The following is a 115,343-nucleotide window of genomic DNA, read 5'->3' on the forward strand; positions in this document are numbered from 1 at the left end:
CTGTCCGCCGGGACAGGCTGATCTCACTGCTGCATCCGGAAGCGCCGAAGCGACTGAATCTGGTGATTGCACCCGCAGGTTTTGGGAAAACCACCCTGGCATCGCAATGGTGCTCCCAAACAACCTCGCGAACCGCCTGGTTATCACTGGACGGACATGACAATGAACCACGCCGCTTCTGGGAATATGTGGTCGGAGCATTCGAGCACGCTGGATTGGCCAATCTGGGTACCAGCAGAAAGCTGCTGAGCCAAGAAAGTGGAGACGCATCCACAGGTGCCGTGACTGCATTACTGAATACTCTGGCTGAGGATGACAGCGCATGGGCACTCGTGCTAGACGATTTTCACTTCATCCAAGATCCCGGCATTCTGCGGGAATTCGCCTATTTTATCGATTACCTTCACCCGGGAATCACTGTCACGATTACCTCTCGAACCGAGCCCGCCCTCCCGCTTTCCAGATGGCGTGTCAGACGCTGGGTTCAGGACATAAACCCGGGATCACTGGCCTTCTCCGAGGCCGAATGCCGGCAGTTTTTCAAAGACACCATGGGCGTTGAGCTGTCAGGAAACGATGCGGCAACCATCTACCGAAAGACCGAGGGATGGGTGGCTGCGATGCAGCTTTCAGCCCTGTCGGGACGGACCATTCAGGGACACAGCCAACCATCGCCGGCCGGCTCTCATCTGGAAGTCGATGAACGTCACATCAGTGACTATGTCCTGACCGAGGTTCTGCAAAATCAGCCCGAAGAGGCCGTGCAGTTCCTGCTTGACACGGCATGCTGTCCCCGTTTGTGCGCCTCTCTTTGCAATAGTATCCGCGGCCAAGGTGATAGCCAGGAAAAACTGGAACAGCTGCTGAGCCAGAATCTGTTCCTGATCCCTCTGGATAACCACAATGAATGGTTCCGTTATCACGACTTGTTCCGCGATGCATTGTTATACCGGTTGCACCAGAGCAGCCCGGAACGTGCAAAGGAATTACGGCGTGAAACGGTAAGCTGGTTGCTCGACCATGGGGAGGTTCATGAAGGCATCGCGCAGATTCTTCAGCTGGAAGACTGGCCATGGCTGGCCAGCGTTCTGGCCGAGCACGGCAATAACCTGATCCATGGCGGCTATCACCTGCCGGTATTAGGCTGGATTGATGCGCTTCCGGTTGACCTGTTCCAAGACAGCCCGCAGCTTCAAATGCTCAAAATCTGGGGCCTCTTCTTTGCCAATCGGGTTGACACCCTTGAGCCGCTGCTGACCACTCTGGAAGACCTGCTCGACAAACGGGTCGCAGACTCCCACCCGGATGCAGAGGGCGCACTGGGCCTGCAGAGCGAAATCTCGCTGATTCGCTCCTACCTGGCACGTACCCGCAGTGACGAAAAGAGCGCCAGCGATCTCACCCGCCAGGTGCTCAAGGATATTGACCATACCCAGATTCCTTTAAAATCAGTCACCTACTATGGTGTGGGCCTGGACTATTACGGCCAGGGAAATCTTGGCGATGCCGAAGACGCTCTGCGCTCAGCCGTGCATTATGGCCAGATTGAGCGAAAGCCCAGTACGGTTCTTTCCAGCGGCGGACTGCTTGCCTGGATTCAGTACGATCGAGGGGATATCGACATCGCGCTGGATACGTGTACCGAAGTAAGGCGATGGGTTGACCAACATTACGCCGATCCCACGCAACCGGTACTCATTTCCTGCTGGCAAAACAGCGCCTTGACGGAAATTTTCCGGGAAACCGACCGGCTGGAACAGGCCAGCACCTATCTGGCCCCTCTGCTGGAACATGTGGATGGAGGCACCGAACCCGGACAACACGTGATCATTCAGTATGTCCGCGGCCACCTGGCCTTCAGTGAAGGGCGGCTTAACGAGGCAGTCGAGTTCCTGGAAGATGCGGCCCATACCGGCCGCAAGCGGCGCGACCACATTGTATTTGAGCCCCCGGCAAGCGAGGCACTTCTGGCACGATGCTATCTCGGTCTGGGCCTTGTGGACAAAGCCAGAGACTGCCTTGGCAACCCGGACGCTCTTGACTGGAGCAACCCGCTCAACCGCGAGCAGATGCAAATCAGCATGGCGCGGGTACTCGTTGCTTCAAACAAGCCCGAACCGGCCCAGGAGATGCTAACTAGCCTGATGCGGGCTGCAGAGAAAAACGCCCACATTCGTCACCAGGTTGAGGTACTACTGGTCTATGCTGAGGCCCTGGATCTCCAATCCCGGCAGAACGAAGCCCGTGAGATGCTCGAGCGGGCCTTAGTCAAAGCCTCCAATGCAGGCTTCCTCCGGCTGTTTGTCGAAGAGAGCCGTCGAGTTCGCGAGCTTCTGCTGGAACTCCCTTCTCTAAAATCTCCGGGATCCTGGAATCAGCGGTTGCTGTCGATGCTCGCAGAGCAAGGCGTGGAAGAAAAAGCGCCAGAGAGGACGGAGGTCCCGACCACAAAAACTGCAACAGAACCTAAACCCGCTGAAGTGCCCCTGGTGGAACCCCTGAGCCAACGGGAACTGGAAGTGCTGTCCCTGATCAATGACGGCTACGCTAACAAGGAAATCGCGGCAAAAATGGATGTAGCTCCAGCAACGGTCAAAGCCCACATCCGCAACCTGTACGGCAAGCTGGGGGTAAAACGGCGCACCGAGGCTATGGTGCGCGCTCGCAATCTGGGACTCTTGCACCACTGACAATTGCGACTCGCATCACATTTTGCTCGTATTTAAATTTTCCACTACGCCTTTTGGACGATCCGGTTACGCCCCCTTACGCCCTATTATTAATTCAACGGTGAGGCAAAGCCTTACCCGGAATTCTGGAACTTCAGGCCTTCAGATTCCTTGTTTCCTTTTATTTCGACGCTTGGGTTCTAGCTGGACCCCTTTTGACACGAGCCATCCATTTGGATGGCTCTTTTTTTATGGACGGGAGTCTAGTCAATCACTCGTCGGAAAGGTGGAAGGGCATCGAGCAGCAATTGGCCATACCGACGGGTAATGATCCTCCGATCCAGGATCGTTACCCGGCCCGTATCCTGCTCGGTTCTGAGCAGACGACCAACCGCCTGAACCAGCTTTACCGACGCATCGGGAACCGTGATTTCCATGAACGGATTGCCACCGCGCTGGGTCACCCATTCGGCCAGGCTGGCCTCGATGGGGTCATCGGGTACCGAAAACGGTAGCCGGGTGATCACTACATGGTGAAGGTATTTGCCGGGCAAATCGATGCCTTCGGCGAAGCTGGCAACCCCAAACAATACACTGGGTTTCCCTTCATCCACCCGGGCACAATGTTCCCGCAGAACCTCCCCCTTGGCTTTGTCATCCTGAGTAATGATCAGCCCGGGATATTCAGGATCAAGGGCGTCCCGTACCTGCTGCATTTGCCGACGGGCCGTGAACAGCACCAGGGTCGCCTTTTCGCCAGCCCACAGATCCGGTAATCGTTCGGTTAGCGTGTCAGTGAATTTGTCGTCGGTAGGCATGACCGACATGGCCGGTATCTCCACGGTGGCCATGTCCGCGTATCGGAACGAACTGGGCACGTTCAGAAACCGGCTATGCTCTGGCAAGCCAGCACGTGTTTTCAGTCGATCGAAACGCCCCAGCGCCGTTAAGGTAGCGCTGGTGAGGACCGCGCCGTAAGCCCTGGACCAGAGCCTGGAATACAGAAGGTTATCCGCCAGCACCGGTGAGCTGTACAGCGTTATATCTTCTGCATGCTCCCACCGCTGCTTCACCGCCCATCGTGCCGGCGCGGGGCTCCGGCGCTCGTTCTCTGACTCACCCTTGGCCGGTTCCGGCGACGGGCCCGTTTCCCCTCCATCCTGCTTTGAACCGACGTCCCTCTCACTCCAGGCAACCCAGAGGCGCAGCTGATCTTCAGCGCGGCTGTGGAACGCCCCGATCACCGGGAACCAGGCTTCAGCGGTGTCCCGGTCAATTTCGCTTTCCTTGCGCTCATCGAATGCTCCCTGAAGCTCATCCACGAGCGACCCCAGGTGTCGGCACACGGTGGCCGTCGCTATGCGCGCTTCAGCAGCCAGGTTGGAGAGCACCTCGGGCAGTTCACCGTGGGCATAGCGCCACTGTGCAGGCCGTCGTTCATCGCTGAACTCCCAGGCGGTGTTCTCATCCATCTGCTCATAGACCCGGGCCAGCATCAGATCCAGATCCCGGGATGCGATGCTGATTCGGTCCAGGGTTTTGGTCGCCTGCACGCCAGGAGCGAGGTAAGGCTGCATGGTGGACAGTGCCTGCGACAACTGCTTGAGCCATTGACGAGCACTGTTCAGGCCCACGGAGGCAGCGAAATGGTTCAGTGCCTTATCTGGAAGATGATGGGCCTCGTCAAACACATACAGGGCATTCTCAGGCTCAGGCAGAATGGCACCCCCGCCCAAAGCAAGGTCTGCCAGGACAAGATCGTGATTGGCAACGACAACCTCTGCTTCGTCCAACCCCTTGCGGGCATCGAAAAAGGCACAGCTGTCAAAGTAGCTGCAATGCCGGTTGGTGCACTGGCGATGGTCTGTGGTCACCTGCCGCCAGACATCGTCGGGAATCTGCTCTGGCCAGTGATCCCGGTCACCGTCCCATTCCCGGGAGCCATAACTGGCCAGCATCTGCTCGAAAAAGGCTTTTGAACCGGCTTCGTCGGTCTGCAGATCATCCAGCAAAAACAGTGGCATGGTGTCACTGTCACCATGTCCCTCTTCCTGCAAACGGCTTTCCAGCCGGGACAGGCACAGGTAACGCCCCCGCCCCTTGGCAAGGGTCCAGGAGAACTGGAGGTTCGTGTGCTTTTTCAGGTCAGGAAGATCTTTCAGGACGATCTGGTCCTGAAGCGCCACCGTGGCGGTGGAAATGACCAAGGTCTTGCCAAGCGCCTTGGCAACAGGGATAGCAGCAACAAGATACGCCAGTGTCTTGCCGGTACCGGTACCTGCCTCAACCACACAAACCGAAGGCGGCGACGTGCGCTGCCCATCGTTGTCGGTGATTGCGCCCATATAACGGGCGATCTCGGCAATCATCAGGCGTTGACCGTACCTGGCCCGAATGTCTTTGCCGGAAAGTAAGTCCCTGTATGCCTGCTGTATGTCCTGCTTGATTGCGTCCGTAAGTGCCATTACCGGGGGCTCACCCAGTCACGGACGATGCCAACCCGGAAACGCTGCCCCTGCTTGCTCAGAATAACGCCTTCCTCGGTTATGTCCTCAACCTCTACGCCAGAGAACGTATCGCCTCTGCGCAGGTACTGATTGTTGATCATCACCCGGCTGGCGAAGGGGTCGGAAGAATGGATATGGCTGTTGAAGGTCAAATCGGGAATGCTCCGCTGGAATGATAAGGGCAGTTCGACCAGATGGGGAACGCGCTCAGCTGGACCTCGTTCGTCGACAGGTTCGGCGGACCGTTCTGGCTGGGAAGACGGCGTGATAATAACGGGACGTTCCTGAGGGCCGGGCTTGATAACCTCGGGGTTGGCATCGTCGAACCTGGTTGCCGTTTCTACCGGGTTAACAGTGGCATTGGACTGACTCACGGGGACACTCTCAGGGCGGCCTTCCGGCATGCGCTCAACCGACGTCTTCGAAACCGCTGGGGAGGGCGAATGTGTCTCAGGCTCGCCTTTTTTTGGCACAGTCAATACTGTCTCAGAATCAACAGCAGGCGCTGTGCGTTGCCATAATACACCGGCGACGATCCCGGCATTCACTAGCAAAGCGATGCTTAGCCAGACCACTGGTGAGATGGACTTCTTCTTGGGCTTGTGGATCAACTGAACCTGCTGGCCAAGATCGGGCACTTTACCCTGACGCCGCTCGGTCTCGGATTTTCTGAGAGCATCGAGTATGTACGACATGTGTTACCCCTTTCCGGAACGAGCGCCGGGGACCAGACGTGGCAAGTCCGAATCCAGATCATTATTGATCTGGATGATGGTCATGGCACCTGCAATACCATCGACACTCAGGCCCTTCAGATCCTGATACCAGCGAACCTGCTCTTCGGTACCCAACCGCTTAACACGAGCATTTTCCGTTCTCGACGCCGTGTATTTATCAGCAAGCTCCATCATGCGTGCGCCCAACCAGAGCTGCTCGGCCCTGTTTGCAGTGTCTCCCCGGGCATCCAGAAACGAAGGCCGGCTCCACAGGACCTGGTAGGTACCGAACCAATAGGGCTCAATGCTTGCAAAGGACACCTTCCGCACACCTATCCGGGTGTCCACCTCGGCCACATCGCCCATCAGTGTCCTGAGCACCACGTAGCCTCTCTCTCCGGAATCGCCACGGAGTTCGAGCAACGCCGGCCGGTTCAGAAATTCGAGGCTGCGACGGGTGCCCTGCCGTTCAAGACAGCCAAGGCCTTCGGTCAGGGCAAAGTCACATGGAGCCGGGGACTGGTCTGCCTGATACTCTCTGCCCCAGATTTCAAACAGAGACCGATACCCTTCCGGCAAGGCCAGCGCATCCGAGCCAAACTCGAACAGAGCCCGAGAGGGCTCAGCCACATTTTCTGCAGGCTCAACCGGCTGTGCCGCCGCGCTTTCCTGTACGGGATTATTGTCATCCGGCCGATCAATTTTCCCGGTCGCCAGAAGGTCGCCCGCGATCTCCTGCATGGCTGTGGCATCGGCAATTGGTGACTTCTGGTAAAGCCAGGCCAGACTAATGAAGGCCACCAGTGTAAGAGCTGCCAGTATCAGATATCGGTGTGGGCGGGATAGCCAACCGGGCCGGCCACTCTGTTGCCATCCTTCATGCCCGCGTACTTCTCGGGCGGCCTGTCGAATATGAGAGACCGTAATCTCGTGCTCGCTTTCGGCGTAGGCGCCAAGCAGCGCTCGATCACTGATCAGATTGATCAGACGCGGAATGCCCTCACTTTCCTGATAGAGCCGGCCTATCGCTCTTGGGGAAAACACCTCGCCCCGAACACCGGCAACGCCGAGACGATAACGAAGGTAATTGGGCAATTCGGCCTTTCCGATCGCATCTAGATGGTACCGGGCCGTGACCCGTTGGTTTAATTGCCGCAGTTCGGGCAGTCCAAGAATCTGCTGCAACTCAGGTTGCCCGAGTAACACAATCTGCAGAAGCTTTTTCTCAGCGGTTTCCAGGTTGGTCAGCAAACGCAACTGTTCCAACACATCGGCGGACAGGTTCTGGGCTTCGTCGATCAAAAGAACTTTGTGCCGGCCGGCGGCGTGCGCCTTGAGCAGTTCCCGATTGATCAGGTCAACCATTGTCTTGACGCTGGCATCGGACTGATGAGGAATTTCCATCTCGCTGCAGATTGAGGACAACAGTTCCCGCGCGGACAATCGTGGATTCAGGATCAGCGCAATATCCACATAGTCCGGCGCATTTTCGATAAAGCAGCGGGAAATGGTGGTTTTCCCCGTGCCCACCTCACCGGTGATCACGATAAACCCACCCTGCCCCTTCACCCCGTACATCAGGTGCGCCAGCGCTTCTTTGTGTCGTTCGCTGAGGTACAGGTATCTGGGGTCGGGTGCGATGGAAAACGGTGGTTCCCGAAAACCGAAAAAGTCGTAATACATGGGTATCCAGTATGGTGCTCAGGCGTCGGGAATCGCTGTGGAGCGCGCCCCTTTAACTATCGCCGTATCATACCGTTGGCGCCAAGGGGCTGTCATCTCAGGCGTTCCCGGAATCGTTTTTCCTGACCAGTCGGAGCTCGCCGCTGTGCCCTCTACCCTGTTTAAGACGTGCAACGCATCGCTCCAGGGTCTTGGAAATCCGGGCATGGGAACGAATCATCGAGATTTTTGGCCAAGTCGCCCGCTCTCCTGCCAGAATCATCTGGCGCAGGTATTTGGGGTCCGGATTCGCCAACATCCGACCGTAGTCCCGGAACGAATAGGTGGGCGCAATGGTGACATCGCCCGAATAGCGCTGGGCCATCATCGTGTAAAGCTGCCCGGAAGCCTGACGAAGCAGCTCCGGTCGCACTCGCTTGCGCAAGTAATCGAAAACCCCCTGACCATGAAACTGCACTTCCGACTTCAGCAGGTGGAGCGGAAGCCGGGATAGCGACAGCCTGTCATCGTCAGCCTGATCGCCCAGGAACGGCACCACATGCGGATTCGTCTGGCTGACAATGGTGAAATTCACGTCGTACAGGTGCATGAGCCGTTCAATGGGCAAGTCACTCACCACCGACCCATCCACAAACTTCAGCCTTGGCATATACGGCAGGACGTTTCCGTGTATGTCCTTCTTCATCAGGGTCACTGGCGGGAATACGCCTGGGACCGCCGCACTGGCAAGTGCAGCACTCCATACCATCAGGTAAGGCGAAGTGTATCCGCAAAGCAGCCGCGCTTTTTGATGCGTCTGAATGGGGGAAACGCTGATATTAATGGAACGGCCAGTGCGCTCGTAGGCCTCTTCGAACGTGTATTCACCGATGTTCTCGCGGAGACATCGTTTAAGCTGCTCCTGGTCCATCAGACCATCGCCACGCATGGCGCTGAGCAGTCCGCGCCACTTCCACGCCTTGAGGTTATGGGTTTCGGGAACCAGCATCTCCGGGATTTCGGCGTCGGTATGTACCCCTAGGATACCGGCGATAATGGCCCCAATACTTGAGCCGGCCACCACCTGGGGCAGCAGCCCCTTTTCCCAGAGCGCCTTGATAACGCCAAAGTGAAAAATCCCGAGGGTTGCACCGCCACTCAGCAACAGGGTGGGACGGCCAAAACTTTTGAGGGTCTCCCGGAAGAAGCGCAGCTTTTCCTCAACCGGAAAATCAGGGACGGGATGATCGCAAAGAAAGTCCAGGGCCTCACAGGCCTGGGTAATGTATTCCTCGATGAGGTGCTTGGTGCCCACCCTGGAGCGACGGTACAGCGCCGGATTTCCGAGATTCCCCAGATCGTGGTGCAGGCCTTCTCTGAGCGCTCGTTTGAGCCGGTGAAAATCGTTCTGCTGACGATACTGCTTGAGGTGGCTCAGACGATCGTAGATCAGTTCGTAGTGGTAAAGATCGGAGGAGAAATCTTCCTTCCAGTCGGCATTGCCCTCGAGAATATCGAGCTCCAACGCCGCCGCTTTCCAGACCTCATAGTTCTCGGCTTCGGCCAGCATTTTTCTGTATTTCTTGATCCTTGGATCCCTAAACACCGAAGCCCTCCACTATTGCTCGCCAGATAAATCCGATCAGAAATCCTCAAGCATCAGCTCATCATCGCCACTGGCAAAGGGGTCTTCCACCACCACACCATCATTGATGAGAAACTCCCTGCGCTGAAGGAATGCGTTCCGAACAAAGGTATAGCTGTCGCCGGAAATGAAGCTCTCGGCGGGAATCAGGTCTGCCCGCCGGTCAACCAGCTGAACGCCCCGTGCGTAATAGTTGTAGGGGCTGTCCACGTTATCCCATAGGGATGGCAGCACCAGCAAATCGGCACCGTATCCACCCAGGCGCCGGGGTGTTGACGGCCCCAGCAGAGGAATCACCAGATAAGGCCCGGAGCCAACGCCCCAGTGCCCCAGGGTTTGACCGAAATCCTCAGGCCGCGCTGGCAGATCAAAGACTGTTGCCACGTCAATAAAGCCGGCGAGCCCGAACACTGTGTTGTAGGTAAACCGGCCTGCCGCCACCACGGCGGACTCGCCCTTTAGCTGCAGCAAGCTGTTGACGAAGTTTCGGACCTCATCAAGATTGCCGAAAAAGTTGGTGATACCCCGATCCACGAAATCCGGTGTGATCGTCCGGTAGGTTTGCGCCACGGGTTTGAGGAACCACCGATCGATCGTGTCATTGAACCGATAAACCTTCCGGTTCCAGTTCTCATAAGGGTCATTGGCTTGAAACGCCATGACCTCGCCAGCATCCGTTTCAGGCAGTGGCTGGGAAACCGCCGGGGAGACTGGAAGCATCAGGCACAGGCCTAACGTGACGGACAGCAAACTCCAACGCCGCAGAAAAGCTTTTTTCATTCGTTACTCTGTAGGTTGTTTCATTCAACTCAATTCGTTGAGAATACCGGCGCCCGATTTTGAGAACGTTATTCAGCCAATCCAGAGGAAAGTAATGACAATTCCCGGAAAAAAGGTCGCTACGCTTGAAGTTCCACTCCGGTGGGGAGACATGGACGCATACGGCCACGCCAACAACACCGTCTATTTTCGTTTTTATGAGGAAGCCCGAATTGCCTGGCTCACTTCCTTGCAATTGGGCGGCCCGGAGGAACCCACCGGCCCGGTCATTATAAAGACCAGCGCCACGTTTCTGAAGGAGTTATATCACCCAGCCACCCTGTTGGTAGAAACATACGTAGACAAGGCAGGAAACACCAGCCTCGACACCTATTACCTGCTCAGGGATGCGAACTCGGGCGACGTTTATTCGGAAGGATACGCGAAAATTGTGTGGTTTGACCGGAAAACCCGAACGTCTGCGCCGCTGCCAGACACCCTGAGGGCGCTGGCAGCGAGCTGACGCCGGTATCAGCGGTGACGAACGACCACGCTGCCAATGGAATAGCCTGCGCCAAAGGAACAGATAACGCCAATATCGCCCTGCTCGAAATCCTCCTTGAATTTGTGGAAGGCAATGATCGAACCGGCTGAACTGGTATTGGCGTACTCATCCAGAATAACAGGCGCTTCATCAGCGGCCGCATCACGCCCCAGCACCCGGCGGGCAATCAACTGATTCATGTTCAGGTTTGCCTGGTGCAGCCACATCCGGCGCAAATCATCCGGGCTCAGTGAGAGCGATTCCAGCTGTTTCTGGATAGTCTCAGCCACCAGCGGAGACACTTCCTTGAACACCTTGCGCCCCTGCTGGATGAACAGTTTGTCGGGCTTGCCTATGCCGGATTCGTCGGCGCGGTTCAGGAAGCCGAAGTTATTGCGGATGTTGTTGGAAAACTGGGTTTTCAGGCGGGTGCCAAGAATTTCGAAGCCCTGCCCTTCAGCAACATCTTCCTCCCGCTCCACCAGGATGGCAGTACAGGCGTCACCGAAAATGAAATGGCTGTCTCGGTCGCGGAAGTTCAGATGGCCGGAGCAAATTTCGGGACTCACCACCAGCACGGCACGGGCGGAACCGTTTTCAACGGAATTGACTGCCGCCTGCAAACCAAAGGTTGCGGAACTGCAGGCCACGTTCATGTCGTAGGCAAAGCCATCAATACCGAGCGCCTGCTGCACTTCAATGGCAACAGCCGGATAGGCACGCTGCAGATTCGAACAGGCCACAATGACAGCATCCACATCGCTGGCGGTCTTGCCGGCCTGCTCCATCGCTCCCTTACAGGCCGCAACGGCCATGTCGCACTGTACCGACGGTTCGTCGTTACTTCGCTCCGGAATATAAGGAGCCATCCGATCCGGGTTCAGGATACCCTCCCGATCAACCACATGTCGGCGCTTGATACCGGAGGCCTTTTCAATGAACGACGACGCAGATGGCTGGAGGGGCTCCAGATCGCCCCGGGCGATCTCTTCCGCATGTTCGGAGTTGAACCTTTCAACGTACTGGTTAAATGCCTCAACCAGTTCGTCGTTATCAATCGATGCGGGCGGTGTGTACAGACCGGTTCCGCTAATGACGGCTTTAATCACGCTTACTCCACGTCATGGTCGTTGGAACAGAATTCTTGACTTTCACAGTGGCAGGAATACTAACACACTCTCTGCGCTTTGCCCGGCGCAACACCCCCTCCCTACGCCTAAGGTCGAAGACGCTGTTGGCGGGTCATACGCGGGTTTGCTCCCACTGCTTATCCAGACGTTTGACCGACACCGTCATCTTTGTTCCCAGCTGCTGGGCAAAAAATGACACGCGGAATTCCTCCAGCATCCAGCGGTACAACACCAGTTCCGCATCCCTGACGCCCAGACGCTCCTGCGTCGCCTTTTTGGTGGCATAGCGGGACCAAAGTGGCTCGATGGTGTGCAGAAATTCTCGCTCGCGGCCCATTTCGCGGGGCATTTTGTCCAGTCGAATCAGTGCAGCTTCGAAATAACGTCCATATTCCGCCAGCCACTCCGGCGGTGTTTCGACCAGGAAGCCCGGATACACCAGATGCTGTAACTGGAATTTGAGATCGGCCATGCTGTTGGCCAGGGCGAGATTGATCTTGCCCTTGAGCTGCTTGGCCACCTTCTGGTAGCCGGACAGTGCGCGATGCAAGCTCGCGTCTGCCTTCTCCAGCGCAGGAATAAAATCGCCGCGATGCCGGTTAAACAGCGTCTCGAGCGCATCGGAACTCCGGGGAACGCCCTCGGTGAGAAAATGAGCCATGGCGGTTGCCAGCACAAGATCATCCAGCAGAACCTTCGCCTGACCCACGGGCGCAAACAGGAGCGCTGACTGTTTGAAATGAGGCAACTTGCGGTCAAGGTCGTCGAGGGTCTTGCCAAAACGGTTGATAATCAGGCGAGCCACCGCCTTGCGAGTCGTATCTTCAGCAGTGAGCGGGTCGAGACAGCGAATCTGGCGCACCTTGCCACCGAGATCCTCCAGCCCCGGGTACACCGTCACCTGCATGCCGCCTTTTTCCGTCTGCACCTCTTCAGGGAGCGTTCCGAATTGCCAGTCCTCCGCCTCGGGCGTCGACGGTGTGCCCTTATCCTCACTGGCGGCATCTGCCAATGCCTGCTCCGCCCTGCCCTCCAGCTGATCCTGAATGGCAGAAGGATCACGGCCTTCCGCCAGCACCTTGCCCTTGTCTCCCAGGACCCGCAGTCCCATTCTCAGGTGCCGAGGCAGTTCAGCGTCAGGCCAGACGTCAGAGTCGATCTGCACACCGGTCATTCGGCGCAGTTGGTCGCCCAGCTGAAGCGCCAGTGGTTCGTTACTGGGCTCCATATTGGCCAGCGCCGCATCGACAAAATCCGGAACCGGCACGAAATTTCGACGCAGGGATTTAGGCAATCCCTTAACCAGCGCAATGCATTTTTCCCGCAGCAGTCCCGGAACCAGCCATTCCAACCGACGGGAGGGTATCTGCTTCAACGCCATGAGGGGCACCTGCAGGGTTACACCATCTATTTCGCTGGTGGGCTCGAATTCATAAGAAAGGGGATAACGAACACCTTCCCATTCCAGGTAATCCGGATACAGTTCCGCAGCGCCTGCATCAAGCGGCCTCTGCAAAACGTCGTCCTCGGACAGCTCCAGGCGTTTCAGCTCGTCCGCAGACAGGCCTTTCCACCAGCTTTCGAAGTGACGACCGCTCACAATGTCCGCGGGTAGCCGCTCGTCGTAAAAGGCCACCAGAACTTCGTCGTCCACCAGAAGGTCGCGTCGGCGGGTTTTCTTTTCCAGATTCTCGACGGTATCGAGCATTGCCCTATTACGGGCAATGAAAGGCGCCCTGGACCGGTAATCCCCTTCCACCAGCGCCCGGCGTATAAACAGGTTTCGGCATTCCGCAGGATCCACCTTGCTGTAGGCAATCCGTCGTTTGGGCACTACATCCAGGCCGTACAGCGTGACCTTTTCGTAGCCCATGACCTGGGCACGTTTCTGTTCCCAATGGGGCTCGAAGTAATGATGCTTGACGACATGCCCCGCCAGGGGCTCGATCCACTCCGGCTGTATCGAGGCCACCATGCGGGCGAACACCCGACTGGTTTCAACGATTTCCGCAGCCACGATCCATTTAGGCGAACTCTTGGCAACCTTGGAGCCCGGGAAGATCAGCACCTTCCGGTTACGGGTCGCCAGGTACTCTCTCTTCTCAAATTTCACCGCTACCTGGCCAAGCAGCCCCGCCAGAATAGCCCGGTGAAGCGCGTCATAGCTCGCAGACTTGTCGTTGAACTGGAACTTTTGCTCGCGACATAACAAGGTCAACTGTCGATGGACATCCCGCCATTCCCGCATTCGCATCCAGCTGAGAAAGTGCTTCTGGCACACCTTCTTCATCTGGTTCTGTGAAAGCTCCTGACGCTGCTCCTCGTAGAAATTCCAGATGTTCAGCAAGGTAACGAAATCGGATTCCTTGTCGTTGAACGGCGCATGAGCCTGGTCCGCTGCCTGCTGCTTTTCCTGAGGTCGCTCCCTCGGGTCCTGCACACTCAGCCCGGCAATGATGATCAGGGTCTCCGCCAGACTACCCTGCTCTGCGGCGGTAATCAGCATTCTCGCAAGCCGGGGGTCGAGAGGAAGTCGTGCCATGCTGCGGCCAACCCGGCTCACCCGCCGCTTGTCGTCAACGGCACCCAATTCTTCAAGCAGTTTGTAGCCATCGTTGACCTGACGGCGGTCCGGCGCTTCCAGAAATGGGAACTTTCGGATGTCGCCCAATCCAGACGTCGCCATCTGCAGAATGACCGACGCCAGGTTGGTGCGGAGAATCTCCGGGTCTGTGTACTCAGGTCGGTTGATAAAATCCGTTTCGTCGTACAGCCGGAAGCAGATGCCCGGCGCCACACGCCCACACCGACCCGCGCGCTGGTTGGCGCTGGCCTGGGAGATAGGCTCTACCGGCAGTCTCTGAATCTTCGAACGGACACTGTACCGGCTGATACGAGCCACCCCCGTATCAATGACGTACCGGATTCCCGGCACGGTCAGGGACGTTTCAGCGACGTTGGTCGACAGCACAATTCGTCGTCCGCGGTGGGTTTGGAAAACCCGGTTCTGTTCCTGCGCACTTAACCGGGAATACAACGGAAGGACTTCGGTATGCTTCAGGTCCGCATGCCGAAGCACTTTGCTCAGGTTGCGAATTTCCCGTTCGCCGGGCAGGAACACCAGTACGTCGCCCGGAGGCTGTTTTGCGGATCTCTCGTGATCTTCAATTTCTTCCAGCGCACTGAGCACGCCATCCGTCCATCCCTGATCGCGATCGTCTTCGTCTCCGGTCAATGGTCGGTAACGGACATCCACCGGATAGGTTCGACCACTCACCTCAATGACGGGCGCCTTGTCGAAGAACGCACTGAAACGCTCCACCTCGATGGTAGCGGAGGTGATGATGACCTTCAGATCCGGTCGTTTCGGGAGGAGTTGGCGCAGGTAGCCGAGCAGGAAATCAATATTAAGGCTACGCTCATGAGCTTCGTCGATGATCAGCGTGTCATAGCGATCCAGAAACCGGTCATTTTGCACTTCCGCCAGAAGGATACCGTCGGTCATGACCTTGACCCGTGACTGCTCCGAGGTCACATCGGTAAAACGGACCTGATAACCAATCTGCTGGCCAATTTGTTCTCCGATCTCCTCGGCAATGCGAGTGGCCACACTGCGAGCCGCAATCCGCCTGGGCTGAGTGTGACCGATCAGCCCCCGAATACCCCGCCCACTGTCCAGGCAAATCTTGGGAATCTGCGTGGTTTTGCCGGAGCCGGTTTCCCCGGCAATGATCACGACCTGGTTATGCTCGATGGCGTCGCGGATGTCGGCGACTCGCTCCGACACCGGAAGCCCGTCCGGGTAGCTGACCGGCTTGTGCAACGAACGCCGGTGCTGAACGACCTCCTTGCCACGTTCCAGCCATCGGTTCATCTTTTCCAGATCTTTCTGACCGGGCTTTCCCCTGTGGCGCGCCACGGCACGGACAATACGGGCAGCCTCAAGCTGGTTACATGCTTCCAGCTGTTCGGTGATGTCTTTGGCCCAGGCGTGGCCGTTTATCGGCGATTTATCGGCTTGTTGAGCGTTACGTGTCATCGAAATCCAGCAGTCATCGATTCAGGGTTAGTCGGACAGTCTATCGGCAAACGTGTCTCTTACAAACGCAAAACCCCGCCGAAGCGGGGTGGGAATGCGGCATCCCTGCTTACATGGTGTCAGCAGGGACCGGCCTTCAGGATTTACTTGTTGGCTTCGTCGCGAAGTTCACGACGCAGAATTTTACCAACGTTGGTCTTCGGCAGTTCGTCGCGGAACTCAAAGTGCTTGGGCACCTTGTAAGCGGTCAGGCGCTCACGACAGAACTCGCGCAGTTCGTTCTCAGTGACACTGTCTTCAGCCGGCACCAGGAAGACTTTCACGGCTTCCCCGCTCTTGGCATCGGGAATACCGACGGCAGCACACTCAACCACTTTTGGATGGCTGGTTACCACATCTTCGATTTCGTTGGGGAACACGTTGAAGCCAGACACAATGATCATGTCTTTCTTCCTGTCGACGATACGCAGGTAACCGTCTTCCTGCACGAGCGCTACGTCACCGGTAAGTAGGTAGCCATCCTCGGTGAACGATTTCTGGGTATCTTCCGGACGCTGCCAGTAACCGCGCATGACCTGCGGTCCCTTCACGCAGAGCTCGCCTGGCTCACCGACGGGGGTTTCTTTACCATCTTCGTCAATGGTCTTGATCAGCGTGTTAGGCACAGGCAAGCCAATGGTACCGATCTGCACAGCCCCGTAGGGGTTAAAGGTAACCACCGGCGAGGTTTCGGTCATACCGTAACCTTCGGAAATCTCACAGCCAGTTACCTTCTGCCATGTCTTGGCGGTGTCGCTGGTCAGAGCCATACCGCCTGAAGAGGTAAGCTTAAGCCCACTGAAATCAAGATTGCAGAAATCTTCGTTATTGCACAGGGCAACAAACAAGGTGTTCAACCCCAGAAAACACGTGAACTTGTGATTTTTCAGTTCTTTCACGAAGCCCGGAATATCGCGCGGATTCGGAATCAGCACGTTATGACCACCGGCTTCCAGCATAATGCCGCAGTTCAGCGTGAAGGAGTAAATGTGGTAAAGCGGCAGAGGTGCAATTACCACCTCCTGACCCTCAATCAGGACACCGCCCATCATGGTACGGGTCTGCTGAAGGTTGGCCACGAGGTTCCCGTGGGTGAGCATGGCACCTTTTGCTACACCCGTCGTACCCCCGGTGTACTGCAAGACCGCAATGTCGTCTTTCTTGCATTCAACCGGTGTGAACTTCTCACGAGCACCGGCACTCAGAACCGCCGGCAACTTGTGCGCACCCGGGATGTTGAAAGCCGGAACCATCTTCTTTACGTGCTTGACCACGGCGTTCATCAGCGTCCGCTTGATCGGCGAATGGAGGTCCGCGATCTCGGTCACGATCACATGTTCAATGCCGGTATGCGGAACGACCTTCTCTGCGTTCTCCGCCATGTTTGCCAGCACAACCAGTGCTTTGGCACCGGAATCATTGAACTGGTGTTCCATCTCGCGGGCGGTGTAAAGCGGGTTGGTGTTGACCACAATCAGCCCGGCACGCATTGCACCAAACACAACAACAGGATACTGACACACGTTGGGCATCTGAACGGCAATACGGTCGCCTGGTTTCAGGTCCGTCTTGTTCTGCAGCCACGCCGCGAAATTGCGGCTCTGAGTGTCGAGATCACGGTAGGTGAGAGTTACACCGACAGCACTAAAAGCAGGACGATCCGCGTATTTTTTTACCGCCTGTTCAAACACGTCCACCATGCTGGTGTATTTGTCGAAATCAACGTCGAGGGATACACCAGCCGGGTATTTGTCCTGATAGAACTGCTCAAAATCCATCACCATCTCCTGTTCAGTGTTTTCTAATTGTCAGGCTTTACGAGCTTAATGCTGATTAAAAATCAACCCTACCAAAGTCTCGGTAGTGAAAAGTTGGGGAGAGAATAGCAGTTTTGGTATCGATGAGGTAGTTCTACGGATTCCCCAATAACACCAACCGTGGCGCCTTTTCTTGGCTGAGCATATCACTCTTAACGCGGCCTAATACGCACGCTTCAGGCAGGCAAAAGGTTCGGAAAAATCTCAATAGAACAGAAGTGCACTGCTAATGAACGCCTCTGTGAAAGGGGCGAAATGCAAACATTGGTAAAATGGCGCTGGTAGAGGTGGGGCCGATCAAGACTCAAACACCAGCCTCGATCGGCTAACTTGTGAACGGATCAGCCGGGTACGAAATCCAGCGGGAAGCGCACACGGCGGGTTTCGACGTTCGCCGACCCGAAGTTGAACATGCGGACTCGCATGGCAAGCCTCTGCTCCAACATGGGATTCCCCAACTCAGAGTTAACCACCTGGCAATCCGACACGGACCCATCCGGCTCAATGACCAGTTCCAGAAGAACCGTGCCTTCCAGCATAGGATCCTGACGGTGCTCGCGTCGATAAAGGGCGTACAAGGCGGACTGCTGAGCGTAGAACTTCTGCCGAATGCTGCTCATGGCCCGTTCACCATCTCCGGAAGACGAAGCTGCTTTGACGGGCTGTGGCTTTTGAACCGGGGCACTGGCCACCTGGACCTGCTTGACTTCATGTCCCTCGACGGCAACTTTGGTCTCCGGCATTGCAGAATCTGTCACTCCGCCACTGCCCTGAAGGGCTGTTTTGGAATCGGGCACGGGGTTCGACGCATAAGCACTGCCACTGGTGTTCGCTGTGAGAGTCTGGACGGATTCGTTGTCCGGCTTGCGCAACGATGCCAGTCGATCTTTCATCGCGAGAAGGCCCGACTGCGATGCCTTCTGGCGCGCTTGTTCGAGGGTCTGCTTTGGTGCGGCCTCAGGCTTCGAAACAGGTTCCGGCCTGGGCTCTGGTTTCGCCACCTGCTGAACTGGCTCTGACTTTGGCGGATTCACCTCGGCGGGTTCAGGTTCAGGTTCGGGCTCCGACTCAGGCTTGACCGGCTCAGGAGGCGGCAGGGGCTTGGCCCGCTCCATCAGTCGTGCCAGCCGGGGCGCAACCTTCTCCGCTTCGTTCCGTTCAATTTCCGGCACATCCAGTAACGGAATCATCAGGGCCGGCGGTAAGGTAAGCGCAAACAGAAGCCCTAGGATGAGCCCGAAACGCCGGTTCTCGCCAATGGAAGAACTCCATGGCAGACCACTGCTGCGCACATCCATGTTGCGAGATTCAGCCACTGCGCACCTCCGGCTCGACCGCCAGGCGAACCTGTCGGAACTCTTCATCTACGCACGTTTGCATGATCTTTCTGAGCAGACGGTAGTCGGTATCCTTGCCGGCCATGATCGTAACTTCAAGGCCCTGCTCCGGAATTTCTTGCCATTTTCCCCGACGATAAGCCAGCTCGTCGGAAAGCCCGGAAATATGGGCGTCGGCACCAACAATACTGTCGAGCCGCGCCACTTCCCTACCCTGCACCAGAATGGCACCACCGGTTACCTGCACAGTCAGATTTTCAACCGCCTGTTGATCGACCGTCGACGTTGGCAAAGGCACGTCGGCAGTGTTCTGCATCACCTTGACGTCGGAGGAGTTCACCATCAGGAAGAACACCAGAATGGTAAAGATATCCATCAGGGACACCAGATTCAGCCCGCCTGCCCTGTGCATGCGTCCGTAATGCCGCTGCATACGCTGAGCTCTGCGAGAAGCTTTCATACGCCACCTCCACTCGCGCTGCTGGAGGTCGTAACCAGCTGTCGGTCTTCCTGCGCGTCCATGAGGGCGACATCCGGGAACAGCTCGCCTTCGACAACACTGGCGGCAACGACGGCAGGGTAAGAGCGGACGGTATCCATCGTGCTCACCAGGGTCTGATAATCAATCTCGGGGCCAACCTCAAGAACGATATCAGTCTTGTCCGGTATGCGAGTCTTGATCTGTCGAAGCACAAAGCGCAGTTCGGCGTAATTCTGCTCGCCCGCTTTGGCAGGAAGAACCTTTATCACTCCTCGTTCACTATCCCCAATCTCGATCCCTTCCGGAATAAGCGTCACAACCAGCTTCAACTCCTCCTGTGGTGGCACATCACCACTTTGGGTACCCGGAAAATTGAGCTCGATCATCCGCACCTGACTGAAGACCATACCCAGCAGAAGCACGGGCACCAGCACAATCATCAGATTCAGGAACGCAGTGATATCGAGCTCGGGTGAGCTGGTAATTCGTCGATGTCGGCGTCTCATAACTGCTTACTCTTGCTGCTCACGTCCATGATTAAGTGGATTCCAGATCAGGCAACCACACCCGGCTGTTTCGGATCGGCAATCATGTTGAGCAGCTTTACGCCAGCCATTTCGAAGCTGTCGACAATTTCGTTGGTTTTGGTCTGTAAGACCGCATGGAACATCAGCAATGGAATGGCAGACATCAGACCAAACGCCGTGGTATTCATGGCGACGGAAATACTTTCAGACAGCAGACTCGCTTTCTGCGAGGGATCTGCAGCTGCAACCGCAGTAAAGGCTGCAATCAGACCGATGATGGTTCCCAGCAGGCCAAGCAGTGTTGCAACGTTGGCCAGCGTTGCCAGGTACTGCGTTCGCTTCTCCAGCCGGGGAAGCACCTCCATCAGCCCTTCTTCCATGGCGTATTCCACATCTTCACGCCGGCTATTATTCAGAAGGCGCCCAAGGCCAGCTCCCATGATGGCAGCAATCGCGCTGTCCGAGCTGGAAGCAGCTTTCATGGCCCTGTGGTAATCGCCTTTTTTAAGAAGTGGGAGTATTCCTCGTTCAAAGGCCACCCGGTTGTGGCGGCGCATGGCGCCGAGGTACACAAAACGCTCAACCGTTATCGCAAGTCCAATCACCAGCACCACGCCAATCGGGTACATGAAAGGGCCGCCATCCTGGAAAAACCGAACAATCGTATCCATTTTCTGAACTCTCCGTTATTACTGCTTGCTCACGGCAGATTCCCGTCCGGGAATCAGTGTTAGTGGGTTGAGGGATTCCCGAAAGACACGCTGCCTTTCAAGGACTTCTGCATCGACAGGCTGAGTGAGCGAAGGAGCTCTGCTATTGAGCTCCTGACGCTCGCGCCGGGGTAGTGTTGGCGGCTGCCATGGCAATATGTAGAGTACCCTTGGGTTATCCTCCCCCACGCTGGTTGAGATACCTTTCACGATCAGTCCCAGCTCGGGTGCCTCGGATTCAGAACCCGCCGCGGCCACCACCGACACCGGGCACAATAGAAGTAGCGGGGGTAACAGGGGCAGCGACTTCAATGAATCCAGCACTTTCAGTCTCATGTTTGGCACTTAGTCTAATCTCCGTTCCAGATCCGCAATCCAGCCAGCCACCCGCTGATCGTCCTGACCCGCCAGTTCCCGATAGCGCTGGTAATGGATCAGGGCTTTCTCAAGATCCAAAAGGTAAAGCTCCGCTATCACGCCCAGGTTGTAGTGCAACTCGGCAACATCCGGTGAATACTGAATACCGGTTTCAAGGAGAGTGACCGCTTCCCTGAAGTTCTTGTTTTCCTTTTTGAGCAGGGCAAGATTATTGACCACTGCGGCGTCAGCGGGGTTCAGGCTCACAGCCTTCTGCCAGGCAATTTCCGCAGCCTGTTTACGCCCCTGATCAAAGGCCTGCTTCCCCTCGTTGGCGAACTGCGCGGCCAGTTCCGGCTTCGCTGGTTCCTGGGGTACCTTTACCCCGGGGCCCGCGCACCCGGCCATGAGCGTCAGCAGAACACAGGCCGTTCCAATCCAGAACCACTTGCTGTCAGGCGCCATCATTCACCTCCATTGCCCAGCTCATCCAGCGCACGGTCCGGTCATATCGCCCCGGATTCATCTTTGCCAGTGCATCCAGGCTCCTGCCTATCCACGCGTTGAAACCGATCGACGCGATGCGCTGGTGATTATCTGAATGCAATCGGATCGCTTTTTCCTCGAAGGGATAGGCTTCTTCCTCAAGCAGCATCTGATATTGCATCGCTTCCATTTCGTTCAGATCATCCGGGACCGAAGACGCCATCAGATCCTGTGCCAACCCCCGGTAAAGCTCGGCACGGCGGTACAGGGACTCAGAGCGAACCACCTCATCCCCGAACTTCTCTGCTTCAAGAAAACGTTGGCGCGCGCTTTCGAGCGCAACCTGCTTTCTGTCCAGCGAATCTGCCAAGGGATGCGTGAGTCGGATTCCGGTGAATGTCGCTGCGGCCCTTGCGCCCAGAATAAGGGCGCTGCGCGCCGCCCAGGCCAGCGTCTCCTCGGAGTGCCATTGGCTGTCAAGTTCGCTGGCAACAATCGCCTCCTGCAGCTTCAGCGGATCATCCCCGGACGCTATAAGACGCTGTCGCATGGTTTGCTGCAGAACATGGTGGTCGGCACTTTCTACCACCGGACTTGTTCCCAGGTACCCCGTGTAAATGGTGTTTCTGGACTCGATGGCACCGCCCTCATGGTAAAGCGCCGCTGCCTTGAGCCGTGTCGGCCAGGGATTTGATTCGGACCTGGCAACCAGAAGCAGCTCGTCGGCGGCTTGTGCCGGATCACCGGCCGATACGTGGGCATGGACCAGTTTGTCGCTAATCCCGGCCGTCAGAGAATGATCAGGAAAATCAGCCCGGAACCGGGTAAAGGCATCGATGGCAGCAGCGTACTGATGTGCGATTAACAGAGTATTGGCTGCATCGTAACGCCCCTTGATGGCGATCTCGGAACCCGGAAGTGCCGACTCAATGCGCTCGAAATGATTGACGGCCGCATCCACATTTCCGGCCTCAGCAGCCACTTCACCCTGGCGATAGATAACCGTTGCCAATTGATGTTGGGCAGCTCGCGCATCGGTTGCACCTGCCGGGCTGACCTCGCCACTGCCCAGCTGCTCCAGAACGTTATTCCAGGCTTGCTCTGCCAGCGAAAACTCTTCACGATGTTGCCGGACTTTGGCCACGACCTGCCAGGCTGCGTAACGCTCTGAAGCGTTTGACCCTGGATGCAAAACCGCCTTTTGAGCAGTCTCTATAGCCTTCTCAAGTTCGCCCCTTTCAAACCAGCGGACGGAAAGCTCAGCCAGCAAACCGGCCAGACGGCCATCTCCGGAGAAGTGGACTTCAAAGCGGACGGCTTCGTGAGCAAGATCATCAATGTCAGCTCGGAATCCCGGAGAAGTTCGTTGACCGTCCAGGCCTTCCCGCAGCAGAACAATGGCAGCCCAGCCCGCGTCCGCCGCCTCGGGATAGCCACCGAACGTGTAGGCTGATTCCTGGAAGTCAATCAGCGCTGCACTGTATTGTCCGGACTGGAGTCGGGCATCACCGGCAAGACGAAGAACTTCTCCGGATTCCTCGGTTCTTCCCGCGAGTGCTTCGTAGAAACTTGCTGCGGTGGAAAAGTCTTGCTGGCCGTCTACCCGATTACCTGCGGCCAGGTTCCTGGAACCGGAATGGTAGTGAAAATCCGCCAGTTCGCGACTGAATTGAAGCCAACGCTCCTGTTCCGCCCCGGAGAGCGTTTGGTAAAGGTCCGGCGAAGCAAATTGCGCCACATAATTCGCCTTTGCCGCCCTGACCTTCGCCGGCTTGTCCGCCAGCAGCCAGACATCTGCAACCTGGGCAAGGAAGGCTGGATTGCGCGGATGATTGGGGAAGTAATCAACAAAGGCCTGATTTGCGGCAACACTCTCGGTGTATTGTCCCAGCACTGCGTAGTAATCCGCGAGGCGATCGAACACAACATAGGTCCAGTACCGGTCCTCTGCCCCGTCGAGCCAGGTATAGAGTCGCTCTGCTCCATCGGTTCGCGCGGCCATCATTGCCAGAACTCGCAGCGTATCGTCGATCGTATCGACGCTGGATCTATCGACCGTCAGCAAACTCTCCTGATCCGGCAGAAACCCATCCAAAACCCGAATAAAATTGTCCGCCGCCCGGTTCCAGGCGGAAACGCCCTGTTTGAACTGGCTCCAACCCATCATAAATCGGACTTTCGTGCCCAAAGGGGAATCGCCGGAAACCTGATCAAGTACCGCGCGGTATTCGGCTTCCGCTTCCGGATAGTTGCCACTGGCAAAAGCTGATTCGGCCACGCGGAATCTGGCTTCTGGCGCGAAGGGAGATTTCGGGTAAAGCCCTGCCAACTGCTTGAGCCGCGTGATTGACTCATCGGCCTGCCCAGTTAACGCGTGGGCCTTTGCCATCTGGTAGAGCAGTTCATCGAGACGACCGCTGTAGGAACCACGACCGATGATCGATTCGTAGCTCCCGATCGCTTCCCGATAGATCGCGGTTTCTTCCTCTGGTGTAAACCCGATGTCTTCACCGGATAACGTCTGGATATTGCTCAGGCGATTCAATGCATCGATACGAACCTCCGGCTCGTCCGATGAACGGAACAATTTCTGGTACCGCCTCGCCACCTCTGCCGGAGAAATAGCCGGCATCGGTCGTGATTCAAAGGGAAGAAAAACCGGGCGCATGTCGCCGATGGTTTCTCCCTCGCCGCCCAATTCGACACGGAACGCCTCCTGCGCCCATGACAAAGTCGCTACGCCAAAGGAACACAGCAAAGCTGCTACTAGACGCTTCATGGTTCGCGCCCCTCCATCTTGCTGACGGCAAGATATTCGTAGAGATGCGCAATCTGCTGCTCGGCTTTATCTTGTACAAGAACCATCCTGCGGTCCTGCACCGACACAAACTCGAGCGCCAGCTCATCAAGCTGCCGGTCGGCTTCGCGCCTGAGAACCTGGACCTGCCCGTAGAGACGTTCCGTAGAACTCTTCAACGAGCGGGCTTCGGCCAGCAAGCGCTCAAGTTCCAATGGCTGATTCTGGACAGAACGCCCAAAGGTAGTGAGGTCAGTGGACGTTTCCGCAAGGGTTTCAGCAACGGCGTCGAGTCTGGCCCTCTGGATGGCAGACAATGGCTGCGCCGACAGTGCGGACAGTTCTTTGTGCAGGAATCGCTGGGTGGAAAGCAAACCGCCAACAACATCAGGTTTTTGGCGGGACAATGTCGTCAACTGCGACTTCAAACTGCGGATGAAGACATCAAGGTCCCGCGCTTCCCGCTCAAGCTCACTTCCAACCGCGTCCAGTTCAGCAACCCTTGAAACCGCTTTCTGAGCCTCCGGCTCCTGCAACAGCTCGTGCAGATAGGCAATCCTGGGCTGGGTTTTTATTCGATGGTCTGCCAGGAACCACTCGACGCCAGTATCGCGGGCCTTCGCTAAAAGCGTGTTGTAGGCTCCACCTTCACGAATCTGTTCAGCCAGATTCCGAAGAGTCACGCGTTCGCTTTCAAACGCGGCAGTTGCAGCCAGGTAGGCCTCACCCGATTGTCCGAGATAACCAGAAAGGTCGTACCCCCGCCCCATCCCAATCCACGAATCGGCGACACCCGGATAAGCCAGCGGGTACTTCTTCGCCCTGTGCCAGCTCTGCATTGCCGCCCGGCTGCTGCCTTTTTTGGACAGCGCCAAACCATGAAAATACAGTGCCTGAGCCGTCAAGTTGTTATCGCCGTCAAGGGACACTCCCTCAAGGAAGCTAATCGCCTTGTCGTAGTCGTTGTTCTGAAGCGCCAGATAACCCGCGCGAACGAGCAACCGACCAGTCAACGCCTTGCGACGACTCACTTCTGGGTCCTGCTCCGCCATGGCCAGGGCGACTCTCAACGAAACCAGGGCCCGAACAGCATTGAGATCTTCGCGAGCATAATCGCTGGCAAGGTTCATATAGCCGACAGCGGCCCAGTACCCGGCGGCCAGGCCACCCAACACCTGACCTGCTTTTTCGGAATGACCGTTTGACCGGTGCAGTTCAGCCAGATAAAAGCCGGCCTCCGAACCTGTTTCACGTCCTCCGACTCGTACTGCCAGCTCGAGCCATTTCTGAGCCTCCGGATCCTGGTAGTGCAGCAGGGTTTTCCCCAGAAGGAGCGCTGCATCCGCCCGGTGATAATCGCCGTCAATAACGGCTTTAAGCTCGGAGATCGCATCTTCGGTTCGCCCACTTGCCAGTAGCAACTGGGCCCGAAGGAAGTCTGCCGACGGCCCTTCCAGACGGCTGGCAGAGTTCAGCACAGGCGCAAGTTCATTATTCGCGAGGGCAAAGCGCACCAGACCGTTACGTAACTGCTCCGCTGACATGGGTTCTTTACTGGCACCGGCAAATCCGCTGCCAGTTATCGCAAGCCCGAACGTGACCAGCGCGAGCTTCTTCAAAAACACATCCTTCATGGGCAGTTATTTCCACTCATGAAACACAACACGAGGTTCGAAATCCGGTGCCTGGGCATCCAGACTCATCTGAATCCGGAAGGGGCCGGGACGTTTGGTGAACCGGTAGACGGACTCCCGCCGGACAAAGTGGTCATTCGCGGCCTGAGCGGACACGACGGTTTTCAATTCATGCTCGCCACTGGAGAGGTTACCGGTGAACAGTTGCTGGACGCCGCCGTTATCGAGGGAGCGCAGTTCACGGGCGCTGTATAGGTGCGAGGCTACTGGCTCGCCATCGAGATAGAGCTCAACGGAGTCTAACTCCAGCGTATCCCGGGCCCCGAGTGTCAAAAAGACTGCCAGTCTGGTGTTGGCGGGATGAAGAATACTTTGCTGCAGGGCAAACACATTGGCGCTGTGCTCATGTACCTGGTTCTTGAGCGCCTCTATCCTGGAGTCCAGTTCCGATGCCCGGATGAGAGAGGTCACACACGCTGAAACTGCGAAGAAAAGGACTACTGCGGTTAGCCTGCGGGTTTTGACGGCTTTCCGATCCTTTTGAGCACCGAACATGTCTCTGTCTACCCCCTGCCTTCCTGGTGAAGGTCTTTATTCTTATGTAACTGTTCGAGAGGGAGCGTAACACTTGGTAAACACCAATAACGGTATCCAGATCACCAAATAAGAATCTCCAGACCCAAAAACGGCAGGAAGTGTCGATCAATTTGACAGGTTTTTCGATAAAGAGACGGAACGGTTCGAGGATTGCCGAGATATGGCGCTTACATCTCTGATTATAAATATCTTTTTACCGATGGCCTTGTAATTGCAGGATCAGAAACCGCGGGATTACTTTTTCAGGCAATCCCGTTTGAAATGCCGAGCTTTGCCGATGCCCTCAACCGCATCGGCTTTTTTTATCAGGTCAGGCTGTTTGGACTCTTGAACTAAACCTCCGAGTCTAAAACCAACAAAACGACAGCTAAAGAGCCGACAAACTTTACATGTCTCAAAAACGATCTAATCGATAGAAGACCTTAGCTTTTATAATTCTTCAAAATCTGGTGAGTGGGCCTGATTAATGCCTGTGGATCGGTGTGGCTGTATTCACAAATACACCTAAAGCACAGGACACAACAACAATGAGGGAATTAACGAAAGTATTTGCTGCAATACTGGCATTGCTGTTGGCTAACACTGCCTCAGCTCTTCTTGTTTATGATCAAAATAATCCGTATGTCTTCCTAGAAAGTGGAGAATCCAAAACCATTACTCATGACCTGAGAGACAATGGAGTGCCGGATTCTTTTTTGGTGACATCGGCCAAACTCGTTTTGGGCTTCTCTGACGGATATTGGGAAGCCGACAAAGCGTATGACTTCGCAGATATTTCCGGAGATGGACTCAGCGGCACGTGGGAAGTAGACGGAACACACAAGTTCGGCTTCGATATCCGCTGGCTTGATGTCGGTTCAGATGGGATTGATAGCCTAAACACTTCGGGATTGCTGGCAGTTACTGTGACGGCATTGGCCTACTACGATGGAAAATCGCAGCCGTACAACGACTTCTGGTGGAAAACCTCAAAACTTAAAGCGAATATTGAGCCGATACCTGTACCAGAACCCGCTACTGTAGCGTTACTTGGTCTAGGTATTCTTGGCCTTGGAGTTTCAAGACGCAGAAGCAGAAAAGAAGTGTTCTAAACGCCGAAAGCCCTCCGACCCTTCGGGGGGCTTTTTTTACCATCGAGAAGTCGAAGCCTTGCCTCCACCACTCTATTTACTCAACTGCCTCATTGCCCCTTCCAGGCCATCAATGGTGAGTGGATACATCTGATCATTCACCAACTGACGAGTCATTCCCAGGGATCCTCCAGTTCCCCAGTAACTCTCGGGGAGCGGGTTCAGCCAGACCACCTTCCTGAAATGATCGTGCACTCGCTGGAACCAGGTGGCTCCGGACTCTTCATTCCAGTGTTCGATCGAGCCTCCCGGATGGGATATCTCATAGGGCGCCATGGTGGCGTCCCCCACAAAGATCACCTTATAGTCCGGCGAGTACTTGTGGAGGATATCCCAGGTGCTGGTGGTTTCATTCATCCGGCGAATGTTGTTCGTCCAGACGCTCTCGTAGATAAAGTTATGGAAGTAAAAATACTCCATGTGCTTGAACTCGAGACGGGCAGCGGAAAACAGCTCTTCACAAACCCGGATATGCGGATCCATGGAACCGCCGACATCAAAAAAGATCAGCACTTTCACCGCATTGTGCCGCTCCGGAACCATTTTCAGATCCAGATAACCCGCGTTTCGCGCCGTCGAGCGAATGGTATCGTCCATGTCGAGCTGGTCCGCCGCCCCCTGACGAGCGAACTTTCGCAACCGTCGTAACGCCACCTTGACGTTACGAATGCCCAGCGTCAGGCTGTCATCCAGATCCTTGAACGCGCGCTTTTCCCACACTTTCACGGCCCGGCCGTGACGACCGTTCTTCTGGCCGATGCGGAAGCCCTCGGGGTTATAGCCGTTGGCACCAAACGGAGACGTGCCGCCCGTCCCTATCCACTTGTTACCACCAGCGTGGCGTTCATTTTGCTCTTCCATGCGTTTCTTGAAGGTTTCGATCAGTTCCTCAAGCCCGCCCAGAGAATCAATTTTGGCCTTGTCTTCCTCTGACAGGTGCTTTTCAAACTCTGCCCGCAGCCAATCATCGGGGATCAGCTGCTCCATGAGATCGTCGAGATTTTCGATGCCCTCAAAGTAGGCTTTGAACGCCCGATCGAACTTATCGAAGTGGCGCTCATCCTTGACCAGGCAAAGCCGGGAGAGGTAATAAAACTCCTCCATATCGGCAAACGCCAGTCGATTTCGAAGCGCCTCCAGCAGATCTAGGAATTCGCGCAGACTGGCAGGCACCTTTGCCCGCCGGACCTCGAGAAAAAAATCAATCAACATAACGCAAGACTCTTGCTGAGTATCAGCCGCGGCGACGAGCCATAAATGCCAGTTTCTGCAGCAGGTGTACGTCCTGTTCGTTTTTCACCAAAGCCCCGTAGAGAGGCGGTAGCGCCGTACTTGAGTCCTTTTCCTGCAGCAACTTTGCGGACAACTCGTCGGCCATCAGCAGTTTCAGCCAATCAATGAGTTCGGATGTGGACGGCTTTTTCTTCAGTCCAGGCACCTTCCGAACGTCGAAAAACACTTCCAGAGCATCGCGAACGATTTCCTGCTGCAGCCCCGGGAAATGGACATCGACAATATCCTGCATGGTGTCGTGGTCCGGGAAGCTGATGTAGTGAAAGAAACAGCGACGCAGAAACGCGTCGGGCAGTTCCTTCTCGTTGTTGCTGGTAATCACCACAATCGGACGCTGTCTGGCTTTGACGAACTCCTGGGTTTCGTAAACAAAGAACTCCATCCGATCGAGTTCCAGCAACAGATCGTTAGGGAATTCGATATCGGCCTTATCGATCTCATCGATCAAAAGGACAACTTGCTCATCCGCCTCAAAGGCCTCCCATAGCTTGCCCTTCACGATGTAGTTGCGGATGTCGTTGACTTTTTCGTCACCCAACTGGGAATCCCGCAGCCGTGAAACGGCATCGTATTCGTAAAGCCCCTGCTGCGCCTTGGTTGTGGACTTGATGTGCCAGGGAATCAGCTTCATTCCCAACGCGGCGGCCATTTCCTCCGCCAGCAAGGTTTTCCCGGTTCCAGGCTCGCCCTTGATCAGAAGGGGCCGTTGGAGCGATATGGCTGCGTTCACGGCCATTTGCAGGTCATCGGTGGCAACGTATTTTTCGGTACCGGTAAACTTCATGGGTTACGTTCCTGTCAGTTACTTTTTCTCGGACTCGGTTGATTCGGGATCTGCGTGTTTGCCTGATTGGCATCCAACTCTCGGAAGTCGACAAACTCCATAAAAGTCAGAACCTTACAGGACAAACACCTTTTTCGATTCGCTCAGGATCTGTATCAGTATCTACGAATTCTGCTTGCTAAGGTTCATCCTCGGGTGCAGCGTCTGTTTCGCTGGCGAGACTGACCGTAGCAACCGACAATTAACGGGTGGTCAACCGGTAACGGACGAGATCCAGTATCCAGACCAGTGCCATGATGAGACCGGCAATCGACAGGTTGAACAGAGCCCGCCCTGCTTCGTCACTATTGCCCAGAATCATCTCGTAACCACCGTGCAGCCAGGCGGGAATCCACCAGCCAGCCAGTTCCTTGGATTCAACGGGGGTGAGCAACAGTGCCACCAGAGCGGCCAGCAGTAGCGTCTGCAAACCGTAGAGAGGAAGTATGCGAAACAGTTTTTTCATCATGTAAAAGAAAATGACGAAAGCGACGGCATAAGCCGCCCAAAAAATGCCATAGGCAAGTTGTGCGTCAGTATCGATCATTACAAAACCCAGTGAATTATATGTTCTTCCCAGTCTTCCTCTGGAACCTGGTCGTAGGGTATTACCTTGGAACGAACCGACACGCCCGCCTCGTGAACGGAGTTGGGGTCACCGCTTCTCAGCGGGTGCCAGTCTGCCAGCGGGCGCCCATCAGCCAGGGTCCGGTAGGCACAGGTGTAGGGCAACCAGTGATAATCACCCACGGTTTCCGGTGTTAACACCGTACAACCGGGTTCTTTCTGCAAACGCTGCGAGTATACGGTGCATTGGCACGTCGCTTCATCCATGAACCGGCAAACCAGGTCCGTATGGTAAACATCGCCGGTGTCCTCATCCTCCAGCTTCTGGAGACAGCACTTTCCGCAGCCGTCGCACAGCGACTCCCACTCGGCGGGACTCATCTCGTCGAGACGCTTCCTCTGCCAGAATGGAATCTCCGCAATCATTGCTTGTGGCGCTCCAGTTTCTTCCGGAATTCAACCACGTAGCTATCCTGTTCCTCAGGCATCTGGAGGTAAAACCCCCTGTCTTTAAGCGCTTCCAGCACTTGCTTGCCTGTGGTACGGGCCAGTTTGCGCTCGGGTGTCAGCACCAGATCCATCGAATGAACCGGCTGGCCAAAGATGTCCTTCAAGGCATCCGGCAGCTCTTCCCAGTCCTGCCCGCGTCGGACAAAAAGGAAGGTATCGTCTTTTTTGCTGCTTCGAAAAACAGACACAAACACTTTTTCACTCATGATCTAAGTAGTTCCTCAATCTCTGTCCTGACGGGCTCCAGCACTTTCGACCGCCAGCCCTGGAAAAATGCCTGATCCCTGATGGAACGATCCTGAATTACTTTTTCCAGTCGTTTTCTCGGAGCCAGAAGCTCAATGGGGACGCCCGACACCTCGGCAGATTTCCTGAAACGTTTTTTGATTTCCTTTAATACACCCTGCTCATCCCGGGTCAGGGGCGGTGCGATTCGTTTCAACGTTGATGCGTCACCGGATTCCCGGGCCTGGTTCACCAGCGACACCAAAAGCTCACCGTATTTGCGTACCACCACCGGTGGCAATCCATCGATACCAGACAGCGCCCGAGCTGTGTCCGGCATTCGCTCGGCAATGGCAATTAATATTGGATCGGCCAGCACGCGGTTGCGGGGCCGATCAAGTTTCCGGCACTGCTGTTCCCGCCAGAGAACCAATTCCCTTAGCGCTAATTGTTGCGTGGGTTTCAGAGTCCAGCCCGCACGCAACTTGAGATAATGCTGCTCCGGGTTTTCCTGGCCGCTCTGCTCCTGCGCGAATCGCGCCGATTCCTCGATCATTGCCTGCTCCAGGCCCCGCTCACGCAACCGGGGAATGACCCACCGGTAAAGCGGCTCCAGAAACCGGATATCCTCCACCGCATAGCGCTGCTGGGCCTCTGAGAGAGGACGCTTAAGCCAGTCTGAGCGTGTGGCCGTTTTATCGAGCGTTTCGCCGAATAACTCTTCCACCAGTCTGGCATAGCCCACGGAAAAGCCGGCCCCGGCCAGCGCGGCACCGATCTGAAGGTCAATGACGCCGCGGGGCTCAAGATCCAGCCAGTGGCGAAACAGCTCCAGGTCCTCGCTCATGGCGTAGAGCAGCTTGATCACACCCGGATCACCAAGCACAGACCGGAACCGATCCGACTGCTCGGCGATCCCGGGATCAACGAGGAAAAACTCGCTACCGGCTCCCAGCTGCACAAGACCCGGGATCGGATGGAACGTATTCACCCGCTCGAACTCGGTGTCCAATACCAGAGGGAGGCCGGACACCCGATCGAGCCACTGATTCAGTGCTTCCGGAGTTTCGAGCCAAACAATGGTTTCTGGTGCCGGAGGGACTTCAACGGCCGCAGCGGTAGTTGCCATAAAATTTCCTGGAGGGCTATTCGGAGAGTGGTTTGCGGCCCCGGAAGGCATGGGTCAGCGTGAAGCCATCGACATAACCGAGCTCGCCTCCGACAGGAATACCGTGTGCGAGACGAGTAATCAGAACCTCCCGGCCGTCCAGCCGGTCCGCAATGTAATGGGCCGTGGCTTCGCCTTCAACGGTCGGATTGGTTGCCAGAATCACTTCCGTGATGTCTTCCTGCACGACCCGATCAATCAGGCGCTCCACGCCGATTTCCGCTGGCCCGATTCCGTCGATCGGGGACAAGTGCCCCATCAGTACAAAATACCCACCCCGGTAGTCGCCGGACTGCTCAATAGCCAGCAAATCCGAGGGACTTTCCACCACACAGAGCGTCCCGGTGCGCCGCCCCGGGTTTTCGCAGATGCCACAGGTCTCACTATCCGAAAAATTCTGACAGCTGTCGCATCGGCGGACGCCATCCATTGCCTTACCCAGCGCATCTGCGAGACGGACACCGCCGGACCGTCCACGCTCCAGCAAATGGAAGGCCATGCGCTGAGCCGTTTTCTGACCTACGCCGGGCAGACACCGAAGCGATTCGACGAGTTCATCAACCAACGGGCTGAATGCCATGAAGACTCCTCAAATTTCGTATGAACCTGATCCCGGATCAGAACGGCATCTTGAAACCGGGCGGCATCCCCATCCCGGACATCATGCCTGACATTTTTTCTTTCTGGTTGGCCTCAACGCGACGCACCGCATCGTTAACCGCTGCTGCCAGCAGGTCCTCAAGGATTTCCTTGTCTTCACTGAGCAATGACGAGTCGATGTCAACTTTGCGAACATCATGGCGCCCATTCATGGTGACCTTAACCAGCCCAGCCCCCGCTTCGCCGGTCACTTCCGCCTTGGCGATTTCTTCCTGGGCCTTCTGCATTTCTTCCTGCATTTTCTGGGCTTTTTTCATCAGGTCGCCCATATTATTCATCATCACCTGTCTCCTACTTAATCTGAGTCGGTCGGATAGTGTCTTCGACTACCCGCCCTTCGAATCGTTCAACGATGGCCTGTACCGCCGGATCCTGTCGGATGGCTTGTTCTGCAGCCTGCTGGCGCGCGACCCTCTGTCGCTCCTCAAAGGCTGCCGGCGTGTGGGGACCCGGCTCACCAACCTCTACGCGCAATTCAATGGCGCCACCGAACCGTTTTCTCAAGCCCGCGAGGATCTTTTCCTCATGCCGTTCATTCAGAAGGCGGAAGTGTCCCTCGTCGATGGTCAATACGACTGCCTGACCATCCCAGCTCATTGAACACTGACTGCCCAGGTTTCCGGGCATACCAACGATTGCCAGCGAACGGAAGTCCCGCTCCCAGACAAACTCCCCTTCTGGTTCTGTGGGCAGCTCAACGTCAGTTGCTTCACTGTGAATCTCGGTGGCCTGTTCCGGGACCGGGTTAGCACCCAGCCCGCCACCCGGCTCTACAGACTCGCTTGACAGCTCGCTGGTCGGCTGGCTGGTGGGTTCCTCTCGATGTGGCGTCACATCATCGAACGAATCCACATCCCCGGCCTCCGCATCCGCCTGCGCATCCAGGCTGGCCAGCCAGGCATCATCACCGGTATCCTCAGATGCCATTTGCTCTGCCGGGGGGATGGCTTCTCCAGGCCCAGCAGCGCTGAAATCCGCCGACTCATCGGAAACAGCAGCCTGTTCCGGCCCATCGGCCAAAACCTCTTGCGCAGCCGGCTCACGGTTAGCTGGCTCTTCGGCTACGTCATTCGCTTGTTCACTTGGCGCTGTTGACTGAGGGGCGGTCTCCGCCTCCACCGATGTTTTTTCCAGACTGGTCTCAGCGGGAGCCGATGCCGCAGTACCCGCAGGTTCGGGCTCTTCCTTGGTCTCCGAGCTGGAGGCCGGGGCGGATGAACTCATTTTGGGAGGTTCGCGTCGTTCGGTGCCTGGGCGGAATGCCAGCATCCGCAACAACGTCATTTCAAAGCCCATTCGGGCATCGGGAGTGATCGACAGGTCTTTCCTGCCCGCCAACGCCACCTGATAGAAAAGCTGGGCGTCTTCGGCACTCAGTTTCTTGGCCAGAGCCTGAACCTGCCGGGCGTCGCCAAGTGCATTATCGGCACTACCGGGCACCACCTGTTCCATGGTGACCCGATGGAACAACGACAAGAGGTCGGCCAGAATCACACCGTAGTCCGGAGCAAAATCCGAAATCCGATTGATTTCCGTGAGCAGCCCCGGTCCGTCGCGTTCGACCAGCGTGCTGACCAGGCGCTCGATGTCGCGTTGATCAATGGTTCCCAGCATGTTGCTGACATCACTGGCCGCCAGGTTCTGGTTACCAAAGGCTATGGCCTGGTCGGTGAGGCTCAGTGCATCGCGCATACTGCCATCCGCCGCACGGGCCAGCAGCCAAAGTGCCGGTTCCTCAAACGGAATCTGCTCTTCGGTCAGCACATACTGGAGATGCCCGGCAATGTGCTCTGGCGTCATGCGTTTCAGGTTGAACTGCAGACAGCGGGATAAAATGGTAACCGGGAGCTTCTGGGGATCTGTTGTGGCCAGCAGGAACTTCACGTGTTCAGGTGGCTCCTCCAGCGTCTTCAGGAAAGCGTTGAAAGACTGGTTGGTCAGCATGTGCACCTCGTCAATAAGGTACACCTTATAGCGCCCGCGGGTCGGAGCGTACTGGACGTTGTCCGTCAGTTCCCGCATGTCGTCTACGCCGGTGCGAGATGCCGCATCGATTTCGATCAGATCAACAAACCGACCGTCCTGAATCTCAAGACAGCTGGAACACTCGCCGCAGGGGTTGGCTGTTATACCAGTTTCACAGTTCAGACACCGCGCCAGCAGCCTGCCGATGGTCGTTTTCCCTACACCGCGGGTGCCGGTAAACAGATAGGCATGGTGCAATCTCTGGCTTTCCAATGCGTGAATCAGTGCTTGAAGCACATGTTCTTGGCCCACCATGTCCTGGAAGGTGCGAGGGCGCCATTTTCGGGCAAGTACCTGGTAGCTCATGTTCCGCCAACTGCAGTCAAAAACGGGGCTTTACCATAGCACGGACAGCCTTCGAGAAGAAGCAAGCGCGACGCTGTACCGAGTGTCACGGAAGCACACCAGAACTAACAGACTGAAGCACGCTTAAGCTAGCGGTAAGTTATTGGGAATGAAAGAAACGGGAGGAGATTGGGGGTGCCCCCATCAGCGACACTCCGGCACACAATTCCACCGCTGCGGCTGCTCCCTTCCGGGCCTGACCGGGTTCACGGTTTCATGTTGCGGAGGCACCAATGGGGCCACCATAACGGGCTTGGGGCATGTTCCCCGAAAGCGGCGCGCATATTAGCAAATGGCATCGGCGACTACAACGGCATTTATTAACCCGGCACGAAAAGGGCATCCATTCAGAGCGGCAACGGGACTTCGTCCTGCCGGAACCAGCAGGCAAGACTAAACCGCGTTCGGTTCGCTGGCAGTACCTCGTGGGGAATCTCTTCGCTGAGAAAAACCGCCATACGTCCGGCTTCCGGCAGCACCAGGCCACACATTTCATGGTCGCTGTCGCGATTAAAAATGCGCAGTTCGCCACCATCCTTCGGCTGCCAGTCCTCATTGAGATACAACACCAGACTCACGACACGTGAAGCGCGCCCGCGAAAGCTGTCCAGGTGCTTGCGGTAGAAGTCTCCCGGACGATAGGTCGCGTAATGACACTCAAACCGCTTGAGCCCCAGAAAAAGCCTTTGGTTCAACCCCTCACGGATGCGCTCAAAGTTTTCGAACAAAGCTGCCTGAGGAGACGTAATGCCCTGAAGCCACGCGATCCTGTCCCTCCGGATCGAACGATCCTGTACATGATCCGAGCCCCGGCCTACTCCTGCTTTCTTCATGGCATCCGTACTTTCGAGCAGCATCATTTCGGCCGCGAGCGCCTGAAGTAACCGGGGCCCAAGGAACGAGGACGCATCGAAGGTCATCCAGCCATGCTCACTCAGCCCGTCTGCCAACTGGTTCAGACAAGATTCTCTCGCCTCATCCATCCCCGCAACAAGGTCAGATGCCGAAAGTCCCAAACCCACCGACGAAGCATTCAATGACGATCCGAGGCCAACCGTACGGGCGTCAATTGCCTTCACAACGTCCTCAACCATCTGGCACCCCACAAAAAAATTTTCATATTTTAGGCATAGTTCTCGCGGCAGCGGGAGAATTAATTTACTCTCTTTATACGCATGTACGCTTAACCTCCTGCAAACCGATAAGAACCATGTCTGAGAGCAGTAACCGGCCGCCCCTCTCGCTGTCGCCGGGCCAATGGTCCTTCACGAGATGGAACACAATTGGGCAACTGGAAGCCCTGGAGGTTCACCACCCTCTATTCAGGGCAACACTCTTCCTGCAGGGAGCCCACCTGACTCAGTTCACCCCTCAGGATGATGCGGGCTGGCTCTGGCTGAGCAATACTGCACGCTACGAGCCTGGTCGTGCCATTCGGGGCGGCATTCCAGTTTGCTGGCCCTGGTTTGGAGACCCCAAACGCAATGCACCAGAGGTCCGAAAACGCATCTTGGCCGACAGCGCTCACGGCTTCGCTCGAACCGCGCTCTGGAAGCTCGAAGATGTTCGTGAAAACGCCCATGAGGTAGAGATCAGCCTTTCGCTGGATGCGACGGAAGATTTTGAGCCGTACTGGACGGGTCATGCGGTGGCCCTGATTACCTTCAATTTTTCGGTACGTGGTTGCCAGATCGCGCTGACTACAACCAATCTGGACCTGGAGCCTCTGGCATTCAGCCAGGCCCTGCACAGCTATTTCCCCACCGCCGACATCAACAGAACACGGGTTCTGGGACTGGGCAACAGCAATTACATCGACACGCTTGATCACTGGGAATACCGAAACCAGGAAGGCGCGGTCTATTTCGACGGAGAAACAGATCGCATCTACGAGAGCGGCGAACCACTGACCATCGTGACACCCGGCGGCAGCAGGCGGCTGAGAAGCGTCGGCAGCGATTCCACGGTCGTCTGGAACCCCGGCCCGGAGAAAGCAGCCCGGTTATCGGATTTTTCAAACTCGGCGTGGAAGAATATGCTTTGCATTGAAACCGCCAATGCCGCCGGTGACTACCGGGTACTGAATGAAGGCCAAAGCCACACCGTGGGTGTACTGATCGGCCGCATGTAACGGATTTTGTAGGTAACAGGGAGTCGGCATGGGCCTGACATCGTTGATCAAATCGAAGCTCGTCTCTCCTGCACTGGAGGAGCACGTCAACCGCATCCAAAAACCAATCGGCAGCCTCGGTTACGATCCCTGGGGCTACAATAACGAGGCCATAAAATACGGCTTTGGCCTGCTCAAACCCATTTACGAACGCTATTTCAGGGTGCAGGCCCACGGAGTAGAGCAGATCCCATCGGAAGGACCTGTTCTGATCATTGCCAATCACAGCGGGCAATTACCCATTGATGGTCTTCTGATTGGCTATGCCCTCGCCTCTCGCAAGGAAAATCCTCGCATCCCGCGCGCCATGATCGAACGCTTTTTTCCTACGGTTCCGTGGCTTGGCAATCTTTTGAACGAAGTCGGGGCCGTTCTGGGCGACCCGGTTAACTGCGCGAAAATGCTGGCCAACAACGAAGCCGTGATCGTGTTTCCTGAAGGGATCCGCGGTTCCGGCAAGCTCTACCATGATCGCTACGAGCTGAAGCGATTCGGCAATGGTTTCATGCACCTCGCCATGAAATACAAGGCACCGATTGTACCCGTGGGCGTTGTGGGCTGTGAGGAAACCATTCCCGCCATCGCCAACATCAAGCCCCTGGCCAAGGCCCTTGGCGTTCCCTATGTGCCCGTTGCCCTGCCCATGATTTTGCCCGCCAAGGTGCACCTGAATTTTGGTCCCCCCATGTATTTTGATGACCGGGAGATCCCGGAGGAACAGGTTACTGAGCGGGTTGAAGCGGTGAAAGTAGAGATCAACCGCCTGATCGACAAAGGACTGAGTGAACGGACAAGGCTTTTCTGATGGGAAAACATCGCAGACCCCACATTCTCGTGACTGGCGCCGCAGGCGCACTGGCCCAGCAGGTGATCAGCCGCTTAAAGGAAGACTGCGACCTGGTTGCCATTGATTTCCGCGAACAGGTGTACCTTGGTGATGACATCCCAAGCTACCGCATCGACTTCAACAAGCGCGTTTTCGAAGACCTGTTTCGGCGCTATGAATTCGACGGCGTTATTCACCTCGGACGCATCCAGTCAAGTGAGCTGACCCGGATGCGCCGCTATAACGCAAACGTCCTTGGCACCCAGAAATTGCTGGACCTCAGCCACAAATATGGCGTTCACAGGGTGGTGGTGCTGTCGACATACCACGTGTACGGTGCCGTTGCGTACAACCCTGCCCTGATTGACGAATCAGCCCCCCTGAAAAGCGCGGGCCTGAGTGCAGACCTGATCGACTCGGTAGAACTGGAGAACCTCGCCAACATCTACCTGTGGCGCTATCCGGACCTCAACATCACGATTCTGAGGCCCTGCAACATAGTTGGCCCGGGTGTCCGCAACTCCATCAGCACGCTGCTGGCCGGGCAAAACGCGCCAGTTCTGGCCGGTTTTTCCCCGATGATGCAGTTCATTCACATCGACGACATGGCAGACGCCATCGTAAAAACCTATCAGAAGCCAACCCGAGGGATCTTCAACGTCGCTCCGGAGGATTGGGTCGCGTATCAGCACGCTCTCAAGCTGGCTGGCTGCCGGCGAATACCTATCCCTTCCGTGCCCCCCATTCTTCCGACAGTCATTCTCAGGGTCCTGAAGCTCAGAAGTTTTCCGTCTTATCTGATGGCCTTTTTCAAGTATCCTGTGGTTATCGACGGCAGGGCCTTTGCAAAAGAGTTCAACTTCAAACCGAAGCGACCGCTCAAGGAAATTTTCCGGTTTTACCGGGATAACAAAGAACCCGTATGAGGCTCGCTGCCCGACAGCGCAGTGAGCCCGGCAACGCAGGATGCGATGAATGCTAAGTGATTTTAGCGTGATCAGTTATGCGGCAGCTGCCCTGACCTATGCGTTGTTGATGGGCCTGGTCGCAGTGCGATACCTGCGGCGAGGGGTCGACCGCGCGCTTTTTCTTGCAGCTTCCGTAACCGCTCTCTGGGCCGGCGTACTGGTTTCCCAGAGCCTGTTCAGCGTTCCGGGTTTCTTCTCTCGTTACCTGCTTGAGTTGCTCCGGTATGGCGCATGGATTGGCCTGCTCTTCGCCATGCTCCGCAATGCATCCCGTCATCGCGAGTTAACCGGCCAATTCAAACGGATACTCGGCGTGTCCGCCGCCGTTTTATTGAGTCTGCTGTTGGGGCTGGCAATCTTTGAGTTTGCGTTCAACGAATCCTTGCTCACTGGCAAAGCCCGGGTTCTCGGTCAGATCGCCCTGGCTCTGCTCGGGTTATCGCTGGTGGAACAGATCTGGCGAAATTCACCCGGTTTTGGCCGCTCAAGCATCAAATACCTGTGCATTGGCACCGCAACACTCTTCGCCTTTGATTTCTTCATGTATGCCGACGCCCTGCTATTCGGGCAAGTTGACGAATCCTTTTGGAACGCCAGAGGGTTCGTCAACGCATTGCTGGTACCCCTGTTCGCCATCAATGTGATCAACACCCGAAAGCAGCCCGTCGACTTCCAGCTCTCCCGGTCTGCTGTTTTTCATGGAAGCACCCTCATCTTCGCCGGCACCTATTTGCTCTGTCTGGCGGTTGGCGGCTATTACGTGCGCATTCTTGGGGGCAATGTTGGAGATGCTTTACAGGTCCTGTTTTTTACCGGTGCACTGGTCTTTCTGGCGGTCCTGATTCTCTCAAGACGGATACGCTCAAGGCTCATGGTGGTCATCAGTCGTAACTTCTTTGACTACAAATACGACTATCGGGAGGAGTGGTTAAAGATGACCCGGGAGCTGGCGAACCTGAGCGACGCCCCGCCCTTGCCCGAACGAGTCACACGCATTCTTGCAGGCTTGGTGGAAAGTAACTCTGGCGCTATCTGGCTTAAAAATGACCAGGGCACTTTCGTGCTGAAGACATCAATCAACCAGCCTTCACCCAGGTACACAATGATCGATGCGGATTCGGATCTCGCCCAGTTCTTCAAACGGCGTGAATGGATCATCGATCTCAACGAGTACCGGGCAGATCCGGTCCGTTATGACCTTATTGAAATTCCCGACGCAATCGCCCAGATGGACGATGCGTGGCTGCTCATACCCATGTTTCTGGGCAACGAACTTTACGGAATAACACTGGTAGGAAGATCTTATGCCAAGGTGGAGCTGAACTGGGAAAACTTTGACCTGGTGAAAGTGGTCGCGCGTCAGACGTGTAACCTGCTGGCGCAGGAAGACGCCCAGAACCGATTGTCCCGAGCGATGCAGTTCGAAGCAGTCAGCAAGGCGTCGGCTTTCATGGTTCACGATCTGAAAACGGTCATCGCCCAGCTGTCATTGCTGGTCAAGAACGCGCCGCGACATCGTGATAATCCCGCGTTCATCGACGATATGATCCAAACCACTGATCACGCAGTGAAAAAGATGTCTCGTCTGGTCGATCATATTCGTCGCCCCTCTGAAGATACCAAGGCTGAAACTGAGATCCTCAATCTCACGATCCTCACGAAGGAACTGGTCGAGCACTACGGACACCAGAACCCCGTCCCCCGACTGGAGGGAAGCCAGCCAGACGCCCTCGTCAACGCTAACGAAGAGCAACTTCGGAGCGTGCTGGGACACCTGATCCAAAACGCCAAAGATGCCACGCCGCCCGACGGAGAAGTCACTCTTACCATCAAGATCGCGACCGGGAATGCGGTCCTTTTCATCCAGGACACCGGGTGCGGTATGACTGAACAGTTCATCAACTCTCAGTTATTTAAACCGTTCGACAGCACCAAAGGGCTGACAGGCATGGGGATTGGCGCATTTCAGGCGCGGGAATACATCCAGGGGCTGGGCGGAAGCATTGATGTTACCAGCAAGCCTGGTGTTGGCTCCTGTTTTTCCATCAGGATTCCTCTCGCCGAGGCTCCAGGCCGCGAACCAGCGGAAGGCCCTGACGATAGTTTGCCGACACGACAGGGCGAGCCAAAAGCAAATTGACCGGCTTTTCTGCACAAACGCCGTACAGGAACGTTGCAAAGAGCCATTGTTCGGTCGAGAATCAATCATGATGGCGGTGTTGGAACAGTGAGTTCCAGAAGAAAAGAAAGCAATCAAACAAGGGAATTGTTGCTGTTGTGACTAGACGACTTTTAATCGTAGAGGATGACCCGGGCCTGCAAAGCCAGATGCGGTGGTGTTTCAGTGACGATCTGGAGGTCACCGTAGCCTCAGATCGGGAATCCGCCCTGACCGCTCTGCGCCGCGCCGAGCCGGATGTCGTGACCCTGGATCTCGGGCTCCCACCCGATCCCGGCGGAGCTACAGAAGGCTTCAGCCTTCTGGAAGAAATTCTCCGCCTTTCACCGGGCACCAAAGTTATCGTGGTTACTGGCCGGGAAGACAAGGAAAACGCCGTCAAGGCTATCGGCATGGGCGCCTGTGATTTCTACCAGAAACCACTTGATGCAGACATTCTTTCGTTCGTTGTAAACCGTGCTTTCCGCCTGGCTGAGCTCGAACGAGAAAACGAATATCTGGCGATTCAGCGCAGTGGAACCAACGTAAAAGGCATTGTGGCCGCAAGCCCACAGATGCTCGGGATCTGCAGAACTCTGGAAAAAGTTGCCCCGACGGATGTCACCACCCTGATTACGGGTGAAACCGGCACAGGTAAGGAGCTTCTTGCGCGGGCAATTCATGACCTCAGCCATCGGGCTGACAAGCCTTTCGCGGCCATCAACTGTGCGGCCATTCCCGAAAACCTGCTCGAAAGTGAACTGTTTGGTTTTGAAAAAGGCTCATTTACAGGCGCAACCCACACCAAGAAAGGAAAGATTGAGAGTGCCAATGGCGGCACCCTCTTTCTGGACGAAATTGGTGACATGCCAATGGCGTTGCAGGCAAAGCTTCTGCGCTTCCTTCAGGAGCGAATGGTAGACCGGGTAGGTTCGGTACAACCGATCCCGGTTGATGTCCGGGTCGTCTGTGCGACGCACCGGGATGTGCGGGCACTGATCGAAGCAGGAGATTTTCGTGAAGATCTCTATTACCGTATCAGTGAAATCACCCTCGACGTCCCCCCTGTTCGTGAGCGCGACGGCGATGCACTTGTTATTGCGCAGTCCCTTCTCAAGTCCTTGGGAAAACAGATGGATCGTCCCAACCTCGCATTCTCTGAGGAAGCAGCCAATGCCATTAATGGTTATGGCTGGCCCGGAAATGTCCGTGAAATGATTAACAAGGTGAAACGGGCCACCATCATGGCAGATGGCAAGCGAGTAACGGCCGAAGATCTGGAGTTGGTGAATGGCCAAACCAGTGACCAGATACAGCTAAACCTCAGGCAGGTCCGAGAAACCGCTGAACGCCAAGCCATTGTTCAGGCCTTGCGGGCCTGTAATTTCAATATTGCACAAACCTCGCGATTGCTCGGCGTCACCCGGCCAACACTCTATAACCTGACAGACAAATATCGTATCAACACCTCACCGGAAACCTCGGGCACCTAAAACAGGAAAGCGCTTCCAGGCAACATCAAGGGATCAGGGAAGCAAGCAGGAAGGAATCGCGTTATGAATTGGTTAGCGGCATTACGCTCTGCTCTATGCGCTCTGGCATTAGCTTTCTTATTAACGGGGTGTGGAAGCGACGAAAAGGAAATGAGCCAACAAGAGATCCGGTACTTGAGTCATCTGGATCAGGCTCGTTTTTATCAACGCCAGGGTGAGCTGAAAGCGAGCACCCAGGAAGCCCGAAGCGCCATTGAAATGCAACCGGGGCAAACAGAGCCTTACTTCCTTATTATCGATAATCTGTTAACGGCCGGCGATGCTGTCAGTGCTGAGCGTCAGGTCCAAAAGCTCCTGCAGCGGATTTCCAAGAAAGCCGTCGGGCCAACGGTGAACAATCGGGCGACCCTTATCCTCGCCGAAGCCTACCTGAAGCAGGCGAAATTTAAGGAAGCGCTTGCTGCACTGAAAAGCATCTCCTCCGCTGACCACCCAACCGAACTGAAGGTTGAGCTCCTGCAGGCTGAAGCCCACTTGACCGCTGGAGACCTGGAGACAGCAAAGGAAACCTATCACAAAGCGCTGACAATGGACCCAGGTTCCATCAAGGCCCTTATCGGCCTTTCCAAAGCCGCAATGGCCTCCGGTGACCCCAAAACGGCCCATTCGTTCGTTTCCCACGCCAATGAAATTGACATGGACAATGGCGAACTCTGGCTATGGAAAGCACAACTTGCTCACCTGGATGAACACTGGGAGAGCGCAGAAGAGGCCTATGTTCGCGCCCTGGATGAGATTGGCCAGTACGACATTATGACGGCAAAAAAATACGCCACTATGACAGCGCTGATTCACGTGCTCAGGGCTCAGAGCAAGTTTTCGGAGGCCTACGTTTACGAAGAAATTCTGGCCAAATCCCCACTTGGCCGAGTCAAAAGCAATCTTCTTGCTGCCAGCGAGGCGGTGGAATCGGGCAACCTCACCGAAGCCGAGCGCTACCTTAGCGACATCTTGGCCCAGGCCCCTGATCACCAACAGAGCAATCTGATGCTCGCGCTCATTCGCTTTAAACAAGGTCGCTCACGTGATGCACAGGAATTACTCGCCCCGATTGTTCAGAAAGGCGACTCCCCCCTTGCAAACAAAATGCTCGCGGCCTCATTGCTCCAGATGGGGGACGCCCAAGGTGCGCAGTCGACCCTCGCGCAGATTGACAAAAACGAGTCTGACCCGGAAGTGCTTGCAATGGTAGCCATTGCCGCACTTGAAAGCGGCGACTGGGAAAACGGCGAGCCCCTGATGGAGGATGCGCTGGCACTGAATCCAGACAACCATGACCTGAGACTGAGATACGCCACCTACCTTAGTCAGCGAGGAGATTACGCGAAGGCCCTGTCCCAGGTAAACGTTGCCCGCTCCAGGAGCCCGGACTCCCATGAGACCCGGAACCTTGAAATACAGATTCATCTCAGAGCCGGCGATACCGCATCCGCTGTTTCGACTGCCGATGCGTGGGTAAACGAAGAGCCAAAAAACATGCACGCTTTGTTGGCGCGCGGGAATCTCGCCATTGTTCAAAACCAGCCACACAAGGCAGAAGAATACTTCACCAAAGCCCAGTCACAATCGCCCAAGTCGGTAGGACCCTTAATCGCACTTGGGCGTCTTGCTCTCATGCAAGGGGAACGGGAGGAAGCCAAACGCGAGTTTCAGAAAGCTGTCAAAGTGTCCCCCAACAGTTCTCCGGCGATTCAGGGTCTGATTGCCTCACAGAGCATGAAAGATTCCAAAGTCTTCATGCAATCGATAGTCGCCAAGCACCCCGATGCCCTTGGCCCGAAACTTTTACTGCTCGAAATTGCCCTGCTTGAAGAAGATTCAACCCGCGCTGACGATCTCACGGCCACTCTGCTTGAACGAGAGGACGAGGTGACGCCATCACCCAACGCTCCTCTGGTCGAAGACGTATACAGCAGGGTAATTGCCACACTTTCAGACAATGGACAGCAAGATCAGTCAGATTCATTGCTGCAACGAGCACAGATCCTGTTCCCAGGCAGCGAATCCATTGCGATTCTGGCAGCAAAGGCAGCTTTCACCAGGGATGAAGAGGAAGCGGCAAGAGCCATTCTTCAGAAGGCCCGAGCAGATTACCCAAACTCTGCTGCCCCATTGCTCGCGGAAGCAACATACCTTGAGAAGAAAGCCCACTACCAGCGCGCGGCAGAACTCTATAAGGAAGCTCTAAACCTGCAGTCCAGCGTCGCACTGGTTTCAGGCTATATCCGAAATCTGCAGCTGTCCGGAGACGATGAAGAGGCCCTCTTGTACCTCGAGGAAGAGATTCGCTCCCATCCGTCGAGCAAACAATTGCGCTTGAATCTAGCCTTGCTCCAGCAGTCTGCAGGTGAGGACACCGCCGCTCGAGACAATTACGAACGCTTGCTGGAATCCGAGCCTAACAATACCGTGGTATTGAATAATCTCGCCTGGATCTATCAGAAGCAGGGCGATACACGGGCCCTCGAACTGGCCCGAAGAGCCTATAATCTAAACCCGAAAAGCGGCGCGGTGGCAGATACCTACGGGTGGATTCTTTTGCAAACCGGTAACCACCAAAAGAGTATTTCGATCCTGGAGAAAGCCTATGAACTGGAGCCGGATTCCGAGGACATCGCCAAGCACCTTGCTGAGGCCTACCGAAAAGCGGGCATGACGTCTGCCGCAGAGCGACTGCTGGAAAAACGAGGAGATCGGGGCTGATTCCCATTCAAAACCTATCCGACCACGGTCAAAACTGTCACGATCAGAAAAGTTGGAGTATGGTACAGACAACCATCCCGCTATAACGTTTGACCAAAAGGACGTTATGAGCCGTCTAGAAACGAACATACTCCAATATCTTTGGCTCCTCTCGTTTCCGCTGCTTGCCTTCAGCCTGTGGTCAGAGTGGCAGGAGTTTTTTGCCCTCTGGAAAGAATCCATTGTCTACCATCATGGCTACCTTGTCCTGGCGGGTGCCTGCTTTGTGCTATTCAGCCGCAGAGATCGATTCAGCGCATTGACCATTAGTGGCTCACCACTGGCATTACTCCTTCTTGCGGTCTGTAGTGCAGTACTCTTGTTCTCTCAAGCAGCCGATATCCGCTTTATCCGCCTGATGCTGGTTCCGGTAATGATGGTGCTTTGGGGCTGGTCGATATGGGGTGCCGGATTTCTCCAGATAGCCGGCGGCCCAATTCTATTGCTCATCTTTGGAGTACCTGTTTGGGACGACTTATCGCCGCTCCTGCAGCACATCACCGTCTTCTTCAATGATATTCTCCTGCGCCTATTCAACATTGACGCCATCATCAGAGAATTTTTCATTGAGCTTGACGTAGGCGTTTTCCATGTTGAAAACGGCTGTAGTGGTGTCCGATATTTGATGGTGGCGCTGTTTTTGGCCGCGTTCTACGGTCAGATTTTTTACAGGAAGCTCAGTTCAAAAGTCCTGCTTGTTCTTTTCGCTGGATTGCTTTCCATGCTGTCCAACTGGATTCGGGTATTCGGCATCATCCTGGCCGGCCATTTCACCAACATGGAAACGTCACTGGTTGAGGACCATGAACTCTTTGGCTGGGGTATTTTTATGATCTTCACGCTGATGCCTCTCTTCTTTCTGTCAGGCAGGTTCGAAGCCTTTCCAGCGAGGAACACAGAAGGGACACTACGAAGGCGGCCAGCAACACCGAATAAAAGCATTTCGTCCTGGGGCTGGCCAGCGGTCGCTTCCAGTCTTCTAATCTGGCCTTCGCTATTGCCGATGGTGCTTGAAGCCAAGACCGAACGAATTGCAGAAAGCTGGCAACCCGAGCTTGTCACTCCCTCACCGGGATGGAAAGGTCCAATCCCCCACGTGACAATATGGACACCCAAATACATCGCGCCCGATTTCAATTTGAGTGGGGTCTACGTCTCTGAGGACCTTAAACAAGTCCAACTGCAGATTACTGGCTATAAACGACAGGTTCAGGATAAAGAGCTTATTTTCTTCAAGAATAAGCTCTTCGATCCCGAGGCCTGGATTCTTTTGTCGAGCCAGAAGCGCCCTCTTCCGTCATACAAGGGACTGATACCACCCACCGTCAATGAGACTGTCATTCAAAATAAAGAAGACGCATCAAAGGTGATCGTCTGGTCCTGGTACGAACTCGGAGGCTACCTGACCGACTCCAGGCTCGAAGCCAAAATTGCGGGAGCAATCAAGAAATTATCGGGAGACAATCGCGGCGCGTTATGGGCCCTCGCGGGTCCCTGCGGAACAGAGTCGAAGCTGACTTGTGAGCACCAGCGCGATGTATTTCAGCGCTTCATGCAAAGCTCGCTCCAGTAAGGTCGTAAAATCAACGTCTACGAGCGAGGACACTGGAATTCGTTGATGAGCGCCTGGCGAACTCGTTGGTCCCTCTGACCTTTATTGGACAAGTAGTCCGATACTACCCCATTCTTAATCTGACTCCACGCCTTCCTTTTCGCGTGGACGTCAAACATATCGTTGAGATAAAGGGCTCCCCTTGTCTTCAGGGGAATGGCTTCAATTGACGCACGTTCCAGGTCAGAAATAGCCTGGACCATCATTTGAACCCCCAAGCGCACCACTTTTTCATAAAGGCTATTCGGGTGATCGTCCGCGGAAATTGACGGCCGCCCCTGATAGACCACATCGCCATCGTCAACGCCCGGGGAAACAAAGTGGATGGTCGCCCCGACGCACTCAGGCTCACCGTTGTGGATCGCCCAGTCGGTTGGAAACAGACCGCGATAGAACTGCGAAAGGCCGCCATGGAGATTCAGAACACCGTGTGTGGGAATAGAAAGCAGATCGCTTTTCATGATCGATGCCCCACACACTGCGATAACATCAGGCTGCCTGGCTCGGATCCAGGCGCAGTTTTCAGGGGCATTAATGTCGTTCACGCCACGGGTGTACAGTACTTCAGTGTCCTCGTCAGGGAACAGCTGTTTGCCCTCATCGCCAAATGATAAAGCGAACTCCGGGTTGTTGTATTCCTGGTGCTTTTCAACGAATGTTCTATCCAGGACTTCCGTCACTTTCTTAAAAAACACTGGCGGATTGCCAACATACTTCATGGCTTTTCTTGCCAACGAGGACCGATCCTTTTCCGGGATTTGATTCTCGATCACGACGCCCACCACATTCAACGACTTCATCAGCTGGTTGGCGAAAAATAAATCCGACTTATCCTGACTGACGACGACCACAGTACGCATCGCCCTTCCTCCCTGTTCATCCGTGTTTGCCAGACCCGGTTCCGGTGCTTCGTAATGGCTTGATAAAAGGCTTGAGTTTAGGAATGACGCGATATTCCAGAAAGTGCAGGGCCCGAAGCTTTACGCTGTCACCATACAGTTCGATGGTACAGAGATCCTTGTAGTCGGTAGCCCAATGACTGAGGTACCAGTAATCGTCGGCGCAGGTGTAGTACTGTCGGCAGGTTCCGTCGTCAAAAAGGTGCTTCAGCGCGGTATATTCCAGTACCGAGCCTGGGGAAACTGCCCTGTACTCCTGATCGTAATCAGCCCGAATCGGATAAACGACGCCGTCAAAGGTCAAATGTAACTCGAACGCCACCGGTCGCTCCCTATCACGAGCAATCCATCCGGTAATGCATCCCGATGGCCCTAGCTTCTCGATAAGATTCAACAAAAACTGGCGACTCTTCAGGTTTGATCCCAGATCATTGCCAATGGTCGACTTCCAGCTCCTGGAGGAAATCGTCACGAGTTCGCTAACCAATCTCTGATCCACACGGGTAATCGGCTCAGCGTTCACCGATAACCCCGCGTGATTTTTAAACCGGTTAAGCTTGTGGTTCAAACTCTTCTTCAGCGTTCGGGGCCTTGATCGATAAAAATCATCCCAGGGCTGATCAATACTAACGATGGGTGTTCGTATGCTCGGCTTTTGGCCGACTCTCTCGGAAAATCCGGAGGCGTCCGCCAGCAGGAACGATTTTAGCGCACTGCTCTGGTCAATCTTGAAAAACAATCCCAGTTCCCTGGGAGCCACATGTGACAGTAACCTGAAGGTCACATCTCGATCAGCGGCGGACATATCAGAATCAACAACGATGGCCGAGTAGGGAGAATGACCATTGGCAGCGAGCTTGAGCAGGGTGACGGGAACGCCCCTGTGACGCTGCACGTGGCGCACGAGAGGCGCAATCCCAACGAGCCGGCCTCCTTGATAGGCACACCGGAACTCCATTTCCATGCCTCTGTCCTGCCCAAACGCTTTCCACCAGGACGAAAGCCAGAAGGACATCAGAGGTAAAGGCACGGGATCCAGCCTATTCAAAAATTCATCCCATTCACCGGCCACCCGCGCAAAATCATCGAGCGAGCACACCACTCGTAACGCGATTTCCGGACCAGTCTGGAGAAGGCCCGAAACCAGCGCAACGGATCGGTGGCCGCCAGAGGTTTCAGGGCTGGAAAAACCAACCGGAATGCGTTCTTGCAAGAGATGACTCCTTGCCTAGGCGGCTGATAGCTTGTGCTTGACCTTGCGAAGCGTATCCAGCACATCGATAGCCCGACGCTTGATCCAGAAGTTGAGCAAGGGTTGGTGAAGCCAATGTGTGAGACTGTTCTGCATCCAGAAATAATTCACGGAGACGTTGCGCCCCTCGGCCTGAATGTAGTGCCAGGTGCCGGCCGGAATGAACAACGCCTGTCCTTCCTCAAGCCAGCCGGCCAACCCGCGAGCCTGACCTAGCTTGGGAAAACTCTCCAGATCCGGTGCTGCACAATTCACTTTGCTGTCCACCACACGGTTCTCGCGAATCGCTTTCAGGCTGAACGGGCTGTAGGCATACATGCAGTCACTCTGTTCCGGTGAAAACAAAATGAACCGCTTACGGCCCTCCAGCATCATCAGCAGGCTGTGAGTCTCGTCATAATGCAGAAGCGACGTATTTTTCCCCGGCCCAACGTACAGATTCGATACTCGAAACCCCTCTTCCGGCACAAACGGAGGTAACGAAACATCGATTTCCGGCGGCAGATCATCAGAAACCCCTCTGCCCTTCAGTGGTTCCAGCGCATACCCGTCATGAGTGGTTTCCATCATCTGATCAAAATCATCCATTGGAATACGCTCAAAACCTAGATAGTGAAAAATGCCATCCTCGGACTTTCTCTGGATCCGAATACTTTGTAAATGGTGTTTAAAGTAGTCGTAGTCCCAATCGCGGGTGAAGGGCAATGCTTCCCGTATCCCGTTCAGAAGAACCGGCTTACGCTCCTGGATATAGGGAAGCAAGCCGTCTTCTGATGTTGGGAAAGGTATGGATTCAATGGCTTCTGAGCCTGCGAGGTCGAACAAGTCCATTTTGAGGTCCCTTTTCACCGAACCATTGCAGCATTATTCGGAGTCTTCGCCGACACGAAAAGATGTGACTCCGTTAACAACGCCGATTCCATTAGGGTATAGGCCATGCCCCAAGAAGCCGCAAGGCGCAGCGGTCCCGGCGCCCATACCCAATATAGTTAATTTCTTACTGCACTTTTAAAAACGGGAGGAAAGAGCGTTTAACTAGCTGAACTGAAGCTGGTCAAATTGAGGTTGGGCCCAGGTCAGCCTTCCATCCTTTAAAGCCAAACTGAGAACAACCCTGCCAAAAACCCGAAAACTCCAGTAAGTAAACAGAGGCTGAAACCCCACTTTCTTCAGCGCCGCTTTGGACGCGGTGTTATTGCTGTCCACTGCGACCAGAGCAACGTTGGTCTCTACTCCTTGAGACTGCATCATCGAGCGGAGAAGGGTCTGGAAATAGCCTTTACCCCGATGCTCTTCGGGTGTTGCACAGTCCCAGATGTATAGCGCGTGCTCAGGAACGCGCATATTTAATTCGTGAAGAATGCCAACCTGCGCACCAGGCCCGGCCACCCAGCCGTAAGAGACCGGATTCCCGTCCACAAAAAGCTCGTACAGGAAATTGCCCTGCTGGCTGCGTTTCTCAAACTCCTTGAGAGAAAAAGGCAAGCCCGCCCGGTGGGTCTGTGTCCGGACAAAATGGCACCGGTCGTCCGATCGTGACGAATCCCTTACTACCGGCTGCTGCATCATGATGCCGATCTTGAATTCAACACGCCGGTTAAACCAACGCTTGCCCGTCCCTAGCCAACGCCTTAATGTGCTCAATATCCCTGCGTCCTCTTGGTCCCGTTGCCATAATGAGCAAAGCGCCCAACGAACAGTCCAGTCGCCCCAAAAAAGCGGCAAAACAGATGGCCCAGCAACTGATTCCCTATGATCAGCTATAGCACAGATCACATCGAAAAGCGCCTCAGCGCGTTTGTCGGAGCACCCGTCTTTGTGGCCTCTGGCGCGCTTTGCGGCGATGAAAGTGACTATGAACAAGAGCGAGAGCTCGTTCGAAACGCTGCCCCCAAACGAAGAGCCGAATTTTTCACCGGCAGACGTTTGGCCCGACAAGCCATGATGCGTGCAGAGCTTCCTCCGGCCCCCGTCCTTAGGGGGGCCGTTGGCAATCCGCTCTGGCCCGATGGCATCACTGGCTCAATCTCTCACGGCCAGTTCCATGCTCTGGCTGCCGTTGCCTACTGCCCTCCCCTACGCCAACTGGGCATCGACCTCCTGGAGGACCCCTCCACCGTCACTGACGATCTTACGGCCATCATTCTCGATTCCCATGAATCAGAGCTGTTGCGAGCCATGTATCCAGATCATCCTCCCAGCGCCCTGGCTTTCTCTGTTAAGGAATCCGTCGTCAAGGTGGCGTCGCCCGAACTCGGCTCTTATCTTGAAATGCTCGATATTCGACTGAAGAATCAGGGGGATAGGCTCGTTGCTGAGGTGCCAGGCCTGCCCGCCGCCGTGCCTTGCCTTGTGCTGCCAACCGAACTGGGCCTTCTGACCGCCAGTTTTGCCTGAATAATTGCGGTAAATCAGATTTTCTCACTGAGTAGCTAAACGCCACGCCACATGGTCCGTTACACTTGGTTATGCTAATTTAACATACTGTAACACCCCGGCTATTCTACCCGGGTGAAGCGCGGATTCTCGGTACGGAGTTCAACCGAGTTTGTATCGGTATTCTCTATCTAAGGAAGGCGACGAGATGATTCCAAAGGTGTCTTCCCGCAGCGCGACCAGTTTTCTTGCAAAATTCGAACAAAATGCCGAGGCATTTGCTGGCAACCCTGCACTGTGGTGCCGGGGCAAGTTCATCAGTTACGCAGAACTGTTAGACAATGCGCGGGTTATTCAGGCCCGGATTCAGCGGATGGGCGTTAAGCCGGGATTGCCCATCGCCATCCATGCTCACGACCGCGAATTGGCAATCACGGCCATCATCGCCATTTTGCGCCACGGCAGCCCTTATCTCCCGCTCGACCCGCTCTATCCGGCAGACAGACTGGATTACATGGTCAATCATGCTCAGGTTGCGCTGACCATCTCCGACAATGACGACTTTCGCTCCACCGTTGGCGATCACCTTGATCTAGGCGAACTTTCCTTTTCCGGGTCTTCGGATGTCGACGCGGGCAAGGCCAACATTACTCCGGACTCCAGCGCCTACGTGATCTACACATCCGGGTCTACAGGCACGCCCAAGGGTGTGCTGATGAATCATGGAACACTGGATAATCTGATTGCATGGCAGAATGAGCGATACGAACCAGAGGCCCGTTACCGGACACTGCAGTTTTCCGCATTCAGCTTTGACGTCTCCTTTCAGGAAACCTTTTCCACCCTTGCCATGGGCGGGACCCTCTACCTGATTGAAGACACCACTAAACAGGATTTTCGGCGGCTGCTGGAGTTCATTGATGAACACCGGATCGAGCGGATTTTCCTGCCCTACATCGCGTTGCTGCAACTGGTGATGTGGGCCAACCGGCTGAAACTTTATCCTTCGTCCCTTAAAGAAGTCATCACTGCGGGCGAGCAACTGGTCATCAGCAAAGAACTTCGTACGGCCTTCAGCGGTCTTGAAAACGCCATGCTGTGCAATCAGTACGGGCCCTGCGAAACCCATGTAGTGAGCGAATATCAGCTGCACCAACCGACTGATAACTGGCCGGCGCTACCGCCGATTGGGCTCCCGATCACCTCTGCCGAGTTGCTGGTACTGGATGACCATCAGCAACCAGTAACGCCCGGCGATGTCGGGGAACTCTATATCGCCGGTCCGGTCCTTGCCGACGGCTACATCAACAGTCCTGAACAGACCGCCGAGCGTTTCATTGAGCTTCAGGGACCAGAGCCTAGGCGGGCCTATCGCACCGGGGATCTGGTGAGCGTGAATAGCAACGGAGAATACGCCTATCACGGCAGGATGGACAATCAGGTGAAGATCCGTGGTTATCGAATCGAACTCAGTGAAGTGGAGGTCCGACTACTCGATACAGGCTTGGTTTCCGAAGCCGCGGCCGCCGTTCAGCAAGTCGGTGAGCAAAAGAGACTCATAGCCTTCGTAACCGAAGCAGAGCGCGGTCAGATCAGCGACGACGCTATCCGTAAACAGCTCAAGTCGCATATGCCCGACTACATGGTGCCGTCCCGTTTTATCTGGGTTGACGCTCTGTTAAAGACACCGTCGGGGAAGATTGACCGGAAATCCATGCTGGAGTCGTTGGAACCCACCACTGAGCAGCGAACCGAGACCACAAGCAGCGAAGTCTTATCCGAGCAATTGATGTCCATTATCCGGGACGAATTGAATCACCCTGGCCTGATGAAAGACCAGAACCTTCAGGATCAGGGAATGGACTCCTTGGCCGCAAACCGAATCGCGGCCTCTTTCCTGGAAAAAGCAGGGCTCTCTGTACCGGTCTATTCGCTCTTTCAACACCGTACGGCGGGTCACTTCCTTCGATACGCAACCTCCCGGTACAAAGCTGTTCAATCTGGCGAATCCCAGGCCAACAACGCCCCATCACGGGATGAATCACTCCGGGATGTAGCCATTATTGGCCTTTCGGCTCGTGTTCCCGGAGCCAACTCGATTGAGCAATTCTGGCAGAACCTGCTGGATGGCAAGGAAACTGTCACCTTTTTCGAGCCGGAAAATCCCTCAACCAATCAGGTAAACGCCCGCGGGGTTCTGGATGACCCGCTCGGATTTGACGCCCGTTTTTTTGGCATCACCCCCATCGAGGCCGAGTTCGTAGACCCGCAACAACGGCTGCTGCTTGAGCTTGCCTGGCATGCCCTGGAAAACGCGGGGGTTGACCCGGAAAAGTTCGCCGGCAAGATCGGCGTGTTCTGCGGGGTCGGCAACAACACCTATTACCTCAACAACGTACTCAAAAATCACGAAAAGCTTGAAGATTACGGCCCGCTTCAGGCCATGGTCGCCAACGAAAAGGATTACGCGGCAACCCGCCTTGCCCATAAACTGAACCTGGTTGGCCCCGCATTGAGCATTCATACCGCCTGCTCGACCTCGCTGGTCGCGGTTGCTGAAGCGGTCGAGGCGATCCGTCACGGACGCTGTGATATAGCCATCGCAGGTGGCGCCTCGGTTGCATTCCCGCAACAGCAGCCGCACACCCATGAAGAAGGCAGCATTTATACCCGGGATGGACATACCAGGCCATTCGACGCCAACAGTTCCGGTACCGTGTTCAGCGATGGCGGCGGCATGGTGGTTCTCAAGCGCCTTGATGAAGCCCTGAAGGACCGGGATTACGTCTACGCGGCCATTACCGGTATCGGGGTCAACAACGATGGCGCCGAAAAAGGCAGCTTCTCCGGTCCGAGTGTTGAGGGGCAAAAGTCGGTCATCCTCTCAGCCATCAAAGATGCCCGGCAAACCGTGAGTGAGATTGGCTATGTGGAGGCCCATGGAACCGCCACGCCCATTGGCGATCCCATCGAGGTTACAGCGCTGAGCTCTGCGTTCTCGCAGTTCACACCAGACAGGCAGTTCTGCAAACTGGGTTCGGTCAAAAGCAATTTCGGTCACCTGACAGCGGCGGCGGGTGTTGTCGGCCTCATCAAATCTGCCCTGGCTATTGACCGTGGTGTGATTCCCCCATCGATCAATTTCGAAACCCCCAATCCGGAACTGGCTCTGGAACAAACGCCCTTTGTTGTTGCCGCCACGTCCAGTCCATGGGAAGCCGAAAAGGAGAAGCGAATTGCCGGTGTGAGCTCATTTGGTATTGGCGGAACCAACGCTCACGTTCTGCTCAAAGGCGTCCAAGCCGATGCAACCGACACATTCGGAGCCACACCCAACTGGGTTCCGCTCTGCTTCAGTGCCCATTCTGCCGAGGCGCTCTCGGCTCTGATAAGCTCACACCGGGGCCTGCTGGAAGAATGCAGCAGCGCGGCAGCCCGTGCCGACCTGGTATCCGCCCTCATTCGCTCCCGTCGCGCTTTCCCTTTCCGCGAAACCGTCTTGCAAACGGTTGGTAACGAGGCACTGAACAACGTCTCTGAAAACGCAGCCGACAATGACCCCGCGTTCGGCGAACCCACCATCGTCTTCGCCTTCCCCGGTCAGGGATGCCAGGTAGCCGGTATGGGACGTCGGTTGTATGAGCATGTTCCCGTGTTCAGGGAAGGCATTGATCACTGCGACGACATTCTGAAGCAGGAATACAATGTTGATATCAAGGAATTGCTATTCCATTCCGGTGACCCGCTAAAAGACACCCAGAAGACACAGATTGCACTGTTCTGCGTCGGTTTTGGCCTGGCTAAAGTGCTCAACCGGCTCGGCGTTCAGCCGGCTGCAGGCATCGGGCACAGTATTGGCGAATTGGTTGCGGCAACAGTAGCCGGTGTCTTTGATCTACCTACTGCACTTCGCGTTGTACTGACACGCGGCGAGGTGATGCAGGCTCAGCAGCCCGGTTCGATGATGGCAGTAAGAGCCGATATCGACGAGTTAACGCCCTTATTGCCCGCTGGCGTGGTCATTGCGGCAGAAAACACAGAAGGCAGTGTCACCCTGTCCGGGGAGTCTGAGGCTGTAAAGGCGTTTGGCAAGATTCTTGGCCAGCAAGGCATCAAATTCAGGGAACTCAACACCTCCCATGCCTTCCATTCACCCTCCATGGATGGTGCCAGCAAGGCCTTTGCCGAGCGATTAGAAAACATTGAACTGCATTCCCCTCGCTTCCGGTTCATATCCTGCGTGTCTGGCGACTGGATAACCGATGATCAGGCAACGGACATCCGCTACTGGGCCCGGCAAATCCGCCAGCCGGTTCAGTTCCGGAAAGGCTGCCAGACCCTTGGGGAACTGAATCAACTGGTCGTCCTTGAATGTGGGCCTCAGGGCACCGTGTGTGGCATGGCCATGCAGAACCTGGCTGAAAAATCCGATGTGGTCTTCGTTCCCCTGGTTGCAGAAGCCGGCGATGACGAGAAAGAGCTGGCATCGTTTTCTACAGGCCTCGGAAAGGCATGGTGCGCCGGCGTTGACGTGGATTGGCCTTGCGGTGAATTCCCGCCCAGCCTGCGGTCCAGCCTGCCCCAGTATCCTTTCCAACATAAGACATTTGTGATTGAACCACTGGCAGAAGCCGCTGTGCCGGGGCCCTCAGAGAGTTACTCTCCAACTCAGCCCGACTTTGCTGCTGCGATTCCCGATTCCCCGAGTTTGACTGGACAAAACATGAACGACGCCATCAAGGAACAATTGCGTACCCTGTTTTCCGACATCTCCGGCATTGACCTTAGCCAGGCGGATGGCGAAGCCACATTCTTTGAACTGGGACTGGACTCTCTGCTTCTCACCCAGTCTACCCTGAAACTTAAAAAGAAGTTCAAAGTGAACCTGACGTTCCGCCAACTTCTGAACGATTGCGGCAATCTGGACAAGCTGACGGAGTACCTGATCAAGGAAGGCGTCACGGCGGGAACCCCCCAGGCTACGCCAGCGCCTCAGGCGTCTCGGAGCAGGCAGCAAGGCGGGGCATTGCCCGGGACACCTCCGGGCCAGATACCGCCTGGCATCATGAACACACCGCAGCCCGCCATGGCGCAAGCGCCTTCCGGAGATATCCAGGCGCTACTGCAACAGCAGATGCAGATCATGCAGGGTCAACTGGCTGTGCTGTCTTCTCTGGCGTCACAGGGCCCGCTGCCGGTAACGCCCGCATCATCTGATTCGGGCAAAGTAAGCCAAACCAGATCCTCCCATGAGGGCCTGAAGCCGTTTGGCGCAGGCACCCGTATCAACGTCAAACGCAGTAACGACATGACACCGGTGCAGAAGCAAAACTTCGATCACCTGTCTGAGCGCTACAACCAGCGCTTCGCCAGGTCCAAGCAGTTTGCCCAGGACAACCGCAAACAGCTAGCCGACCCCCGTGTGGTATCCGGTTTTCGGACCGTCATAAAAGAGGTGATATACCCCATCGTCGTTGAGCGCTCTGAGGGCCCCTACCTCTGGGACATCGATGGCGGGAAGCTTATCGACGTAACCTGTGGATTTGGCTCTAATTTCTTTGGAAATTCGGCTGCGTTTATCAAGGAAGCCATCGCACGGCAGCTGGACACCGGCTACGAAATCGGTCCGCAGCACCCGCTGGTTGCGGAGGCCTCAAGGCTTTTCTGCCAGGTTACCGGGAATGAACGGGTCGCATTCTGCAATACCGGCTCCGAGGCGGTGCTTGGTGCTATGAGACTCGCGCGAACCGTAACCGCAAAAGAAAAAGTCGTGCTGTTCGAAAACGACTACCACGGCATCCACGACGACGTCATCGTCACACGGGGAAGCAATGGCTATGCGGTGCCAGCGGCGGCTGGCATTCCGGACTCCGCGGTAGAGAACATGATTGTCCTCGATTATGGCAGCGACGAATCGCTGGACTATATTCGCGAACATGCTGACGAAATTGCCGCTATTCTGGTCGAGCCCGTCCAAAGCCGACACCCCAGCCTCCAGCCCAAAGCCTTCCTCGAAAAAGCACGCACGCTGTGTACCGAGCAGGGCATTGCCCTGATCTTCGACGAGGTGATTACCGGATTCCGTATCCATGCAAGGGGCGCACAAGGCTACTACGGCATCGATGCAGACATTTGCACCTACGGAAAGATCGTTGGCGGTGGTCTGCCTATTGGCGCCATTTCGGGCAAAGCCGGATTCATGGACGCACTGGATGGTGGCCAATGGCAGTTCGGAGACGATTCCTCACCAGAGGTTGGCGTTACCTACTTCGCGGGTACCTTCGTCCGCCATCCCCTTGTTCTCTCGGCGGCAGTGGCCGTATTACGGCGACTGGTTGAGGAGCCCGAACTCCAGTCTATTCTCAATGACCGCGCCGACCGGATGGTGGAGGAAATCAACCAGTACGCCAGGATGATCGGTGCGCCGCTAAAAATCGAAAACTGCGGCTCCATGTGCAAGATCAAGATCCCCCAGGACATTGCCTTTGAAGAGCTGATTTACATCCTGCTTCGTGAAAAAGGAATCCATGTCTGGGACGCCAGACCAATGTTCATCACAACCGCTCATACCGAGGAGGATATTCAGAGCATTATCCAAGCGTTCAAGGACGCGATGGATGACATGATTGCCATGGAATTTTTCCCGGTTACGGAAGATCCGACTAAAGTCAGTAAGACGGAGAGTCAGAAGCCCCCGGTCGAGGGTGCGCGCCTGGGAAGGGATGAAAATGGCAAAGCCGCGTGGTTCGTCCCGTCAAGAACGAACAAGAACCAGTTTGAGAAATGGGCAGGCTAAGCACGTATGAACAGCGCCGTTTTCAAGTACGACAAACACCATGATCCTTTCCAGTTTGGCGAACTCGAGTGCACCGTCGAGAGCACCGAGTCCCAGCGGGAAGTCTGGCTGGCGGCCCAGTTTGGCGAAGACGCCAGTGTTGCATTCAATGAATCCGTGTTTGTCCGACTTCAGGGAACCCTGAATCAGGCAGCCCTCGAAAAAGCCCTGCAAGACCTGTGGTTCAGACATCAGTCGGTACGAGGCTGTTTCAGCAATGATGGCGAGGAAATGGTGGTCTACAAAGACCGCCCTGCGCCCATCAAGGTGTACGATTGTCGCCCACTGAGCGACGAAAACACCACGCTGCAGGTCAGCGACCTTGCGAGTAACGCGGTCACAGCCCCCTTCGATCTGTTCAATGGCCCCCTCGCCCAATTCGATGTCATTCTTTGCAGCGAAACAGACACGCGGGTGTTATTGACCCTGCACCACTCTGTTTGTGATGGATGGTCTCTTTACGTCCTGGCCAGCGAACTCGGCAAGCTGTACTCGGCCCGCTGCACCGGATCTTCAGTCCCGAATTTGGAACCGGCGCCTCTTTTCAGCGACTACGCGGCCTGGGAGCGCAGTCCCGAAACACAGCCCCTGCGCGAACAGAGCATTGCCTACTGGACACAACGGTTTGCACACGGAATTCCCGCTCTGGATCTGCCTTACGACCGGCCCAGGGCCCCCAGCAGAAGTTTCCGTGCTTTTCGGCTGGATAAAGAACTTCCGCTGCCTCTCCTTGGTGAACTGAAAACGCTGGCTGCCAAAAACAGGAGCACCCTCACAACCACGCTCATGGCAGCGTTCGCGGCCTACCTGAATCGAGTTTCAGGCTGCGAAGAGATTGTCCTGGGGATACCGTTTGCCGGACAGATGGCCAAGGAAGAGCATGAGCTGATTGGTCATTGCGTCAACATTATTCCGCTGCACATCAGCGTATCGTCCAGCGATACCTTTGAGTCCCTGCTGCACAAGGCACAGCAAAACATGCTGGAAGCCTTCGAGCACCAGTACCTGACGTATGGCACATTGCTCAAGACACTCGGTGCCACCCGGGATCCATCAAAGCCGCCGCTGGTGTCGGTACTGTTCAACGTCGATCAGTCCAACGAATCCGACTTTGAGTTCGCAGGACTGGATGCGGTGTTTGAATCCAACCCCCGGGTATCCGAAAACTTTGACATCAATTTAAACATCACGCTGTCCGACCGCGATGCGGTCATGGAGTGCACACACAACCTCCACCTTTGGGACACAGAGACCATCGATCGCCGTATGGGTGAGTTTCTGCGCCTTCTCGGCCACGCTGTTTCCGAGCCAGAAGCCACCATAAGGCATCACGACCTGATCAGCGACGCAGACATCGCCCTCTATCAACAGTTATGGGAAGGTGTAAGGCGCCCCTATAGCCTTGGGCAAGCCAGCCTGCATGGTCTTATTGAAGACGCTTCCGACCAGTTCCCGGATCGAACAGCGCTGGTCTTCGAGGGAGAGCAGCTTACCTATCGTGAGCTCGACGAACGGGCTAATCAGCTTGCACATTGGTTGATAGATCGCGGCGTGCGCGCCGAAACCATCGTGCCGGTGCTGATGGAACGGTCCATGGAAATGCTCATCGCGATCAACGGCATTCTGAAGGCAGGCGGTGCCTACCTCCCGCTTGATCCTGATCATCCTCATGATCGGCTCAAATTCATTGTTGATGAGGTTCAGGCAGAGCTGGTTCTGACTCAGTCGGCTCAGGCCGAAAAGGTCCCCCAAGGCATTAAGACTGTTGCACTGGACACGCCACCGGCAAGCCTCGTTGACTGTCCCGTCAGCCGACCCGGAATCGATTACTCTCCCTCTCAGCTCGCGTATGTGATCTACACCTCGGGTTCAACCGGCAACCCCAAAGGCGTCATGCTTGAGCATCGTTCGATCTGCAACCACATGCTGTGGATGCAGGAAGCGCTGCCGTTGAACGAATCCGACGCGGTGATGCTGAAAACGCCGTACACCTTTGATGTTTCCCTTTGCGAGCTGTTTGGCCCCCTCATGTGTGGCAGCAGGCTGATCATTGCCCGGCCCGGCGGACACAAAGACCCCCACTATCTTGCCAGTCTCGTTAATGAAGAAAAGATAACCCACATCCACTTCGTACCCTCCATGGCGTACCTTTTCCTGGACCAGTACGGCCAGGCCCAATGCCCCAGCCTTAGACGTTTTGTCTTGACCGGCGAAGCGGTCAGTACCGAGCTGGAAGCCCGTTTTTCAGAGGCATTCCCAAAGGCAGAGTGCTGGAACCTGTACGGACCAACAGAAGCAGCCGTTCACGCCAGCCTATGGTTGTGCGGTCAGAAGCAATCTACTCACACAGTGCCAATAGGCACGGCCCTGTCCAACACTCGCCTTTACGTCGTGGATGACGATATGCGGCTCCTCGCCCCGGGTCTGGTTGGTGAACTCCTGATTGGGGGCGTGCAAGTCGCAAGGGGCTACGTAAACCGTCCGGAGCTCAACGCCGAGCGGTTTATCCGAGATCCGTTCAGCGATGAGCCATACACAGCCTATCGTACGGGCGATCTGGTAAAAATGCGCACCGATGGCGTCCTTGAATATCTTGGCCGCAACGACTTCCAGATCAAGCTTCGGGGACTGCGGATCGAGCTGGGGGAAATCGAATCCATCGTTCTTACCTATCCGGGCGTCACCCAGTGTGCGGTTTTAGCGCGGGAAGATCGCAAGAACGACCAGCGCCTGGTCGCCTACATCGTATCGAAAGATGAGTTGGCAGATGTCCTGCCACAGCTCAAAGCTCATATGGGCCGGCAGTTACCCGACTATATGATTCCGCAACACTTCGTTCAGCTGCCGACCCTGCCACTTACGTCCAGCGGGAAAGTGGATCGTAAGGCACTTCCCGCGCCCAAAATCGAAGCGCTGAACAGCGATACCTTCGAAGCACCGGAATCGCAACTTGAGGTAGAGCTGAGCAGGATCTGGAACGATATTCTGGGAACGCCGGAAATCAGTGCATCGGCCAACTTCTTTGACCTGGGAGGGCACTCGCTTCTGGGTACTCAGATGCTCGCCAAGGTTAAAAGTCAATTTGGCGTGAGCCTGGGGCTGGGAAGGCTGTTCGAAGCACCGACCATTCGCGAGATGTGTCGCGTCATTGAATCAGAGCGCGTGAACGTCGAGGAAGTACCACCCATCGTCAGGCATACGGAAAACACCCCGGTACCTGCCATCCACCAGCAGCAGGTCTGGTATCTTTACGAAAAAATTGTCCCGGATTCCTATGCCTTCAATCTGCCAGCCGTATTTCGACTGCAGGGGCAGCTGAACACCGAAGCACTGGGGTTGGCGCTGAACAAAATTCTTCAACGCCATGAAATTCTGCGGTCGAATTTCGTAGAACTGGATGGTGAAGTTCACATCGTTGTGGATGAGGACAGGCGGATTGATTTAAAACCACTCCCACTGTCCCACTACAACGCAAGCGACCTGGATTCACTGGAAACGGCATTAAGAACAGAGGTTGCCGAGCCGTTCAACGTCTCTTCCGGCTCCTTGTTCAAGGCATCACTGATCGAAGCAGACTCCCAGGACTACATCCTGTTTTTCCTGATCCATCACCTGGTATTCGATGGCTGGTCTTTTGATTTGCTGCTGAAGGAGCTCTGCACTCTCTACAACGCCTTTGCAAAGGATCAGGCCAATCCCCTGCCCGACTTGCCGCTGCAGTTTAACGACTTTGCACTTTGGCAATCCAACTGGTTGCAAAGTGAACGCCTCGAAGAACACCTCGACTACTGGAAAGAAACGCTCTCCGGAGAGTTGCCCGTACTGAATCTGCCAACCGACTTCGATCGCCCAAGCCAACAGCCCCACCGCTCGGAAGGCATCAAGTTTGATATTGATCAGACCAGTGTGGAAACACTCGAAGCGCTCGCTGCGCGACACCAGACCACGCTGTTCATGGTTGTCATGTCGCTATACGTTCACATGCTGCACCGCTACAGCCGGCAAAACGAAATCATCGTGAATGTGCCGGTATACGGACGACATCTGGATGAGTTCAAGGGTCTTATGGGGCCGATGATCAACGTTCTTGTCTGCCGTTTCAGATTAGCGGGTTTACAGTCCTTTGATGGGTTAGTACGCCATGTAAAAGACACCATACTCAGTGCCATGGAGCATCAGTTCGTTCCTTTTGACCTTTTGGTGCGTACCATAAACCCCCACCGTGATACCTCTCGAAATCCCATCGCACAGACCCTGTTCAACTATCAGGATGTGCGAAACCGACAAGACGAGATGGATGGTATTCAGCGCACCCAGATAAACCTCGACAGGGAAGGTGTGGAAACCGATCTCGATGTCTGGTTCAAGCGGCACGCCAACGGTATTCAATGCGGATTTGAGTACCCGGTCGCCTTGTTCAACCGCGCGACTGTAGAGGGCTTTGTGATAAGTTTTCAGGAAAGCATCACAGCGCTTCAGGAGCAAAAGGAAGGCTTCGATCTTGTTGCAGGCGCAACCCAGGACGAGCAACGGATGATCCAGAACTGGAACAACACCTACGTCGAACAGCCCTTCGAGAATGGATTTTTATCTCAGTTCGACCATCAGGTTGCAGAGCACCCGGACGACATTGCCTGCATTGATGCCGACGGGGAATACGCCTATCGCGAATTCGATGAACGATCCAACAGGTTAGCAAGGCACTTTTCATCCCAGGGAGTTCAGGCCGGCGATGTCGTGGCAATCCTTCTGGATCGTACGGTTGAACTGCCACTTACCATTCTTGCCCTTTGGAAGCTGGGAGCCTCATACGTTCCGCTTGACGCGCTCTTTCCTGTCGAGCGAGTAAAAGCGATCCTTGGCGTCGCAAATGCACATCATCTGATTAGCGTCACCCACTTTGATAGCGTGGTAGGGGCGCATGAAGGAACCACCATCCTTCTCGACCAGGATCAGGACACGATAAATAACCAGAGTTCGGATAAGCTTCCGGTTACCCTGAAACCTGACCAGCTGGCCTATGTGATATTCACCTCAGGTTCCACGGGCGTTCCCAAAGGCGTAGAGATTAGCCACGAAGCCCTGAGCAACTTTCTAAAAGCGGTTGCTGAGAAACCAGGGCTTACGTCAGAAGATCGTCTGCTGGCCATCACCACCCCGGCTTTTGACATTTCCATATTGGAACTATTTTTGCCGCTGGCTGTTGGCGCAAAGCTGGTCATTGCCTCTAGCAGGCAAAACAAAGATCCTCATCAGCTGCTCTCCCTGATCACTCAGCATTCAATCTCTGTGCTACAGGCAACGCCAGCGACCTGGCGCATGTTGGTTAATGCCGGCCTGGCAACGGAGACACCACTGCGGGGCCTGATGGGTGGTGAAAAACTGCCCCCGGATCTGGCATCAGCGCTGCTCACCTGCAATGTTGAGCTCTGGAACATGTACGGCCCGACTGAAGCCACCGTGTGGACCAGTTGTTACAGAGTGCACCTCCCGGACGAGCAAAGCACCCCACGAGTACTGATTGGACGTCCGCTTGCAAACACCCAACTCTATGTTCTTGATGAAGAAGGTACCCCCTTGCCTCCCGGTGTGTATGGAGAACTGTGGATCGGCGGGCTGGGCCTGGCGAGGGGCTATCGGGGCAATCCGGAACAAACTTCTGAACGTTTCGTGCGTTTCCCGGATGGCCGGAGACTCTACCGAACCGGGGACTTTGCACGCTGGACCATGGACGGCCAACTGGAGTTTGGCGACCGTTTCGACAATCAGGTAAAAATTCGCGGGTTCCGGATTGAGCTGGAAGAAATCGAAATCCAGTTAAGGTCACACCCCGATGTCGCAGATGCCGCTGTCGTAGTTCAGGATCTGGGCGTGGATGACCAGCGACTCAGCGCCCACATTGTCTATCAGGGCGAGCAGCAGCCGACAGGCAGCGAACTTCGTAAACACCTTCGGAATTATTTGCCGGATTACATGATCCCTCAACAATTTGTAACTCACGAGGAACTACCGCTGCTTCCGTCCGGTAAGGTCAACCGTAAAGCTCTCGCGCAAACCACCAGCGTGGTTGAGGCCCGCAAACCTGAACGTCCACCAACGATCACTGAGCAGAAGCTTATTGATATCTGGACGGCTCTGCTGAAACGGGAGCACGTGACCATCGATGACCAATTTCTGGATGTTGGCGGGCATTCACTGCTTGCGCTGAAGGTCATCGTAGAAATCGAGAAAACGTTTGGTGTCAGCCTCATGCCTCAGGATTTGTGGGTCAATACACTTGAGCAGCTGGCGAACCTGGTAGAACAAAAAGCGGTGCCCAAGGAAGCGATTGATAAGGATGCGCCCCCCGACGCTAAACAAGAGAAAAAGTCCGGCCGCTCGGTATTTCAGCGGCTTTTCGGCTCATAATTCAAACGATTTGCGACTACGATAGTGATATCGAGGTCTACTTACGCAGCAGTTCAGGGTAGACGTTTGCAGGGAGAATCGATTGGAAGCGTTTTTTTTTGGACCATCACAGAGCTATCTGCTGGGCGTTTATCACCCCAGAAAAACAGGTCATCTTGATGAGGGGGTTGTCCTCTGTAATCCATTTGGACAGGAGTACTTGCGTGCCCACAAGTCGATTCGCAGGCTGGCAATAAACCTGAGCGAGCTTGGTTATCCCGTTTTGCGATTTGACTATCGCGGCACAGGAGATTCTGCAGGAAATCTGTCCGATGTAACGGCCGACGAGTGGGTCGAAGATATAGGCCATGCCATCCAGGAGCTTCGGGACATGGCAGGCGTCTCCAGAGTAGCGCTCGTAGGACTTCGTCTTGGGGCCATACTCGCAGCCAGGGCCGCCATCGAAAGCAATGATGTCTCCCGACTAATCCTCTGGGACCCGATCACAGACGGTGAAGGATACCTTGAGGAGATAAAGACTGCCGTCGCAAACGCTCAGAAACTGGGAAGTCGTTCGAAAATACTGACACCAGACGGGACCATTCATTTCAATGGTTTCTCAATGCCCAAGGCCTTCCAGAACTCTCTTGAGGCACTCAGTTTGGGTGAACTGGCTCAAGATATTGCCTTTCCCATCGCTCAGTTCGTTTCCCACGAAACGGATGAATTTGCCAAAATTCAGAGGCAGCTGGATCATAGAAAAATGTTCTACTCCGAGCTCGCACCGGCTCCGCACGACTGGAATTACGTTGACCATGTCGGTGGAATCTTGTGGCCAAAGCCTGTTATCGACGCGATCGAGCGTCATTTCAGCGCGACGACCCAGTACGAGATGACACACTATGCGTGAACAAGTAGTGATGGTTGGTGACGACCGCCCTCTTGTCGGCGTTTTCTGTGAACCAAAGGCCGGGGAACTTGCCGATCCCAGAACCGCCGTAATACTCCTGAACTCGGGCGTCATTCACCGTGTCGGCTCTTGTCGTCTGACGGTGACTCTGGCCAGAGCGATATCGGAACGATCCGGGTTGAGCACGTTTCGCTTTGACTTTTCCGGTATCGGTGACAGCGAACCCAGACGAGGCACGCTAACCGCCGACCTGGCGGCTGTTGAGGAAGTTCAGGAAGTGATGAACTACCTCTCCAACTGGAAACAGTTCGACCGTTTTATTCTCTACGGCCTTTGCTCTGGCGCATTTGCCGCCTACCGGACAGCACTGGAGGACCCTCGGGTCGTTGCAACAGCTCAATTGGATGGTTACTGCTATATGACGACCAAGAGTTACCTGATTCACTATATTCGACGGTTGCGCTCACCGGCACGATGGCTCAAATTCGTGCTACGGAAACTCGGTCTGCTTGAGCAGAAACGGGGTGCCGACTTGTCTGGCATCGATGAGCGCTATTTCGAGGTGCCGGACTTCGCCAGTTATCCGCCCAAAGCAGAGGTGGCTGAAGGCCTGGAGAAGCTGAACCAGAGGAATCTCCAGATGTTATATGTATTTATGGGGAATGAGCATTACCGGTATCCCGAGCAGTTCTCCGATTGCTTCAGCTCCGTTCGCTTTGGCGACAATCTGAAGGTTATCCATCGCCCCCAGGCAAGCCACATCCTCTCGGAACCGCACGATCGTCACACGGTCGTTGATGCTATCGTTGACTGGGTCAGAACGACTTCAAGAGCACTACCTTCCGCGTAATCCGATAGATACTGCCAGCAGACCTTCCCTCGCCCCTTCGAGCCGTTGTTGATTGGTTCAATTCACTCCCTACGCTTTTAGGGGTCTTCCTGCCTGTCCCACATTTCCTTCAGCCCGGCAACTGAGGATCAACAGCACAGCGTGGGCGTTACACGTTAAATACTATTTTTTTATCAACACGAATTTTATAAAAGCAGAAAAACTAAACTGCCAAGTGCTTTATCACCCCCATATGCCATGCTTTTGATGTTCTGAATATCTATACAGATTAATCCGGCTCGAGGCTTACCAGATGGCCAGGAATAAGAATCTTTTGCTTCTGTCGATATCGAGCTCGTTCGTTGTCGGTTGTGCGACCCAGATGCCAGAAGAGCTCGAAGAACTGGAGCCAACAGCAAGCGGCTTTCCCGAGCACGTTATTGATCGGGACGATATAGGATTCTTTTCCGATGGCGACTGGCGGGTTTCAGATTCCATTTCTGGATTCCAGGGCAGTGACTACCTGATTGTCGGGCCGGGAACCGGGGCCAACACTGCAACATGGAACCTCAATATCATTCGTCAGTTCGATGTCTACGTTAAGTGGACATCAACCCCCCGCCGAGGCTCAAACGTAAAATATACCGTTCACTATTTAGACCAGGCCAATAATCTGGTGACCGACACTGTTGTGGTTGATCAGCGAGAGAACGGCGGGGAATGGTTCAAGCTGGGAACCTACAAAATGTCTACCCTTACCGGCCGCGTAACCACCAACGACGATGCAGACGGATGGGTGGTAGCCGATGCGGTTCTTTTTCAGGAAATCGGTGTTTCCGGTGGCGACGATGTAGCCGACACCACGGGGGATTCCGATGGCGATGGCATGAGCGATGAATGGGAAGTCCAGTATGGTTTCGATCCCGTCGATCCATCCGATGCAACTCTGGATTCCGATGGCGATGGTCTTTCAAACCTCGATGAATTCCTTGCACTGACGAGTCCAATCTCCCTGGACACTGATGGGGATGGCATTTCAGATGGTTATGAGGTTGAAAACGGACTCAACCCAACAGCTGATGACGCGGCCGAAGACTCGGACGGTGATGGATTTACCAACGAGCAGGAGTTCGCCGCTGGAACCAACCCGAACGATGGCACTAGCCTGCCAGACGCAAATACCGTCATTCTTACCTGGACTACCCCCACCCAGCGGACCGATGGCAGCGCGCTTGCCGAAAGCGATATCGCGCAATACGAGCTGTCGTATCAACCAATGAGCGCCACGTCCTCATCGGAAGAAACAGTGGTGGACAACGAGTCCGATGCCTTTATCACTTACGGCGGCGGCAGGACGTCGAGCAGCTACGAAGGTTTCATCGGAGCAGACTACTTCCTGATGAATCCGGGCAGTGGTGAAGTTATCGCAGAATGGGCGGTTACCAACCTCGCGGTCGGAGTGAGCTACGATATTTATGCACACTGGGTATCGTCAGGATTGCGTGCCTCAAACGCGACTTACCAGTACACATTCACCAATAACGAGGGACAGGAGAGCACCGGAAGCGCAACTGTGGATCAGCGGGCTAATGGCGGATCCTGGCAGGAAATTGGCTCGTTCACGACCAGTGATGGCCAAATCGTGATCAGAATCGACAATGACGCAGATGGCTATGTAGTGGCTGATGCCATTAAATTGACCCCCGCAGCTGCACCGGAAACAACAGAAACGATTGATGCTGATGGAAACAATTCCTATGTCGTAAGGAATCTGAATTCAGGCCAATGGCAGTTCAGGATCAGGGCGATTGATACGGAGGGCGTTGCCGGAGAGTTTTCGGAACCAAAGACTCGCACGGTAGAATAAAATCCAATGGAGTACCTATGACACCCGGTCAGCCTCACTTGCCCAGTCATCCGAGTACAGCTTTTTCATTATCTTTACGATCTTATGAATATCCCCAGGACGCACATCTTCGTGGCACGGGAGGGTCAGCAGACGAGAGGAGAAGTCTTTCGCAACCGGGAAATGAGCGCTCTCAAAGAAACCCTCAAGTCCTTCAAGCTCGGGGAGAATTGCACCGTAAAAATTAGTCGCTCCGATGCCGGCACGATTGAGCGCTAACTCGGCATGCTCCCGGGCAGTGCTGCTTGGTGCAAGCAAAGCGATCCTGACCCGTGGCACCGAACAGCCAGGATGATCCATTCTTTTGCAATCGCTCCCTAGCAACCGCCAGCCATTGTCGCATAGCTCATCTAACTCTTTCCGATACAGGTCGCCCAGATAGGGCCTTTGAAAAAAGTATTGGATACCTGCAAAAAGCAGTGTGTCAGACAAGATGGCCCGCCGGATATAAGGGCACTCCTGATAGCGCGTCTGGCCAATGTGCAAAAAAGGGACCTTTTCAACGGCCCAATAGGGCAATCGCATCATCAGCCAGTTAAACACTAAGCGTTTGAATCGCCATAATATACCGACCGATTTGGCCAGAGAGGGTGTGTTACCCAGAGCCTCCTTTACCAGCGGCTGAAGTTTCCTCTGATAGATCAAGGCCCCCCCACCCATCAAATTGATCGGCTTCCCCCGGCCAAAACTCAGAACGATGGCATCCGCATGGGAAAACGTAATGCCGGACGGAGGAAAACACTGGGCCGAATCTTCTATCAGGAAAATCTCCCGCTCTCGACATATTTCGGACAAAACCTTTAACCGCTCGGGCACCCCAAGGAATCCAACAGCGACAACGGCTACACAGCCAGGGCCAATAGCGTGACAGAGCCGGTTATCATCCATTTGCGCCGTATTCGACAACAGATCGACAAGGACTGGTTTTGCCCCCTGGGCCACGACAGCCGCGACCAGATCCGGACAACCATAAGCAGGCAAAATCACCTCCGGCGCGGAGATATCCCGTTTCTTTGCGATGGCAATGGCTATCGATAAGGACAGAGCCTGGGTACCATTTTCCAGAAATTCAGTCAGGTAACCATTAATCGCCCACGGATACCTGAAGTTGCTGGGGACCGGTTCAGGGCGTGGAACTCTGCTACCGACCGGCCTGACTTTACTCATCATATTATTGGCTTCTCCTTGCCTGTCAGCGCTCGGACGGTGTCCAAACCGTCATTCGCTTGCCCCCCATAAAGGAAACCGTTGCATGCGCTATAGCAATGTTTACCTGAACGAAGAAATACGGGATCTTGATCAGAGTCTGCTGCCGGACGCCTGGTATCAGGCGACCCGTAAGCACCAACGAATAGAAACCAATCTGTGCCAGTAACACCAATAAGTAGAACCAGCCGGCCTTAGCCAGCACTATGGAGGTAGCCAGTAAAAGGATTTGAAACCAGGGCACAGCCCAGCGCATCACTTTGTGGCCAAAGACCTGAAACGAGAACATTCCGTACCTAAACGGATTCAGAACGTCGGGATGTCGGGTTAAAGCGGTCAGCCCCCGAATCACCGTCCGGATCTTTCTCTGATACTCTTTTGTCGAATCACTGACATCCTGATAGAAACCGAGAACATCTGGTGCAGTCACTGCCACCAAACCCCTCCGCGCACAGTTAAGGGCGGTATTGAAATCACTCGGTGAGTAGATGTCCCAGTTTTCCTCGCAGACCTCTCGTCGAGCGGCAAAAAAAGACCCGGACAGCCCTACAATGCCATTTCTATCGGACTCAAGGCGGCGCAACCACATTTCATAGCGTACGTAAGCGCCCTCGCCCACCACACTGCCATCACGGCTGAGGAACCGGTCCTCACTGGATACAGCCCCGACCATCGGATTTTCAAAATAACGAACCAAGTTGCGGATTCCGTCCTCGGGAATAGCCGTGGCTACGTCTGAGAAGACCAGAATGTCACCGGTCGCCCTTTTAATGCCCTGCAATTGCGCGTGCTCTTTCCCCTTCCTTTCTTCAGCACGAGCAAGGAGGACCCCCTGAGCCGAATAATCGTCCACGATCTGGTCTGTCGCATCAACGGAAGCGTCGGATGCAACAATGATTTCCATATTCGGATAATCAAGTTTGAGGCAGTTTTCAATCTTGTCGCGAATTCGGAGTTCCTCATTGTGTGCGGTAACAATGAGGGAAACCCTGGGCAAAGAGGAACCAGCCCCGCTTGATGCCAGTTTATTCCGCTTTGGAATAAACAACAGAACCAAAGGATAAATGAAGTAACTGTAAACAACGCCAATGAGTGCTGTCCAAAACAGGATCACCGTCATAACCGACCATCCATGCGAGTGGTTCTACCCGGTTACTGCGGACACTTCTGAAAGACGCGCAATGTGCGGAAGTAATTTCGTGACGAAATACCCAAACTATAGACCAGATTTCAGGCCCGGCCATGAGCATTTCAGACTCAATTAAGGATTTTTTTAGAAGTTTAGTAGCCCGGGGTGCCAGATCATAAGGTCAGCGAGTCTTGGAGCACGGTCAGAGCTCGATCAGAGCCTGACTGGATCTCAAGAGGCAGCCCGCTCATCAGAATGGGATACCCGGCGATAATGCAAAGTACGGGATTGGCTGATAGATTGATGGGTACTGGCTTTAACGGGACGCTACAATCAAATAAAGCCGTAGAGACTATCAAGGAGGCATGGTCTTGGCCCATCTAAGAGCTGGTCTGAAATATATCGCCACGGCCATTCTCGCTGTGATCACGTGGTTCAGGATAAAACTATCTTTCAGGCCCTCGCTTATTATCCTGACCTACCACAGGATTTTGCCTCAGGACCACCCTGACCGTAAACTTGAACAACCTGGGATGGTGACCACCCCCTCGGCTTTACGAGATCACATTGGCATCATGCGCTCCATTGGCGCAGAGCCGGTCCATCTCGATGAATGGCTTGCCAAAAAGCGCAAAGGCGAACAGCTCCCCCCACTCGCTGTTTCATTCACCTTTGATGATGGATGGCGTGACAACTTTCAGTTCGCGTATCCGGTTCTGAAGGAAACCCGTACGCCCGCAACCATTTTTCTTGTCACCAAGCTTCTGGACTCGGATCGAACATTCTGGCCTGAAGCCGTCCTGCATTTGCTGACCTCAACAGGAATTCCCAAAGGCAAGGCTGAGTTTCAGTGGCTGATTCCTTTTTTACCCAAGAGGGCTATATCCAAAGCCCCGCTCTCCCTGAACGAGGCTGACCAGGTTATCAATCGCCTCAAAGAGCTTGATGATCAGGCCATTATCAGCCATTTGAAGTTAATTGAAGACTCGGGCCTGATGCCAGAGTCCCCAACATCCGAAAAGCGTTCTATTCTCTCAAGTACTGAGTTGAAGGAAATGGCTGCGGAGGGTCTCGTAAAATTCGGGGCCCATACCCGCCACCATTACAGACTGAATCGTTTGAACGATCTTTCTGCCCTGGAAAATGAGATCAGGGGTTGCCATAACGATCTCAAGTTAATCAAGGAAGGCGCCGTGTCGATTTTCTGCTATCCCAACGGAGATATCACACAACAGGGAGAACAACTCGTTCAGTCGTGCTTTGACGCCGCCTGCACCACCAAGACTGGCTGGAACCGCTCTGACCGCAACCCTTACGACCTTCATCGTTTTAATCTGCACGACGGCAATAGCAGCAATGGGCGAAAACTTCTTGCAACCCTCGGGCGAGGCATCGTATGAGCAGCGGGGCAAGCAGAACCGTTGTTACCCAGATTGTTTCAGGAGATCTGTGGGCAGGTGCTGAAGTCCAGGTATTCAACCTGTGCAAGGCGCTTCTGGCTACGAACACCGTGGAGGTTACAGCGGTCGTCTTTAACGAGGGTGTTCTGTGCAAAAAGCTCAGAAATCTCGGTATCCACGTTGACGTAGCCGATGAAACGAATCTAAGCGCCCTTCAAATGATCGGCGCGATCCGAAAACACTGCGAGCAACACAACACCAGAGTACTCCACACGCATGGCTTCAAAGAGAACGTCCTGGGAATCGCCGCAAAGAAACTCGCCAGAGTACCCCGATCTATAAGGACCGTTCACGGCAATCCTGAAAACCAGATCACGCCTGCCCAGCCGCTGAAATGGCTCGTTCAAAACATCGATCACTTGCTCGGACGAACCATGCAACAAGCCGTCATCGCCGTATCTTCCCAGCTTGAAGAAACCCTCACGCCAATGTTTCCCGGCAAAGTACACAAAATATTCAATTTTATAGACATCGACACAATTCGCGAACAGGGCGCTGTAGAACACACATCGGCTCATCAGGAACCGAAAGTGGGCCTGGTTGGGCGCCTTGTACCGGTAAAGCGAGTGGATATTTTTCTACAGATGATTCGGCAGTTGAACCAACGAGGCATACGCTGCAAGGGCATCGTTATCGGATCGGGCCCCCTTGAGCCGGAGCTCAAGGAGATGGCCAGCAACCTGGGAATAACCAATCACATCGAGTTTCGCGGTTTCGTGGAACCCGTGTACCGGGCCCTTAAAGACCTGGATGTACTTGTCATGCCGTCGGACCATGAGGGCTTGCCGATGGTCCTGCTCGAGGCTCTTGCACTTGAAATCCCGATCGTTGCACATCGGGTAGGAGGCATCCCGGAGGTACTGGCAGACGGGCACTGCGGATGGCTCGTGGAAGACCACTCACCAAGGGGGTATGCAGCGGCGGTTACCGAAGTACTGAACGATGAGAGCGAAAGAACGACCAAATTAGATGCAGGACTTTCCCGCGCCCACCGCCTGTTCGGTGCGGAGGCCAACGTCAAGTTGTATGAGGAGCTGTATGGAACATAGTTGTCTAGCTGCGTCGCCAGCCAATTGAGGGCACACACGTCAGTATCTCTCGGGCCGGCATTATTGTTAAAAACAAAAACATGTCAGTTTTTGTATGACTTAGAGTATATGGAACATGCCTAAAATCTTAATGCTATCTGACATTACCGGGCTCGGCCCAGACTACCACGTAGGTGACGAGGCGATGGCGGAAGTAGCCATCGAGCGCTTAAGCGATCTAATCGGAAAGGAGAATCTAATCCTTGGGTGCGCCAGTCCAGAGCGGGTGCCGGCCACCTATGGTATCCGGTCCTTTGCCTTTTACCACACAACGGACAAGCAGCACCGGATGATGCTTTGGACCAAGCCGTTATCCTATTTCAAGTCATTCATGACCAACATTTATCAGGTTTTACGTTGCGATAAAGTGGTGATTTGCGGTGGAGGCAACATGACAAGTGTGTGGCCGGGAGTGCTTGAATCACGCCTTCGATTGCTGAAAGTCGCCAACTTCTTTGGCAAGGATGTTGTCCTGGTGAGCCAGACCATTGGTCCCTATGAGGAACATCATCGCCAGCAGGTAGACCGGATTTTGGCGAAAGCCCGGTGGATTGGCGTCCGGGACATTCATTTTTCCCAGACACAGATCAGTGCCCCCGTACATTTCGCTCTCGATGACGCATGCTTTCTGGATCATCGCCATAGCGATTACAGTCGCAAGATATCCGATGAACAAAAACATTTCGCCTGCGTTTCCATGCGCAAATTCGGTGGCATGAACGACGATGATGTCCTCCATGTTGCCAAAGCAATGGAGCGGGTAACACAGGCGAATGGTGTTAAAACCGTATACATTCCCCACCATGCTCCGGGTGGAGTCAAAGGCGACATCGAACTTGGCAAAAACATATCTCACCTTTGGCCGAAGGGACAGTTCCACATGGTAGATCCCATTCCCTTGGCCTCAGAGCTGAAAGCATTGACGGCGGACAGCCAGTTTGTCGTTTCAATGCGATATCACCAGCTCATTTTTGCACTGTCCATTGGCATCCCTGCGGTCGGGGTTTATGTAGATCAGTACACCCAGGCCAAACTGACCGGGGCGTTTGAAGCTATGGGGCTTGAGCCTTTCGTCACCTCGGTAGAGAACATTGATAATGATCTCGAAGCATTGGTAGCCAAAGCCATCGCGGCCCAGGAAACGTTCGAGGCCGCCGCGCAAAAAACCCAAAGCCAGGAAAGGGCGAACAACCTCCGTCCATATTATCTTCTGAGCGATTCTGACGAAGCCGAGCGAATCGGCAATCTGGAGGGCGTCCGTGAGGTGAAGAGTCTATGACCGCAATGATGGTGCTCTTCCATTGCGAATCCAATCCGGGCTACGCCGCATCCAGTCACGAACACACTTTTCTGGATGTGGCGCTGAAAATCGTTGGGGACTACTCTCGCGTCCACTATGCCTATTCACGACTCGACGGGGGAATGACCCCTTCCCTACCGGCGGCACTGACCAACGTAATCGAACTAGATACAAGGTGGTCAGCCCGCGTCAAGTTAGCAGATATTGAACGGTACGTGCGCCAACACCAGATCAAGTACCTACTAGGATTCGATCAACCGGTCTCCAGGCCTATGTATCAGGCATTACGCCGGGGCGGAGTTGAGTTTTTCGTTTCGTATTGGGGGGCCCCCATAAGTTCACGCAACAGCGGGCTGAAACTGCTTTTGAAACGACTAGAGGTATCCACCAAGCGGTTAGGTCCCGACCATTACATTTTTCAGTCAGTTGGTATGCGCGAGACGGCCGTCATGGGCCGTGGGATCCCGGAACAGAAAACTTCAATCGTGAAAACTGGCATTGACACCAACAAATATGCACCCGATAACCAACTGCGCCACTATGCCCACCAAGCATTTAATATTCCGACAGACCGCAAGATCGTCGTATTCTCGGGGCATATGCAACGCAGAAAAGGCGTCCACGTTATTCTACAAGCTGCACAATATCTGACGCAGAAACTGGGCCGAAAGGATGTTCATTTTCTGATACTTGGTAATCGTCCAGGCGAAAAGGGATTCTTTGAAGAGTACCTGCAAGATGAGAAGACAAACGACCACATTACCTTCGGTGGATACCGAACCGACATACCGGACCTGCTCAAAAGCTGCGCCATTGGGATGATCGCCTCCGTTGAATGGGACTCATTCCCGATGTCTTCCCTGGAGATGGCAGCAACCGCACTGCCATTATTAGTTTCCGAACTTCCTGGACTCAATGAAACCGTAACACCAGAAACCGGTTTACGGTTCCCAACTGGAGATTACATTCAGGCGGCCAAAGAGTTGAACGATCTGCTACAGGACCCCGAAAAAATTAAGAAGATGGGAGAACATGGACGTCAACGAGTCATTGACTCTTTTTCACGCCACTCGCAAGCAAAAGGTATTGTGAATGTATTCAGAAGGGTCGAAGAACAAAAAATGGAGCATGTAAATTGAGCAACGCTCGACAAATGGTAACCCATTCGACGATTTATGCCATCGCCAATACCTCACGGCAAATTGTTGGATTCATAATGTTACCGGTTTACACCAACTATCTAACGCCCTCAGATTATGGTGTTGTCGGGCTTTTAGTATTTGCGGTAAGTCTTTTTGAAATGTTGTTAGCCGCACAAATGTTCCAAGCGGTACCAAAATTTTATCATCAAGAGACGAGCCAAGATTCAAAAAATGCTGTCGTAAATAGTGCATTCGCTATTACTGGACTGTTTAGCTTGGTCGCGGTCGTAACAATGGCCAGCAACTCAAAAACAGTATCGTTACAGTTATTTGGATCAGCAGAATATAATATATACGTACAAATATTTTCCGCTTTAATACTTACTCATTCGTTGGAACAGTATGGACTTGCCTATATCAGAATAATACGAAAACCATGGTTATTTTTTTGGTTTAGCATTGCAAAACTATTACTTCAATTAACGCTAAGCATCACAACAATTGTAGTACTTGAAATGGGACTGATGGGACTTGCCCTGAGCAGCCTTATTTCTTCTCTTATTATTGCAACCGGCCTAGCGGTATATACTTTAAGTCAAACAGGGATACATGTTAACGCTAAAATATCAAAAAAGATGCTAAAATTTTCTTGGCCGCTTTGGCTAACAGGACTCATTGGTCTCTACATAGGATCCTCAAATCGATATTTTATCCGAGTATTCTCATCTATTGATGACGTTGGTCTTTTTGAGCTTGCCTCTAGATTCGGCTCAATTGTAGGGCTATTAATTTGGATGCCCTTTTCTCAGTATTGGCAAACCGAAAGATTTTCTGTTGCTCAAAAGAAAAACCCCTACCCTGAGTACTCACTGGCTTTCAGAACAATTTCCTCACTTTTATTAATTGGCGGAACATTTGTTAATATTTTTTCTGACATAACAATAGTTATAATGTCTGCTCCTGAATTTCACTCATCAGCAAGTGCGGTTCCATACTTAACCATAAGCGGAATTTTTCACTGCATGATTTTTTTCAATAATTTCAGCTTTATGCATAAAAGCGAAACACTTAGGATGACAAAAAACAATGCCATTGCCGCCATAATAATAACTATATTTTATATAATATTAATACCACACTTTGGATTTGTAGGAGCTGCGATAGCATTAATGATAAGCACATTCCTCCAGTATATTTACGTGCTTTCCGAGGCAAACAAAATATACCCGCTAAAGATCCCTCAAACACCTTTCATGGTATCTTGCGCATTGCTCCTTGGAGTGTCACTTATAAATGAGGCAATAGCGAACACATCTCTTTCAATAATTACAATTTCTGAAAAAATGGCACTATCAATTTTTACATCAGTTATAATTACGCTATTGATGTTCAAGAAAAGCGAAATAAAATTAGCAGGACGAGAACTATTAAAAACAATCAATAAACTCAGGAAAACCACCAAGACTATAGAGAGATCAAATTAGTAACACTGGAGTATAAAAAAATAGATAACTACTATCAATCACCTAATCAACTCGAATAGTAATTTGAACAACTTCTCAGATACTCTCTGCAACTTACATATGATGAATTAGCTTCCTGTAAAAGGTTAGGGGAAATCTCAATACAAGGATGACCTTCTGTATTTATTACTTTTCCAGCAAGAATTTTATCTGATCGATCGCCATATCCTGCTTTTCCTGTATTATTGAAAAATATATAATTACTTACAAGGTGGTGCTTAAGCCCAAGCCATTCGGTCAACTCAGACAAAATATAATCCGTACTATTTACAAGATCATCTGATTCCAAAAAAAAATAATTCCCGTCAAGAAGGGCGGCATACCGTTTCATCTCCTCCAATCTTAAACAATAATATACAGACGCCGCTTCTGGATCCTTATAGCCTTCCATGCCTGGCTCGCGCCCCATATTTATTATACTTTTAATCGTGCTCTCTGGCGTTCTTAAAAGAAATATTATTTTTGGAGAAACTGTTTTAAAAATATCATTATCAACTACATGCTCATTATGTAAAATCTTATCCAAAACATACTTACCTCTCAAATCTTCTTTCAATTCATGATATAGGCCAACTTTCATTTTCATCAGATCCATGTAGTTACTATAAGACCTATGTAACTCACTGTAACCGCAAACCCCTTCATTACTACCCAAAATATGGGACAACACCGACGACCTGCTTCTCATATGACTAAAAATGAACAGGTATTCGGATTTTCCATATATGATACTGGGATTCAATATCACTTCCGCTGCCTTCCGAACTTTTAGCAAAATAGACATCTGGGCCCGCTCAAATTTTACACTTTAAAGTCGACCATGCTTGCTAACACCACCCGGTCGAGATCCCCAAGTCCACAACAGACACTCCCTTATGCGGTAGACATTTCGAAGTCGAAATGAAAAGGATAGAATGCGGTGCCAAAAGCATCCAGCCTCGTGCAAGATTTGGCTATTATCACCATAGCCAAGGTCGCTCCCCCCTGTAGATAGAACACTTCGCTCTCGAGATTTAGGTGAAGCACTTGCTTAAAAAACTACTAATTTTCCGATAGCCGGACCATCAACATCTAAACCAGCGTAGTATGCATGGTTATGAGCGATTCACGATCGAAAACTCAGGGAACTACCTTCGGCTGCCAAACCCTCGGATACGGCGGCAGACGACCCGGCATTGCCCCAATATCACGAACCATTCCGCCGGTGTGCTCATGGTCGTTAGGAGGAATTAGAGGGGGAATGACAGCGTGGCCGGCCCGAGCATGCTATGCCCCATCTGAAGAAACCCCGACAGTATTCAAGCTACAATCACTGCCTGATGGTCAAACCATTTAGACTGACGCGAAGCGGGTGCAAATTTGCACAAAAGCTTGCAGAACAAACCGATAGAGCGGCTTTTAGGAAGGTTCCAGTCCAAAAGGATAACGGATTTTACTAACGGACCAAATCCAATGCTAAGTGAGAAATCAATTACTCGCCGAAAGATTTCGGGCACCGGCTTAGTGTAGTTTTGAGGCCGACGAAAACCCCAAATAGCTGGCCTCTACAACGCGTCTGGCCGAGTCACCGCCCATGAAACAGACTATACTGCTCCATGCACAGCTTAGGAGATACGGTATGACCTCCCTTATAAAGATTGGGCGACTGAGCGCCTCGCTTCTATTCGCCAACCTTTTTATCAGTACAGGCGCAGCAGCCCCCTTACTAGTCGATTCATTTGAATCGGGGGACCTTTCAGCCACAAACGCTGACGGATTTCAGTGGTCATCCACAAACCGCACAGGTGTCGTTACCGAGGACACTCTCGTTTATAACAAAGGACCTACAAATGAGGTACCGTCCTATAATCCTGACTGGACCCCCAAACACGGTGAGCATAGTTTGAGGTTTGAATATCCCCCTGGTAAAGCTTGGTCAGAACAACGTTTCAAGCTTGGCGGAGCTTATCGAGACATTTGGTTCCAGTACTGGGTAAGGGTTCCGGTCAATTATTTTCATGGCCAAGAGAGCCCCACTAACAACAAATTTTTCTCACTATGGATGGATGGTTACTCTTCGAAGGGAGAAGGCCCCAGCATCGCTTGGGAATTTTGGGGCGATCAAGATGGCTCTAGCCGCATAGCTTTTCACTACAGCGCCGGCGGTTACACCATCATGGGAACGCATCAACAGATGAAGCCGTTTATATCTGTTCCTCGAGATCGTGGGCGGTGGATGGAAGTCACCCTTCATGTGAAGGCAGCCTCCTCCAGCTCCGCGAACGATGGCATTATCGAATTCTGGCGACGCTGGGAGGACCAATCTCCAAGTGACCGACAGTTGCTTCATAGAACGACAAATGCTGACATCGCAGCGCCGCCTGGTGGGCCAAACGGTTGGGCTGCTGGCTACCTTATGGGTTGGGCAAATGCAGAATATTCAGAACAAACGGATTGGCTAATAGATTACCTAACAATCTCTACTGAGAGCCTCATAGGCACACAGGGGATCGCGCCGTCAGATGCGGCACCGGAGCCACCAAACTTGATCTTAAAATAAAGCAAACCCGAACTCTCTTGATCAGACCGATCTGTCCGGACTATAGGAGGACGGGGCTTGGTTCTCAGCAAGCCCCCGTTTTACTATGCGTTCAATCCTTAAAGTTTACTCTCGAAATACTGACGTTTCTTTTGCTCAAGTTGAAATTGCCTGACGAATTTTAGCTCGAAGGAAATATCATCAGAGAAATACCTGTGTAGTTGCCTATATACCAACTCGCACACCCTTTTGTCCCTTGCCCCCTCTATAAAAATATCCACACTACCTCTTTCCTTTTGAATTACCTTATAATTCAAAAGAACGTCTTCCTCTAAAGCCAAATTTTTAAATACATAATAAAATGTAAGCGCAGGATACTCATTTTCTATACCTAAAACCTTTCCTCCTCTTCTACCTATTACACTTCCGATCAAAGGGTGATTCCGGCCACAAGAACACTTCGAATCATCAAATTCGATCACATCACCTAAGTTGTATCGAATGATGGGAAACGAACGAGAGGCCAGATTTGTAACCAACACTTCATTGTCTTCGTTAGTCTCGATAATCAAATTTTCCATATTAACATGGAGACCGCCCGACGGGCATTCAAAAGCAATTATCCCAGACTCTGCAGCGCCATATTCACTTACAATTTTAGCCCCGAATGCCTCGTAACATTCATCGTGATATGAGTCCAAAATCATTTCGGAAGTTCCCTTAACCATTTTTAAAGGCAATTTACTTATACCCAGAGAATTTGCCCTCTTGGCAACCTCAAAAATCATAGACGAATATCCGGATAAAAATTCTGCTCCTTTAAGCTTTTCACAGAATTCAATGATCTCACTTTCAGAGTAATTAAATAGCCTAAATCTATTCTGAATAAAATCTAATGCACGTATCTTTAAGGCCTGTCGATAGGAAGTATTAAACCCCCACAAATACCCATTCCTGCTCCATAAATTTACGCCATACCAATCGTATGATCGCATCATAGTTGCTCTGTTTAAAGAATCCCAACGCTCGTTCCTAAGAAATTCCAGGCCTTCACCAGATGTGCCGGAAGTTTCAGCCAAACGCATTCTTTCGTCTTTGATATCAATTTTTACGGAATCTTTATTTTCAACCAATAAAGCTTTGTTTAATTCTGGTAATTTAATTAAGTCATCAAAACAAAAATCGCCACCTACCCTAAAACCAAATTTTCTAAAAATATCTCTATAAAACCGGGAATTATTGAACACAAAATTAAAAAACTGTTCTGCATTTTTTGCTTGCAGCTCGCTCAGTTTATCAAATGACCACCATTCTGTTTCTTTCAAAGAATCATATTGATCGTAGATGCTGGGGTTCCGAATACATATCCCAGTCTCATAAATTTTTTTAGCAGCATTTTCATTCATTAATTATCACTCGGTGCAATTAGGTCGAAGATACATCAGAGATATATTTGCAATACCGATTTCCAATTTCCTGATAATCATATAGCTCAGCTATTAACCGGGGACCATTTTCTTCTATTGACCTAATCTCATTCGGACAATTAATTAATTCTATAATTCTCTCAACATAATCTGATGCTGACTCGGCAAAAACAATATCTTTCCCATTGGTAACATTTATACCTTTGCACGCGAAAGGATCTGCGATAATACAACATCCACTTGCTAGGGCATCCAGAATTTTTAGCTTGGTCCCGCCCCCTACTTTAATAGGGCACAAGTAGAACTCAGCTTTCCAGAGGTATTCTCTAACATCATCCACGAATCCGTGAATATGAAGATTATCTTCTTTCTGAGCAAATTCGACCATCTCATTGGTTGGATCTCTACCAATAATATCCACTCTAAAATCAGGTAATCGAGCTTTGAGAACCGGCCAAATATCATTCATAAAAAACTCAACGGCATTTCGATTTGGGTACCACGAAAGACCACCCACAATGACCGCAGAGTTTTTATTTTTGAAAATATTTTTAGATGGATAAAAATATGACCTATCCACACCGTTTGGTATCGTAACAAAACACCCCTTCGAGAACATTTTTTTCATGCCTTTAGAGTCATCATCAGAACAGCATATATTTAATGAGGCGGACTCGCAGTATCTACGCTCAACCCTAGATAATCGCTCCCCCTCTTTCCTGAAATAGAATCTTTTCAGAGGATTCTTCTCTGAGCGCGAACGTTCTATCAACATTTCCGACTCGAAGTTATGATGATTCAAAACAGTAGGAAGATGTGAAAATATTTCCCAATAGACACATAAGCTTATTGTGTCCACATGAACTGCATCGAATGAATTACGGTCAACCAAGGTAGACAGGGTTCGTGCAGCGGCCGTAGAGTTCAGCCAATCCATCGTGTAGCAACTACCAGAGAGTAACGATTTAAGAGCTATCCAGTGCCCGCCAAACTTAATTTTCTCCTTGGGGATTTCCATCACATGGACGCTGTCGACAAATTTCTCAAGTTCGAGTACAGACTTCCCAATCGGATCATCTTCATATGGTAAGCTCTTATTTAGAAAACTCGACTGATTGAATGCAAATAGGGTAACGTCATGTTGCTTGCATACCTCTTTAAGAAGATTATAAGAGCGCTGAAGTACGCCTCCTTTAGGTGGGTATGGAACCAGATGGGAAATCCAAAGAATTTTCATACTAAACTCTTATTTCCTTTTTTTTGGAATTCACACAATTTATCAGTGCAACAAAAAGAGCTAGATGAATCCATAAAAAAGGGTAATAGACAACGGAAACAAATTGCCCTGCAAACACAAAACCAAACATAGATATGTTCAGATAACTAAAAATATAATATGGAAACCTATTACTTTCGTCGTCTTTTAACAACCTTTTCATTATTCTGGTTTTCCAGATACAATAAAAAATAATAACAAGGTAAACAGACAGCCCAAAATACCCTAATTCAGATCCAACCTGGACAAAAATATTGTGAGGCAGCTCTGCGTATTCATATAACATATCTTCACGGTAGACTCGTTCATAATAGGGAATGAAGTTAAAATAACCAACCCCTAGAAATGGATGATCATTCAACATATCTAAACCGTGTTCCCAGTATAAAAATCGTTGTATAGAGGTTCTATCAGTCCCAGCATTTTCAAAACGTTCCTTTTGTTCATCCGGAAGGAACGCCCATAGAACCGACATTGCCAATAAACAGGAAATCAACACACGAGGCCTGAATACGGCCTTCGCGTTCAAAACCAGTAGCTGTAATAAAAGTGCTACCTGCCCGCCTCTCGAACTAGCACCAATTACGACCATAACTGCGGTAACCGGCATTAGCAAAACGATTGAGTACCACTTTTTACTCGCCCTTTCTTTCATAAAGTGTGCGAAGGCCCAAGCTAAAGGCCAGAAAACAAGCATTTGGATAGCAAGTTCGCCTGAGTTTTGGAAAAAACCTCTAGGCCCCATTAAGCCCCAATCGGTAAAGGAAAACCCTCGCGCAGCCCATTTTAGGGAGAGTGACAAAGAGAGTTTGAAAGAGGCTAGAAAAAAAATGCATAAAAATATAAAAAATCGCTTTTCAGTATTTACGATATTTATGATCAAAAAATAAATTATGAACCAGGTATAGGAAAACTCGAGCTGTTCGTATGACAGGGATGGCCAGTACGCCAAAAAACTTGAGCCAAGAATGATCAGAAAAAATATAATTATCAGTATATTGATCGGTGTGGAGACCCATCGTACCGTTTTATCGGTGAAACAGCCCAAAAGCGCTCCCATAACGGTTAGCTGAGTCCATGGCAAAAAATCTAGCCACGGATATATGGACTGCGGACGAACATACTCAAAGAAGAAGTAGCCGCAGATCATCCAAAAAGCGAAGGATTCACCTCGAAAATACCGCCATATTTTTGTCAGCCGAAGCTGATAAAAATCATCGATCGTAACGGTCTTAGTTCTTTTACTCACACAGCTTCCCTACCGCTTCCATGACTTTCCGCTCACAGCGACTAAAAAACTCGTCACTACAACTGTACGGGTCATGAATATAGGGGTTAGGTGGAGAACAATATGCGCCGGCTAGAGCCATCCGGTGGGAAGGGCCAACCTTTCGATGAAAATCATCGATATGGGCAGGCTCCATTAGGATGATAAAGTCATTCTCACTAAACTCAAAATTCGTCACGTTTACGGTTAAATGATTATCAAGATCTAGCCCATTGGCCGCCGCGAATTGTCTAGCCCGAGGGTCGGCTGGATGCCCATCGGTACAATTGAGACCGCAGGAGCTTGCCTCTTTTCCGAGGCTTCTTGCGTATACTTCTGCCAATGGGCTTCTACAAATGTTGCCGCTACAGATAAAAACCAGGCGCTGGTTCTCATCTGGCTTTTCAGCAGGATAGCGACGGTAAGCCCCGAACGTTGCTAATATCCCGTGCCCAACAAACCGCAAAAGTCCATTTTTTGATCCGAAATACCCATAAACAAGTCGGCTCACAAAGAAATCTCCATATCCTCGAGCTGCAGTTTGCTAAGACTATAATCCTTATCTACAAGGTCCTTTCCTTAACAGGGTCCTCTCTGAAAGGCGGCCAAACGACACTAACCTTCCAACTTTTCACTTCAGTCGTAACGATTACCGAAGTCGTTGAGTTGTTCAAAGTATAGTAAAGGAAGCTCATAAAATTGGCCCTTTGCGTGGAACTGAATTTTGTTTCATGAACTGCCTCGCTTGATCTGAACGGGGCATTCGGACTGCTCTCACCGGTTAGTGCTCACCGTTTAAATACCCCTGCACTGAAAATCTTTTGCGTCTCAATACTATAGAGACTTAGGTTCTTCAGATTTCTAAGAATCTCGGAAATCACTCATTCTCTTAGATCAACTTTTAGAGCATTACCTGCTAACACTCTCGGCCAGTGTCCACTGCCGAACATAAGACTTTAGTTTTTAATGCTAGCGTGTAAAGGACATTGCCAGACTCAAGATACGCCGGATAGTAATTGCTCAGTCCGGTCGAAAACGTTGGCACAGCCATACCAGCCAAATCCAGCTTATCCGATACTGCTGCGTTGAAAAGAGATACATTTTTGAGAGGGAACTTCTGGACGTTAGCAGCTAACAGGGAAAATGTTGTGGGTACCGGCTCGAACGCAATGACTCGTCCGGCGGGACCAACGAGCTCTGAGAACTTCTTCGTGTAATGGCCGACATTCGCGCCTATGTCGATAACCCAATCGCCATCGTTGATCAGTTGGTCAAGACTTTCGTACTCTGGCTCGTCGGCAACGAACCTTCCTTTTTTAATCTGGCCTCCGTAGTGGATACGTTTTAATTCATCCTGCCAACTGTTCGGCAGTCGTGCAGCGAGTTCCTTAAGCGCATCCACACAAAGACTCCTTCCTGGCCGTGTGCCAATCGATCATCCTGATTAATCATTGAACAATATAGCCTTATTACGGGCTTTGTCCATGCCAATCCTGCACCCGCACGAGGAAGATACAGGCCGGTCATTTTATTCAGGCAAAGCAGTCGCCCCCAAAACCTGAAAACCTTCCGAGCGGAAACAGCAGCAAAAATCCCCTTGCTCACTTCCCTGCAGAAGCCACCCTTGAACGTTGCTTTGATTGGTATTTCCAGCATTTATGAAAGATAATACAAAGTGTTGCCTTAGCAATGGAACAACACAGGACGTTGCGATCCATGGAACCCAGAATTCTGGTGCTTGACGGAAACCAGAGAGCCTCTCTCGCGGCGGTCAGATCCCTTGGCGAAAAGGGGTTGTGGGTAGCAGTCGGTGACAGCACTGACCGATGTATGGCCGGATTATCCCGGTTTTGCCAGAGATCAATTACTTACCCCGACCCTTTCGAATCTCCTCGTTCCTTCTTCGAGGAACTGCTTCGTCAAATCGAAGCCCTGAAGATCTTCTTTGTTCTCCCCATATCTGAAGCGACGACTTACGTAGTCCTCAAATATCGGCAGGAGTTGCCGCCCCATCTGACGCTTCCGTTCCCTGACGCAGATTCAATGGAACAACTTGCCGATAAGAATAAGCTGTTCAAGTTTGCTGACGAACACGGCATCCCGATTCCCGAGACAATCTTTTGCAACAACGTCGCTGAAGGGCTTCAAGCGCTTGAGAAAATCCACAACTACCCTGTCGTCTTGAAACCAGCCAAGTCGCGACTCTTGTTGCCAGATAGAATTTTCTCAACCCGCGTCATGACAGCGCAGTCGGCCGAACAGGCCACTTCCCTTCTAAAACAGAACGATTTTTTCGAATTCCCCTACTCTATCCAGTCATTCATTGAGGGTGAGGGGCAAGGCGTATTTGCGTTGTTTAACCAGGGAGAGCCGGTATGCTATTTCTCGCATCGCAGGCTGCGTGAAAAGCCCCCTTCCGGCGGTGTCAGCGTTTTGAGTGAATCAGCCCCACTTGACGACAGGCTCAGGGAGTCAGCAGAAAAGCTGCTCCGGACGGCGAACTGGCACGGTGTGGCAATGGTTGAATATCGGGTATCCAATGACGGAATTGGTTACTTGATGGAGGTTAACCCCAGGTTCTGGGGGTCCCTCCAACTGGCCGTAGATTCAGGTATCGATTTCCCCTGGTGGCTCTACCTGGTGAGTACAGGCAAATCAGTGCCTAAGGTCGAATACCAATATCGGCGTTTGCGCTGGATCCTCGGGGACCTGGACAGATTGCTGATCATCCTTAAATCCCCGAGAAACAAGTACTCGATAAAGAGCAAACTTCTTGAACTCATCCGTTTTTTCAAGCCCAGCTTCAATACACGCCACGAAGTTAATCGCTGTCGCGATTTTAAACCCTTCGTGTTCGAACTGAAGCAGTACCTTCGGGCGCTGAGAGGCTAATCATTCATGGAACAAGCCTACGTCATTATTCTTGCAAACGGGTTGAACGGCCTCGGTGCAGTACGATCAGCTGTTCATGCGGGAATTAAGACATACACGCTTGTGGCCAACCCGAAGGACCTCACCGCCTATAGCCGATACAGCAAGCCCTTCCAGCTCATCCCGCTGAATCCTACGGTTTCTGAGGTAAGGCCTGTTCTGGACCGAATACGCAGTACTGAGGGGGCGCCCGGGGTCGTTTTGGCTTGCTCAGACTCGTCCGCAGAACTGATTGGGCAACTGAAAGACAGCGGGTATTCAGCTCACCACCTTATCGGTCCGACATCGAAAGCCACCAACATTCTCAATGACAAGAGGCAGGAGTGTCAGGTCATGGATTCCGGCGGAGTAACGTTGCCCAAGACCTATTACCACCTGGAAAGCTCGCCCCCGGAATCCTTTCCGGTTCTCGTCAAACCACGATCCTTTCGCGAATACGAAGCACTGGGCTCAAAGAACCTGGTTCTGGATAGTCCGGAGGCGGCAGATGAATTCAGAGAAAAATTCAAAGGCCAGCTGGACAAATTCATCGCCCAAGAAATCATCCCTGGCGACGATAACAATCTCTGGGTCTGCAATGTTACTTTTGATCTGAACCAGAATTTGAGCTCTTGCTTTGTATTTAACCGGCTCGGCACGATGCCTTCCCACTATGGCGTCACGTCGCTCGCTATCAGCCGCGACAACCAGACTCTGCGGGAAGAATGCGAACGCATCGGGAGAGCCCTTGGCTATACGGGACCCGCTATGATCGAATTCAAAAGGGATCCGTCATCCGGGAAGTACTACTACATCGAAACGAATCCCCGCCTCGGAATGTGTAATTGGTTCGACACCCGTTGTGGAATCAATAATGTGCTGGCATCCGCCAGGATTGCGAATGGTGATTCGGTTGATTTTCAACCTCAGAAAAATAATCGGATTTACTGGAATTTTTTGGGTGACCTTATCGCCAGATTGGAGAATCGCGAGAATGTTCTTGCGATCGCATGGCTTTATCTCGGTCTATTAAGACGTCAACGGGTTGGCGCTCTTTTCTATTGGAGAGACCCGGTTCCGGCATTCAAGTATTCTTGGGATACGATGAAAAACACCGCATTACGAGTATTCAGAATAGTTCGAAACAAAGTTATCTAATCGCCCGAAGCCTTTCCTTAAATGCCTCAAACCGGTTTACGATCTGCTTAAACTGATCATGGTCCTCAGGCAACGAGAATCTTGGAATTTCATAAGGATTCCCGCCTTCCCTTACATACCCCGGAATGGTGCTGAACGACATGTTTACTCCCGCTTTCTTAAGATACTCGATAGCGATGGAGTCGTAATCTGATCTTCTTCCGGTTGGATAAGCAAACACTCTCACTGGGCCACCAACTTCATCCTCCACTCGGCGGAAGGACTCCCTGATTTCGAACGCCTGTTCTCCCGGCTCGAGTGACGCCAGGATCCTGTGAGAATGGGTATGGGGATATACGCCGTGCCCGTTCCGAACCAGGGTTCTTGCATCATCCCAGGACATGGGAGAATAGTCTTCAGGGATATCTTTTGGAAAAGGAACATCCAACTGCTTGTACAACTCGGACTCCAACCAAGAGTACACCTTGGTTTGAGTCTCCTTTTTCAGACGATCTCGCAGGCCCCGGATCTGCTGGCCTTTACTCTTCGCATTCAGGTCAATGGAATAACAATCACCCGAGGGAAGCTGTAGCTTCACCTCTTTCCGTTCCGAATGCGCCAGCCCGTAGGAAAGCTGATCGTCCCAGGGCCACAGTTTCTTGTCCAGAAAGCCCGTGATGACAAAAAAATTGAGTACGTATCCAAACTCATCGAATACTTTTGCGGCTAGCTCCGAGTGATCTGCGAAACCATCATCTATGGTAAACACCACAGATTTCGACGGAATGGACTGCCCTTCAGCGATAAACCGCCAGAGGTCCTCCATTGAAAGCACCTGATAGTTTCTGTCCCGCAGGTAGCTCAAGTGATGCCGCAACGTGTTTAACGACAGCCTTCCCGGCGCCTTTGTACCGTCTGTCGCAACCCGGTGAATCATGAAAACGGGTACAGACGGAGCACAGCACAAGCGAAAAACGCCGGTTTCGCCAAGGAGGTTAGCGGCTCTAAGTGCGACACTTTTCATCATAGGACTGGTTCCCAAGGAGTTCCCTGTAGAGGCTCTCATACTCACGCAGCATGCGGGAGAGCCCAAATTTTTCCCTGGCCACTTCCGCTGCGCACCGGGTTATCGTTTCCCTTACCTTTTGGTTTCTTAACTCCATGAGAGCCGCGGAAATTGCCGCCGGGTCCCTGACAGGAACGAGCATGCCAGTCTGATGGTCATCGACGATTTCCTCCGGCCCCCCGCTTCGAGTGGCAACGATGGGGGTGCCGGCCATCATGGCTTCTACCGTTGATATCGAAAAACCTTCCGATACTGAGGGAAGCACAAATGCATCTGCCTGTCTGAGGATGTCTCTTATATCCTCCCGAAACCCCAGCCAATGGATATTAGGCACGCCTTTGGCGGACGATTCAGCTCGTTTCTGAAGCTTTTCGAATAGCCCCTTTCGTTGGTGTCCGACCACCACGAAATGCATTTTCGGCTCGACCGTGGCCATTTCGATCGCCGCATCAACGAGGTATTCATACCCCTTAGCAGGCCGAATGTTTCCCACCGACACGGTGAGGATCGAATCCTGGTCCAATCCCAGTTCCGCCTTGAGATTCTTGTCCGAAGATCCAGAAAATAAGTCTGGATCGACGCCATTGTATATGAGCTTAAGTTTGCTCTCGGGAAGCGTGCTCCGATCAGTGAGCTCCTGTTGAAGACGTTTCGATACGCAAATGATTTTCGAAGCGCCCCTGCCGATGCAGAAAAATTTGGTGCGAAGGAATCGCTCCTTCGCTGCGACGTCGACCGCTCCATGGAAGGTCGCAATCATGGGTTTTCTGCAGATTAACGCGAGTAAAGCCCCATACACATTGGAGCCCAAGAGGTGGCCATGAATCAGGCCCACGCGTTCCTGAGAAACGAACCTTCTCAGGACATTAATATAGTTGAGGTTAAAACTTCCCTTTGAGTCGATAATATGGGGTTCTATACCGACCTCGCGAACCTTGTCAGCGACCCAGCCCTCACCTCTCAAAATTACAAGGTTACGCTGACCGGCTTTCTGAAAGTGCCGCAAAAGGTTGATAAAAACCGTTTCCGCCCCCCCAGGCCCTGTTGTATCAATCAGATGCAGAACGGTTGCTTGGGAATATTCCTTCATTCCAAAAAAACCTCCATGCCCCTGGCAGGCCGGGGTGACAGTCCCCACGGTTCACGATGCGGACCCAGATTTGAGAATCCTAATCCATGAATAACATCAAGGTAACGACTTCACGATCTTGGGCCCAATCAACCTGGTAATCCACACAGGCAATCTTCGCCAGACTTCTATGACCATCTTGAATTTTGGGTTATCGGGGTTCAGCGCCGGCAACTCTCCGCCTTCTGGCAAGACGTAATCCCAATGCATGGAAAGCTCTTGGGCTCCCCACTGCCTTTTGAATTTGTAGGTTCCGGACTCGGGCGAGCAGCGACCAAAATCGAAGTAGCGGAAGCCTTGCTCCATCGCAAACTCAAGGATGCGCCAATACATCGCCATATTTGCCCCGGTTTGGCTAACCCTACGAAGACTGGATGCCCAGGGAATCTCCATCCTGTCTCCGAATCCTGTCAGAAACGCACATGTGACTGCTTTACCATCCATTCTCCCTATAACCAGCCAGACATTGTTACCCAAGCTGTCGAGCAGGTTACGAAAAAAGGGGCGTCCATAAACGGGCGTTCCGAGGTCTCGCATGTTGATGGCAAATACTCGATAAAATTCGTCCAGGAACTCTGCTCCGCCGATACTGAACTCGATGGACTCCCTCTGACCGCGGCGGATCTGTGCCCGGAGCTTCGGTCTGAAGCTATCCCAAAGGTCCCTGGGATTCGTGGGTAGTGGTAGCCAAAAAGTAACCTTGTGAGTACGTTGGCGGAGCCCTAATCCACTGTCCCCAAAGTGCCGCAACTCCATATGTTTTGACTGCATCTCTGCTCGCCAGCAATCTGCAGCCTGAATCAGTTTTCGAGCCACATCTCGATTGTCTGCCAGCACTCCCCCGTAGTTGAAGTAGGGCACGGAAACCATGAAATTCCCGAACAGATAACTGTTCATTTGGGTAACCGGGAGTACTCCGACCACCTGATCGCGCTTATCAATCGCCAAAAAGTAGCGAATCTGGTGTTTGCAGGTCGCCCCAATGAAAGAGGTCACAGCAGGACTATGCCAGATGGACCCGGCTGGGTGGCCAGCCACGTACTGGTCAATGGGCAAGGAATGCTTATGACTCGCAACTTTCACCTCAAGAGGTTCCGTCACCGATTGATTGAGGATCGCCTGCGGCACAGAAATTTTGGGCGGAGACCAGGACTTTTCAATAGATTTGTTTTGGTTTTGCTTTACACGTTTCTTTAGGGCTTTTATTTCTTTGATATTTCTCTGTAATTCACCCAGCAAATCTTCAGCGGGCGCCGTCGACTCTCGGGCCTTATCAACCAACCTGCCAAGGCGTTTGTTCTCCTCTTGAAGAAAGGAAAGACGAGATTCCAGTTCTTCGTGAGGATTAGAGACGCTCTCCAGTTGCATACACCTTCCCCGGATGAAGTGGAACTCCTCAGACGGCAACTGGCTCTAAGGGAATGTTTGAACCTGACAACACCTTCGAAACCGGTCCGAAACTGAAGTCCCCCAACAATTTCTCCAATCGGCCATAACAGCGGTCAAGATTGTTATAGTGTCTGAAGCGAGAAAATGCCTTCACGTCGAGCCGTGGCTGATCCGGATCAATTTCCCAGGGGTGCAAATAGAAGATAAACGGCTCTCCAAGCCGGTTAATCTGGCCCAACCCCCACCGACTCAACCAGTACGGAAACAGTCGAAAATAGCCACCACCTGCAATTGGTAGGCGATAACTACCAATGGAACAGGTGGAGAGTGGAAATTCCGTCAACTGGCCACCGTTGGGGGCCTGAATTCGGTAAGGGGTGAAAGGGGTCCCAGGCATACCGTACCGATCATGGTGAACGGGAAATATCGAAGAATCCCAGGTGAACCCCTCATCACAGAGCACATCAAGCGCCCAGAGTGATTTGGCCGTAATGGAATAACTCGCGGCTCTGTATCCTGTAACAGGCGCCCCGGTGATGTCTTCGAGAATGGCCTTGGATCTACGTGTTTCCTCTCGAAACACTTTTTCTGTTTGGGAATAGACCAACTGATGACTGTAGCCATGGCTGGCGATTTCATGACCGGCTTGCTGTATCCGACGAACAAGGCGAGGCGAACGCTCGGCTACCCATCCGAGCACGAAGAAGGTTGCCTTCGTATCAAACCGTTCAAATAGCTCAAGAAGCCGATCCGTGTTGGATTCGACCCGATACTCCATCTGCGGCCAATCGTCCCGGTCAACCGCTTCCGCCAGAGCTGCGACCTGAAAATAGTCCTCGACATCAATAGTAAGCGCATTTCTGATTTCACTGCTCACGACGGTTTCCCTGTCCTCGGTTTGCTGATCGAGCGAATTAAAGGTTGTATTCCAAGCCGAACAAGAACCAGGCTTCGTCGTAGCCCCGGTTATCTACATCACTTCTACGTTGCTCAAAACCGAATTGGCTCACAAACTCCAGCTGGCTGTTCAACCGAAAATCTATTCCCGCCACACCACGAAGTCCCTGATCCTCTGTTTCGTCGACCGTATAGCTTCTGTTGTCGTAGGAGCCTTCAAACCGAGCATTCATCTGACGTGTGATTGGCTGTAAAAACTCAACCCGAACGCCTTCCCCGGTCTCCTGATTGCCAATATCGAGGTAATCCGTCTGGTTGGCGAACAGAATGCCAGAGAGAGAGGATCCAGCACCGAAACGCTTCTCCAGTTTGATCTGTATCGCCGACACTTGAACCGCACTGGTTTCTTCCAGGTCAAAAATGACTTCGCCGAAACGAACGTCAAAGTCTGATGTCTGGTCCGTCAGCTCACTGCTCGCCTCTATCGACAGTGATGTGGTCGGATTGATGTCCCTGAGCAGACTGAAACTTCCGACGAATCCTTCGCTTTCCTGAACACGATCAATAAAAGATGTTTCAAGCAGGCTGTAACCAATCGAACCCGCCATACGAGTTGCAGCCCATTCCTTTGTTAGAGGAATCGACAGCGTCAACTTATCAATTTCTTCCTCTGTATCCAGAATTGCACGTTCAGCGCTGGCGCTGAGACCGGCAGTAAAGGACTGACTGAATGAGTGGTTCCAACCAACAGTCCCCGTATACCTATTGCCATCGGTAAACGAGGGTTCCCTGTACTCTGTATTTTCGTATTGCAAGGAGAAAAACAGGTCATCGACAGAGGTGAGCCTGAAAGTCACGATGGGGCCGGTGCGAAAAATGTTTTTTTGGCTTTCCTGATCGGGAGTGCCAGCAGCGCGGCTACTCTGGAGCACGTCATCCAGGTAATCCTCGAAACGCCAGACAACGTTGCTGCCGAGACTGCAATCAGCAATGAAGTTCAAATAACCTGCCACTTCGGGATCAAAAGTTTCATCAAGCCAGCGCTCATAACGCGCCTGGGAAATCAGGTCCGAATCACATCGGCCGGTATCCGAGGAATGGCTTATTCCGAGCAAAAGTCGTGATTCAACATCAACCACTTCATCTTGAAAGCTCTTTCGAGCATTACTCGTCAACCTCGAATCAAAACCCAGCGACACGTTGGCCGGAGCAGCACTAACGCTGCTCACCGGCATTGTCGATGCCGCCAGCAGGACGGCTAAAACCTGTAGAAATCCCCTGCCCATCCTTGGCTCACCCATTTATCACGGCTCCAACGAACTTTTTTGGATTGAACGATGCCGCCGCATTTTCGACCACTCCCGAAGTGACGCCACCATGGGGAACAACCAGCATCGAGTAATCACAGATTTCTGCCAGAATTCTTGCATCAGGCGATTCAGTAACCGGTGCCGTATCCAGGATAATAAACCTGTCGGGATACCGGCGCCTCACGGCCATTAGAAACTGCTTCATTCGAAACGACGTAAAAAACTCTCCCGGGTGTTCTCTTCGATTGCCTGCGGGGATAAGCCTTAGCCTGGGAATACCCGTCGGGTAGATAATTCTTGAGATATCCAGATCCGGCTCGTCCAGAAAATCTGTTAACCCGGCTTCTGGTAACACGTCCAGTGTTGAGTGGAGGGTGGGCTCGCGAAGGTTACAATCAATGATAACGGCAGTTTTCGCCTGATCAAACGCGAAAGCAGCAGCCAGGTTAAGTGCAACAAAAGAGGCTCCGGCGCCCGTTTTTGTACCAGTAACAACCATGGTGAAGTTGTTGCCACCGGAATTCTCAAGCAATCGGGTTCTCAAATCCCGAAATCGATTGACCAGAGCCATATTGCTGGATTCCGGATAAATTATACGCCGCTCATCCATGTCGCCAGGCGTTAATCTCCGAGGCTCCTGCATTCTGACAATCTGTTTACTGATGACGTAGCGGTCGACTGCGCCCGGGCCTAACTCCAGCGAACTCGGCACCAACATGCGAGAATCATCCCACTCCCCATATGGGACCCCGTCCTTGTTCAACTCGCCCTTTTTTCTAAGCCAGTAGTTACCTTCTTTATTGGCTGGTCTTTCTTCATTGCTGGATTCTGACAGCTCCTCGTTGAGGTCCCTAAGAGGGCCGCTGGTACCTTTCCGTTCACTCATCCGATCACTCCCATCACACCAGCTATGGCCACTGCCAGGTATGCAACAACCGCAACGACAGCCAACAAGCCCACTAATGTCGTCACTCGGCTGTCACGCCGTTTTTCAAAGGGGGTCTTTACCTCCGGCAGCTGAACCAAGACCGGAATTTCCATTTCTTCTTCCAGCTGTTCTCGGGCTCTGACTCTGGGATCGATCTGCAAAAGTCCGGCAACCAGCCCGAATGGCGCGGCCAATCCCAAAAAGAGGCCGGCGACAGCAAACATGGAGAACTGTGGCCCGGAGGCTGAGAGTGGGAACTGAGCCTTTTCATTGATGTGGTAGTTCAGGCCCTGGCCTTCAACATCCAGATGCATGGAAACCCGAGCCCTTTCACGCCGCTTCAGAAGGTCATCATAAATTTCCTTGTTAACCTCCATGTCCCGGGTAAGCTCTGCGTACTGGGCATTGTTTGCTTGGACACGCTCCATCCGCTCACTTTGCTCATCAAGAAGTCGTTGGTAGGACCGAATTCTGGTACTGATCGTCTGAATGTTTGCTCTGGTTGAAGTAAGTTCTGACTGCACTTCCTGGTAAACCGGATTTGCAATTGCTTCGCCAGCGAGGGACTGAATCGGTTCTCCATTGGCTATGGCCCGCGCTCGCTGCTTGCGCAACTCTTCAAGCTGCTCACGCAATATGACGATATCCGGGTAGGTGTCGTGGTACTTGAGGCGGAGATTGTCCAACTGCTCTTCCAGGGCACTGATTCGGTTTTGGAAGGCATCAGCAGACTGCCCCTGCATAATCATTGGGTTCAGCCGATCAAGCTCATTCTCAAGGGAAACGGCACGAGTCTCCAACTCGGATTTTTCCATTTCCGCCTGTTCGAGTTCAGCCCTGAGGTTCGCCAATCGATCATTGGCCTCGCCTTCCGTCCCTTCGACATTCTCCGAAAGAAACTGCTTGAGCCGCTCTTCGGCAGCAGCCAACTGAACCTCGTAACTTTTTACCTGCTTGTTGATAAAATCGTAGGCATTGCGGCTTTCAATCCGCTTACGCTCACTCGTCTCCTCGATAAAAAGCTGAGCAGCCTTCTGTGCGATCTGAAATGCACGCATCGGCGACCGGGCTTTATAGGAAATAGAGAAGTAGCTGTCGCCGCGAGGGACAACCTCGATATTCGTTCGTAAACCCGCAACCCTAGCCTCAAGTTTCTCCCGGGATATATCCGCAGCGTCTTCGCCAAAAATTTCTTCGTCCTTGGCGATTTTCTCAATCACACTGCGGCCCCAAAGCAACTCCTGCGCCGCGGACGCCCGATCATTGATCTCCGTGGTAACGGCGCTGCCTTCCATCAGGGGCTGAATAATGTTTTTATCGTCAATAAAGATGACGGTTTCAGATGTGTATTTGTAGGGCCATAAAAAGCCCGCAGCTAAAACACCGAAGCTCACAAGCACGAAGATCAGTAAAGCAAGCCATTTTCGACTACCGACCTCCCTAATCACTTCGCTCGGCAACTGGGAGAGAGGCACTGGCATAAGCTACATACCTACGGTTGGTTTTTGCTTGAACTCGCCCAAAACCTCAACGATCAAAAACTTCGCTCAGGAATACTGAGAATGTCGCCCGGACGAATCGCGTAATTGGTGGAGACATCTCCGTCGTTCAAAATGTCTTCCAGTCGTATAGGAATAGCGACAATCTCACCACCTACTTTCCTATACAGCATAGATTTGTTGAGCGCGGCAAAAGGAGTCGTGCCACCTGCACTCAGCACAATGTCCAACACTGTCATGCCAGGCCTGTGAGGCATGGAAAGCGGCGCTTCGACAGCTCCGGTGACCCTAACGCGGTGGCTGAACTCATGACTTCCCATGGAGGTGACAACGATGCTGACCTGTGGCTGGCGTATGTATCTGGCAAGGCTGTTTTCTATGTCGTCGGCCAGGGCCTGTGGTGTTCGACCCGCTGCCTGCACATCGCCGACCAGCGGCACGCTGATCTTTCCGTCCGGCCTGACCGGCACGGTGATGCTCAGGTCTTCATTGCGCCAGACAGAAACCTGCACCACGTCAGTGGCACCAAGCAGGTATTCGTCGACGCTTGTCGTGGTATTGACGCTGAGGGCTCTCTGGATTTTATCCCTTGAAGAGGCTGAGGGACCGACACAACCTGCCGCCAGAGCAGCTGACAGCAGGACAACAACAGCTGCGATAGGGAACTTCCTTGACATTGAAAATCCTCTTAATCAATCCTTGCTTTTTCGCGATGGGAGGACGAACACCGCCCCCGAACTACCGCGATCCTTTTTTGAACAGTACCACTTCTACTGTTTGAATTATAATCAACAAATCCAAAAGTAGACTTTGATTCTTGATGTAATATAGGTCATAACGCAGCTTTTCTTTGGTGTCTTCTTCATTATCTGCGTAGGCAAAACAAAGCTGTGCCCAACCCGTTACACCCGGCTTTACCCGGTGTCGTTCACTGTAGAATGGGATTTTTTCCGAGAGTTCCTCAACAAAGACTGGCCTTTCGGGCCTCGGGCCTACAAAAGCCATCGTACCGTTCAGCACGTTGAAAATCTGGGGCAATTCGTCGATTCGCACTTTCCGGATAAAGTCCCCGACACGGGTAACCCGGGCATCATTTTTACTCGCCCAGACAGCACCGTTCTTCTCAGCGTCCGTAACCATGGACCGGAACTTATGAACCTTGAACACTTTTCCATTCAGTCCGACACGTTCCTGGCTGTAAAAAATCGGCGCCCTCAGACCATCCTCAATTTTGATGGCGATAGCCGTAAGCACCATGAGGGGAAGCGATACAATCAGAAGTGCCAGCGAGGCAAGAATGTCCAGTGAGCGCTTTCCAAAACCAAAGACCGAGGACACGGTGAACCCATCCGAGAAAACCAGCCACCCGTGAGTGAGCATTTCCAGGGCAACCTTGCGTGACTCGCGCTCATAGAACGACAGAGCTTCAACGATTTTCACCCCTTCCATCTTGCACTCGAGAAGGTCCTCCATCGGCAGCCCCTTACGGCGATCATCGACAGCCACGACGATTTCACTGACCGGATGTTCGTGGATATAACGCTGCAGAGTGGTCGCCGGATGGAGCAAAAACTCTTCTGGGACCTCCGTTTTTTCATCCGGCAGCGGTACGAAACCGGTTAACGTAAAACCTTTACGGTTAAACGGCGTTTTCAAATCCTCAAGTAACTGCTGAGCACGAAAGCCGGAGCCGAGCACCAGCACCTTACGCTTGAAGGCGTCTTTGCCCGCAACAGCGAAGAACACATACCGGACAATACCCAGCAGGAAGAACCCGAACACGGAAGCAGCGGTCAATACGCCACTCGACCCCAGGTACCAGAGCCACTCGCTGGCAAGAAGATAAGAGAAACCGGCGGCCGGAATCCCGATCACCAGCGCCATGATGGTCCTGAGCATCATGCCAGACATCCCCTCTTCCAGTCGGGACTGGTGAACCCCGACTGCAATCATGGTGAGAAGATTGACCGAGGAAAATACCGCAGCGGAAGGGAGGATCAGGGAGAGGTTTTCAAAGAAATAGGCATCGTCACCGAAGTAACGAAAAAAAGTAGCGAGCAGAAAACTGCAGACCAACACGGAGAAGTCGATCAGGCCCAGAATGACAAAGGGCACGTGAATGTAATGCCTGAACAATCTGACGTGAGCCACGTCGACTCCTTTTGTTATCTTTTACGGCCCCGTTCATCCTTTGCAACGAAGCGTCGAAACAAGCATGAGTGTAATGCAATTTTTTGTAACTGCAACCACCTGTATCACGTTTGGTACGCTAGTTCTAGAGGCGACATCAAGCCCCCCAAGGCAGCGAGCAGCCTGTAAATAATCTTGACACTAGCCGAAAAAGGAAAAACAACAGAAATTAGTACGCTTTGACCAGAATCGTGCCGCCGGAAAACAAGGGAAAAGTTCTGAAAACGACTATCGTCCCCGTGCTTAATTGGCAGAACAAAGTTTTCGGAGCAGCCATCACCCTGGCATCAATGGATGCACCGGGCCTTGCTGCAAAGTGGTGGGGAAACGGGAGAATATCCGAATCTCAGTTGGGCCTTTACCTGGAGTACCGCCGATCGCTGCCGACGGTACTTCAGGCAACGATAGCGCTAGGCCAGATGGTCCGAAGGGACGCGAACCCAGCCGTCCATCAGGATACGGGCACTTCGACTCATGGAGGCTTTTTCTGCCACCCACGCGTCGCCGTCTTTCCGAGCTGAAGCACCAACCCGCAACGTCCCTGAGGGATGACCAAAGGTCACCTCATGCCGCTCTCCCCCGCCTGCAGCCAGATTCACCAGCGTGCCCGGTACGGCGGCGGCCGTTGCGATGGCGACAGCCGCCGTTCCCATCATGGCGTGGTGTAGCTTGCCCATGGATAGAGCGCGAACCAGAACATCAATGTCATCGGCTCCAATATCTTTACCACTGGAGGACACATAATCCGACGGCGGAGCGACGAAGGCCACCTTGGGCGTGTGCTGTCGAGCCGCGGCTTCTTCAACACTGGAAATCAGCCCCATCCGCACCGCCCCATGGGCCCGAATTGTCTCGAACATGGCGAGTGCCTTCGGATCTCCGTTGATGGCATCCTGTAACTCGGTGCCGGTGTATCCGATCTCCTGGGCGTTGATGAAAATGGTCGGGATGCCGGCATTGATCATCGTCGCATTCAACACACCAACACCCGGCACCTCCAGCTGATCAACCACGTTCCCGGTCGGGAACATGGAACCCTCCCCGTCGGCCGGGTCCATGAAGTCGATCAAAACCTCAGCTGCAGGAAAAGTGACACCATCCAACTCGAAATCTCCGGTCTCCTGGACCTTGCCTTTCGTGATAGGTACGTGGGCAATAATGGTTTTCTTAATGTTTGCCTGCCAGATTCGTACAGTACAGATTCCGTTTTCCGGAATCCGCCCAGCATCAACAAACCCGCTGTTAATGGCGAACGCGCCAACAGCAGCCGTGAGGTTCCCGCAGTTCCCGCTCCAGTCCACAAATGGCTTGTCGATCGACACTTGCCCAAACAGGTAGTCAACATCGTGCCCCGGCTGGGTGGGCTCGGACAGGATCACCGTTTTACTGGTGCTCGAGGTAGCCCCGCCCATTCCATCGATCTGCTTCTGGTAGGGGTCCGGGCTGCCGATTACCCTGAGCAGGAGCTTGTCCCGGGCTTGGCCCGGGACCTGCGCTGCTTCCGGCAAGTCCTGCAGCCGGAAGAACACGCCCTTGCTCGTCCCACCCCGCATGTAGGTTGCGGGGACCTTGATTTGTGGTGCGTGTGTCATGCAGCCCCCTCAGCTTCGAGGAAGTCCTTGGCGAACCTCTGGAGCACGCCGCCAGCCTGATAAATGGAGACTTCTTCGGCCGTATCCAGGCGGCAGATCACCGGAACATGCTCGGTGCTTCCGTTCTTTCGATGAATGACCAGAGTCAACTGGGCCCGGGGAGCCGGCGTACCCTCGACGTCAAAGGTTTCGGTTCCGTCGAGAGCCAGCGTCTTGCGCGTCGTTCCTTCTTCAAACTGAAGAGGCATAACTCCCATTCCCACCAGATTGGTGCGATGGATACGCTCGAAACCTTCCGCCACGATGGCTTCCACGCCAGCCAGAGCCACACCTTTGGCAGCCCAGTCACGGGAGGAGCCCTGCCCGTAGTCAGCGCCAGCAATAACGATCAGAGGCTGCTTGCGGGCCATATAGGTCTCGATCGCTTCCCACATCCGGGTGACCGTACCTTCCGGCTCGACCCGAGCGAGGGAGCCCTGCTTAACGTTGCCACTGTCGTCCGTCACCATTTCATTGAACAGTTTCGGGTTGGCAAATGTGGCCCGCTGGGCAGTCAGATGGTCGCCCCGGTGGGTCGCGTAGGAGTTGAAGTCTTCCTCCGGCAGGCCCATTTTCGCCAGATACTCGCCAGCCGCACTGCTGGCCAGGATGGCATTGGACGGCGACAGGTGATCCGTGGTGATGTTGTCCGGCAGGATCGCCAGTGGCCGCATACCCCTGAGGGATTTCTCGCCAGCCAGTGCGCCTTCCCAATACGGTGGGCGGCGGATATAGGTGCTCTGCGGACGCCACTGGTAAAGCGGTTCACTGGCAGCCTGGGCCTCCCTGGTCACATCGAACATCGGGATGTAGGTCTGACGGAACTGCTCCGGCTTTACCGAACTCTTGACGATGGCATCAATCTCTTCGTCACTCGGCCAGATATCCTTCAGGGTGACGGGGTTGCCGTCTTTGTCGTAACCAAGCGCGTCTTTTTCGATATCGAAGCGGATGGTTCCGGCAATCGCATAAGCCACCACCAGCGGTGGTGATGCGAGGAACGCCTGCTTGGCGTACGGGTGAATCCGGCCATCGAAGTTACGGTTGCCGGACAGTACGGCCACTGAGTAAAGGTCGCGATCGATGATTTCTTCCTGAATCTTCGGATCCAGCGCTCCACTCATGCCGTTACAGGTGGTACAGGCAAACGCCACGACACCAAAGCCCAGGTCTTCCAGCTCTGGCAGCAAGTTGGCCTCTTCCAGGTACATTTTGACCGTCTTGGAACCCGGAGCCAGAGACGACTTGACCCAGGGTTTGCGAGTCAGGCCCAACTTGTTGGCATTGCGGGCAATGAGGCCCGCCGCCACCATGTTGCGAGGGTTGGAAGTGTTGGTACAGCTGGTGATAGCGGCAATGATGACGGCGCCGTCCGGCATCTTGTCTTCTTCCTGCTCCCACTCACCGGCAATGCCGCGCTGTGCCAACTCGGATGTCGGCAAGTGCGCGTGAGGATTGGAGGGACCGGCCAGCGTACGCTCAACGGAGGAAAGATCAAACGTCAGGACGCGCTCGTATTCCGCGCTCTTCAGGCTGTCCGCCCAGAGTCCTGTATGCCTGGCGTACTTCTCGACCAGCTCTACTTGCTCATCATCGCGGCCGGTCAGCTTCAGGTAATCGATGGTCTGGCCATCGATGTGGAACATCGCCGCCGTGGCGCCATACTCCGGCGTCATATTGGAAATCGTGGCACGGTCGCCCACGCTCAGGCTGTCAGCGCCTTCACCATAAAACTCCAGATAGGCGCCAACGACACGCTCTTTTCGCAGGAACTCGGTCAGCGCCAGAACCATATCGGTACTGGTAATACCAGGTTTCAGCTTGCCGGTTAACTCGACACCAACGATATCCGGAAGCCGCATCATGGAAGCACGACCCAGCATCACACTCTCGGCTTCCAGGCCACCAACACCGACGGAGATAACGCCAAGAGCATCTACCATCGGGGTATGGCTGTCGGTACCCACACAGGTGTCCGGGAAGGCGACGCCATTACGAACCTGTACCACCGGCGACATCTTCTCCAGATTGATCTGGTGCATGATGCCGTTGCCAGGGGGAATCACATCCACGTTCTTGAACGCGGTTTTGGTCCAGTTGATAAAGTGGAAACGGTCGTCATTCCGACGATCCTCGATAGCCCGGTTCTTCTCGAAGGCATCCTTCTCGAAACCGGCATGCTCAACCGCCAGCGAGTGATCCACGATCAGCTGGGTTGGCACCACCGGGTTAACCTTGGCGGGATCACCGCCCTGCTCGGCAATGGCATCACGCAGTCCGGCCAGGTCCACCAGTGCCGTCTGGCCAAGAATGTCGTGGCACACCACACGCGCCGGGTACCAGGGAAAGTCCAGGTCACGGCGGCGCTCGATCAGCTGTTTTAGCGCGTCCGTCAACAGTTCGGGGTTGCAGCGGCGCACCAACTGCTCGGCAAGAATTCGGGAGGTGTATGGCAGTTTGTCATAGGCTCCCGCCTGAATGTCCTCGACCGCCTGCCGGGTGTCGAAATAGTCGAGTTCGGATCCGGGAAGCTGCTTGCGATATTGGGTATTCATGATCAAAAACTCACAAAAGAATGCTTTGACAGAAACAGAAAGGGCACCCTCGGTTCAGGGTGCCCAGGCCATGAATCAGGCCCGCTTCTCAATGGGCTGCCACTCACAGGATTCCGGCCCTGTGTAGTCAGCACTTGGGCGAATAATGCGGTTGTTGGCACGCTGCTCTTTCACATGAGCCGCCCAGCCAGACACCCGGGACATCACGAAAATCGGCGTGAACAGTTCGGTCGGAATGCCCATGAAGTGATAGGCGGATGCGTGGAAGAAATCGGCGTTACAGAACAGCTTTTTCTCGCGCCACATCACTTCTTCACAACGGACCGATACCGGATACAGCACGGTATCCCCCACTTCCTCGGCCAACTGCTCAGACCACTTCTTGATGATCGCGTTACGGGGATCGGAATCGCTGTAGATCGCGTGACCAAAGCCCATGATCTTCTCTTTCCGCTCCAGCATGCCCATCAGGCCCTGCTCTGCCTCTTCCGGCGTCTGGAACTTCTGGATCAGTGCCATGGCCGCTTCGTTGGCTCCACCGTGCAACGGACCGCGCAGAGAGCCGATAGCGCCGGTCACACAGCTATGAATGTCGGAGAGTGTCGAGGCGCAAACCCGCGCGGTGAAGGTGGAAGCGTTGAATTCATGCTCCGCGTACAGAATGAGCGAGACATTCATAACGCGCTCATGGAGCTCACTCGGCTTTTTGCCATGCAACAGCTCCAGGAACACACCACCAATGGAGTCGCTTTCGGTATTCGCGGTATCAATACGAACTCCCTCTTGGGCAAACCGATACCAGTAGGTAATGATCGCCGGGAACACGGCCATCATTCGGTCAATTTTGTCGTCCTGCTCGCTGAAGTCATTCTCGGTTTCCAGGTTACCCAGCATGGAACAACCGGTCCGCATCACATCCATCGGATGCGCGTCTTTGGGAATCTGCTCAAGTACCAGCTTCAACGCATCCGGCAGGCTACGAAGGCTCTGCAGCTTGGCTTTGTATTCGTCCAGCTCCTGCTGGTTGGGCAGTTTGCCGCGCAGCAGAAGGTAGGCTACTTCTTCAAACTGGGCATTTTCCGCCAGATCCGTAATGTCGTAACCACGGTAGGTCAAACCAGCACCGGTCTTACCCACGGTGCATAATGCCGTTTCGCCCGCCACCTGGCCACGCAGCCCGGCACCACCTAATTTCTTTGCTTCTGCCATTGTCTCTCTCCCTTAATCTTTCGTGGTTTACGACTTGTTCTGGGCGAACAGCTGATCCAGCTTTTGCTCGAATTCGTGATAGTTCAGGAAATCGTAGAGTTCCATGCGGGTCTGCATGAGGTCTACCACATCCTTTTGATCGCCTTTTTCGAGAATGTTCTGATAGACCGCAAGCGCTGCCTTGTTCATGGCCCGGAAGGCACTGAGCGGATACAGGACCATGCCGGCGCCTGCATCTGCCAACTCCTTCTTGTTATAGAGCGGCGTGGCACCGAATTCGGTGATATTCGCGAGGATAGGCACATCCAGCGCATCGGCGAACGCCCGGTAGTCCGACAGCTCATGAACTGCTTCGGCAAAAATGCCGTCAGCCCCAGCTTCAATACAGGCCTTGGCGCGATCAATGGCCGCTTCCAAACCTTCTTTCTGGAACGCATCCGTACGAGCCATGATGAAGAAATCCTCATCTTGGCGAGCGTCGGCAGCGGCCTTGATACGGTCGACCATTTCTTCCTTGGAGACGATTTCCTTATTTGGACGGTGTCCGCAGCGTTTCTGGGCTACCTGATCTTCGATATGAACCGCGGCAGCGCCGGCTTTTTCCATCTCTCGAATGGTGCGGGCAATATTGAACGCGCCACCCCAACCGGTATCGATGTCCACCAGCAAAGGCAGGTCCGTGGCGTTCGTGATCCGGCGAACATCCTCTACCACATCGTTCATGGTGGTCATTCCCAGATCCGGCAATCCATAGGAGGCATTGGCGACACCACCACCGGAAAGGTAGATGGCCTGATGGCCAACGCGTTCGGCCATCATGGCGGCGTAGGCGTTGATGGTGCCCACAATCTGCAGGGGCTGGTTCTCTTGCAGGGCCTTACGAAAACGGGCGCCGGGAGTCAGTTTGGTGGACATGTTATAAGCCTCTTGTTTGATGCTGTGTTTGTATCGGAATGCCATTTCCACATCCGATCCCACTAGATGGTTAAGACACCTTCCTGGATTTTTTTCTCAATATTCAGGCGCGCGGCGTTGATATGCCGCTTCATCAGAAATTCGGCGAGTTCGCCGTCTCTCTGGGCGATTGCCTCGACAATGCGACGATGCTCACCCAGAGCCATGTGCGGGCGTCCTGCGGACGTACTCAAGCGGTAGCGATACATGCGAACCATGTAATAAAGGTCGCCCAGAAGCATTTGCGCCAGTTTGGTGTTCCGGCTTCCTGTCGCGATGCGGTGATGGAAATCATAATCGCCCTCGGCCTGGTAGTAGGCCTGGCCACGGGCCTCGTCGATCATCCGTTCGTGACTGTCGAGGGTTGCCTTCAGATCAGCAATTTCGTCATCCGTCATGCGCTCTGCGGCCTGACGGGCAGCCAGCCCCTCCATGACCTCCCGAATTCGATAGAGTTCAACGAGTTCGCTGGCACTGAGAGAAACCACCTTCACGCCAGCATGAGGCCGCCGCACCAGCAACCCCCGGGACTCCAGCCGCCCCAACGCTTCCCGAAGCGGGCCACGAGTGAGATTGAAGCGGGAGCAGAGCTCCACTTCACCAATTTTTTCGCCCGGTGCAAGTTCACCTTTCACGATCGACGTTTGCAGACAATCAAACGCTTCATCGGCTCGGGTTTGGGACTGAATTGCCGCTTGAGACATATTTTGTTAACAATAAAAGTGTTTTCGAGAAGAAAACTACGCCCAACGGCATTTTTTGTCAACAAACTAACGCAGTCGGGCGGAAATTTTGTCGACAACACAGCCGACCAGCATGGCCAACGGTTGGAGGAGTATAGAAGAGAGAACAAAGAACGCCGCCCTCAGGCGGCGCGGGAGTGCGTTCAGTTAGAGCGTGACGCGCACGGAAAGTGAAAAATCGGGGGAGTCTGGTTGCTCAATGGAATGGCCAGACGACTCAACCATGCGGCCTACGGAAAGGTTCGTTTCGACGTTTCGGGATTCCAGCTGCAGGGAAGCCTCAACAGAGCTTGCCCGCCCAAACTGGCCAGAATTGGCCTCGTTACCCGGAATCCATCCGCGCAACGCAGCAAGCTGCAGCTTGCTCTGAACGCCTTTAGCGCCAGGAACCTTGAGCAAGGGGCTGTCTGCCTTGAGCTTCAGCCACCCGCCCTCAGGGCTGGACAGCGAACTGCCATTCAACCCGGATATCATTGACGACGACGCAACAACCACGTGCTCGCGACTCGGCAACTCAGACGGCGCAATCTGGTAATGCCCGTCCAGAGCAAACAGCCAGTTATTCAAAGGACGGCTGATTGACGAGGACAGGGAGGCTTTTTGGAAAACCGCAGACGACTCCTCCACCCCGGCTGAATCCTCGACCCGATGGAACTCGGAACCCGCGGATACCGCAAGACGGGTGCTCGCACTGAAACCAGCAGGCAGATCTCGGCGCCCATAAGCATCAACCGTCAGGGACGAGCGCTCTTCATTAGCGCTCTCATCCCAGCTGCCGGCCTCGAATCGTTGTTCATACTCACTTGCGTGGCGAACAACGGTTTTGAAACGGAGATCATTCCAAGTGAAGAGCGGGCGGGCAACGGAAACTGCCATTGCTTTCTGGTCCTGCCGGTGATTAAAGCGTTCACCGCCGGACGTGGTGTCACCCTCAAAATCACGACGCAGCATTTCAACACCAACTCGCGCGCTACCCATCGGAAAGCCGTAGCTAAAGCCAAGATTATCGGAGTCCTGATCGGCAAGACGGCTGACCCCGTTCTTGAACTTCACCCCAAACACGTGGTCGGTAAAAAAGAGTCCCCGGGTGTTCAGATTCAGATGACCACTAAAGTTGTCGCTGCTTTTCTCCGACGCGCCCGAAAGCTCAACCCGGGATTGCAGCCAATGAGGGAGACCGTCACTTGACGACGTCGCCCATGCCTGCCCCGATAAAACGCACCACAACAGTGCAAACATTGAAACTTTCTTCACACGCCTACCTGAGTTTGCGACCCGCCTGCACGATCCGCGCAGAACTGTTCAAAAACCAACCAGGCGGCAATTTATTGGCTGGGAGGCCGCAAAACCAGAGCTGCTTTCCAAAAATAACAATTTGATTAAATTGGAATTATTTGAGCAAAATTTAGCCACTTTTCGACATGAAAAGCTTCAACTGTCCACATCCAGAACCAACTTGGCTACACTCGGCACAGTTCGTGAATAAATCTCAGTAAGCCGCGCGTTTCGCGCCCTGACTGACAAGGAAAAAAAGGATATCCAAATGATTAAAAAGTGCCTGTTTCCCGTGGCCGGCTACGGTACACGCTTCCTACCAGCCACCAAGGCCATGCCCAAGGAAATACTGCCGATTGTGAACAAGCCGCTGGTGCAATACGGCGTTGAAGAAGCCTCGGAGGCGGGCATCCATGAATTTGGATTTGTGACCGGCCGTGGCAAGCGGGCAATTGAGGACCACTTCGACATCAGCTACGAGCTGGAGCACCAGATTGCTGGCTCGGGCAAGGAAGACCTCCTGACCTCCATTCGCGATCTGATCAACCACAGTTCGTTTGCCTTCACCCGGCAGAACGAAATGAAAGGCCTGGGGCATGCAATCCTCACCGGGCGCAACCTGATCGGGGACAACCCCTTCGCCGTGGTACTGGCAGACGACTTCTGCATGGGACCTGAGGGGGATGACGGCGTCCTGGCCCAGATGGTCAAGCTCTACAACCAGTTCCGCTGCTCCATCGTGGCGATCGAGGAAGTTCCCGAAGACGAGACCCACAAGTACGGTGTGATTGCCGGTGAGCCAATGAAGGACGGTCTCTACCGCATTACCGACATGGTCGAAAAACCAGCACCCGAAGACGCTCCCAGCAACCTCGCCATCATTGGCCGCTACATCCTGACTCCGGACATTTTCGAAATCATCGAACAGACCCCGCCCGGCAAGAACGGCGAAGTACAGATCACCGACGCCCTGCTCCATCAGGCGCAGAATGGTTGCGTACTGGCGTATCAGTTCAAAGGACGTCGGTTTGACTGCGGAAGTATCGATGGCTTTGTGGAGGCCACGAACTACGTTTACGAGAACGTGTACAAGAAAGGAAAATAATTCCTGAGGGCGCGCCTAGCGCCCCAGTGCCTGCATTACCTGGCGCCGGCTCTTGTTGGAAGCATGACGGAACCGGCGCACCAGATCGTACTCTTCATCCGTCAGCTGAACCCGCTTGATCTCCTGTTCTAGCTCCTTGAGTGCCTCAAACAGGTCGTCACTGTTGCTGAATGCCAGACCGGGCAGCTCAAGCTGACCGTCTCCGCCCGGTTCTTCCAGATCCAGCAACTCCTCCAGCGGCGTTTCTGTCTTGATGCAAAAATCCAGCAGCTCCGTCACACCTGGATAACTTCTCTGCCGGGCGTCCGAGGCCTCCCAGCTTTTCACCCGCGCCTCGTCTACGCCGCACAATTGCGCCACATCCCAATGGGAGAGCCGGCCAGTTTCCCGAACCTGGCGAAGGCGACGATTGAACGTTTGCAGATACCGCATAACTGACGTCTCACTGTGTGCAGGAGTTCTGAATTCGGGAAGGCCCAGTGACTCACTCAGCCTCAGTACCACAAGATACTGAATTCCAGAACAAATGTAACCTCACCCACCTCCATAACAGGGAACCCATGAAAGCGGCAGACGAATATAAGACCAGCTACCGGCGCACCAAATCCCGGTTTTACCAACGTCTGAGCACGGAGTTCCACCTACTGCCATGGCACACAAGTACCAGCCCAAAAAATTTGTTGACCGAAAAATGGAGAATCAGTATAGTGCGTCCCCGTTACGGGATAGGACCATAGCTCAGTTGGTTAGAGCGCTACCTTGACATGGTAGAGGTCCCCAGTTCGAATCTGGGTGGTCCTACCAATCCCTGAATTAAAGTCAGTTACTTACGGAAGACGTAGGAACTGGCTTTTTTTATGTCCGGCCATTTTCCGGAACCCGCCTATGAGAACAATCATCGACCTCACCGCAGAGCGCCCTCAGACAGCCGTCGACGCACTCAGCGCAGCCTCCGACCTCCCCAAGCAGCGCATTAAGGACGCCATGGCCAAAGGCGCCTGTTGGTGGACACAGAAAGGCAAGCGGGTTCGTCTGCGCAAGGCCAAGCGCGAGGTGAAAATCGGGACACGGCTGGAGCTGTACTACGATGACACGGTTCTAGCCAGAACCCCTCCACCGGCACAGCTCATTGCCGACTTCAAGCGCTATTCGGCATGGTTCAAGCCCCACGGCATGCTGTCCCAGGGCTCACAATGGGGGGACCATTGCAGCCTGCTTAGATGGGCAGAACAAGAACTCCAGCGAGACTGCCACCTGATCCACCGACTGGACGCCGACGCTGCCGGGTTGATGCTCATTGCCCATGACACAAAAGCTGCCGGCGCCCTGTCCCAGCTGTTTTCTGGCCGGCAGATGACCAAGCGATATGAGGCCCAGGTGATCGGCAAACTCGACGCCGAGAATCTTCGGGTCAACCAGCCCATCGATGGCAAGGAAGCGATAAGCGTTATCAACACGCTCTCATACAGCGAGCCAGATCACTCGACGCTGGTCAGCGTGGATATTGAAACAGGCAGAAAACACCAGATCAGAAAGCACCTCGCCCACCTTGGCCATCCAATTATTGGCGACCGCCTGTATGGCAAGCCGGCCAGCTGCTCTTTGCAACTGACCGCACGCTTTCTGGAGTTCGATTGCCCGTTGACAAGAAGGCGGATGACGCTGGAACTACCCGGAGATATCGGCAGCTCCAACGACGCTTGAGGACAAGCACCAGAGGAGTTAAACCTGGTAGAAGTCACGATACCAGTCGACGAACTTCGCAATACCTTCTTCAACCGATGTATCGGGCTTGTAGCCCACGTCGGAGATCAGATCATCGACATTGGCGTAAGTAGCCGGCACATCGCCCGGTTGCATCGGCAGAAGGTTTTTCTCGGCCTTCTTGCCGACTCGCTCCTCGATAATCTCAATAAAGCGGGACAGTTCGACCGGATTGTTGCTGCCAATGTTGTAAAGCCGATAAGGCGCCTTTGAGGTGCCCGGATCCGGCGATTCACCAGACCACTCTGCGTTGGGCTCCGCAACATGATCCAGCGTTCGGATCACCCCTTCCACGATATCGTCGATATAGGTGAAATCCCGCTTGTGGTAGCCGTGGTTGAACACGTCAATGGGCTCACCGGCAAGAATCTTCTTGGTAAAGATGAACAGGGCCATGTCAGGCCGTCCCCAGGGACCGTACACTGTAAAGAAGCGCAGGCCGGTGGTGGGCAGGTTGTAGAGATGGCTGTATGTGTGTGCCATCAACTCATTGGCCTTCTTGGACGCGGCATAGAGACTGAGCGGGTGATCCACGTTGTCATGCACCGAAAAAGGCATGGCCTCGTTGGCACCGTATACGGAGCTGCTCGACGCATACACCAGATGCTTGACATCATGGTGACGACAACCTTCCAGGATATTCATAAACCCTACAAGGTTGGCGTCAATATAAGCGTGAGGATTCTCGAGGGAGTAACGGACACCGGCCTGGGCAGCGAGATGCACCACCCGCTCCGGCTTGTGTTCCACAAACAGGGCTTCCATGGCACTTCTATCCGCCACATCCTGCCGTACCTCGGTGAAGCCCGACCGGCATGTCAGACGCTCCAGTCGAGCCTCTTTCAGGCTAACATCGTAATAATCGTTGACGTTATCGACACCGATCACCTCGTCACCCCGGTCGAGCAACCGGTGTGCCAGGTGTGAGCCAATAAATCCCGCTGTTCCCGTAACGAGAATCTTCACCGTTTTCCTCTCCTTAGAAAGCTACACCGGCGCTGATAAACGGCCCGTCCAGCTCCACGTCCAGCCTGTCGCTGTCGTCTTCATAGTCGATTGCCATCTGGCGGTAGCCGGCTCTCAACTGAAGCACCGAGATTTCGTACTGACCATAGGCGTTGAAATCATGCACCGAGTCGCCGTCGAAGCTGATGAAGTTGCCCTCTGCACCAACAGAAACACCGGTCAACGGCAGGTCAAAACGTCCTGCAAGGTAACCCATGGGTACGACCGCATCCACCTTGGTTTCACTGACACTTGCGCCAGCCACCTGCTGAACGATCAACTCACCTGACAGGTCCCGCGCAGTAATACCAAGATCAAGGTTCACCCAGTTGTCCAGGACCTCGTAATACAACGTCAGATCCAACTGCTCGAGATCAAGCTCGGACCTGACGCCAGCACCACCGACTCCGATATCGATACCATCAAAATTGGAGCTCAGGCTGCCACGCCCATCAAGCTGTACCAAAGTGTAGTTCAGCCGCACGTTAGGCAGAACAGGAATTGGATGTTCCAGGTACAGAGAGGTATTTGCGTTGGAATCACTCTCAAGGTTGAGATCATTTTCGACATCAACCAGATCGTTACCACTGGCAGCCTGACCCGAAAGGCCAGAATCCCAGTAGCTTACATTTGCGCCAAGTCCGACAACGTCCGCATGGACCTGATGAGACGCCAGGAGAGCAGTTCCTGCCGCCACTACCATCAACTTACGCATAGCACACCCTTTTCGCTTTTTATTTGGACTGAGGATCAGTCGAATTGAATGCCCAGACGGCCTCCGACTTCCTCGTAGGTTTCAATGACTTCTCCCAATCCTTGGCGAAAACGATCCTTGTCCATTTTCTTCCTGGTTTCCTTGTCCCAGATCCGACAGCCATCCGGGCTGAATTCATCCCCAAGAACAACGGCGCCATTGCTGCGGCCAAACTCCAGCTTGTAATCCACCAGCAACATGCCAGCCTCATCAAACAGGGCCTTGAGTACGTCGTTCACCTTGTAGGTCAACTCCTTCATACGAGCGAGCTCATCGGCGCTCGCCCAGCCAAAACTGACCGCCAGAGACTCATTCACCATCGGGTCATGCAGCGCATCATTCTTGAGGAACAGTTCAAACGTAGGAGGCGTCAGCTCTTTACCTTCCTCTACCCCCAGTCGGCGGCAAAGGCTGCCTGCCGAGACATTCCGCACTACACACTCGACGGGGATCATATCCAGGTTCTTGACCAGTGATTCGGTGTCCGAAAGAAGTCCCTCGAAATGCGTCGGGATCCCGGCCGCTTCCAGCTTTTCCATGATGAAGGCGTTGAACTTGTTGTTCACCATGCCCTTCCGTTGAAGTTGTTCTTTCTTTTCGCCGTCAAAGGCAGACGTATCGTCCCGGAATTCCAGTACAAACAGGTTCGGATCATCGGTCTTGAAAACAGACTTGGCCTTGCCGGCGTATAGCTCTTCACGCTTTTCCATCGAAAATCTCCAGTGCTCCGAATTGGTTACGGGCACGCAGTAACTGAATCTAGTAAAGGTATTCGAACAGTTCGCCCAGAAGATCCGAAGCGTTTCGATCCCCGTCGAAGCTCGCTTCCTGCTCGGCCGTCATGGTGACAACCTCGGGCGATTCCTCAAGACGCAACGTGTGAGTATGTTGCGGCTGACTGTCGTCTCCGAACCAGTCGAACCAGCCCGAGTCCCGCTCCTCTTCTGTCCGAAAATCGACGTGGAACCAGCCTTCGCTCCGGTTCAGGTCAACCACAGCAATGCCGGCCTCTGTCAGTGCCCGGCGGATCTCAGCCCACGACCGACCAAAGTCCAGGTCCAGCCGGATGGCAACCGCCTGATCCCCTTCCGACACAAGTTTCACCAGCGGTTGGCTGACAATCCCGGAAGCCGCCCGGGAAAACGATTTCTGTTCGTCCCTGCCCTGCAGGAACTCCGCCATATCTGCCAACAGGCGCTTCTGGAAGGCCAAGTCGTCGGGCGAAGGCACCTCATTCCCTGACCAGGGCTTCAACACGGCCTCGTCACCAACTTCCAGCTTGCGTACCTGAATTTCCGTGGTTTTACGACGCACCCCGGGCGACATCATGACCTGCAGTACAACCCTGGCTTCTTCCTGCACAGCCTCTTCTGGCAATTCCGCCAGATCCCGGGCTCGCTTACTGAAGTTAAGCAGATCACTCTGAATAAGCCCCTGCTTCGGGTTATCACCGCTAATACCCAGCCCACGGTCAATCATGTAGGCGTTGGTCGCCGGCCACAGGCGTCCGGGAACGTCATTCACCAGCAACCAGGCCTGCCCGTCCAACTCTTCCACCACATAGTTTTCCTCAAGGATTTCCGACGTCATATCGGGTGGCTCGGGAATTTCGGTGGGGTAAAATTTGCTGGCATCGGCAACATTGATATCCCGAATGGGCATTGCCTGACTTATGCGGGATGAATCCGCCCCCTCAGGCACTTGCAGAGGAGGCAGTTCTCGGGCATCCACGTAGCGTTCAGAGCGGTCATCCATCAGACCGCAACCAGAAAGTGCGACACTGGTGAGCAGCATCCCGGAAGCCAGTGTCCGGGATTTCGACAATAGGTTATTACGGGTTCCAGAAAGAACCGACATCAAGTTACTCCGGAGATAAAGGGCTAGTACAGTGAGCTCAGAGCGCGCCAGAGGCTCTCATCGCGTCCTCCACCTCACTGTGAAATTTCTCACTGAGCGGTGTAAGAGGCAGACGAATACCTTCGCTTATCATCCCCATTCGTCCAAGCGCCCACTTAACGGGAATCGGGTTGGCCTCAAGGAACAGCTTCCGGTTCAGCGGCATCAGCAACTCGTTGAGTCGCTCGGTCTCTTCGCGATTACCCGCGATCGCTGCTTCGCACAGATCAGCCATGCCTCTCGGGGCCACATTGGCGGTAACGGAAACATTACCCTTGGCACCAGCCAGCATCAGTTCAGCAGCGGTCGCATCGTCGCCCGAGTAGACAGCAAGACGTCCGTCGAGGGCCTCGATTAACTCGATCCCACGAGGAATATTGCCAGTCGCGTCCTTGATGCCAACAATGTTGGGGATATCAGCAAGACGCAACACCGTCTCGTTGAGCATGTCGCAGGCCGTACGCCCCGGCACGTTGTAGAGCATCTGGCTGATGCCCGGAACGGCCTCTGCAATGGCTTTGAAATGCTGGTACAAACCTTCCTGGGTTGGCTTGTTGTAGTACGGCACAACCAGCAAGCAGGCATCTGCACCCAGCTTGTGAGCCTCGGTCGTCAACTCGATTGCCTCACGGGTACTGTTACCACCGGTACCGGCAATCACCGGGATGCGTTTATTGACACGCTTTATGATGTGGCCAATGGTCTGACAATGTTCTTTAGGGTCCAGGGTTGCAGATTCACCTGTGGTGCCCACAGCCACGATGCCATGGGTGCCGTTTTCGATATGAAAGTCCACCAGTTTGTCCAACTCCTCCCAGTGAATCTCACCGTTCGGATGCATGGGCGTGACCAGTGCAACAAGGCTACCCGTAATCATAAAAGCTCCGTCTCAATAAAAGCGATATGGTAATGTTGGGCTCGAACTGACACAAGGGAATTCAAGGAGAAGTCATGTCATCCTTTGAACTGGGAAAACCCGTACCAGACTTTGAAGCCCAGGCCACAGGAAACCAGACGGTTCGACTGTCTGACTTCCGCGGCAAAAATTTGGTCCTGTATTTCTACCCGAAAGACAACACCCCCGGATGTACCACCGAAGGCCAGGACTTTCGGGACCGAATGGATGCGTTTGCCGAGCTTAACACTGACATTCTGGGTGTCTCCAGAGATGGACTTCGTGCCCATGAAAATTTCAGAGCCAAGCATGACTTTCCATTCCACCTGATTTCAGACAAGGACGAGACTCTCTGCAAGCTGTTTGATGTCATCAAACTCAAAAAACTGTACGGCAAAGAGTATCTCGGCATCGACCGCAGCACTTTCCTGATCGACGGCGACGGCTTGCTTCGAAACGTCTGGCGTAGCGTCAAAGTCAAAGGCCATGCCGACGAAGTGCTGGAAGCCGCCAAGACGCTCTGACTCTCCGTTATGAGTGCTTTGGCTCCGGTGGGGGTACAAATTCCTTCACCGGCCAGGCAGCAAACACCGCCTTGAGCATGGTCGCCAGTGGAATGGCAAAGAACACCCCCCACAAGCCCCAGATACCACCAAAAAACAACACCGCCACGATAATGGCTACCGGGTGAAGATTGTTCACCTCGGAAAACAGGATCGGGACCAGCACGTTACCATCCAACCCCTGAATCACCCCATAAACCACCATCACCCAGACAAAATGGCTCCCCCAGCCGAATGCAAACAGTGCGATCATCGCCACCGGTATGGTTACCACCGCTGCGCCAATGTAGGGAATCACCACACTCAGCCCTACCAAAAGTGACAACAGCGCGGCATAGGGCATGCCAAGGAACTTGAACGCTACATACGTCGCTATGCCGACAATAAGGATTTCAACCGCCTTACCCCGGACGTAATTGGCACACTGAAGGTTCACCTCATGCCAGATCCGAAACATCATGGGTCGTTGCTGGGGAAGCAGTTTGCCGACGGCGCCCAGCAGTACCTCGCGGTCTTTCAGGAAAAAGAACACCAGGATCGGCACCAGGACCATGTAGATCAAAAGTGCTACCAGATCCGGG

Annotated in this window: 88 protein-coding genes, 1 tRNA gene and 1 other RNA gene (2 of these 90 running past the window's edge); 28 read left to right on the forward strand and 62 right to left on the reverse strand. The window is 53.6% G+C overall.

What is annotated here, in order from left to right:
* Positions 1–2,690, forward strand: the 3' portion of a protein-coding gene (locus tag QVZ43_RS11550; protein WP_302910056.1) for a winged helix-turn-helix domain-containing protein. The gene continues 46 nt to the left of window position 1, outside the view; the window shows 2,690 of its 2,736 coding nt (coding positions 47–2,736); the start codon falls outside the window, past its left edge; its stop codon occupies positions 2,688–2,690.
* 242 nt (positions 2,691–2,932) lie between these two features.
* On the opposite strand, the gene dinG is transcribed toward QVZ43_RS11550, so the two are convergent.
* The 5 genes from dinG to QVZ43_RS11575 form a co-directional block, all read right to left on the reverse strand.
* The gene (gene dinG / locus QVZ43_RS11555) at positions 2,933–5,134 is read right to left on the reverse strand and encodes an ATP-dependent DNA helicase DinG (protein WP_302910057.1); all 2,202 of its coding nucleotides are present in this window, start codon (positions 5,132–5,134) and stop codon (positions 2,933–2,935) included.
* Positions 5,134–5,871 carry a general secretion pathway protein GspB gene (locus QVZ43_RS11560; RefSeq protein ID WP_302910058.1) on the reverse strand — a complete coding sequence of 246 codons (738 nt, stop codon included), beginning with the start codon at positions 5,869–5,871 and terminating at the stop codon, positions 5,134–5,136. The genes dinG and QVZ43_RS11560 overlap by 1 nt, the downstream gene beginning before the upstream one ends.
* Before the next feature lie 3 nt (positions 5,872–5,874).
* Positions 5,875–7,575, reverse strand: coding sequence for an ExeA family protein (locus QVZ43_RS11565; protein WP_302910059.1), 1,701 nt, complete (start codon positions 7,573–7,575; stop codon positions 5,875–5,877).
* Between the two features lie 97 nt (positions 7,576–7,672).
* Positions 7,673–9,160 carry a DUF3336 domain-containing protein gene (locus QVZ43_RS11570; protein WP_302910060.1) on the reverse strand — a complete coding sequence of 496 codons (1,488 nt, stop codon included), beginning with the start codon at positions 9,158–9,160 and terminating at the stop codon, positions 7,673–7,675.
* A 36-nt stretch (positions 9,161–9,196) separates the two neighbouring features.
* Positions 9,197–9,979 carry an MlaA family lipoprotein gene (locus QVZ43_RS11575; protein WP_302910061.1) on the reverse strand — a complete coding sequence of 261 codons (783 nt, stop codon included), beginning with the start codon at positions 9,977–9,979 and terminating at the stop codon, positions 9,197–9,199.
* 94 nt (positions 9,980–10,073) lie between these two features.
* Here QVZ43_RS11575 and QVZ43_RS11580 point away from each other — a divergent pair, with 94 nt between their 5' ends.
* Positions 10,074–10,481, forward strand: coding sequence for an acyl-CoA thioesterase (locus QVZ43_RS11580; protein ID WP_223793408.1), 408 nt, complete (start codon positions 10,074–10,076; stop codon positions 10,479–10,481).
* A gap of 8 nt (positions 10,482–10,489) precedes the next feature.
* On the opposite strand, the gene QVZ43_RS11585 is transcribed toward QVZ43_RS11580, so the two are convergent.
* The 12 genes from QVZ43_RS11585 to QVZ43_RS11640 form a co-directional block, all read right to left on the reverse strand.
* The gene (locus QVZ43_RS11585) at positions 10,490–11,611 is read right to left on the reverse strand and encodes a beta-ketoacyl-ACP synthase III (RefSeq protein ID WP_302910062.1); all 1,122 of its coding nucleotides are present in this window, start codon (positions 11,609–11,611) and stop codon (positions 10,490–10,492) included.
* Positions 11,612–11,744: 133 nt separating this feature from the next.
* Positions 11,745–15,671 carry an ATP-dependent RNA helicase HrpA gene (gene hrpA / locus QVZ43_RS11590; RefSeq protein ID WP_302910063.1) on the reverse strand — a complete coding sequence of 1,309 codons (3,927 nt, stop codon included), beginning with the start codon at positions 15,669–15,671 and terminating at the stop codon, positions 11,745–11,747.
* Between the two features lie 143 nt (positions 15,672–15,814).
* On the reverse strand, positions 15,815–17,488 hold the full coding sequence (locus tag QVZ43_RS11595; protein WP_223793405.1) for an AMP-binding protein: 1,674 nt from the start codon (positions 17,486–17,488) through the stop codon (positions 15,815–15,817).
* A 380-nt stretch (positions 17,489–17,868) separates the two neighbouring features.
* Positions 17,869–18,843: a TonB family protein gene (locus QVZ43_RS11600; RefSeq protein WP_302910064.1), complete on the reverse strand. Its 975-nt coding sequence runs from the start codon at positions 18,841–18,843 to the stop codon at positions 17,869–17,871.
* Positions 18,836–19,324: an ExbD/TolR family protein gene (locus tag QVZ43_RS11605; RefSeq protein WP_223793403.1), complete on the reverse strand. Its 489-nt coding sequence runs from the start codon at positions 19,322–19,324 to the stop codon at positions 18,836–18,838. The genes QVZ43_RS11600 and QVZ43_RS11605 overlap by 8 nt, the downstream gene beginning before the upstream one ends.
* A complete protein-coding gene (locus tag QVZ43_RS11610; protein WP_302910065.1) occupies positions 19,321–19,851 on the reverse strand; it encodes an ExbD/TolR family protein in 531 nt (176 codons plus the stop codon). The genes QVZ43_RS11605 and QVZ43_RS11610 overlap by 4 nt, the downstream gene beginning before the upstream one ends.
* Before the next feature lie 47 nt (positions 19,852–19,898).
* Positions 19,899–20,543, reverse strand: coding sequence for a MotA/TolQ/ExbB proton channel family protein (locus tag QVZ43_RS11615; RefSeq protein ID WP_302910066.1), 645 nt, complete (start codon positions 20,541–20,543; stop codon positions 19,899–19,901).
* 18 nt (positions 20,544–20,561) lie between these two features.
* Positions 20,562–20,918, reverse strand: coding sequence for a hypothetical protein (locus QVZ43_RS11620; protein WP_420890928.1), 357 nt, complete (start codon positions 20,916–20,918; stop codon positions 20,562–20,564).
* 9 nt (positions 20,919–20,927) lie between these two features.
* Positions 20,928–21,407: a tetratricopeptide repeat protein gene (locus QVZ43_RS11625; protein ID WP_302910068.1), complete on the reverse strand. Its 480-nt coding sequence runs from the start codon at positions 21,405–21,407 to the stop codon at positions 20,928–20,930.
* Positions 21,394–24,204 carry a tetratricopeptide repeat protein gene (locus QVZ43_RS11630; RefSeq protein ID WP_302910069.1) on the reverse strand — a complete coding sequence of 937 codons (2,811 nt, stop codon included), beginning with the start codon at positions 24,202–24,204 and terminating at the stop codon, positions 21,394–21,396. The genes QVZ43_RS11625 and QVZ43_RS11630 overlap by 14 nt, the downstream gene beginning before the upstream one ends.
* A complete protein-coding gene (locus tag QVZ43_RS11635) occupies positions 24,201–25,856 on the reverse strand; it encodes a tetratricopeptide repeat protein (protein WP_302910070.1) in 1,656 nt (551 codons plus the stop codon). The genes QVZ43_RS11630 and QVZ43_RS11635 overlap by 4 nt, the downstream gene beginning before the upstream one ends.
* Positions 25,857–25,862: 6 nt before the next feature.
* The gene (locus QVZ43_RS11640; protein WP_302910071.1) at positions 25,863–26,327 is read right to left on the reverse strand and encodes an AraC family transcriptional regulator; all 465 of its coding nucleotides are present in this window, start codon (positions 26,325–26,327) and stop codon (positions 25,863–25,865) included.
* A gap of 653 nt (positions 26,328–26,980) precedes the next feature.
* Here QVZ43_RS11640 and QVZ43_RS11645 point away from each other — a divergent pair.
* Positions 26,981–27,544, forward strand: a complete 564-nt coding sequence (locus QVZ43_RS11645; RefSeq protein ID WP_302910072.1) for a PEP-CTERM sorting domain-containing protein — start codon at positions 26,981–26,983, stop codon at positions 27,542–27,544.
* 72 nt (positions 27,545–27,616) lie between these two features.
* Here QVZ43_RS11645 and QVZ43_RS11650 read toward each other — a convergent pair whose 3' ends face one another.
* From QVZ43_RS11650 to QVZ43_RS11700, 11 genes are all read right to left on the reverse strand, one after another.
* A complete protein-coding gene (locus QVZ43_RS11650; RefSeq protein ID WP_302910073.1) occupies positions 27,617–28,795 on the reverse strand; it encodes a vWA domain-containing protein in 1,179 nt (392 codons plus the stop codon).
* 22 nt (positions 28,796–28,817) lie between these two features.
* Positions 28,818–29,660, reverse strand: a complete 843-nt coding sequence (locus tag QVZ43_RS11655; protein ID WP_223793393.1) for an AAA family ATPase — start codon at positions 29,658–29,660, stop codon at positions 28,818–28,820.
* A 241-nt stretch (positions 29,661–29,901) separates the two neighbouring features.
* Positions 29,902–30,246 carry a hypothetical protein gene (locus QVZ43_RS11660; RefSeq protein ID WP_302910074.1) on the reverse strand — a complete coding sequence of 115 codons (345 nt, stop codon included), beginning with the start codon at positions 30,244–30,246 and terminating at the stop codon, positions 29,902–29,904.
* A complete protein-coding gene (locus QVZ43_RS11665; RefSeq protein WP_223793391.1) occupies positions 30,246–30,692 on the reverse strand; it encodes a YcgN family cysteine cluster protein in 447 nt (148 codons plus the stop codon). Before QVZ43_RS11665 ends, QVZ43_RS11660 begins: the two co-directional genes overlap by 1 nt.
* Positions 30,689–30,982 carry a YcgL domain-containing protein gene (locus QVZ43_RS11670; protein WP_302910075.1) on the reverse strand — a complete coding sequence of 98 codons (294 nt, stop codon included), beginning with the start codon at positions 30,980–30,982 and terminating at the stop codon, positions 30,689–30,691. Before QVZ43_RS11670 ends, QVZ43_RS11665 begins: the two co-directional genes overlap by 4 nt.
* Complete coding sequence (locus QVZ43_RS11675) at positions 30,979–32,130, reverse strand: ribonuclease D (protein ID WP_302910076.1); 1,152 nt, start codon at positions 32,128–32,130, stop codon at positions 30,979–30,981. Before QVZ43_RS11675 ends, QVZ43_RS11670 begins: the two co-directional genes overlap by 4 nt.
* Positions 32,131–32,146: 16 nt before the next feature.
* Positions 32,147–32,749 (reverse strand): recombination mediator RecR, encoded by a 603-nt coding sequence (gene recR / locus QVZ43_RS11680; RefSeq protein WP_302910077.1) that lies wholly within the window; start codon positions 32,747–32,749, stop codon positions 32,147–32,149.
* 37 nt (positions 32,750–32,786) lie between these two features.
* Entirely contained in the window at positions 32,787–33,110 is a 324-nt protein-coding gene (locus tag QVZ43_RS11685; protein WP_223793387.1) for a YbaB/EbfC family nucleoid-associated protein, read from the reverse strand.
* A gap of 10 nt (positions 33,111–33,120) precedes the next feature.
* A complete protein-coding gene (dnaX, locus tag QVZ43_RS11690; protein ID WP_302910078.1) occupies positions 33,121–35,160 on the reverse strand; it encodes a DNA polymerase III subunit gamma/tau in 2,040 nt (679 codons plus the stop codon).
* Positions 35,161–35,338: 178 nt separating this feature from the next.
* Positions 35,339–35,435: signal recognition particle sRNA small type (gene ffs, locus QVZ43_RS11695), an RNA gene on the reverse strand.
* A gap of 111 nt (positions 35,436–35,546) precedes the next feature.
* The gene (locus QVZ43_RS11700; RefSeq protein WP_302910655.1) at positions 35,547–36,182 is read right to left on the reverse strand and encodes a 2OG-Fe(II) oxygenase; all 636 of its coding nucleotides are present in this window, start codon (positions 36,180–36,182) and stop codon (positions 35,547–35,549) included.
* 227 nt (positions 36,183–36,409) lie between these two features.
* Here QVZ43_RS11700 and QVZ43_RS11705 point away from each other — a divergent pair, with 227 nt between their 5' ends.
* The 7 genes from QVZ43_RS11705 (at position 36,410) to xrtA (ending at position 47,189) form a co-directional block, all read left to right on the forward strand.
* Positions 36,410–37,330 (forward strand): D-hexose-6-phosphate mutarotase, encoded by a 921-nt coding sequence (locus QVZ43_RS11705; RefSeq protein WP_302910079.1) that lies wholly within the window; start codon positions 36,410–36,412, stop codon positions 37,328–37,330.
* A 28-nt stretch (positions 37,331–37,358) separates the two neighbouring features.
* Positions 37,359–38,174 carry a lysophospholipid acyltransferase family protein gene (locus QVZ43_RS11710; RefSeq protein WP_302910080.1) on the forward strand — a complete coding sequence of 272 codons (816 nt, stop codon included), beginning with the start codon at positions 37,359–37,361 and terminating at the stop codon, positions 38,172–38,174.
* The gene (locus tag QVZ43_RS11715; RefSeq protein ID WP_302910081.1) at positions 38,174–39,121 is read left to right on the forward strand and encodes an SDR family oxidoreductase; all 948 of its coding nucleotides are present in this window, start codon (positions 38,174–38,176) and stop codon (positions 39,119–39,121) included. The genes QVZ43_RS11710 and QVZ43_RS11715 overlap by 1 nt, the downstream gene beginning before the upstream one ends.
* Positions 39,122–39,170: 49 nt before the next feature.
* Entirely contained in the window at positions 39,171–41,303 is a 2,133-nt protein-coding gene (gene prsK, locus QVZ43_RS11720; protein ID WP_302910082.1) for an XrtA/PEP-CTERM system histidine kinase PrsK, read from the forward strand.
* 137 nt (positions 41,304–41,440) lie between these two features.
* Positions 41,441–42,814, forward strand: coding sequence for a PEP-CTERM-box response regulator transcription factor (gene prsR, locus QVZ43_RS11725; protein WP_223793381.1), 1,374 nt, complete (start codon positions 41,441–41,443; stop codon positions 42,812–42,814).
* Positions 42,815–42,964: 150 nt separating this feature from the next.
* Positions 42,965–45,577, forward strand: coding sequence for a tetratricopeptide repeat protein (locus tag QVZ43_RS11730; protein ID WP_302910083.1), 2,613 nt, complete (start codon positions 42,965–42,967; stop codon positions 45,575–45,577).
* Between the two features lie 106 nt (positions 45,578–45,683).
* On the forward strand, positions 45,684–47,189 hold the full coding sequence (gene xrtA / locus QVZ43_RS11735) for an exosortase A (protein WP_302910084.1): 1,506 nt from the start codon (positions 45,684–45,686) through the stop codon (positions 47,187–47,189).
* Positions 47,190–47,206: 17 nt separating this feature from the next.
* On the opposite strand, the gene QVZ43_RS11740 is transcribed toward xrtA, so the two are convergent.
* The 4 genes from QVZ43_RS11740 to QVZ43_RS11755 form a co-directional block, all read right to left on the reverse strand.
* On the reverse strand, positions 47,207–48,088 hold the full coding sequence (locus QVZ43_RS11740) for a formyl transferase (protein WP_302910085.1): 882 nt from the start codon (positions 48,086–48,088) through the stop codon (positions 47,207–47,209).
* Between the two features lie 16 nt (positions 48,089–48,104).
* Complete coding sequence (locus QVZ43_RS11745; RefSeq protein ID WP_302910086.1) at positions 48,105–49,340, reverse strand: GNAT family N-acetyltransferase; 1,236 nt, start codon at positions 49,338–49,340, stop codon at positions 48,105–48,107.
* Between the two features lie 15 nt (positions 49,341–49,355).
* A complete protein-coding gene (locus QVZ43_RS11750) occupies positions 49,356–50,210 on the reverse strand; it encodes a cupin-like domain-containing protein (RefSeq protein WP_302910087.1) in 855 nt (284 codons plus the stop codon).
* A 204-nt stretch (positions 50,211–50,414) separates the two neighbouring features.
* Positions 50,415–51,104, reverse strand: a complete 690-nt coding sequence (locus QVZ43_RS11755; protein WP_302910088.1) for a GNAT family N-acetyltransferase — start codon at positions 51,102–51,104, stop codon at positions 50,415–50,417.
* A 27-nt stretch (positions 51,105–51,131) separates the two neighbouring features.
* Here QVZ43_RS11755 and QVZ43_RS11760 point away from each other — a divergent pair, with 27 nt between their 5' ends.
* The 6 genes from QVZ43_RS11760 (at position 51,132) to QVZ43_RS11785 (ending at position 68,583) form a co-directional block, all read left to right on the forward strand.
* A complete protein-coding gene (locus tag QVZ43_RS11760; protein WP_302910089.1) occupies positions 51,132–51,776 on the forward strand; it encodes a 4'-phosphopantetheinyl transferase family protein in 645 nt (214 codons plus the stop codon).
* 187 nt (positions 51,777–51,963) lie between these two features.
* Positions 51,964–58,551, forward strand: coding sequence for a polyketide synthase (locus QVZ43_RS11765; protein ID WP_302910090.1), 6,588 nt, complete (start codon positions 51,964–51,966; stop codon positions 58,549–58,551).
* A gap of 6 nt (positions 58,552–58,557) precedes the next feature.
* Positions 58,558–64,998 (forward strand): non-ribosomal peptide synthetase, encoded by a 6,441-nt coding sequence (locus QVZ43_RS11770; RefSeq protein WP_302910091.1) that lies wholly within the window; start codon positions 58,558–58,560, stop codon positions 64,996–64,998.
* Positions 64,999–65,080: 82 nt separating this feature from the next.
* Positions 65,081–65,887 carry an alpha/beta fold hydrolase gene (locus tag QVZ43_RS11775; protein WP_302910092.1) on the forward strand — a complete coding sequence of 269 codons (807 nt, stop codon included), beginning with the start codon at positions 65,081–65,083 and terminating at the stop codon, positions 65,885–65,887.
* Positions 65,880–66,737: an alpha/beta hydrolase family protein gene (locus QVZ43_RS11780; RefSeq protein WP_302910093.1), complete on the forward strand. Its 858-nt coding sequence runs from the start codon at positions 65,880–65,882 to the stop codon at positions 66,735–66,737. Before QVZ43_RS11775 ends, QVZ43_RS11780 begins: the two co-directional genes overlap by 8 nt.
* A 292-nt stretch (positions 66,738–67,029) precedes the next feature.
* Positions 67,030–68,583, forward strand: a complete 1,554-nt coding sequence (locus QVZ43_RS11785; RefSeq protein ID WP_302910094.1) for a golvesin C-terminal-like domain-containing protein — start codon at positions 67,030–67,032, stop codon at positions 68,581–68,583.
* Between the two features lie 15 nt (positions 68,584–68,598).
* Here QVZ43_RS11785 and QVZ43_RS11790 read toward each other — a convergent pair whose 3' ends face one another.
* Both QVZ43_RS11790 and QVZ43_RS11795 read right to left on the reverse strand, forming a co-directional pair.
* Positions 68,599–69,792, reverse strand: coding sequence for a DegT/DnrJ/EryC1/StrS family aminotransferase (locus QVZ43_RS11790; protein ID WP_302910095.1), 1,194 nt, complete (start codon positions 69,790–69,792; stop codon positions 68,599–68,601).
* Positions 69,793–69,814: 22 nt separating this feature from the next.
* Positions 69,815–70,948, reverse strand: a complete 1,134-nt coding sequence (locus QVZ43_RS11795) for a glycosyltransferase family 2 protein (RefSeq protein WP_302910096.1) — start codon at positions 70,946–70,948, stop codon at positions 69,815–69,817.
* A gap of 380 nt (positions 70,949–71,328) precedes the next feature.
* Between QVZ43_RS11795 and QVZ43_RS11800 the strand changes: the two genes are divergently transcribed.
* The 5 genes from QVZ43_RS11800 (at position 71,329) to QVZ43_RS11820 (ending at position 77,431) form a co-directional block, all read left to right on the forward strand.
* Entirely contained in the window at positions 71,329–72,357 is a 1,029-nt protein-coding gene (locus QVZ43_RS11800) for a polysaccharide deacetylase family protein (protein ID WP_302910097.1), read from the forward strand.
* Positions 72,354–73,466 carry a glycosyltransferase gene (locus QVZ43_RS11805; protein ID WP_302910098.1) on the forward strand — a complete coding sequence of 371 codons (1,113 nt, stop codon included), beginning with the start codon at positions 72,354–72,356 and terminating at the stop codon, positions 73,464–73,466. The genes QVZ43_RS11800 and QVZ43_RS11805 overlap by 4 nt, the downstream gene beginning before the upstream one ends.
* A gap of 115 nt (positions 73,467–73,581) precedes the next feature.
* Complete coding sequence (locus QVZ43_RS11810) at positions 73,582–74,784, forward strand: polysaccharide pyruvyl transferase family protein (RefSeq protein ID WP_302910099.1); 1,203 nt, start codon at positions 73,582–73,584, stop codon at positions 74,782–74,784.
* On the forward strand, positions 74,781–75,944 hold the full coding sequence (locus tag QVZ43_RS11815) for a glycosyltransferase (protein ID WP_302910100.1): 1,164 nt from the start codon (positions 74,781–74,783) through the stop codon (positions 75,942–75,944). The genes QVZ43_RS11810 and QVZ43_RS11815 overlap by 4 nt, the downstream gene beginning before the upstream one ends.
* Positions 75,941–77,431, forward strand: a complete 1,491-nt coding sequence (locus QVZ43_RS11820) for a lipopolysaccharide biosynthesis protein (protein ID WP_302910101.1) — start codon at positions 75,941–75,943, stop codon at positions 77,429–77,431. Before QVZ43_RS11815 ends, QVZ43_RS11820 begins: the two co-directional genes overlap by 4 nt.
* A gap of 46 nt (positions 77,432–77,477) precedes the next feature.
* Here the strand turns inward: QVZ43_RS11820 and QVZ43_RS11825 are convergent, their stop codons facing one another.
* On the reverse strand, positions 77,478–78,065 hold the full coding sequence (locus QVZ43_RS11825) for a hypothetical protein (RefSeq protein ID WP_302910102.1): 588 nt from the start codon (positions 78,063–78,065) through the stop codon (positions 77,478–77,480).
* Positions 78,066–79,088: 1,023 nt separating this feature from the next.
* On the opposite strand from QVZ43_RS11825, the gene QVZ43_RS11830 reads away from it, so the two are divergent.
* Positions 79,089–80,009, forward strand: coding sequence for a hypothetical protein (locus QVZ43_RS11830; RefSeq protein WP_302910103.1), 921 nt, complete (start codon positions 79,089–79,091; stop codon positions 80,007–80,009).
* Between the two features lie 98 nt (positions 80,010–80,107).
* On the opposite strand, the gene QVZ43_RS11835 is transcribed toward QVZ43_RS11830, so the two are convergent.
* From QVZ43_RS11835 to QVZ43_RS11850, 5 genes are all read right to left on the reverse strand, one after another.
* Complete coding sequence (locus QVZ43_RS11835) at positions 80,108–81,394, reverse strand: phenylacetate--CoA ligase family protein (protein ID WP_302910104.1); 1,287 nt, start codon at positions 81,392–81,394, stop codon at positions 80,108–80,110.
* 19 nt (positions 81,395–81,413) lie between these two features.
* Positions 81,414–82,652 (reverse strand): glycosyltransferase family 4 protein, encoded by a 1,239-nt coding sequence (locus QVZ43_RS11840; protein WP_302910105.1) that lies wholly within the window; start codon positions 82,650–82,652, stop codon positions 81,414–81,416.
* Between the two features lies 1 nt (position 82,653).
* On the reverse strand, positions 82,654–83,940 hold the full coding sequence (locus tag QVZ43_RS11845) for an O-antigen ligase family protein (RefSeq protein ID WP_302910106.1): 1,287 nt from the start codon (positions 83,938–83,940) through the stop codon (positions 82,654–82,656).
* A complete protein-coding gene (locus QVZ43_RS16500; protein WP_420890913.1) occupies positions 83,933–84,469 on the reverse strand; it encodes an arsenate-mycothiol transferase ArsC in 537 nt (178 codons plus the stop codon). The genes QVZ43_RS11845 and QVZ43_RS16500 overlap by 8 nt, the downstream gene beginning before the upstream one ends.
* Positions 84,470–84,874: 405 nt before the next feature.
* Positions 84,875–85,360, reverse strand: a complete 486-nt coding sequence (locus QVZ43_RS11850) for an FkbM family methyltransferase (RefSeq protein WP_302910107.1) — start codon at positions 85,358–85,360, stop codon at positions 84,875–84,877.
* A gap of 314 nt (positions 85,361–85,674) precedes the next feature.
* Here QVZ43_RS11850 and QVZ43_RS11855 point away from each other — a divergent pair, with 314 nt between their 5' ends.
* Together QVZ43_RS11855 and QVZ43_RS11860 are read left to right on the forward strand one after the other, a co-directional pair.
* Positions 85,675–86,850 (forward strand): carboxylate--amine ligase, encoded by a 1,176-nt coding sequence (locus QVZ43_RS11855; protein ID WP_302910108.1) that lies wholly within the window; start codon positions 85,675–85,677, stop codon positions 86,848–86,850.
* A gap of 6 nt (positions 86,851–86,856) precedes the next feature.
* Positions 86,857–88,026, forward strand: coding sequence for an ATP-binding protein (locus QVZ43_RS11860; RefSeq protein ID WP_302910109.1), 1,170 nt, complete (start codon positions 86,857–86,859; stop codon positions 88,024–88,026).
* Here the strand turns inward: QVZ43_RS11860 and QVZ43_RS11865 are convergent.
* The 15 genes from QVZ43_RS11865 to QVZ43_RS11935 form a co-directional block, all read right to left on the reverse strand.
* Positions 88,019–89,032 (reverse strand): polysaccharide deacetylase family protein, encoded by a 1,014-nt coding sequence (locus QVZ43_RS11865; protein WP_302910110.1) that lies wholly within the window; start codon positions 89,030–89,032, stop codon positions 88,019–88,021. The two genes, QVZ43_RS11860 and QVZ43_RS11865, sit on opposite strands and share 8 nt — an antisense overlap.
* Complete coding sequence (locus tag QVZ43_RS11870; protein WP_302910111.1) at positions 89,010–90,161, reverse strand: glycosyltransferase family 4 protein; 1,152 nt, start codon at positions 90,159–90,161, stop codon at positions 89,010–89,012. The genes QVZ43_RS11865 and QVZ43_RS11870 overlap by 23 nt, the downstream gene beginning before the upstream one ends.
* A 96-nt stretch (positions 90,162–90,257) precedes the next feature.
* On the reverse strand, positions 90,258–91,568 hold the full coding sequence (locus QVZ43_RS11875) for a FemAB family XrtA/PEP-CTERM system-associated protein (RefSeq protein ID WP_302910112.1): 1,311 nt from the start codon (positions 91,566–91,568) through the stop codon (positions 90,258–90,260).
* A gap of 28 nt (positions 91,569–91,596) precedes the next feature.
* Entirely contained in the window at positions 91,597–92,466 is an 870-nt protein-coding gene (locus tag QVZ43_RS11880) for an XrtA system polysaccharide deacetylase (protein ID WP_302910113.1), read from the reverse strand.
* Positions 92,467–92,503: 37 nt separating this feature from the next.
* The gene (locus QVZ43_RS11885; protein WP_302910114.1) at positions 92,504–93,787 is read right to left on the reverse strand and encodes a hypothetical protein; all 1,284 of its coding nucleotides are present in this window, start codon (positions 93,785–93,787) and stop codon (positions 92,504–92,506) included.
* Positions 93,780–94,682 carry a P-loop NTPase family protein gene (locus tag QVZ43_RS11890; RefSeq protein ID WP_223793349.1) on the reverse strand — a complete coding sequence of 301 codons (903 nt, stop codon included), beginning with the start codon at positions 94,680–94,682 and terminating at the stop codon, positions 93,780–93,782. The genes QVZ43_RS11885 and QVZ43_RS11890 overlap by 8 nt, the downstream gene beginning before the upstream one ends.
* Positions 94,679–96,184, reverse strand: coding sequence for an XrtA system polysaccharide chain length determinant (locus QVZ43_RS11895; RefSeq protein ID WP_302910115.1), 1,506 nt, complete (start codon positions 96,182–96,184; stop codon positions 94,679–94,681). The genes QVZ43_RS11890 and QVZ43_RS11895 overlap by 4 nt, the downstream gene beginning before the upstream one ends.
* 74 nt (positions 96,185–96,258) lie before the next feature.
* A complete protein-coding gene (locus QVZ43_RS11900; protein ID WP_302910116.1) occupies positions 96,259–96,900 on the reverse strand; it encodes an XrtA/PEP-CTERM system exopolysaccharide export protein in 642 nt (213 codons plus the stop codon).
* 61 nt (positions 96,901–96,961) lie between these two features.
* A complete protein-coding gene (locus QVZ43_RS11905; protein WP_302910117.1) occupies positions 96,962–98,374 on the reverse strand; it encodes a TIGR03013 family XrtA/PEP-CTERM system glycosyltransferase in 1,413 nt (470 codons plus the stop codon).
* 449 nt (positions 98,375–98,823) lie between these two features.
* Positions 98,824–100,005, reverse strand: coding sequence for a 2-methylaconitate cis-trans isomerase PrpF (gene prpF, locus QVZ43_RS11910; protein ID WP_302910118.1), 1,182 nt, complete (start codon positions 100,003–100,005; stop codon positions 98,824–98,826).
* Complete coding sequence (gene acnD, locus QVZ43_RS11915) at positions 100,002–102,599, reverse strand: Fe/S-dependent 2-methylisocitrate dehydratase AcnD (RefSeq protein WP_302910119.1); 2,598 nt, start codon at positions 102,597–102,599, stop codon at positions 100,002–100,004. The genes prpF and acnD overlap by 4 nt, the downstream gene beginning before the upstream one ends.
* Before the next feature lie 75 nt (positions 102,600–102,674).
* Positions 102,675–103,808, reverse strand: a complete 1,134-nt coding sequence (gene prpC, locus QVZ43_RS11920) for a bifunctional 2-methylcitrate synthase/citrate synthase (RefSeq protein WP_302910120.1) — start codon at positions 103,806–103,808, stop codon at positions 102,675–102,677.
* Between the two features lie 27 nt (positions 103,809–103,835).
* The gene (gene prpB / locus QVZ43_RS11925) at positions 103,836–104,723 is read right to left on the reverse strand and encodes a methylisocitrate lyase (protein WP_302910121.1); all 888 of its coding nucleotides are present in this window, start codon (positions 104,721–104,723) and stop codon (positions 103,836–103,838) included.
* A 62-nt stretch (positions 104,724–104,785) separates the two neighbouring features.
* On the reverse strand, positions 104,786–105,466 hold the full coding sequence (locus QVZ43_RS11930) for a GntR family transcriptional regulator (RefSeq protein WP_223793341.1): 681 nt from the start codon (positions 105,464–105,466) through the stop codon (positions 104,786–104,788).
* 186 nt (positions 105,467–105,652) lie between these two features.
* On the reverse strand, positions 105,653–106,744 hold the full coding sequence (locus QVZ43_RS11935; protein ID WP_302910122.1) for a ShlB/FhaC/HecB family hemolysin secretion/activation protein: 1,092 nt from the start codon (positions 106,742–106,744) through the stop codon (positions 105,653–105,655).
* A gap of 304 nt (positions 106,745–107,048) precedes the next feature.
* Here QVZ43_RS11935 and galU point away from each other — a divergent pair, with 304 nt between their 5' ends.
* A complete protein-coding gene (gene galU / locus QVZ43_RS11940; protein ID WP_223793339.1) occupies positions 107,049–107,885 on the forward strand; it encodes a UTP--glucose-1-phosphate uridylyltransferase GalU in 837 nt (278 codons plus the stop codon).
* A gap of 15 nt (positions 107,886–107,900) precedes the next feature.
* On the opposite strand, the gene QVZ43_RS11945 is transcribed toward galU, so the two are convergent.
* Positions 107,901–108,317, reverse strand: a complete 417-nt coding sequence (locus QVZ43_RS11945; RefSeq protein WP_223793338.1) for an XRE family transcriptional regulator — start codon at positions 108,315–108,317, stop codon at positions 107,901–107,903.
* 295 nt (positions 108,318–108,612) lie between these two features.
* Between QVZ43_RS11945 and QVZ43_RS11950 the strand changes: the two genes are divergently transcribed.
* Together QVZ43_RS11950 and QVZ43_RS11955 are read left to right on the forward strand one after the other, a co-directional pair.
* Positions 108,613–108,689, forward strand: a tRNA-Val gene (locus tag QVZ43_RS11950).
* Positions 108,690–108,770: 81 nt separating this feature from the next.
* Positions 108,771–109,589: an RluA family pseudouridine synthase gene (locus tag QVZ43_RS11955; protein ID WP_302910123.1), complete on the forward strand. Its 819-nt coding sequence runs from the start codon at positions 108,771–108,773 to the stop codon at positions 109,587–109,589.
* Positions 109,590–109,607: 18 nt separating this feature from the next.
* Here QVZ43_RS11955 and QVZ43_RS11960 read toward each other — a convergent pair whose 3' ends face one another.
* Genes QVZ43_RS11960 through dapA form a run of 5 tightly spaced genes read right to left on the reverse strand, consistent with a single transcriptional unit; the run spans position 109,608 to position 114,181 of the window.
* A complete protein-coding gene (locus QVZ43_RS11960; RefSeq protein WP_302910124.1) occupies positions 109,608–110,615 on the reverse strand; it encodes an NAD-dependent epimerase in 1,008 nt (335 codons plus the stop codon).
* A 13-nt stretch (positions 110,616–110,628) separates the two neighbouring features.
* Positions 110,629–111,369 carry a TIGR04219 family outer membrane beta-barrel protein gene (locus tag QVZ43_RS11965; RefSeq protein WP_302910125.1) on the reverse strand — a complete coding sequence of 247 codons (741 nt, stop codon included), beginning with the start codon at positions 111,367–111,369 and terminating at the stop codon, positions 110,629–110,631.
* Between the two features lie 35 nt (positions 111,370–111,404).
* Positions 111,405–112,118 (reverse strand): phosphoribosylaminoimidazolesuccinocarboxamide synthase, encoded by a 714-nt coding sequence (purC, locus tag QVZ43_RS11970; RefSeq protein ID WP_223793334.1) that lies wholly within the window; start codon positions 112,116–112,118, stop codon positions 111,405–111,407.
* 49 nt (positions 112,119–112,167) lie between these two features.
* Positions 112,168–113,265, reverse strand: a complete 1,098-nt coding sequence (bamC, locus tag QVZ43_RS11975; RefSeq protein WP_302910126.1) for an outer membrane protein assembly factor BamC — start codon at positions 113,263–113,265, stop codon at positions 112,168–112,170.
* A 37-nt stretch (positions 113,266–113,302) separates the two neighbouring features.
* Complete coding sequence (gene dapA / locus QVZ43_RS11980; protein ID WP_223793332.1) at positions 113,303–114,181, reverse strand: 4-hydroxy-tetrahydrodipicolinate synthase; 879 nt, start codon at positions 114,179–114,181, stop codon at positions 113,303–113,305.
* A 74-nt stretch (positions 114,182–114,255) separates the two neighbouring features.
* Between dapA and QVZ43_RS11985 the strand changes: the two genes are divergently transcribed.
* Positions 114,256–114,723 (forward strand): peroxiredoxin, encoded by a 468-nt coding sequence (locus tag QVZ43_RS11985; protein WP_302910127.1) that lies wholly within the window; start codon positions 114,256–114,258, stop codon positions 114,721–114,723.
* A 7-nt stretch (positions 114,724–114,730) separates the two neighbouring features.
* Here the strand turns inward: QVZ43_RS11985 and QVZ43_RS11990 are convergent, their stop codons facing one another.
* Positions 114,731–115,343: the 3' portion of an AI-2E family transporter gene (locus tag QVZ43_RS11990; RefSeq protein WP_302910128.1), read on the reverse strand. Its footprint extends 467 nt past the window's final position; the window shows 613 of its 1,080 coding nt (coding positions 468–1,080); its start codon lies beyond the right edge, outside the window; it ends in the stop codon at positions 114,731–114,733.

This window comes from Marinobacter suaedae (assembly GCF_030519635.1).
In the GTDB taxonomy this organism is placed as follows: Bacteria; Pseudomonadota; Gammaproteobacteria; order Pseudomonadales; family Oleiphilaceae; genus Marinobacter; species Marinobacter suaedae.

Excerpts from the sequence above, each read along its gene's own strand:
- dinG (WP_302910057.1), bottom strand. The coding sequence starts at position 5,134 with ATGGCACTTACGGACGCAATCAAGCAGGACATACAGCAGGCATACAGG.
- QVZ43_RS11560 (WP_302910058.1), bottom strand. The coding sequence starts at position 5,871 with ATGTCGTACATACTCGATGCTCTCAGAAAATCCGAGACCGAGCGGCGT.
- QVZ43_RS11565 (WP_302910059.1), bottom strand. The coding sequence starts at position 7,575 with ATGTATTACGACTTTTTCGGTTTTCGGGAACCACCGTTTTCCATCGCA.
- QVZ43_RS11575 (WP_302910061.1), bottom strand. The coding sequence starts at position 9,979 with ATGAAAAAAGCTTTTCTGCGGCGTTGGAGTTTGCTGTCCGTCACGTTA.
- QVZ43_RS11580 (WP_223793408.1), top strand. The coding sequence starts at position 10,074 with ATGACAATTCCCGGAAAAAAGGTCGCTACGCTTGAAGTTCCACTCCGG.
- hrpA (WP_302910063.1), bottom strand. The coding sequence starts at position 15,671 with ATGACACGTAACGCTCAACAAGCCGATAAATCGCCGATAAACGGCCAC.
- QVZ43_RS11595 (WP_223793405.1), bottom strand. The coding sequence starts at position 17,488 with ATGGATTTTGAGCAGTTCTATCAGGACAAATACCCGGCTGGTGTATCC.
- QVZ43_RS11605 (WP_223793403.1), bottom strand. The coding sequence starts at position 19,324 with ATGAAAGCTTCTCGCAGAGCTCAGCGTATGCAGCGGCATTACGGACGC.
- QVZ43_RS11610 (WP_302910065.1), bottom strand. The coding sequence starts at position 19,851 with ATGAGACGCCGACATCGACGAATTACCAGCTCACCCGAGCTCGATATC.
- QVZ43_RS11615 (WP_302910066.1), bottom strand. The coding sequence starts at position 20,543 with ATGGATACGATTGTTCGGTTTTTCCAGGATGGCGGCCCTTTCATGTAC.
- QVZ43_RS11620 (WP_420890928.1), bottom strand. The coding sequence starts at position 20,918 with ATGAGACTGAAAGTGCTGGATTCATTGAAGTCGCTGCCCCTGTTACCC.
- QVZ43_RS11625 (WP_302910068.1), bottom strand. The coding sequence starts at position 21,407 with ATGATGGCGCCTGACAGCAAGTGGTTCTGGATTGGAACGGCCTGTGTT.
- QVZ43_RS11630 (WP_302910069.1), bottom strand. The coding sequence starts at position 24,204 with ATGAAGCGTCTAGTAGCAGCTTTGCTGTGTTCCTTTGGCGTAGCGACT.
- QVZ43_RS11635 (WP_302910070.1), bottom strand. The coding sequence starts at position 25,856 with ATGAAGGATGTGTTTTTGAAGAAGCTCGCGCTGGTCACGTTCGGGCTT.
- QVZ43_RS11645 (WP_302910072.1), top strand. The coding sequence starts at position 26,981 with ATGAGGGAATTAACGAAAGTATTTGCTGCAATACTGGCATTGCTGTTG.
- QVZ43_RS11650 (WP_302910073.1), bottom strand. The coding sequence starts at position 28,795 with ATGTTGATTGATTTTTTTCTCGAGGTCCGGCGGGCAAAGGTGCCTGCC.
- QVZ43_RS11655 (WP_223793393.1), bottom strand. The coding sequence starts at position 29,660 with ATGAAGTTTACCGGTACCGAAAAATACGTTGCCACCGATGACCTGCAA.
- QVZ43_RS11660 (WP_302910074.1), bottom strand. The coding sequence starts at position 30,246 with ATGATCGATACTGACGCACAACTTGCCTATGGCATTTTTTGGGCGGCT.
- QVZ43_RS11665 (WP_223793391.1), bottom strand. The coding sequence starts at position 30,692 with ATGATTGCGGAGATTCCATTCTGGCAGAGGAAGCGTCTCGACGAGATG.
- QVZ43_RS11670 (WP_302910075.1), bottom strand. The coding sequence starts at position 30,982 with ATGAGTGAAAAAGTGTTTGTGTCTGTTTTTCGAAGCAGCAAAAAAGAC.
- QVZ43_RS11675 (WP_302910076.1), bottom strand. The coding sequence starts at position 32,130 with ATGGCAACTACCGCTGCGGCCGTTGAAGTCCCTCCGGCACCAGAAACC.
- recR (WP_302910077.1), bottom strand. The coding sequence starts at position 32,749 with ATGGCATTCAGCCCGTTGGTTGATGAACTCGTCGAATCGCTTCGGTGT.
- QVZ43_RS11685 (WP_223793387.1), bottom strand. The coding sequence starts at position 33,110 with ATGATGAATAATATGGGCGACCTGATGAAAAAAGCCCAGAAAATGCAG.
- dnaX (WP_302910078.1), bottom strand. The coding sequence starts at position 35,160 with ATGAGCTACCAGGTACTTGCCCGAAAATGGCGCCCTCGCACCTTCCAG.
- QVZ43_RS11700 (WP_302910655.1), bottom strand. The coding sequence starts at position 36,182 with ATGGATGAGGCGAGAGAATCTTGTCTGAACCAGTTGGCAGACGGGCTG.
- QVZ43_RS11705 (WP_302910079.1), top strand. The coding sequence starts at position 36,410 with ATGTCTGAGAGCAGTAACCGGCCGCCCCTCTCGCTGTCGCCGGGCCAA.
- QVZ43_RS11710 (WP_302910080.1), top strand. The coding sequence starts at position 37,359 with ATGGGCCTGACATCGTTGATCAAATCGAAGCTCGTCTCTCCTGCACTG.
- QVZ43_RS11715 (WP_302910081.1), top strand. The coding sequence starts at position 38,174 with ATGGGAAAACATCGCAGACCCCACATTCTCGTGACTGGCGCCGCAGGC.
- prsK (WP_302910082.1), top strand. The coding sequence starts at position 39,171 with ATGCTAAGTGATTTTAGCGTGATCAGTTATGCGGCAGCTGCCCTGACC.
- QVZ43_RS11730 (WP_302910083.1), top strand. The coding sequence starts at position 42,965 with ATGAGCCAACAAGAGATCCGGTACTTGAGTCATCTGGATCAGGCTCGT.
- xrtA (WP_302910084.1), top strand. The coding sequence starts at position 45,684 with ATGAGCCGTCTAGAAACGAACATACTCCAATATCTTTGGCTCCTCTCG.
- QVZ43_RS11740 (WP_302910085.1), bottom strand. The coding sequence starts at position 48,088 with ATGCGTACTGTGGTCGTCGTCAGTCAGGATAAGTCGGATTTATTTTTC.
- QVZ43_RS11750 (WP_302910087.1), bottom strand. The coding sequence starts at position 50,210 with ATGGACTTGTTCGACCTCGCAGGCTCAGAAGCCATTGAATCCATACCT.
- QVZ43_RS11760 (WP_302910089.1), top strand. The coding sequence starts at position 51,132 with ATGATCAGCTATAGCACAGATCACATCGAAAAGCGCCTCAGCGCGTTT.
- QVZ43_RS11765 (WP_302910090.1), top strand. The coding sequence starts at position 51,964 with ATGATTCCAAAGGTGTCTTCCCGCAGCGCGACCAGTTTTCTTGCAAAA.
- QVZ43_RS11770 (WP_302910091.1), top strand. The coding sequence starts at position 58,558 with ATGAACAGCGCCGTTTTCAAGTACGACAAACACCATGATCCTTTCCAG.
- QVZ43_RS11780 (WP_302910093.1), top strand. The coding sequence starts at position 65,880 with ATGCGTGAACAAGTAGTGATGGTTGGTGACGACCGCCCTCTTGTCGGC.
- QVZ43_RS11785 (WP_302910094.1), top strand. The coding sequence starts at position 67,030 with ATGGCCAGGAATAAGAATCTTTTGCTTCTGTCGATATCGAGCTCGTTC.
- QVZ43_RS11790 (WP_302910095.1), bottom strand. The coding sequence starts at position 69,792 with ATGATGAGTAAAGTCAGGCCGGTCGGTAGCAGAGTTCCACGCCCTGAA.
- QVZ43_RS11795 (WP_302910096.1), bottom strand. The coding sequence starts at position 70,948 with ATGACGGTGATCCTGTTTTGGACAGCACTCATTGGCGTTGTTTACAGT.
- QVZ43_RS11805 (WP_302910098.1), top strand. The coding sequence starts at position 72,354 with ATGAGCAGCGGGGCAAGCAGAACCGTTGTTACCCAGATTGTTTCAGGA.
- QVZ43_RS11810 (WP_302910099.1), top strand. The coding sequence starts at position 73,582 with ATGCCTAAAATCTTAATGCTATCTGACATTACCGGGCTCGGCCCAGAC.
- QVZ43_RS11815 (WP_302910100.1), top strand. The coding sequence starts at position 74,781 with ATGACCGCAATGATGGTGCTCTTCCATTGCGAATCCAATCCGGGCTAC.
- QVZ43_RS11825 (WP_302910102.1), bottom strand. The coding sequence starts at position 78,065 with ATGGATCTGATGAAAATGAAAGTTGGCCTATATCATGAATTGAAAGAA.
- QVZ43_RS11830 (WP_302910103.1), top strand. The coding sequence starts at position 79,089 with ATGACCTCCCTTATAAAGATTGGGCGACTGAGCGCCTCGCTTCTATTC.
- QVZ43_RS11835 (WP_302910104.1), bottom strand. The coding sequence starts at position 81,394 with ATGAATGAAAATGCTGCTAAAAAAATTTATGAGACTGGGATATGTATT.
- QVZ43_RS11840 (WP_302910105.1), bottom strand. The coding sequence starts at position 82,652 with ATGAAAATTCTTTGGATTTCCCATCTGGTTCCATACCCACCTAAAGGA.
- QVZ43_RS11855 (WP_302910108.1), top strand. The coding sequence starts at position 85,675 with ATGGAACCCAGAATTCTGGTGCTTGACGGAAACCAGAGAGCCTCTCTC.
- QVZ43_RS11860 (WP_302910109.1), top strand. The coding sequence starts at position 86,857 with ATGGAACAAGCCTACGTCATTATTCTTGCAAACGGGTTGAACGGCCTC.
- QVZ43_RS11865 (WP_302910110.1), bottom strand. The coding sequence starts at position 89,032 with ATGATGAAAAGTGTCGCACTTAGAGCCGCTAACCTCCTTGGCGAAACC.
- QVZ43_RS11870 (WP_302910111.1), bottom strand. The coding sequence starts at position 90,161 with ATGAAGGAATATTCCCAAGCAACCGTTCTGCATCTGATTGATACAACA.
- QVZ43_RS11875 (WP_302910112.1), bottom strand. The coding sequence starts at position 91,568 with ATGCAACTGGAGAGCGTCTCTAATCCTCACGAAGAACTGGAATCTCGT.
- QVZ43_RS11885 (WP_302910114.1), bottom strand. The coding sequence starts at position 93,787 with ATGGGTGAGCCAAGGATGGGCAGGGGATTTCTACAGGTTTTAGCCGTC.
- QVZ43_RS11890 (WP_223793349.1), bottom strand. The coding sequence starts at position 94,682 with ATGAGTGAACGGAAAGGTACCAGCGGCCCTCTTAGGGACCTCAACGAG.
- QVZ43_RS11900 (WP_302910116.1), bottom strand. The coding sequence starts at position 96,900 with ATGTCAAGGAAGTTCCCTATCGCAGCTGTTGTTGTCCTGCTGTCAGCT.
- prpF (WP_302910118.1), bottom strand. The coding sequence starts at position 100,005 with ATGACACACGCACCACAAATCAAGGTCCCCGCAACCTACATGCGGGGT.
- acnD (WP_302910119.1), bottom strand. The coding sequence starts at position 102,599 with ATGAATACCCAATATCGCAAGCAGCTTCCCGGATCCGAACTCGACTAT.
- prpC (WP_302910120.1), bottom strand. The coding sequence starts at position 103,808 with ATGGCAGAAGCAAAGAAATTAGGTGGTGCCGGGCTGCGTGGCCAGGTG.
- prpB (WP_302910121.1), bottom strand. The coding sequence starts at position 104,723 with ATGTCCACCAAACTGACTCCCGGCGCCCGTTTTCGTAAGGCCCTGCAA.
- QVZ43_RS11930 (WP_223793341.1), bottom strand. The coding sequence starts at position 105,466 with ATGTCTCAAGCGGCAATTCAGTCCCAAACCCGAGCCGATGAAGCGTTT.
- QVZ43_RS11935 (WP_302910122.1), bottom strand. The coding sequence starts at position 106,744 with ATGTTTGCACTGTTGTGGTGCGTTTTATCGGGGCAGGCATGGGCGACG.
- galU (WP_223793339.1), top strand. The coding sequence starts at position 107,049 with ATGATTAAAAAGTGCCTGTTTCCCGTGGCCGGCTACGGTACACGCTTC.
- QVZ43_RS11945 (WP_223793338.1), bottom strand. The coding sequence starts at position 108,317 with ATGCGGTATCTGCAAACGTTCAATCGTCGCCTTCGCCAGGTTCGGGAA.
- QVZ43_RS11955 (WP_302910123.1), top strand. The coding sequence starts at position 108,771 with ATGAGAACAATCATCGACCTCACCGCAGAGCGCCCTCAGACAGCCGTC.
- QVZ43_RS11965 (WP_302910125.1), bottom strand. The coding sequence starts at position 111,369 with ATGCGTAAGTTGATGGTAGTGGCGGCAGGAACTGCTCTCCTGGCGTCT.
- purC (WP_223793334.1), bottom strand. The coding sequence starts at position 112,118 with ATGGAAAAGCGTGAAGAGCTATACGCCGGCAAGGCCAAGTCTGTTTTC.
- bamC (WP_302910126.1), bottom strand. The coding sequence starts at position 113,265 with ATGTCGGTTCTTTCTGGAACCCGTAATAACCTATTGTCGAAATCCCGG.
- dapA (WP_223793332.1), bottom strand. The coding sequence starts at position 114,181 with ATGATTACGGGTAGCCTTGTTGCACTGGTCACGCCCATGCATCCGAAC.
- QVZ43_RS11985 (WP_302910127.1), top strand. The coding sequence starts at position 114,256 with ATGTCATCCTTTGAACTGGGAAAACCCGTACCAGACTTTGAAGCCCAG.